Here is a 115,343-nt window from a genome sequence, read left to right as displayed (position 1 = left end):
ATCGGCTTCAGGAATACCTGATCAAAAGTTTTGTGATGGACGATGAGCAACTGAAGAATCCGCCTGTCGGTTCTTCTGTCCTCGAACGCATCCGCGATATTCGCGCCAGCATGCGCCGTGTTTATTTGCAGGTGATTTGCCCCCCCAGCTGACTCTCAGCCAACTGTATCGCCATTAAGGTGAAGATGTTGTTTTACACGCTCCAGAACACCCTTTTTTATACGACGATTCTATTCCTTTAACCGCTGGCGAAAAAAACTGACCTATAAACTTCACCAATAATCAGACTGCCATCAAGATTAATTTGTTCATTTAATATATCAAATCAACTTGTTTTATTTTTACTATCAAAAATAGCTCATTGCCTTAGTATAATTAATATATATTCGGTGATTAACTCTTAACATGCTTTTGCTAATAATCTCAATTGCTGGCCCTATAATATTGCGCTAGCATTGCTTTCTGGTTGTATCAGCGATACTCAAAAATTCTTAATACAATACTCATTCGACTGGTACTTATTTGTAACTCAGTTATATTTTGTCGCCCGGTGATTCAGAAGAATGCAAAAAACGGCTACCACTCCATCAAAAATACTTGATCTCACTGCCGCGGCATTTTTACTTGTCGCCTTTCTGACGGGTATTGCGGGCGCTCTCCAGACTCCTACCCTAAGTATATTCCTCGCAGATGAACTGAAAGCCCGTCCTATAATGGTAGGTTTTTTCTTCACCGGTAGCGCTATTATGGGAATTCTTGTCAGTCAATTTCTGGCAAGACACTCCGATAAACAAGGCGACCGTAAATTACTGATCCTGCTATGTTGCTTATTTGGAGTGCTGGCCTGCACGCTTTTTGCGTGGAATCGCAACTACTTCATTCTCCTCTCTACGGGCGTACTTCTGAGTAGTTTTGCTTCCACCGCAAACCCGCAAATGTTCGCCCTCGCCCGTGAACACGCCGACAGAACAGGTCGCGAGACGGTCATGTTCAGTACATTTTTACGTGCTCAGATCTCGCTTGCCTGGGTTATCGGGCCACCGCTCGCTTATGAACTGGCAATGGGATTTAGTTTTAAAGTGATGTATCTCACCGCTGCCATCGCATTTATTGTTTGCGGGCTGATAGTCTGGTTGTTTTTGCCATCAATACAAAGAAATATTCCTGTCGTTACCCAACCCGTAGAAATTTTACCCTCCATCCATAGAAAGCGAGATACGCGGCTACTTTTTGTGGTGTGTTCAATGATGTGGGCGGCGAATAATCTCTACATGATAAATATGCCGCTATTTATTATTGATGAACTGCATCTAACCGATAAACTGGCTGGAGAAATGATTGGTATTGCTGCCGGTCTGGAAATTCCGATGATGTTAATCGCAGGCTATTACATGAAACGTATTGGCAAGCGGCTATTAATGCTCATTGCTATCGTGAGTGGAATGTGTTTTTACGCCAGCGTACTCATGGCGACGACTCCGGCAGTTGAGCTGGAATTGCAAATTCTAAATGCCATCTTCCTTGGTATTCTCTGTGGTATCGGCATGCTTTATTTTCAGGACCTGATGCCTGAAAAAATAGGCTCTGCGACAACGTTATATGCAAATACTTCACGCGTCGGCTGGATTATCGCCGGCTCTGTTGACGGAATTATGGTTGAAATCTGGAGCTACCACGCGTTGTTCTGGCTGGCGATAGGGATGTTGGGTATTGCGATGATTTGCCTGCTGTTTATTAAAGATATTTAGCTCACCAGTCTGGGCTAAGAAAAATCGGCGTGGCGCAAACAGAGCCATCCTCGCCATTTTTGCTATCATGCCTGCATACATAAACGACAAAACAGTATGCAGAGGGAAAAATGGGTTCCACCAGAAAGGGGATGCTGAACGTTCTGATTGCCGCCGTGTTGTGGGGAAGTTCAGGGGTCTGCGCGCAATACATCATGGAGCAAAGCCAGATGTCGTCGCAGTTTTTGACTATGACGCGTTTGATATTCGCCGGTTTGATTCTGCTGACGCTGTCATTTGTTCATGGCGATAAAATCTTTTCTATTATTAACAATCACAAAGATGCCATTAGTCTGCTGATTTTTTCCGTGGTTGGCGCGCTAACCGTACAGCTCACCTTTTTACTGACCATTGAAAAATCGAATGCTGCCACGGCAACGGTGCTGCAATTCCTCTCACCGACGATTATCGTCGCCTGGTTCTCACTGGTGCGTAAATCCCGCCCGGGCATTCTGGTTTTTTGCGCTATTTTGACATCGCTGGTCGGGACTTTTTTACTGGTGACACACGGTAATCCGACGTCATTATCAATCTCTCCGGCCGCGTTATTCTGGGGCATTGCCTCGGCATTTGCTGCGGCATTCTATACCACCTATCCCTCAACGCTAATTGCCCGCTATGGCACGTTGCCTGTCGTCGGCTGGAGTATGCTGATCGGCGGTCTGATTCTGTTGCCTTTTTATGCCAGACAAGGGACAAACTTTGTCGTTAACGGCAGTTTGATTCTGGCGTTTTTTTATTTGGTGGTCATTGGTACGTCCCTGACATTTAGTCTGTACCTGAAAGGAGCACAATTAATTGGCGGGCCAAAAGCCAGCATTTTGAGCTGTGCAGAGCCATTAAGTAGCGCGCTGCTCTCTTTGCTGTTGCTGGGGATCACATTCACATTACCGGACTGGCTGGGCACACTGCTGATTCTGTCATCGGTGATTTTGATTTCAATGGATTCCCGTCGCCGCGCCAGAAAAATAAATCGTCCGGCGCGGGATGAGTGAGAATTACCAGCCAGGCACCGCGCCACCGTTAAAGATGGTTTCTGCCGCTTTAGCGACTTCGGATGATTGATAAGATTGCAGAAATTCCTTCACGTTTTCTGCATTCTTATTATCTTCCCGTGCTACCAGAATATTCACATACGGCGAATTCTTATCTTCAATAAATACGCTGTCGTGCACCGGAGAAAGCCCGGTCTGCTGAATGTAAGTGGTGCTGATAATCGCCACATCAACTTTGGGATCATCCAGTACGCGCGGGAGCTGCGCCCCCTCGAGTTCCATAATCTGCAAATGACGAGGATTCTCGGTTATATCCAGCGCGGTAGGTAGTAACCCTTTTCCCTCTTTCAGAGTAATTAGCTTCTCTTTTTGCAACAGTAAAAGCGCGCGACCAAGGTTGGTCGGGTCGTTGGGGATCGCCACTGTCGCGCCTTCTTTTATTTGCGCCACGGTTTTGATTTTTTTGGAATAACCCGCCATGGGGAAGACAAACGTATTTCCCACCGCTACCAGTTTATAACCATGCGCCTGATTATCTTGTTCAAGAAAGGGTCGATGCTGGAAGACGTTCGCATCAAGCTCGCCATGATTTGTCGCATCGTTCGGTAGCAACGAACCGCTAAATCCTACCAATTCAACATCGAGGCCATATTTCTCTTTTGCCACCTTTTTAGCGACTTCCGCGACATCTTGTTCTGCGCCATTAATAACGCCCACTTTAATGTGCTTTTCATCGCTGCTGCTCTGGTCGCAACCTGCCAGCAGAATTCCTGCCAGTAATAATGCGCCCCCCGCCCGTAGATGATGTGTTGTCAGTTTCACTTTTTTATCCTTTTTTTAATCGTTAACTGACTATAATGGCAAGATCACTACGATTTAAAAAACGAAAAGCTATCGAATAGAAGAAAAAGGTATATAAAACTGGCACTTCTTACTGACCACGCAAACACCTTTCGTACAGCATGATGAGAGCGGCAAAAGCAAACTACACTTATGCTTCATTCGATGCACATTTGCAGAAGGTTGCAGCTATGAAGCCAACGATGCTACTCATGATTACCGTATTCCTGACTTTCCCAGCCATTTCTCAGGCCGAATCGCCATTCAGTTCTCTACAGTCGGCAAAAGAAAAGACCACGGTATTGCAAGATTTACGTAAAATTTGCACGCCACAGGCGTCATTATCAGACGAAGCGTGGGAAAAATTAATGTTGTCTGATGAGAATAACAAACAACATATCCGCGAAGCTATTGTGGCGATGGAGCGTAATAATCAGAATAACTACTGGGAAGCGCTGGGTAAAGTGGAATGCCCGGATATGTGAATTTCGCACACCTCCGCGCTCAGGCCAGCAGCCGCTGACGTACGCTCGCACATCAGTAAATCACCTGCTTTTTCAAATTCCAATCAAAATTGCACCCGTTCATCAGGATTGTGGAGGAATTTCCCTCTACATTGTTTTCATTTCATCACATAGAAAATCTTATCTCATTGAAACAATACTTGTTTTTAATGCAGAAAAGGAAGCCCAACGGATGGGCATAAAAATGAGCGAATTTTGATATCACCACCCTCTAAAAAATGGTGAAGTCTGAACAAAGAATGTTCGAAAGGAGAGAGTAGAGATGGAAAGCGCAAATCTGGATTTAGAAGAAAATAAAGAAATTGCCAGTAAGTTCGAACGTGCATTAGGTATGGGAGCAACACTTGCAGAGCTGCATGGCATTACTCCGGATACCCTTGAAGGCGTTTATGCTTACGCTTATAACTTTTATGAAAAAGGAAGACTTGACGAAGCTGAGCTCTTTTTTAAATTTCTCTGTATTTATGATTTCCAAAATTATAACTATTTAAAAGGATATGCCGCCGTCTGTCAGTTGAAGAAAGATTATCAAAAGGCATTCGACATGTATCATATCTGTTTAATGCTATCTCCCGATAACGATTTCTCTTTGATTTATTATATGGGCCAGTGCCAGATGGGCTTAAAAAACACTAAAATGGCCACGGAGTTATTTAATACAGTCGTAACCTACAGCCAAAATGAAAAAGTTAAAGAGATGGCTACTGCTTATCTTGAACTCTTGACAGCCAATACCGAAGAGGAAGTTCAAACAGAGTGAGTCGGCAAAATGAACATAAACGGAAAAAACTCTTCTTTTACGCCTGAAGAGTTAATCAGGAAATATCATGAGGAAGCCCCGGTTGATTTAAAAAATAACCATGGCGATAAAATAAATGAGAAGAATAACAATAAACACATTACTTACTTTCCCGTTGATGCCATTTTAGATGGGAATAAACATCTGCCATGAGTTAAATAAAAAAGAATTAATTACACCCGATGATAGCTTAAAAAGGAGGTGAATTATGTCGGCACCGATTACGGGACAAACGATCACGTTTGAACAAATCAGCTAAACATTGCGCACACAGTATAGCGATGCGGAAAAAAGACTGCAGGACAGCAACAAAACGCAAGTTGATCCCATGCGGCTTAATAAAAACCCGAAGTCCCTTGATAACGATATTCGCACTCGTCTTGAAAACAAACCTATGCTTGCTCCGCCTGAAATGCAGGTTTCAGATTCCGACAACGCCACTACAGCAAAGACGAACGATGCCCGCCTGACAATGATTTTGGGTAATCTAACAGGCATTGCCGATCAGGATATTACAACACGTTTGCATAATAACCTTGACAGCACCCTGCTTCGACACGAAATGGCACATAATAAGTTTCGTGAATTAAGTGACGCTTACTCATCGTCATTAGATTCCGCGCAAAAAGCCGACGACATCATGCATCAGGCCAATAATAATTACAATGCGGTCGATAAAAAGGTGCAATCGCTGGAGAAAAAAGTCAACACATTGAATCAAGAGCTCTCGCAACTGCAACCTGGCGATCCGCAATATAATAAAGTAGTGACGCAAAAAAGTGCGGCTGAAAAAACACTCACGCTGTCATTACAAAAAAAATCGTTAGCTGAGAAATCGTTAAATACAGCCATTATGGATGCTGATGCTGCGATCAGCCAAAGTATGGAAATTTTTGACGAAATTCAACAGCAAGAACAGATTAATAACTTCACCACCAATATTTGCCTGACCCAGGAAAACCAGAAAAACAGAAACGCAACAGCCACATTTATCCTTTTGATTACCTCAGTAATGGAAGTTATTGGTGATACCAATTGCGAATCGATCAAAAATCAATCTGAGGTAATGAAAGAGATTAACCATGTCAGGGAAAATAAACTCAATGAAACAGCGCGTAGCTATACTACATGGACAAAAGTTTTAAACATTATTAATGAGGTCGTTACTGTAGTTACATTTGCCGTAAGTGCAGCCTTAATTGTGATTGGTATTGTCGCAGCAGTTCCAAGTGCTGGGGCAAGCTTTGCTGGAGCGCTGGCACTAATTGGAGGAATCGCAGGGGCAGTAGTATTAGGTGTTGATATTATTTGTCAAATCACTCTGGGTACCACGGCTACCGGTTGGATTTTGGGAAAACTAACTGAAGGTCTTGCGGGTATTATTTCTAAATATGACCCCACACTACTCGCAATCTGCGCTCTTCTGGACGCCTTGGGTGTCCAACAAACGACTATTGATTTAGTACAAGATATTTACTCATCTGCAGCCGCTTCTATTGTTATGGTAACATTAATGATTGGTGCAACATTAATTTGTTCAGTAGCAATAAGTGAACTTGTAAAGGCACTCTCAAAAACTGCCGCCGAAGAAATCACAAAAGAAATAACTGACAGTATAAAATCCACCGTGGAATCTATGATCAAGTCAGTATCAAAAAAAATCATGTCAGCATTAAATTTTCTCGGTGACAAAATAAAAGCATCATCACAATTTATAATGATATTTGCAAAAATAACTATTCTTCTTGAAAAAATTGCCTCGGGTGTTTGTACAATAATTACATCGAGCATGAATCAATACGCTGCCAGTAAGTCTGCAGATATCGAAATTCTACAACAAGATATAAGCAATCTATCAAAAACGCGCGAACAAATGCTTACAGTGATGCAAAGGATAGATAAAACCGTCGAACAAGAGGTAGCTCAGATGGTGCGTGTATTACAACACCGAACTGAAGCTTTGAAATTTGCTTCTCATTCTATCGTATAAGAGGATTCAAAAATGACCAATAATATTAGCAATATAAACAATACAGCTCATAATAAGAATCTCGATAAAACAACATTCGATGAACAACCTGCTTATGAAACAAGAGTATCACAAGCTAAAAAAATACTGCAAAGTTTTGCGCCAAATGATATTAAAGTTGATACAAATACTAAATTTATTAGTCTGATAGAGTCTGTCCGTGCTCTCTCTCCTGAATTACAATGTAAGGTACTAGATGGTCTTAATTATGCTAAGAATACACTACATAATATAAATCAAAATTCTGCCATAGCAACAAAATCATCCTGTCAGTCTACCGAGTCAATAGAGAAAACCATAACATTTAATATTCTCGATATGTTAGATAATTTGACGATGAGACAACAGAACATTATGGAGGCCTTTCTAAGAGTCTTTACATCAATGTACAATGCCTCTGCCAAGGCTGATGCTAGCATGAGCATCGTTTTTGAACAGCTTGTCCATCTTCAGAGTAGCGAAACAAAAAATGCTTCTTGGGCAAATTTTGCAGGTGCATTAGCAGGCTCAGCTATTAATGCTACGGGAGCTGTATTTATGGCAGGTGCAGAACTTGCGAAGCCCGCGGGAAAGATAGATGATATCGCAGAAAACCAGGAACAAAATACAGACAAACCAGATAGCCAAACTCGGATAAAATCAAAAGAAGATATGGCAAATGCGAAAGCCAGACTTGCCGAAATAGAAAATCAACAAAAAGATTTATCAAATAACAAGAATATTGAGGATAATGACAAACAAGAGCAATCAAGTAAGTTACAAAAAGAAAAAGAAAGTATCACTAATAAAATTAAAGACAAAGAAAAAATTAATAGTCACAATCTAAGATATGGTATTACCAGTTCTATTTCTCATACCAATAATCTATTTCAGTCTATTGCAAATCTATCTCAATACGGCGGAACAGTGGCAGCAGAACATACTCGTGCAGAAAAAGACTTGGCTGAGCAAGCTAAAAATGTTATGCATTCAGTTATGAGTAGCTATCTGGATCAAATTAATCGTGATGTTCAAGGAAGAGATCAAGCACTCAATTTATTACAGCAAATAATACAAACCATTATTGATACTGATAGTGCAATCGTTCAAGGCATTCGCTCATAAATTATTGCAATAATAGTTAGTTATATTTAAGGAGGAATGGCACATGATTAATAAAGATAATAATCTAAATATAGATATTTTACGTCAGCAGAATGCAAACATTCCTCTTAAAGAGGCATCCTCACAAAGTGAGGAGCCTCATCAACTGGAAAACAGCAAAAGCGAGGGTAATTTGTATAACAGCGCCAGTAAGGATAATAATATTGGCGCTATGCTCAAGAAAGATGTTGAAAAACTATCAACTTTAGTCAGTGAACGTAGCCCGCGAAATGAAGACTGGAAATGCCAGCATGACATACAACTCAACTTCGTTAAAAACATGCTCAGAAATTTCCCAACTGAGAACCTGTCAGAGAAGGGATCTGCGCTCTTACACGAAAGTTATTCGCTGATAAAAAACGTTCTGCAGCTTACAGAAAATGTTAATACTATTGACGGAAAATTAAAGGATCCCGCTAAAATATTGACCTTGCATAACTCTGTGAGAAAAACCCTGGCTAACGTTGCTGACAACACAACCGGGTCAAGTGCAATGGCATCGACCAAAGGTACCTTAAATCACGCTATCGCTTCTTTAGATAGTTCTGCACCTGAAGTGAGAAGTTCAGCAACCAGCAGTACTTTAACGGCCAGTAGTTCAAACGAATTTAAAAGTGATAAATATATATGCAGTGATATTGCTGATTTGATGAGTGTGCTCGGTAGCGACTACCTCGAAATCTATGCAAATAGCGTTGAGATAATGAGCGCATACTGGCAGGACTTCAGTGAACATATCCAAAGCAATATGGGAAAATGGACTCACTCTAATAAAAAAGGCGATGCGATAGTTTTTGACGTCAATGCATTCCAAAAAGCCTTGATGCATTTTTATTATATCGATAAATATCCTAATGGTGATTTCCACTATCATTACAATCCAGACTATGTTTTATACCCTCCGGCACCTGCTGACAAAATTGGTGTACCACTAGAAGAAGCAGAAAAATGGTGCGCCGCTTTAGGACTTCCGGTAATTCCACCCGATCCCAAACACCGCACACCTTCTCCGATTGTCGAAGTTGAACCGCAAGGTAGCGGTCTGTATGTTATTATTCCCAACCCTCAGATTATAGACAGTATGAGTCAGTCTTCAGACTCAATGGTGCATAGGGACGATAAAGGGAAGGAAAAAAATATATCTAAAGAATTCACCGGCTACGAAATAAGCACGGCTGAATACCAGGCATGGCTGGCGGGTTATAACAGCCAGGCAGAAAACATGAAAACCGACGTGCAGGTTATCACGACTAAATACAGTACAGCCAACTCCACCTACGATACAATTATCAAATTATTATCTTCAACCATTACTGCGTTGTTTGATTCAGCAAAAGATTATTTACGTTTCTGATTAAGTAACACCCACAATTATCGCCCACTATCTGGTCCCGAAAAATGGGACCAGCGTTTCATATTATTAAGCATCAGCTTTCATTCATTTCTTCATCACAATCTTACAAAATGAGCGTTTTTTGATAGAGCAATTCTGCCAATACTTTATTTTATATTGATCAAATTAATACTATGAATAGAGAAAACGGAAGGAGCGTTCTATGCAATTGCAACATGGAAAAAATAATACACAACAATATATATTTGGCGACTTTGTATTAAAAAACAATGGAATATTATTATTCAAAAACAAAGAATATCATATTCCCCCGAAAGAACTTGGCGTTATTATTCTATTGCTTAATGCTGACGGTGAAATTGTTAGCAAAGAAGAGATTATCGATAAGGTCTGGAGCGCGAGTGTTGCCAGTGATGAATCTCTAACACGATGTATTTATGCATTGCGCAAGCTTTTGCATGAGAATAAACAATGTAAGTATATCGAAACGGTCTATGGTCGTGGATACCGTTTTACTGTACCTATTGTGATTGTGACCGATAATGAACCGGTAAAGTCGACCACTACTCTTGCCGTTTTTCCCTTTCGTACTGAAGGTTCGATCAATGTTCTAAAACTCCATTACGAACTTGTCCAGGGCCTTTCAAAATATGCTTTTTGTGGTTTAGATATTTTACCAGCTTCGGTAACAAATGAGGCCAGTGATTTTTCCACTATCCATCAGTTTATCAATAAAACAGGTCCAGAATATTATATTATGGGTCAGGTCGTTCACTATGGTAAAAACTGGCATTTATTTATTGAGTTAATTCATGCCAGAACACATAAATTGATTGATCATCAAAGTATTGATTTCAACCCCGATAATCCTCTTTCCGTATTATTATCACAAGTAATTAATATTCTTATTGAAAAAATACCCAATATTAATTTTAAATCTATTAATACACAACAAATGCCATCTCTGGATTCTGCTGTTATGTATATGAATGGCAGAATGGAAATGTATCGTTATACACCAGAGAGTTTGAAACGAGCATTAGTAATATTTAGAGATTGTGTGAGTACGCAACCGCAAAATACCTTGCCCTACTGTTGCCTGGCGGAATGCCATATATCATTAGCCCTCCTTGGACTCAGTGAACAAAAACAAGCAATAACTACGGCAGTAACCTCCATTGAAAAGGCTCTTGAAATTAACCCTTCAAATTCTCAGGCATTGGGTTTACTGGGTTTAATCAGTGGGCTAAAAGATGAACATTCAGTGTCTAATGTGCTATTTAAGCAAGCACATTTACTCAAACCTAATTCGCCAGACGTTTATTATTATCAGTCTCTGCTATGTTTTTTGAACGGTGACCTAGCAAGAGCATTTAATTTAATAGAAAAAAGCATTGCTCTTGAACCCAATAAAATGGGCATAAGCATTCTTAAATTAATTATACTTTATTACACATCCCCCCTCGATAACGCGATATCTTTTGCATTAAATCTTAACAGTCAAAACACCTGTAATAATCCAATTATTACCTCTATTCTGGCTATGTTCATGGCACTGAAAGGACATAATGACAAAGCCAAAAGTTTATTGCTTAAACTTGAGCCTGAACATGGTCTTGATTACACCTGTGTTAACTCGCTTTATACGAAGTTTCTGATCTATGGCGCATCTATAAAAAATGACATTATGAAGTTACTGGCAAATATTAACACTAACAAAATCAATGGTGTGATTTTGCCGTTAATTTACACTGTTTATGGTAAGAAAGAATATGAAAAGCGCTGGCAACAATTAATTAAAGAGAATGATTTATGGTCAAATGTTTTGCTTCATGACCCCCGTTTGCTCAGTGTGAAAAATGAATTTAATACTATTGGTGTGATGCGTACTTCTGCGTAATAACGAATATAAATTGCCCTGCTGATGCAGGGCAATTTAGTGATTACTTCGTTAATAATACTCTACGCACAAGCCAGAGGACTTTCCTGTTCCAAGCTCTGATATACCAGTTTCAGGATTAAATTTCTCGTGTACTCCCATGAGCTGAGTGCTTGTCCAATAATCCGTACTGCTAAAAGCGTTCCCATAAGTTTTTAAATTACCATATTCGCCCCACAACGTACCTACTTTTCGCGGTACTACCCCACCGCTTGGCCGCTGCGCTAATTCTAAAGATGACGGCATTTGACCATAGCTACATGAAGTATTTATGATATCCCAGGTATTACTACTGGTAGCACCTAAACTAGTAAACCATTTTTTAATCTTGAATTTAAATACAACATCATTCCCTTTACCATTCTTGGGTTTCCCAGTAATAGTAACTTCACTTCTTATCAGCACAGATAATGTTACTTCTCCATTACTGTCAACATTAATTCCATAAATCCCAGCCGTCCAATTATAATCCGTATTTTTCATATTATGGGTTAGTAACAGCGTGAATTTTGCACCATCAAACCCTGTTTCTGGAAAACCATCTGTCGCCCTGAATTTTACACCATTAACACTCAGTAACTCGACTTCCACAAAAGGAAGGATGGTATAGGATGGTTGTCCGTATATACGCCAACCTTTAATCTCCATAAATGAAGTTAAATTTTCTCCTTCTTGGTAGGCCATATATGTACGTTCATATATTCCATCACCCACATATCTCCATTTTTCCCCTTCTTTTTTTTCTACATTTTGTAAGTACACTGCATCATCCAGCAAATCCAGACCGTTATCCACCGGATTTCCAAAATCATCAACTAATAAAGCACTGACAGGTAAATCCGCCCCTTCCACTACTAAAACTTCTCGTATACGAAGCTGTGAACCAAGCGGACTCACTTCACCTGGTTTAATAGTGTAATTGTTTGAATAATTGGCATCGCTCCAACCAGCCATCTTCAGTTGCGCATTCAAATTCGCTTCCGCAAAATGCGCCATATACTGTCTTTGATATTGCCCATTGCCGTTGTAAACCCAATTATTGCCCTGGATAGGATCCGCATTCCTGACTTGTACGTTTTCCTCATTAAGCTGAACAACACCATCAGTAATAAAGTTACCCTGGGCATCTTTAAGAACAACGGTCACCGTTATGCTATCCCCAGCGATATATATCGTTTTGTCCGCGACAATCGTTGATTGAGTTTTTGCCGCCGCACCTGGTTGTATTCCGTATAACGAGGACTTAATCTCCGTTGCCCATGTTTTTAATTTCAGACTGGCAACTAGATTTTCCTCGGCAACCCATGCTGTCCAGACAATGGTATATTCACCATTATTCTGCTCGACCCACCGCATAGCATCGTGAGTTGCGCCGCCTACCGCGAAACTATCAATATAAGACTCGATGACTTCTGATGTCAGCCCTAAAGCAGGGTTACCAAACTCATCCCGCAACGTTATTGTGACGGTTAATGGCTCCCCGGCGATATATGCCGATTTATCTGTCCTGATAGCAGAATTTGCCTGCACCGGAGCACCGCTGTGGATGGAATAACTCTCTGATTGTTTACTGCTGCCCCATTCAGACAACTTCAGCGTCGCGTGGTGAGAGTCTCCCGCCATTTGCGCCGACCATGTAGCAGTATAAACACCGGCGGTTTCAGACCATCCTCCTGAACGTACGGCTCCTTCTACTGTTACGTTATCACCAGACAATAAGGACTCGCCCCCTTCAACCAGGTTACCGTGCGCGTCTTTCAGCGTCACGGCGACGGTTATAGTGTCACCAGCGGTGTAGGCGTTTTTATCCGTAGCGATAGTTGATGTGGCTTGCGCCGGAGAACCGGACTGGATGTCATAGCGATCTGACGTTACGCCATCACTCCACGTCTGCAATTGCAGGTTGGCGTGCTGATTGGTACTGGCAATCGTCGCCATTCGGGTTGTGGTATACACGCCACCTGATTCAACCCAGCTTCCCATTTCTGACGGGTCAGTGCCAGCCACCGTCAGCACACCATCAGCGGCTAACTGTGAAGCTGCACCGGTTACCAGATTATCGAACGCATCCCGGAGCGTTACCGTGATGGTGATTGTCTCTCCAACCGTATAGTTCGACTTATTTGTTTCAACGATTGAAGTGAGTTGCGATGCATCACCAGGTACAAAGGTGACGTTCTGGCTCTGGCTGCTGTTGTTGATGCTGGCGGTGACTGTACTGGTGCCCGCCGTCTGGCTGGTGACACTGATCTCCACCGTGCCATCCGGCTTTGTGGTCATCGTCGGAGCAACCGTTGCGCTGTTGCCCGCCAACACGCTGACCGTCTGCCCGGCAAGCGCATTACCGAACGCATCGGTGACTCTCGCCCGCAGCATATTCGCCATTGCACCGTCTGCCACTGAGTCGTCCTTAATGACCACCAGGTCCGCGATCTTCGCTGTCCTGACATCGGCGATAAATGTCACGTTCTGACTCTGACTACTGCTGTTGATGGTTGCAGTGACTGCACTGACTCCCGCCGTCTGGCTGGTGACACTGATTTCCACCGTGCCGTCCGGCTCGGTGATCACCGTTGGGGCAGTCGTTACGCCGTTGTCCGCCAACACGCTGACCGTCTGGCCGCCAAGCGCATTACCGAACGCATCCGTCCCCCTCACCCGCAGCATGTTCGCCGTCGAACCGTCTGCCACTGAGCCGTCCTTAATGACCACCAGATCAGCGATCTGCGCCGTCCTGACATCCGCGACAAACATCACGTTCCGGCTCAGGCTGCTGTTGTTGATGGTTGCAGTGACTGTACTGATCCCCGCCGTCTGGCTGGTGGCAGAGATCTCCACCGTGCCGTCCAGCTGCGTGGTGACCGTCGGAGCAGTCGTGGCACCGTTGCCTGCCATCACGCTGACCGTCTGTCCGGCAAGCGCATTACCGAACGCATCGGTGACCCTCGCCCGCAGCATATTCGCCATTGCACCGTCTGCCACTGAGTCGTCCTTAATGACCACCAGATCCGCGATCTTCGCCGTCCTGACATCGGCGATAAACATCACGTTCTGGCTCGCGGTGCTGTTGTTGATGGTTGCAGTGACTGCACTGACTCCCGCCGTCTGGCTGGTGACACTGATTTCCACCGTGCCGTCCGGCCCTGTGATGACCGTCGGAGACACCGTTGCGCCGTTGCCTGCCGTCACGCTGACCGTCTGCCCGGCAAGTGCATTCCCGAACGCATCGGTCACCCTCGCCCGCAGCGTGTTCGCCGTCGAACCATCTGCCACGGCGTAATCCTGCGTCACTTCCAGCACCGCGATCTGCGCCGTCCTGACATCCGCGACAAACGTCACGTTCCGGCTCAGGCTGCTGCTGTTGATGCTGGCAGTGACAGTACTGGCTCCCGCCGTCTGACTGGTGACACTGATCTCCACCGTGCCGTCCGGCCCTGTGATGACCGTCGGAGACACCGTTGCGCCGTTGCCTCCCAACACGCTGACCGTCTGCCCGGCAAGCGCATTACCGAACGCATCGGTCACCCTCGCCCGCAGCGTGTTCGCCGTCGAACCATCTGCCACGGCGTAATCCTGCGTCACTTCCAGCACCGCGATCTGCGCCGTCCTGACATCCGCAATAAACGTCACGTCCCGGCTCAGGCTGCTGCTGTTGATACTGGCGGTGACTGTACTGGTTCCTGCCGTCTGGCTGGTGACACTGAACTCCACCGTACCGTCCGACTGCGTGGTGACCGTCGGAGTGACCGTTGCGCTGTTGCCTGCCATCACGCTGACCGCCTGCCCGGCAAGTGCATTGCCGAACGCATCGGTCACCCTCGCCCGCAGCGTGTTCGCCGTCGAACCGTCCGCCTCTGAACCATCCTTAATGACCACCAGATCCGCGATCTTCGCCGTCCTGACATCGGCGATAAATGTCACGTTCTGACTCTGACTACTGCTGTTGATGGTTGCAGTGACTGCACTGACTCCCGCCGTCTGGCTGGTAACAGAGATCTCCACCGTACCGTCCGGCTGCGTGGTGACCGTCGGGGCGACCGTTGCGCCGTTGTCCGCCAACACGCTGACCGTCTGCCCGGCAAGCGCATTACCGAACGCATCGGTGACCCTCACCTGCAGCGTGTTCGCCGTCAAACCGTCCGCCTCTGAACCATCCTTAATGACCACCAGATCAGCGATCTGCGCCGTCCTGACATCGGCAACAAACGTCACGTCCCGGCTCAGGCTGCTGTTGTTGATGGATGCAGTGACAATACTGATCCCCGCCGTCTGGCTGGTGACACTGATCTCCACCGTACCGTCCGGCCCTGTGATGACAGTCGAAGCGACCATTGCACTGTTGTCTGCCGTCACGCTGACCGTCTGTCCGCCAAGCGTATTACCGAATGCATCCGTGACCCTCATCCGCAGCGTGTTCGCCATTGCGCCGTCAGCCACTGAGTTATCCTGGATAACGACCAGATCCGCTATTTTTGCCGTGCTGACATCGGCGACAAACGTCACGTTCCGGCTCAGGCTGCTGCTGTTGATGCTGGCAGTGACTGTACTGGTGCCTGCCGTCTGACTGGTGACACTGATCTCCACCGTGCCATCCGGCTTTGTGGTCACCGTCGAAGCAACCGTTGCGCTGTTGCCTGCCAACACGCTGACCGCCTGTCCGGCAAGCGTATTATCGTTAGCATCGGTGACCTTCACCTGCAGCGTATTCGCCGTCGAACCGTCTGCCACCGCGTTATCCCGGATGACCTCCAGTTCAGCGATCTTCGCCGTCCTGACATCGGCGATAAATGTCACGTCCCGGCTCTGACTGCTGCTGTTGATGCTGGCTGTGACTGCACTGATTCCCGCCGTCTGACTGGTGACACTGATTTCCACCGTGCCGTCCGGCTCGGTGATCACCGTCGGGGCAACCGTTGCGCCGTTGCCTGCCATCACGCTGACCGTCTGTCCGGCAAGCGCATTACCGAACGCATCGGTCACCCTCACCCGCAACGTATTCGCCATTGCACCGTCTGCCACTGAGTCGTCCTTAATGACCACCAGGTCCGCGATCTGCGCCGTGCTGACATCGGCGATAAACGTCACGTTCCGGCTCTGGCTGCTGCTGTTAATGCTGGCAGTGACTGTACTGGTACCCGCCGTCTGGCTGGTGACACTGATCTCCACCGTACCGTCCGGCTGAGTGGTGACCGTCGGGGCAACCGTTGCGCCGTTATCCGCCAACACGCTGACCGTCTGGCCGGCAAGCGCATTACCGAACGCATCGGTGACCCTCACCCGCAACGTATTCGCCGTCGAACCGTCTGCCTCTGAACCATCCTTAATAACCACCAGCTCCGCGATCTGCGCCGTCCTGACATCGGCGATAAACGTCACGTTCCGGCTCTGGCTGCTGTTGTTGATGCTGACGGTGACTGCGCTAACTCCCGCCGTCTGACTGGTAACACTGATTTCCGCCGTGCCGTCCGGCTTTGTGGTTTCCGTCAAAGCGACCGTTGCACCGTTGTCTGCCAACACGCTGACCGTCTGCCCGGCAAGCGCATTACCGAACGCATCCGTCACCCTCGCCCGCAGCGTGTTCGCCGTCGAACCGTCCGCCTCTGAACCATCCTTAATGACCTCCAGATCAGCGATCTTCGCCGTCCTGACATCGGCGATAAATGTCACGTTCCGGCTCTGGCTGCTGTTGTTGATGCTAGCGGTGACCACACTGGTTCCGGCGGTCTGGCTGGTGACTGAGATCTCCACCGTGCCGTCCGGTTGCGTGGTGACCGTCGAAGCAGTCGTGGCACCGTTGCCTGCCAACACGCTGACCGTCTGTCCGGCAAGCGTATTACCGAACGCGTCGGTAACCTTTACCTGCAGCATGTTCGCCATTGCGCCGTCTGCCACTGCGCCGTCCTTAATGACCACCAGATCAGCGATCTGCGCCGTCCTGACATCCGCGACAAACATCACGTTCCGGCTCAGGCTGCTGTTGTTGATGGTTACAGTGACTGTACTGATCCCCGCCGTCTGGCTGGTGGCAGAGATCTCCACCGTGCCGTCCGGCCCTGTGATGACAGTCGGAGTGACCGTTGCGCCGTTACCTGCCATCACGCTGACCGTCTGTCCATTCAGCGCATTCCCGAACGCATCGGTGACCTTCACCTGCAGCGTATTCGCCGTCGCGCCGTCTGCCACTGAGCCGTCCTTAATAACCACCAGGTCCGCTATCTTCGCCGTCCTGACATCGGCGACAAACGTCACGTTCTGGCTCAGGCTGCTGTTGTTGATGCTGGCAGTGACTGTACTGGTTCCGGCGGTCTGACTGGTGACACTGATTTCCACCGTGCCGTCCGGCTGAGTGGTGACCGTCGGGGCAACCGTTGCGCCGTTATCCGCCAACACGCTGACCGTCTGCCCGCCCAGCGTATTACCGAATGCATCGGTCACCCTCGCCCGCAGCGTGTTCGCCGTCGAACCGTCCGCCTCTGAACCATCCTTAATAACCACCAGATCCGCGATCTTCGCCGTCCTGACATCGGCGACAAACGTCACGTTCCGGCTCTGGCTGCTGCTGTTGATGCTGGCAGTGACAGTACTGACTCCCGCCGTCTGGCTGGTGACACTGATCTCCACCGTGCCGTCCGGCTCTGTAGTGACCGTCGGAGACACCGTTGCGCTGTTGTCTGCCATCACGCTGACCGTCTGCCCGGCAAGCGTATTCCCGAACGCATCTGTGACCCTCACCCGCAGCGTGTTCGCCATTGCACCGTCTGCCACTGAGTTATCCCGGGTGACTACCAGATCAGCGATCTTCGCCGTCCTGACATCGGCGACAAACGTCACGTTCCGGCTCAGGCTGCTGTTGTTGATACTGGCGGTGATCGCACTGGTTCCGGCGGTCTGGCTGGTGACTGAGATCTCCACCGTGCCGTCCGGCCCTGTGATGACCGTCGGAGCAACCGTTGCGCTGTTGTCCGCCGTCACGCTAACCGTCTGGCCGGCAAGTACATTCCCGAACACATCGGTCACCCTCACCCGCAGCATGTTCGCCGTCGAACCATCAGCCACTGAGCCGTCCTGCGTCACCACCAGCTCCGCGACCTGCGCCGTGCTAACATCAGCAACAAAGTTCACCGTTTTACTATCGCTGCTTTGATTGACCTTAGCCTCAACAGTGCTGGCATCCGCTACGGTACTGCTCAGATCAACCTCTGCCATACCATGCGCATCCGTCCTGATATCTGCGCTCTGCCCTGCATTGGCAAATACAGCCGCCCCCTTCGTCACCGTAAAGGTGACGGTCTGCTCCGGCAGCACATTGCCAAACTGATCTTCCACCCGGACATTCACTGTATGTCGATCGCTGCCATTCGCCAGCACATCCGGGTTACCCGTTGTCACTTGCATCGCGACAATTTGTGCGCTGGCGGCATCGCCACTAATACTGTAATCATTTGAAGTCAAAGCGCTCGCCCAGCCGGACATCTGTAGCTGTGCTTTTAAACCGGTGCCAGGGAGTAATGCGGTATACGTTGCGGTATAAATTCCTTTTTGATCTTCATTCCAGGCGATGCTTTCCGCTTTTGTATTTGGCAGCTGAATAGCCTGGTTGATAGCGTCTCGTTGCCCCCCGACCAGGTTTTCATAGCTATCCTTGAGTGTTACCGTAACTTTTATCGCACCGCCCGCGGTGTAGGTCGTTTTGTCGGTAACGATGGAGGAATAAGCCAGCACAGCTCCGCTTTCGCGGATGGCATACGCATCGGATTGCTGCGCGCTACTCCATGTCGATAGTTTCAGCGTGGCGTAATGGCGATCGCCAGCAATCTTCGCGGTTCGGGTGGTGGTGTAAACGCCGTCAGACTCTTCGCTCCAGTTACCCATTTCATTTTTATCTGTACCGCTCACCTCGACCACACCGCTACCCGCCAGCAGCGAAGCCATCCCTTTCACCAGGTTTTTCTGCTCATCCATAAGGGTAACTGACACTTTTATCTTGCCACCCGCAGTGTATGACACATCGTCCGTCTTGATGGTGGAGGTCAGCTGCGAGATATCGCCAGTAATAAAGCTCACTTCCACAGACTGACTACTGCCATTGATCTCAGCCTTGATAAGACTGTTTACCGCCTGGTCACTGGCAAGGTTAACGCTGGCAATCCCGTCTTTATCTGTCGTCACAATACCGCCATTTGGATCGGCAAAAACCGCCGCACCATTCACGACCGTGAAGGTAACATTTTGTCCCTGCAGCAAATTTTGATGCACATCCCTGACCGTCACAGCGACGGTATTGTGATCGCGTCTGGCAACTGCGTTATTCGCGGTGATCTGCATCGCAGCGATTTTGGCGGTATCTTTATCACCCGCAATACTGAACGCATCCGAATGTTTGGTTTGCCAGCCGGGCATCGTCAGCTGGGCCGTTAATTTGTCGCCAATGAGATGGGCCGTATAGCTTGCTTTGTAAATTCCCTCACTTTCTTCCGTCCAGGCACTCACGGCATCAGCCTTCGTGTTGTCAACTTTAACGGTTTGTTTGAGAAGTTCTTTTCGTCCGGTAACCCCGTTGCCGTTATCATCTCTCAGGGTCACTTTAACGACTATCGGCTTACCCGCGACGTAATTATCCTGGTCTGTCTCAATCGTGGAGTCAGCGCGGGATGCTGTATTCGCCACGATAGCAATCAGCGCTGGCGTCTTAGCGATATCATCGCCGTTAAATTGCGGCATCAGCGATAACGCGCCAGACGTCTTCCCGGCGGTAACTATTTGGGTATAGGTTCCGTTACCGTTGTCTTTCCATTCGCTTAAGGCGAAATCCTGCAAACCTTTCGCCTGTGTTTTTAACGTCATACCAGGGATTGGCTTGCCGCTGGAATCTCGCGCGGTATAGGTCAGCATTGAGGTTGATTTTCCATCAGCAAGCAGGATTTGCAGATCGACAGAAAGCGTTGAATCGGCGAGGCTTAATGTGGGTTTTTCCACGACCACCATACTTTCTTCACGCCGGGAGAAATTTCCTTTCGAATCTTCCGCTGTAACCGCTATCGGGTAAGTGTTGTCGGTTTCAGGCATTGCCGTGAATCGGTAGGGAGGAATGGTGACCTGAATATCCTTGCCGGAAACAGCTACTTTTCCGTCCGCTGATTGCAGGGAGGCGGCTTCAATGTCATAACCTTTCAGCGCATATTTGGTTTGTAAGGAAGAAACCAGCGATTTAACCTCACCCGGCTTGCCTTTCAACGGATCGGTCAGCGTCAGCCGCACCAGCTCTTTCTTGCGATATTCAAGGACAATATTGTTATTACGATCGACCAGGTCATAGCGACTGCCCACAAGGCTGCGTCGTGCTGCAACTTCAGCCGGATCGAGCTGTTTTTGCAGTGAATGACCGGGTTGCAACGTCAACTCCATACCAATTCGGGTGTCGTTTTCTCCCTGTTTGCCCTGCCGTTGCTCGGCACTAAAGGAGATCAGAGGAACAGGGGTATAACTCAAACCTGCGGTAATCGCGTGAGGATCATTTTGTCGCTCGTCTTTACCAAACAGCGCCACTTCATCGCCATAATATTGTTCATAGACCAACTTGCCGCCCAGCTGCGGCCAGGCCGGTAACCAGCCTTCGGCGCGAAGATCCCACCCGTTCGCCGGACGTGCTTCATAGTCATTGTCGAGTTCCGGTGCACTACGCCAGTTACTGAGGCGCAGATAACCGTTGCCGCTCAGTTTCAGGTAATCGCGCCAGTATTCAACGCCCATCCCGGTTCGGGTGTGATAGCGGGTCAGGTCATGATCGATAAACATATTGACGCCAGACATCCAGCTCGATGTGAAATAACGCCAGCCGATACCGTGGTTGGTTTGAGTGCGATCATCCGTACGGTGAAGTGTGTGCTGGCTTAAGACCAGGTTATCCGGCGTTTCGTACCAGGGATGGAGAAATTCAAATGACGAGCTTTTAAGGCTGAAATCTTCATCCACACCAAGAGATACCCGGGCAGTTCCCCAACGACTGAGCCAGTCCGTTGCCTGCGCAGATGCAGAAGAAGCCACCCAGCCACGCGCCATACTCGCCGCCTGTTCGCTGTCCATATCGCGTGCTAAAAGTGTTCCGCTTTGCTGCGCCACTTCCGCGACCTGCATTTGCGGATCTTTGCCATCGCGCTCCATCTGCATTGCTTTCAGGTTGCGCGCTTCAGGGCTGTTACTGTTAATGAGGGGCACATCTATTTCATCGCCCTGACGCACATGGTCAAAGCCCCGCGCAAAGGTACGGAACTGATTCAGGCGACGTAATTCATCAACGGTGATACCAAAGCGTGCCGCGACCGTTGGTGGCGATTCCAACGCACCCAGGGTATATGGAATAGTTTTAACGTTCGGCAGGATCAGTGACGCGGCAGTATCCGAGTGCGCAGGATTAATATGCGTCGGGGCAGCAGCCATAACAGGGAAAATAGTTTGTGTTATCAGGCAAATACCTGCGGTCAGACGACGTAAACGATCCCCCAATCCACATATGGTGTTATCGCCCCGACGATCGCCATTCCCATGCGCTTTCCCTGCCATTTGTCATCCCTGTCGCTATGCGTTCAGATTAAATGACCTTTCTTTAACATGAGAGAAAATGATGATTCATGATTAGCAAATGATGAATACAGGCGGAATAATGGAAATAACAACAAGATAAGAACAATACCTGATCAAGGGTTATCAGGGGGAAGAACAGGAGAGCTTTCCCGCCAGAGCAATAACCCTCCTGTAAATACGTTACTTCATTTTCACCTTTGCGGTGACCAATAACGCCGTCAGCAACATCAATGTGCCGGACAACATCAACGGCGAAGTCAGACCAATATTATCCAGCGCATAACCGCCGATTGCCGCGCCACAGGTATTAGCAAGCTGAATAACCGCCACCTGAATAGACCCGGCTTTTTCTGCCTGATCGGCCAGTGAGCGAGTGATCCACGTTGACCAGCCGACAGGAACCAATGCAAAAGTTAGCCCCCAGATAATCGCCACGCCGGTAGCAACGATTTTATCGCTTCCCCACAACGTCAGCACCAACGCACTCACAGCCAGTATTAACGGCGCGCCTGCTAAGGCCAGTTTTACCGAACGTTTAAGAATGAACGACGAAAGCGACGTACCAATAAAGCTGGCGATACCAAAACTCAACAGCACCAGCGTTAAGCCATCCACGCCGAATCCCGCCAGGTTCATATACACCGGGCGAATATACGTGAAGAAAGCAAACTGCCCGGCGAAAGACATGAAGATGGCGATCATCCCTGCCATCACACCCGGACGTTGTAATAAGCGGAAAGTATTTTGTTTCTGATGCGAGGGTTCGCCTGGCAGCGAAGGCAATGATTTGATAATCCAGAAAATACACAGCACGCCCATCACCGCCGCCGCATTAAAGACATTGCGCCAACCGATAAGCTCGCCTAAAAAACTGCCCAACGGTGCGGCAATCACCAGCGCAATAGAAACCGCGCCGAAGATCACCGACAGCGCCTTCGGCACCGTACGCGGCGGTACCAGACGCATGGTCAGCGACGCCGACATCGCCCAGAACCCGCCCAGCGCCAGCCCCAGACAGGCACGACCGATTAAAAGCAAACTGAATGAGTTAGCAAAGGAAACCAGCAAGCAGGAGAGCGTCAGCAAAACGGCAAACAAAATAACAACGTAGCGGCGGTCAGTGGCCTGAATTGTCTGGGTAATAAACAAACTGGCAAACATTGCCACAAAGGCGGTCACGGTCACCGATTGCCCGGCAACCCCTTCCGAAATGCCTAAATCCTGGGCCATTGGCGTCAACAAACTGACGGGCAAAAACTCAACGATAATCAGACAGGCGACGCAAAACGCCACCGAGAATACGGCTGACCAGTTCGGTCGGGTGATGACATCCGCGCCGCGGTTTTCGGCAATAAATTCACTCATGGTGTTACCCGTGGCATGTTTCAGGGGAAAAGCCGACCACTTTAACATTGAAATGTGTGACGCATTTAACGTTTTTGCAACTTTTACGGTGTTGTGGGAAAAGTTCGAGGCTGCTCGAAGAAATAAAAATCATAGGGCAAGGTGATATGTATTTTCGCGATTGTGTTGGGAACAAGGGATAAAGTATTGCACTTGGTGATATACTTTAATAACAGGACCTCAACGATATACGCGTGTTTAAAACCAAATGGTTTGCAAGGGAAGCCAGGTCTCATGCAATAACAGATGAAGAGTTGTGCCGTGCCATTTTAGAAACGGAACAAGGTAAAGCTGATGCACTTGGCGGTGGCGTTTTTAAAAAGCGCCTTCACCAAAATCGTGAGCGTGCAATTATTCTGGCAAAAGGGGGAAGCAATAGGTTTTACACGTTTTTATATGCAAAACAGGATATGTCGAACATCAATAGTCAGGAACTGGCTGGGTTTCGTGAACTTGCAAAGCATTATGCCTTCCTGACGAAAGCCCAACTAACAGCAATGATTAACACTAAAGAACTGACAGAGATCTGCTATGACTGCAAAAACTAAATTTAAAAGTCCTGCATTTGAGGCTATTCACAGCGCAGCGGCTGGATTGTCCAGCGTCGATGCTATTTCTGCTGAAACGATGCGTACTTTTGACAAAGCCTGCCTGACCAGCGTGCAAGACTTACAACCTGTTGAGATAAAAGCACTGCGGGAAAAATTAAAAGTGAGTCAGCCCGTCTTCGCTCACTATCTCAATACCAGCGTTTCAACTGTACAAAAATGGGAAAGTGGCGCTAAACGCCCCAATGGCATTTCATTAAAACTGCTCAGCATTGTGCAAAAACACGGGCTGGAGGTGCTGCTGTAAATAGAACGTAGATAATGCGTTCACCTACTGTCAGTTCCGATACCGGATGCGGCGTGAACGCCTTATCCACCCTACAGGTCAGGCGCGGTCTGTAGGCTGATAAGACGAAGCGGTTTTAATGCAGCCAGTGAACGCCCTCGGCAGGCTGAAAGAACGCGTTATAGCGCATCTGAAAAGCATTAATATCCTGCATTTCAGGTTCGGTTTCGCGCAGAAAACCCAGCGCCAGCCTGACCTGAGCATCGGTAATCGGCGCGGCAAGGCGGGCTTTTTGTAAAATCCGATGCCATTGCAGCAGGTTCTGTTCGCTACCATCGACAATGACAATTTGCCAGATGAGCAATACCTGCGCGGCGTTTTGCAGGTGCGACTCATCCGGGCGATGCAAATAACGTAAAAATTCGTCACCGGCTGACTTTCCCATTTGATCGACCATCGACTCCACGGGTACGACATCGATATTCAGCCGATCGCTGAGACGGCGAATCGCTTTTCTGGCCCCGGATGTCAGCACCCGAAAACCAACCACAAACACTACCGCCAGCGTGGCGAGCATTATCCAGATCATGAGTTCTCCTGCGTAATCAGAACTCATGATATCTGGAAACCCTCGCCAGTTACTAATCCACCAGAATAATCTTCAGTGCAAACAGAGCTGCGACCACCACCACACACAGGTTCAGATCGCGCCAGCGCCCGGTGCACACTTTCATGATGCAGTACGACATAAAGCCGAGTGCAATCCCTTCGGTGATCGAGAAAGTAAAGGGCATCATCACCGTGGTAATAAATGCGGGCACCGATTCGGTAAAATCATCCCAGTTAACGCGCGCCAGGCTCGAAGTCATCAGCACGCCAACAAAGATTAACGCTCCGGCGGTTGCGTAAGGAGGAACCATCGCCACCAGCGGTGAGAAGAACATAACCAACAGGAACATAACGCCGACCACAACCGCAGTCAGCCCCGTGCGACCACCGACTGCCACACCAGAAGTACTTTCAATATAGGCGGTAACAGACGAGGTGCCGATAAACGCGCCCGCCACCGAACTGACGCTATCAACATATAGCGCCTTATTCATATTGGGGAATTGACCGTTACTATCTATTAAGCCAGCTTTATCAGTTACACCAATTAATGTTCCTGACGAATCAAATAGGTTGATCAGCATAAAGGAGAAAATGATACCGGCGAGTTCAAGTGTTAACGCGCCGCTCAAATCTACTTCACCAATGACGCCGCTAATATCAGGCGGAATGGAATAGACGCCGCTAAAATGAACATCACCGAAAAATAAGCCACAGCAAGACGTCACCACAATAGAAACCAGCACCGCGGCATGAAAATGACGTGATGACAACACGGTTATAATAAAAAACCCTAAAATACCTAACAACACGCCGTGAGAACTTAAATCGCCAATCATCACCAGGGTGTCTTTATTGGCGACAATAACGCCAGTGTTTTTTAATCCCATTAAGGCAATAAATAATCCGATTCCGCTGGTGATACCAATACGTAAACTTAATGGAATGTTGGAGATCATCCAGTAACGGATACGAAACAGCGTGAGCAAAAATAGCCCAATTGCGCCCCAGAATATCGCGCCCATCCCGGTCTGCCAGGAGATACCCATCGCCCCCACGACCACGAACGCAAAGAAGGCGTTCAGCCCCATTGCCGGAGCCAGCGCCACGGGTAAGTTAGCAAATATCCCCATCGCAATACTGCCGATACCGGCAATCAAACAGGTGGTAACAAACACCACTTTCGGGTCCATTTGTGCCGCGCCGAGGATTTGCGGGTTCACAAAAACGATGTACACCATGGTTAAAAAAGTGGTCATCCCCGCAATCAATTCTGTGCGGACGGTGGTCCCATGCTGAGGTAGTTTAAATAATCGCGAAAGCGTCCCTGATTCATTACTCACGTAATCGGTATTGTCATTATTCATTTTTTTGTCCATTGGAGGAGATTTAATCCCTTGCTTTTGTAAAACAAATGACAACAACGGTTCAGTGATAATTATCACATTTCAATTGCACATTAATGGATATTCTTTAATAATCTCGCGACGTTTCTTTATGATAAATAATAATCAAATTGATAAAATCAAAATGAGAAAAATATGAATAATTCTATTAACCATAAATTTCATCACATTAGCCGGGCGGAATACCAGGAATTGTTAGCCGTTTCCCGTGGCGACGCTGTTGCCGATTATATTATTGATAATGTCTCTATTCTCGACCTGATCAATGGCGGAGAAATTTCCGGCCCAATTGTGATTAAAGGACGTTACATTGCTGGTGTTGGCGCAGAATACACTGATGCTCCGGCTTTGCAGCGGATTGATGCCCGCGGCGCAACGGCGGTGCCAGGGTTTATTGATGCTCACCTGCATATTGAATCCAGCATGATGACGCCGGTCACCTTTGAAACCGCTACCCTGCCGCGCGGCCTGACAACTGTTATTTGCGACCCTCATGAAATCGTCAACGTGATGGGCGAAGCCGGATTCGCCTGGTTTGCCCGCTGTGCCGAACAGGCAAGGCAAAACCAGTACTTACAGGTCAGCTCTTGCGTACCCGCCCTGGAAGGCTGCGATGTTAACGGTGCCAGTTTTACCCTTGAACAGATGCTCGCCTGGCGGGACCATCCGCAGGTTACCGGCCTTGCAGAAATGATGGACTACCCTGGCGTAATTAGCGGGCAGAATGCACTGCTCGATAAACTGGATGCATTTCGCCACCTGACACTGGACGGTCACTGCCCGGGTTTGGGTGGTAAAGCACTTAACGCCTATATTGCTGCGGGTATTGAAAACTGCCACGAAAGTTATCAGCTGGAAGAAGGACGCCGGAAATTACAACTCGGCATGTCGTTGATGATCCGCGAAGGGTCCGCTGCCCGCAATCTCAACGCACTGGCACCGTTGATCAACGAATTTAACAGCCCGCAATGCATGCTCTGTACTGATGACCGTAACCCGTGGGAGATCGCCCATGAAGGACACATCGATGCCTTAATTCGCCGCCTGATCGAACAACACAATGTGCCGCTGCATGTGGCATATCGCGTCGCCAGCTGGTCGACGGCGCGCCACTTTGGTCTGAATCACCTCGGCTTACTGGCACCCGGTAAGCAGGCTGATATCGTCCTGTTGAGCGATGCGCGTAAGGTCACGGTGCAGCAGGTACTGGTGAAAGGCGAACCGATTGACGCGCAAACCTTACAGGCGGAAGAGTCGGCGAGACTGGCACAATCCGCTCCGCCATATGGCAACACCATTGCCCGCCAGCCAGTTTCCGCCAGCGACTTTGCCCTGCAATTCACGCCCGGAAAACGCTATCGGGTAATTGACGTCATCCATAACGAATTGATTACGCACTCCCGCTCCAGCGTCTACAGCGAAAATGGTTTTGATCGCGATGATGTGTGCTTTATTGCCGTCCTTGAGCGTTACGGGCAACGTCTGGCTCCGGCTTGTGGTTTGCTCGGCGGCTTTGGTCTGAATGAAGGCGCGCTGGCTGCGACGGTCAGCCATGACAGCCATAATATTGTGGTGATCGGTCGCAGTGCCGAAGAGATGGCGCTGGCGGTCAATCAGGTGATTCAGGATGGCGGCGGGCTGTGCGTGGTACGTAACGGCCAGGTCCAAAGTCATCTGCCGTTACCCATTGCCGGGCTGATGAGCACCGACACGGCGCAGTCGCTGGCGGAGCAAATTGACGCCTTGAAAGCCGCCGCCCGTGAATGTGGTCCGTTACCGGATGAGCCGTTTATTCAGATGGCGTTTCTTTCTCTGCCAGTGATCCCCGCGCTGAAACTAACCAGTCAGGGGCTGTTTGATGGCGAGAAGTTTGCCTTCACCACGCTGGAAGTCACGGAATAATAAAAAAAAGCCCGGCGTCATGCCGGGCAAAAGTCACCAGTTACGTTTATGCCACTGTCAACTGCTGAATTTTTTTCTCGCGGCGGATTTTGCGTTCTTCCATCACCGCCACTATCGCCATCAGGCAGATACAACCAATCGCGGCGATATCCAGCGCAGCGAAGGTGCCTGCCCAGCCGGTAAGGCCGAATACCGGCGTTCCATCGGCAATCATTCCCAGACCTAACTTGGCAAAGCTGTCACCAATCAGGTAAGCGAAGGTGCCTTTAATACCATCGGCAGCGCCAATCGCTTTTTTAGGTACAAAGCCAACAGCAGCCACACCAATCAACAATTGCGGGCCAAAGACCAGGAAACCCAACGCAAAGAGAGAAGCCAGGTAGATATATTCGTTGCTGGCATGTTGATACACACCGAGCGTGGCGATAATCAGCGCCAGCGCGATGCAGGCCACCAGGCCACGGCGACCGTTCGCCAGGTCAGAGAGCCAGCCCCACAGCAGCGTACCGACCAGCGCACCAGCTTCAAACAGCGTAAAGCCCTGAATCGCCACCGCTTTAGAGAGTTTCAGTTCCTGGAACGCGTACACGGTTGACCACTGGTCGATACCAATACGCACCACATAGAGGAAAATGTTGGCGAAGCACAGTAGCCAGATCACTTTGTTTTTCAGCACATACTCAACAAAGATCTGCCACTTGGTCATATCGGTAGATTCTGTCTCTTTGTCCTCTTCGCTGATCTCCTCGCCGAACAGCTCTTCAGCTTTGCCGAGGCCATAAGATTCCGGGGAGTCGCTGCCGTAACGCAGGCCGATAAAACCGACAATCAGCGCGATAATCGACGGGAAAATAAACATGCCGATGACATGACCATCGAACAGGTAATTTGCGCCGAACAGCGCCACACCCGCTGCGCCTGCACCGCCAAGGTTGTGAGAAATGTTCCAGAAACCGAGGAATGTCCCGCGTTTACGACGCGGCGTCCATTTCGTGATGGTGGAGTAACTGCACGAACCGCCGGTACTCTGGAAAAAGCCGCTTAAGGCGTAGAAGGCAATCATCAGGAACAGGCTAACCGAGCCGCTGCCCATACTGGCGCTGAAGCCCAGCATACAAATGGCAGACAGGATCAGCATGAACGGCAGGAATTGTTTGGTGTTTTTGCCGTCGGCGTAGTAGGAAACCAGCGTTTTACCCACGCCATAAGTGATGGAGAAACCCAGGCCGATCATCCCCAGCTGCGTCATGCTCAACCCGTAGGTCGAGATCATGTCGTTCTGCGCGATGTTAAAGTTCTTGCGAATCAGGTACATCGTCAGGTAGCCGATAAAGACCACCAGGTAGGATTGCATGAACGGTTTGAACCACATTTTGCGCCGCACTTCGAGCGGAAGGTCCAGGGTCGGCTTGCGAACCTGGTTTAAGAAAGCCAGCATGGGTTACTCCTGATTTCCCTTCATACTTCAACCCGCAGGTGCCTTAGCTGCACGCATTCCTCCCGGTCACATAGTTCACTATGCTCCCGGGACTCACGCGTTTGCTGCGTTCCTGCAACTTGAATTATTTTGGGAAAGAATTAATGAATGATGGCATTGTAAAAATCAGCAGCAAATCAGGCCTGAGATAGCGTCCAGGCAAAACCTGGAAAATTTCTTAGTTTTGCCGGATATGAAGTGAAAAGGTGAGATGCATCACGCTTCTCGCGGTGTCTGGGCGTTCAAAAAGGGCAGTAACAGCAGTGCGGAAATCCCGGCGGCAATGGCGATAACTACAAAAAATCCGCTCCAGTGCCAGGTATCGAGCACTTTCGCCAGCGGCCAACCAGCAAGCGACGCCCCCAGATAAGCAAACAAGCCGACAAATCCCGTCGCCGCCCCTGCCGCCTCTTTGTGGGAACATTCTGCCGCCGCCATGCCGATTAACATCTGCGGGCCAAAGACAAAAAAACCAATGGTGAAGAAGCAGGTTGCCTGCATCACGTAGCTGGCAAATGGCATCAGCCACAGCGAGCCGACTGAAAGCAAAATTCCGGCAGCGAAAATCAAATTCATCGGCCCGCGGTTGCCGTTAAACAGTTTGTCCGAGCCCCAACCCGCTACCAGCGCACCGATAAATCCGCCCAGTTCAAACATTGTCACTGCCGTATTCGCCGTGACCAAATCGACGCCCAGCGTCTCGGACATATACAAATTGCCCCAGTCGTTGATTGCCGCCCGGACCACATAGACCAGCACATAGCAAAACGAAAGCAGCCAGATATACGGATTCAGCAACACATACTTGGTGAGGATCTCTTTACGCGTCAGCCCTGCCCCTTCTTGTTGTTGAGCAATCTCCAGCGCGTCGTGTCGCCATTCACCGACCGCTGGTAAACCTAACGCCTGCGGGCGATCGCGCAGCCGCCAGCAGAGAAAAATCCCCACGACGATCGCCATACAACCAGCAATCATCATCCCGGCACGCCAGCCGTAATGCAGCGCAGCTGCTGCCATCACAATGGGAATGAGCGCACCGCCAACGTTATGCGCCGTGTTCCATAATGCCCACCAACCGCCGCGCTCGGTACGAGAATACCAGGCCGTTAACAGACGCGCACACACCGGTGAACCCCAGCCCTGGAAAAAGGCGTTCAGCACCCAGAGCACGGCAAACGCCCATAGCGACGTCGAGAAGCCAAACAGAATGTTGATGATGCCCGTGGCGATAAGCCCTATCCCCATAAAATAACGGGCATTTGAGCGATCGCTGACAATGCCGGAGACAAACTTCGACACGCCGTAGGTAATGTAAAACAGGGTCGCTAACAGGCCGATATCGCTACGGCTGAGCACGCCATTAGCAAGGATTTCTGGTACGGCGGCGTTAAAACTTTTCCGCGTGAAGTAAAACAGCGCGTAACCCAGCCAGATGGTCAGCAGAATATGCCGACGCCAGTAACGATAGCGGGCATCAATTTCATGTTTATCAGTCATTAATGGCGCATCGGCAGGCGCTTTCAGAAACGGCAACATCATCAAACCTTAGACATAGCGTTGAGGTAGAGAAACGCTGACACGCGTGCCGTGCAGACAGGAAATGGTCAAGGTGCCGCCCAGCGCCGTTACGCGCTCGCGCATTCCGGTGAGGCCAAAACCTTGTTGCCCGCAACCCGGCGGTAAACCGCTGCCATCGTCTTCAATCACCAGCATCAACCGTTCATCCTGCTGCCAGCCTTGCAGGGTGACCGCGCTGGCATCGGCATGTTTCACAATGTTGTTCAGCCCTTCCTGGCAGACGCGAAACAACGTCACTCGCTGGTTTTCACTTAACGCTGATTCATCGATTCGCCATTCGAGATGGCTGACAATGCCGCGCCCTTCCAGCTCCATTTCCCGCATCAGTGAGCGGATGGCCTGCTCCAGGGTGAGATCATCCAACTGGCGCGGACGTAACCGACCTAACAAACGGCGCACCGCATCGTAAACGCCCAGCGACAGTTGTTCGATGAGCTGCCCGCTCTGCTTCACACTGGCGTTATCTGCCGCAAGTCGCTGGACAATGCCCGCTTGAGTACGAATAGCAGTGATGGTCTGACCGATATCATCGTGCAGCTCACGCGCCACGTCGCGGCGCACGCTCTCTTCAGTTTCTAACAAACGTTCAGCGAGATGCTGATTGCGCGCCAGTTCTTTTTGCAGCGACTGGTTAAGTTCACGCAACCGCTGGATACCTGCGCCCAGTAACAACCCTGTCAGACTTTGCACCAGCAGTGAGAGCAATAAATCCACCGGATGATCGCGCCAGGTTTGACTGGCGATCAGCGCGATGGCGTTCATCAACGTCGCAATCAGCGCCCCTTGCCAGCCGTAGTGCCAGGCCAGCGCGATAATCGGCAGCGCCAGACAGAATGGCGTAAAGCGCGACAGTTCGTCCGGCAATCCCAACTGGAGCCAGAGACTGATAACAAACAGCAGCAAGTACCAGACCAGATGCCGCCCGCGCCAGTTGATCGGTTGAGAAACTAACGACGGCCCGAGCGGCAGCCAGATGTTATTGGCGAGATAGTGCCAGAACACCAGACATATCGGGGCCAGCGTCAAGCCGCCAGTTAAAGTCAGCAACAGCGCATTCCACGACTCTTTGCCGTGCCAAAGCCAGGGCAGCGACTGCAACAACGCCGCCGCCGTCAGCGCCGCACCCTGTAACAGCAAGGTGCGCCAGTCACGTTGATGGCGATAGCGCGAGATCAGCGCCACGGGCAATAACGTCAGTAAACTACCGATCATCAATAAGGAGAAATGGGTTAAACCGACCGCCTGCGTTAGCCAGTAAATCAGCAGCCATTCCGCGCCCAGCAATACGGGCCAGTATCCGCGCGGGCATTGCAGCATTAGCCCCAGACGCAGACCAAACGGAAATAACAGCACCGCCATATCAGGGCGCTCAACCAGGTGCAGGCTGATACTCCACAGGCAAAACCATGCGGCAGAGAAGATAAAAAAGCAGGCAATAACGGTAATTAAGCGGGAGAACAACGTCTTCATCACCAGCCATCAAACATGCGGCGCGCCAGTTCAACGTCGTTACTGACGCCCAGTTTTTCCATCAGATTGGCGCGATGGACGTGTACCGTTTTCGGTGACAAGCCCAGTTCGGCGGCAATCTCTTTCACCGCCATTCCTTGCGCCAGTTTTTCCGCCACCTGGCGTTCACGTTTGGTTAGCGGGTCCTGGCGACCGGATGCCAGTTTAATGGCAATATCCGGCGTCAGATAACAGCCGCCCGTGGCAACCGTATGCACCGCAGCAATCAGTTCATCCGGGCTACAGCGTTTGGAGAGAAAGCCGCGCGCCCCCGCGTTAAGCGCCTGCTCAACCAGCGCCGGACTGTCATGAACAGAGAGCATAATCGTCGCCATACCTTTCGGCAGCTGGCTTAGCAGCTCCAGACCGGAGATATCAGGCATGGAGATATCGCAAATACACACCTGCACACCGCGCCCCGGCAACCCCGCCAGCGCCTCGCGCCCCGAACCAAACTCGGCAACTACTTGCAAATCAGGTTCCAGCCCCAGCAACTGCGCAAAGCCGGAGCGGACGATGAGGTGATCGTCTATAAGGGCAACGGTGATCATAATTGGGTCCTGGCGGATAAAAAACGCGCATACCTTAACGATAAGCGCGATGTTGTTCAAGTTGGATATGGGGTATGTATTGGCTTAATGATGTTGGGCTTATCGTCAAAACGCTTACCTGAAAGGTAAGCGTTTGGTACGTATTATTGAGAAAAAGCGAATTATTTGTAGGTTGCGATTGCAATATTGCCTGAAAAATTTCTCCTCCTGTTGCGGAAATCGTTTTCAGGTAACAAAGAGTCATCCAGAAACCTATAATCTTCAGCGGAACGCTCATTAAGAGAGTCATCCACTGAGTCGTTATGAATATAATCCTCACCGTATGTTCGATAAATGAAATTAGCAATATTAAAATCGTTACCAGCTTCATTTATTTCGGCTTTTACAATATAATGAGTTTGTGTAAATGTATGCAGTGAAAAGTCAGCAAAAAGAAAATGTGTTTTTCCCATCAAAGCACAAAACCCTGGGTTACTATTAAACCCGGCAGAAATAGAATTGCTTGCCTGTATTGCATTAATATCCCCCCTATCAAGCGCGACAGGAAATGCCTGTGAACAAGCATAATACAGGTTACCTATTCCTGAAATACTGGAGAGGCAAGAAATAATATTTTCTCTGGTTTTTTTCTCAACACCATCTTTCTGTAGAGAGTTTCTCACAATATTACATTCATCTGGCGTAAATACAATTTCACTAAAAAGTTTTTCGAAATCTTTATATTTTCTAACACCTCCATGACCAGACAAAGCCATGGTTTTACTCCTCAGTAATTCATGGATAGTGCTATTTATTTTAACTCCACAACATGCAATAAATGAGCTAGCCTCTCCAACATGTCTTGATGCATCAGCAAGAAGTGCACTAAACTCTCCCTCCCGAACATCTAGTTTTTTTATGTCTGATTTATAACTACAATCATCTGGAATTAATTTATCTGGAATCAATTCATATTGGATTGATTTATCTGGAGTTGATTGAGTTTGTTCATATAACGCTTTTTTTAATTGGTGCTCAGCATCAGTAACTCCACTGCTGAGTTCATTTTTAAAATTATTATTAACAACTTCTAACTTAAGAGCATTTGCAGCAACTGTTACTTTTGAGAGTTGATACTTTTCCAATACATCGTGCTCTGATAATAACCCTATAAACTCTTTCACATTTCGACCACTAAAATCCCTATCCCTACTCTTTTTTTCCAAACTCTTGCCATTTAACTCACGATACACATCAGTGACTTTAAATTTATCACTGCCGGTCTGCTCAATTTTTATATAGCTATCCATGCCTGTGGTAGCGATCCATGTTTTATAATTCGCATTCGCTGATTCAGGCGTAACATGAAAATAAGAAACCAATTTACCACTGATATCATGCCGATAGATATGAAAAGAATCTAAAATGTATAATAATATATTTCGGAAAACTTCACGAAAAGTGGCATCTTTAGATAATGTTCTACAATTATCGAGCAGGCCGCTTTGCTCCATCGCATCAAATGCAGCAATATTACCCTCGATACTATCTCTTAGACTCTGGCTAAGACCCTGACTCTGACTCTGAAACTGGCTATTATCATTCTCTGTTTCCGTTGGATATGAATAACTCGTCACACTAACCATAGTAACCTCGCAATATGACACTTTGCATATTTTGACATTGTTAGAAGTATCAATGGCTAGCATGATAAATATCTCAATGCTAACCGCTATATTTCATTTATTTCAATAATAAGACTATAGTGCCGTTAATTTTTATCGATTTCCCCAATGCAATTGCATCACTAACACCACTTATTCACTATCAAAAATCGCTCATTTTTTTTCAAAAAGACTGTTTACACACAGACGGTTAACAATACGCGTTCACCTTAATGATAAACGCGATTTATCAGGCAAAAATCATAAATCAGCAGTTGTTGCGGCACCGAAAAATGTAAAAGTGACTTTATCGATTTTGGAGTTTTGTTCGTCGACCCTACCGGTAGTAAAATAACGAGAACACTGAAGCTTAACTTCATTTCCAACATTATTAACCGCCATCGAATACATCTTCTGACTAAACCCATTTATAGTAAAATCCATTTCATTAAGATACTTTCCAGACCCAAAAAAAGCATTTCCTGATTTTTTTAAATGCAATGTTAATGAAGTGGCACCATCCAAACTCTTTGAGAGTAACTCGCGAACATCTTGAGATGTATGTTGTAAGCGAGTCTGATAGCCTTGTGCGGAAGAATAATAAAAACATGTAATCCCCTGAGGACTGGCTAAGCAAGCGATTATTTCATCAATCTTATCATCCGTAATATTACCGTTTGATTGTTTTAATAATTCTCTTACCTCAGCACAATCATTAACATCAAAGCAAAGCTGTTTAACCATTTCTTCAAGTGTGTTTTGAATATATTTTGGATCTTGTTCAATTTTTTCAATTTTGTTTGCAAACTTTTTAAGAATATCTTTACTTAACTCAACACCACAGCAAGTTATTTTTGCAGCACCACTTGGTTTAGTTTGTTCTTTTATACATCTATGAGCATCCATAGTCATAGAGTGTAAATAATCCTCAGTAATATCAATTTTTTCCTGAACAGGTAAATGGCCCTCATCTTTTTGAATTCGCAGGTTTAATAAATCATATGTATTACTCACAATGTCTGCAGGCATTTCGTAACTACAATCCGTATTCATCATAACAATACTATTAACTAATTTTTTCCTCAAAACCGTGTCAGCAGAATGTGTTTCTAACGCAGCAGTTTTTTCAGACAGCGATTTGATAATAGTCGCCACAGCCACTCCAGAATATGATGTTTCTTTTACTATTTTTTTTGTATTTTTTTCACCTGCATCAAACTGTATAACTTTAAAGGATTTGCCACCTGTTTGTTCGATTACGGTATATTCGTTCTCTCCAGTTGCCGCCATCCAGGTACGATTACCATTATTTTCAGTGCCTGGCATAGGGTGAAAATAGTTAAGGATTTCGGTATTAACACTGCGAGAACCGGACATAATATTTGCTATTAAGCGTTTTATTTCCTGTAACATCCATTTTGCGAAATTACTGCCAGGTGAATATTTTTTCTCGTTATTTGTGATATTAAGCTCAGCAGCAATAATTCTATTTTTATCCAAAAAGGTGGAGGGGCAGGGATTTGACATCATTGTTCCGCTGTTTATAGGGCTTGCCATAATATACCTCACGATGAACCATTAATTAATAGAATGCTGGTCATGACCACTGGTATAGACAGCAATCAGAATTTAACACCATCGCTGGAAATTTTTAGCCCTAACTGTCAACCCCCTGGTTATCGGTGCAGCGACTTAAATTAACGTCCTGGGCTAATAAATTGTGCCTGAGATGGTCTCTGGCACAATTTCACCCTATATATCTGAACGGATCTATCAAAAATCGCTCATCAGTAACCCCCCCGAGCGGTTTAATATTGCTCCTTACTGAAAAAACACCGCAATCTTGTTAAACATTGTCGGATCGGACTGATTACGCTGCACTTTCACCACATCTTCCAGCTTATCGATTTGGCTTATCATCTGCTCCAGACGCTGGTCGTCATTGACCAGTAGCCAGATATGGCTTTTGTCGCTGTCCTGAATCGGCAGGCAGAGAATGCCTTCGACGTTAAAAGCGCGACGGGCAAAAAGGCCACAAACGTGGGTCATTACGCCCGGATGGTTGCGAACGGTGAGCTCCAGAATTACGTTGTCATGAGTTGTGTTTTGCATGGCTTATTCCCCCACCATTTCAGTATTCGCCGCACCTGGCGGCACCATCGGGTACACTTTTTCTTCGGCATCAATGCGCACATGGATCAGCGCCGGACCAGGGCGATTGATGATTTCCTGCAATGCAGCCTGCGGATCGGCTTCGTTATTCAAATCACAGGTTTCGAGGCCGAATCCGGCGGCAATCTGCATAAAGTTGATTTTTCCCGGATAGGTAGCGGCAAAAACGCCCTGCTTGTAGAACAGACTCTGTTGCTGATGTACCAGCCCCAGCGCTTCGTTGTTCATCAGAATGATTTTGACATCCAGCTGATTTTCACTGGCGGTCGCCATCTCCTGAATATTCATCATCAGGCTGCCGTCGCCGGAGAAGCACAACACTTTGCGATCCGGGTTCGCCAGCGCCGCGCCAATCGCCGCAGGCAGACCAAAGCCCATCGTGCCCAGCCCACCGGAGGTCAGCCACTGGCGTGGGCGATTGAGCGGATAAGCTTGCGCGGTCCACATCTGATGCTGACCCACATCGGTGGTGATAATCGCATTGTCATCGACACAGGCGGCAACGGCGTTGATCAGGCCGTAATGGCTTAATGGATCGCACGCTTTCGGGATTGGACACGGGAATTCGCGCTGCAAATCCGCTACCAACTGGTGCCACTCTGCACGCGGTTGCGCTTCCACCTGCGGGATCAGCTGCGCCAGCACGTCATCAACATCCGCCTGAATCGCTACGTGCGGCTGCTTGATTTTACCCAGCTCTGCGCGGTCGATATCGACATGAATAATTTTGGCATTCGGGCAGAACTGCTCGGTTTTGCCAATCGCCCGGTCATCAAAACGCGCGCCGAGAACAATCAGCAGATCCGCCTCCTGCAAGATATAGTTGGTGCTGCGCACGCCGTGCATTCCCAGCATACCCAGCGACAACGGATGCGCTTTTGGCAACATGCCCAGCGCCATTAAAGTCATGGTGGTAGGCAGCTGCGCTTTCTCCGCCAGTTCACGCACTCGCGCAGGCGCATTGATCACACCACCGCCCAGATAAAGCACCGGGCGTTTGGCAGCATTAATCATTGCCGCTGCGTCACGAATGCTTTCTTCGCTAAAGGCGGGCGCGACGGCTTTTTCTGCCACCGCGGGCTGTGCTTCAATCTCAAAAACTGCCGTTTGCACATCCTTAGGAATGTCTATCCACACCGGGCCAGGGCGGCCTGATTGCGCAATACGGAAGGCATCGCTCATGACCTGCGGGAGTTCTTCGATATGTCTGACCAGATAGTTGTGTTTGGTGATGGGGATAGAGATGCCGTAGGTGTCGACTTCCTGGAAGGCGTCGGAGCCAATCATCGAGGCAGGAACCTGACCGGTGATGCAAATCAACGGGATGGAGTCCAGCCGCGCATCGGCAATGGCGGTCACCAGATTAGTCGCACCCGGTCCGCTACAGGCCATACAGACCGCCGGTTTACCGTCGGTGCGCGCCATTCCCTGAGCGATAAACCCCGCGCCCTGTTCATGGCGAGCCAGAATATGACGGATTTGCGTGCTTTGGCTTAAGGCATCGTAAACAGGCAGGATAGAACCGCCCGGAATGCCCGTCACAATCTTAATGCCCTGCTGTTCCAGGAAATGAACGATAAATTCTGCGCCGGTAAAGCGCTTACGCGTTGATGTTGTGCCCGAACTTGCCATGCTCCAGTCCTTTTCTTCTGGGCCGACTTTCCGGGAGGTGCTTAAACGAAAAACCCCGCCCGGTTTGCGCCGGCGGGGTTTTGGAATCGTGTGTTGTTCCAGTCCCTACGGCGCATTGCCGACGACCACCACCACACGCACGACGACCACTGCGGCGGATGGCGCAGTTGGTAGTAGTTTTGCGTTGAGCATGGAAGTAGTCATTGGGGACCTTGTTGGTTTTGTGTTTAACAATATTTATACAAGCACAGCTTTACAGGGGAGACAATGGAAAATTTTTCAGCAAGGGAAAATTGAGGGGTTGATCACGTTTTGTACTGTACTGCAGGTAACAAAAAACCCCGCCGGAGCGAGGTTTCGTCAGCCGCCCGCGGCTGGTAACCGCAAAGCACACTGTATTATGTCAACACAGAAAGTATACGTGTTCCGCGCAAAACGCGCAATTTCGGCACGAATTTTGACGTATTTAGTGCATAGTTGAGTATCGATCACAGTTTGCGTTTTGTCCAAATATTACTGTTTATTTATACAGCAAACTTCTATAATATCACTGTACGCAATGTGTTATGCGGGGGCCGCATCGTTACCCGGCGCACTAAGTCCTGGCTGAAACGGGTGGTGCCGTCAGCGCCTTAACCCCGCGTGAGCACACTGTGTTATGTCAACGAGCACAACGTTTCTCCTTGAGATACCGCGTGCACAACAGCTGGCAACAGGCAGCGGAAAGGTACGTCAGCTGGCAGTGCTCCTGAACCACAGGAGACGCGTATGAGCCTGGTGGATATCGCCATTCTTATCCTCAAACTCATTGTTGCAGCACTGCAACTGCTTGATGCTGTTCTGAAATACCTGAAGTAATTCAGATTCAAGTCGCACCAAAGGGGGGCGGGTAACCGCTCCCCTTTCATATTTAGCGTGCGGGTTGGTGTCGGATGCGATGCTGATGCATCTTATCCGCCCTACCATCCCTCCCGGCAACATTTATTGCCGCTTTTGTTTACATATTCTGCCGCTAAACAATTCCCCATTCCTGGCGTATATCTGGCTAACATTTATCAATGTGATAGATTCCTCTCCCGCATTTATGGGAATGCGTAGTGACTTATTCTAATTATTTTTATAAAAGCATCCGTGATAATGAAAAGGCATAGAAACGTCAATTTGTTATTGATGTTGGTATTACTCGTGGCCGTCGGTCAGATGGCGCAAACCATTTATATTCCAGCTATTGCCGATATGGCGCGCGATCTCAACGTCCGTGAAGGGGCGGTGCAGAGCGTAATGGGCGCTTATCTGCTGACTTACGGTGTCTCACAGCTGTTTTATGGCCCAATTTCCGACCGTGTGGGTCGCCGACCGGTGATCCTCGTCGGAATGTCCATTTTTATGCTGGCAACGCTGGTCGCGGTCACGACCTCCAGTTTGACAGTATTGATTGCTGCCAGCGCGATGCAGGGGATGGGCACCGGCGTTGGCGGCGTAATGGCGCGTACTTTGCCGCGTGATTTATATGAACGGACACAGTTGCGCCACGCTAACAGCTTGTTAAATATGGGGATTCTTGTCAGTCCGTTGCTCGCGCCGCTAATCGGCGGTCTGCTGGATACGATGTGGAACTGGCGCGCCTGTTATCTCTTTTTGTTGGTACTTTGTGCCGGTGTGACCTTCAGTATGGCCCGCTGGATGCCGGAAACGCGTCCGGTCGACGCACCGCGCACACGCCTGCTTACCAGTTATAAAACGCTTTTCGGTAACAGCGGTTTTAACTGTTATTTGCTGATGCTGATTGGCGGTCTGGCCGGGATTGCCGCCTTTGAAGCCTGCTCCGGCGTGCTGATGGGCGCGGTGTTAGGGCTGAGCAGTATGACGGTCAGTATTTTGTTTATTCTGCCGATTCCGGCGGCATTTTTTGGGGCATGGTTTGCCGGACGTCCTAATAAACGCTTCTCAACGTTGATGTGGCAGTCGGTTATCTGCTGCCTGCTGGCTGGCTTACTGATGTGGATCCCCGACTGGTTTGGCGTGATGAATGTCTGGACGCTGCTCGTTCCCGCCGCGCTGTTCTTTTTCGGTGCCGGGATGCTGTTTCCGCTGGCGACCAGCGGCGCGATGGAGCCGTTCCCCTTCCTGGCTGGCACCGCGGGCGCGCTGGTCGGCGGTCTGCAAAACATTGGTTCCGGCGTGCTGGCGTCGCTCTCTGCGATGTTGCCGCAAACCGGTCAGGGCAGCCTGGGGTTGTTGATGACCTTAATGGGATTGTTGATCGTGCTGTGCTGGCTACCGCTGGCGACGCGGATGTCGCATCAGGGGCAGCCCGTTTAAGCTCACGTCACCGCAGCATCGTCATCAGCTCCATGGGAGAACGATGCTGCTTTATCAGATCACGCATCACCCGCATATGCGGCGCAGAGTAAGAATAAAACGCCTGATAGCCCGCACAAAGCACGCTGTCTGGCATCTCCTCCCGAGCGTGCGGACACAGCAGATGCCAGTCGCACGCCTGGCAGCCACGGCGCGGTTGCGGGTTTTCGCTGCCACACCATTTTTGTAAGGTGGCGTCAAAAAGCTCAATCGAGATACGACTGATATCTGCCCGCACCCAACACTCAAACAGGGCAATTAAAAATTTCCCCCACAGCTCTGCTGTCACCGAAGCGGCCGTCAGATCGCCCCGGTCATCAAATTCAAGATGGGGAATGAGCTGTACGGAGCGGATACCCCGTTGTTTGAAATTGTGATAAAAATCGGCAGGTTGCAGAGCATCCTTGTACTCTACAACCAGTTTATGCCTGTCCTCTTCAGCATCAATGACCTGACTTCCTGTCATGCGACTCTCTCAATAAATACGATAAGTTGATGTATATGCGTTACAGCAAACAGTATTGCGAGAGATAACACCGCGAGGGAGATCAAAAATTTGTCACGGACTACGTGAAATTGGGAAAAATCGCTATTCGTGACATCCATTAAATTACGATTACGGGTGTAGTGCCAGAGGATCAGCGCCACGATGGCGAGGATGCCAATCGAAATCCAGAATAACATGCCCGCCTGGTGCCAGTTGTGTTTGATAGCCAACGCCATCAACGCGCCGTAGCCCAGCATGGTACGAAACCACGCCAGTGATGTACGCTCCGGCTGCAGTCCTGGGTCGGCAATGCGTCTGGCTTTGCGGCTATCCGGCATACAACACCAGCCCCATAACGATCACCGCTACGACCATCAATATTAAGCTGATGATTAATAAGCTGTTGGTGTAGGGCAGGTCCTCTTTCAGACGCATCGCTTTTTCATTGCGTAACCAGCGCAGGTAGCCATACATCGCTAACCCGCCGGAAAACAGACACAACAACAACGCCAGCAGTTCGCGAATGACGGGCGTGGCGAAATCTGGCGCAAGTTGATCAAGCCCAACCCCCGCCGCCAGAAAGCCTAGTGCGGTACGGATCCACGCCAGAAAAGTACGCTCATTAGCCAGCGAGAAGCGATAATCAGGTGCTTCTCCGAGGCGGGAAATTTTCATTGTTGCTCCTTGTAAACTGTTCCTCGCCGAAAAAGTAGGCCAGGAACAGCAATAATGCATCAGAACTTCTGTTTTTTCTCTTCCACCTTCACCCCTTGTGTCGGTAGGCCAGTGTCATAGTCGCGTACTACTGGCGAATAGCCATCTTGTGGGCGTGGACGAAATGCCCCCATCCAGCGCGGCTGTGCATCTTTACGCCACGGACGCAGGCTCCATTGATAACTGCGGAACGGATCGCGAATTTTGTCCATGTAATCCAATAAGGCGTCATGCATTTTGCTGCGAACGTCTGCAAAACGGATATCATCGATCAGGTTATGCATTTCATTTGGGTCATTACGGCGATCGTAAAGTTCATCACTGGTGAAGAGGTTGAGCACCAGTTTAAAGTCATCCGTCACCCAGCAACGCACCGGAATAAAACCGCCAAAGCTGTCATGCTCAATCTCGTAGCGGTTAAATTCCACCATTACGCCGCGTGGCTCTTTCACTGCAAGGATATTTTCCCCCAGCAGAATCTCTGGTTTTTCAATATCTGCCAGCGCCATCATTGTCGGCAGTAAATCGATATGACTGACTGGCGTATCGACCTGTCGCCGCTCCCCTTGCGGCGAACGGATGATCAGCGGAATACGGGTGATGTCGTCATACATCGCCGCTCCTTTACTGATCAGCTTATGTGCACCCATCATTTCACCGTGATCGGAGGTATAAATGACCCACGTATTTTCACGTTGCTCTGGCGTTAAGGCATTGATGACCCGTCCGATTTGGTCATCAACAAAGTCATTGCAGGCAAAATAGAGCGGATGGTGATAAAGCCCGTCATCACCTACTGGCGATGGCATCGCCTGCGCCCATAAGCGGTGATGTTCCGGTTTGTTCGCCAGGTCATCCTGTGATTTCTCGCCAAGTTCGTAGTAAAAATCAGCGTATTTCTCTAAATACTCCACCGGACAGGTGAACGGGTGATGCGGCTCATCATACGAAACCACCATCAGGAAGGGTTCCTCGGCGCGCGCGGGCTGTTGCAGAAAATCTACCGCCCGATTGCTGATGCGGTGCGCCCAGGTGAAGGTTTCGTCGATATGGTTCGCCTGTAAATCCTCAACGCTGTTTAGGCCATTGCGCCACAGGCTGATCTCTTTTTCCGTCAGTTCGCTAAGGTAGTTCGCCCCATCGAACCAGTAATCAGCGTCCCACTCCGGCGGACACTCGCCAGTGCCGAAATAGTCATGACCGTCGAGATGCCATTTGCCGATGTAACAGGTGTGATAGCCGGCATCCTTAAAGTAGCGTCCCATAGTGGAGATGTTTTTGCCCGGCGCGACGTTGTTGGTCCACGGGCCGGACTGGTTAGCGTAGATACCGGTAAACAGCCCGGCGCGCGCTGGTGTACAAACCGGTGAACAGGTGTAGGCGGAATTAAAGCGAATACTTTCCGCCGCCAGACTATCAATATTTTGCGTATTCAGCGGCTTACCGCTATAGCAACCGACCATATTGGTGGCCTGGGTATCGGTCATGATGAACAGAAAATTGGGGCGTTTCATAGGCTATCCTTCGCGTCGGGAGTAAAGGTTACGGCTGGGTCGTGACGATGCCGCCAGCTGTCAAAAATCAGGTAGACAATCACTACGGCAGCGATGAAATAACTGATCATCGCTAACCAACGCGTACCGTAGCCGCCGAATTCAGCCAGCCCGGCATAGACGCCAATCATCGCGAACAGGATGCCAATTGACGCGATCTTGACGTTTTTCCACGGTTTCATGTCCACCGCAAACGCATCTTTGAAGGTGAACGGCGTGGCGCGCGGTTTGAGAAAACCGATCACCAGCATCACGACCACGTTGATGCAGAACGTACAGGCCAGCACATAGAGGAAATGGAAGTCGAACTTCACCAGATAGTTGATGGTGATGTAGCTGATTATGCCAATCCCCATCGCCACTTTTGCCGCCAGCGCCGGGATGCGCGGGAAGAAAAAGCCCATAATGATGATGGTAACCAGCGGCACGTTGTAAATGCCGTTGAGCTGTTTCATCCAGCTATACAGCCCCTGCGGCGCGTTGGCGATCCACGGCGCTACCAGCACCGAAACGATAGCGATAAAGAAACCAAATTTGCGCCCGACGGTGACCAGCTGTTGCGGCTCGGCATTCTGGTTAATGATGCGACGGTAAATACCCATACTGAATAACGTACTGGCGCTATTCAGAAAGCCGTTGAAGGTACTGATCACCGCACCAAATAACACCGCGCCGAAGAAACCCACCAGTGGCACTGGCAGAACGTTATTGACCAGCGTCGGGTAGGCCATGTCGGCTTTCGGTAGATCCTGATACAGATGAAACGCAATCAACCCTGGCAGCACCAGTACCAGCGGGTCGAGCATTTTCAGCACCGCCGTTAACAGCGCCCCCTTTTGCCCTTCCGCCAGGCTTTTTGACGCCAGCGTGCGTTGCACGATGCCCTGATTTGTACACCAGTAAAAGGTGTTCACCAGAATTAAACCGGTAAATGCCGCGCCAATCGGCAAGGGATCGGTCGGGCCGCCGACTGAGTTTAATTTCTCGGCGTGAACGGTGGTGAGTTGCTCAATGCCCTGCATAAAGCTGCCCTTGCCCATCGCGATCAGGCCAAATATCGGCACCATCAACCCGCCGATAACCAGACCAATACCGTTAATGGAGTCCGCCACTGCCATTGCGCGCAGTCCGCCGATCACCGCATACAAAATTCCCGCCAGACCAAGCAAAATTACCAATAGCCAGATAGCCGCACCGTGAGAAATCTGTAGCGATTCCCCGACGTGAAACAGGCTGTTGAGCGCCAACGCGCCGGAGTAGAGAACAATCGGCAGAAAGCAGACGCCGGTGGCAATGAGGAAGCAGAAGTCGATGATAATACGCGTCGTTTTATCATAACGTTCCTCCAGAAAATCGGGGATGGTGGCAATGCCGCGCTTCAGATAGCGCGGTAAAAAGATTAGCGCGAGGAAGATCAGCGTCACCGCTGAAGTCACTTCCCAGCCCATCACCGACATGCCGCTTTTGTAGGCCTGCCCGGAAAGACCAACCAGTTGTTCCGTGGAAAGGTTGGTTAGCATTAACGAAGCGGCAATAACCGGCGCTTTTAGTGAACGTCCGGCAAGAAAATAGCCTTGTTGCGATCCGGTATCTGTTTTGCGGACCTTCCACCAGGTGATCACCGCCACCAGCAGCGTAAAACCGACAAAACTCAAGATTTGTAACGAATTCATCTCATAGCCCTTATTTATGTTTATGTCCCGGACGCATGAATATAGGGAGAGGTAAAATGCGTCGGGTCAGGCAGTCAGATTCTTAAAATACAAACATCGTATCCCTGAACGGATTGTTTTCTGTTAAGTTCAGGTTGTGAGCATAATTCGCCGGAGGGATATTAAAATGAATGGAAACTTGCAAAGTTCGGATGTAAAAAACGAAACTCCGTACAATATTCCCTTATTGATTAACGAAAATGTGATCTCCAGCGGAATTTCTCTGATCTCGCTCTGGCATACCTACGCCGACGAGCATTATCGGGTGATCTGGCCGCGGGACAAGAAGAAACCGCTTATCGCCAACTCATGGGTTGCGGTGTATACCGTACAAGGATGTGGGAAAATTCTTTTAAAGAATGGTGAACAAATAACTCTGCATGGCAACTGTATTATATTTTTAAAGCCAATGGATATTCACTCTTATCACTGTGAAGGTTTAGTCTGGGAACAGTACTGGATGGAATTTACCCCCACCAGTATGATGGATATTCCCGTTGGTCAGCAAAGCGTTATTTATAATGGCGAAATTTATAATCAGGAACTCACCGAAGTTGCTGAGTTAATTACTTCACCAGAAGAAATAAAAAATAATCTGGCAGTCGCTTTTCTGACGAAAATTATTTATCAGTGGATTTGTCTTATGTACGCAGACGGTAAAAAAGATCCACAACGGCGGCAAATTGAAAAACTAATTGCCACTTTACATGCCAGTCTGCAACAACGCTGGAGCGTAGCTGATATGGCTGCCACGATCCCCTGTAGCGAAGCCTGGTTGCGTCGTCTGTTTTTACGCTATACCGGCAAGACGCCGAAAGAATATTACCTCGATGCACGTCTGGATCTGGCGCTATCGCTATTAAAGCAACAAGGGAACTCGGTTGGCGAAGTCGCTGATACGCTCAACTTCTTCGACTCCTTTCATTTCAGCAAAGCCTTTAAACATAAATTTGGTTATGCGCCGTCAGCCGTGCTAAAGAATACGGACCAGCACCCAACGGATGCCAGTCCACACAATTAACGTAACTCTGGCCAGTACGCTTTGTTGGCCTCCAGCAAATCATCCAGAATAGCTTTGGCGACCGAGGCGCTCGGTACCGTTTTCGACAACGTAATCGCCTGCCACAGGTGCTGATATGAACGCTGTTCCCAGGCGTCCACGACCAGTTTTTCCACCGCCACTTGCTGACTCATTAACCCTTTCTGAAACTGCGGGATATCGCCGACCACCAGTGGTTCTGGTCCGTTGTGCCCGACCAGACACGGGATCTCGACCATCGCTTCATCATCAAAGTTATGGATTGCCCCGTTGTTAGGCACAATCAGCAACATCCGCTCCTGAGTGTTGAAGGCAATTGCCGCCGCCAGATCGACGATGTATGACGCATGTTCGTCAATTTCCAGCTTGCCCGCCGCTGAATTTCCTGCCGCCGTAATGGCGCGGCAAGCATCGAAAACCTGTTTCTCGCGATGTTCCATCACCTCATTCGCGCGGGTATGTTCAGGGTTGGAATGCTGAACGACATAATCCGGGAAGAGATAATATTTCAGATAGGTATTCGGTAATGTATCCGGGTCCAGAGCCTGGACATCCCGCGCTTTTGCATAGGTGTCGTTCCAGCTCGCTTCAGTATGTGTATCTTGCTGCGGTGGAACATAACCGTGCTTAGAGACATATTGCCGCAGCTGGGGCATCAGGTCGTTGCCCTGCAAATCTTCAATTGATGTCCACCAGCCAAAGTGGTTCAGGCCGTAGTAGCGCACGCGCATATGTTTGCGATCTTGCAGCCCAACAATTTGCGCCATCCGGCTTTCAATACCGATTGGCATGTCACAGATGTTGAGGATTTTCGCATTCGGGCGCAGACGACGCGTGGCTTCTGCGACAATAGCTGCCGGGTTGGAGTAGTTGAGCATCCAGGCATTTGGTGAATATTTTTCCATATAATCCACCAGTTCCAGGACGCCGCCAATGGAACGCATGCCGTACGCTATTCCGCCGGGTCCGCAAGTTTCCTGACCAACAACGCCGTGGCGCAGCGGGATTTTTTCATCCAGTTCGCGCATCGGGTATTTGCCGACGCGGATGTGCGCCATGACAAAATCAACGTCGCTGAATGCCACTTCAGGATCGGTGGTGTAACTAAACGCAATGTCCGGCGCTTTTTCTTTTAGGATGACTTTACAGGCTTCGGCAATCACTTCCTGCCGCGCGCCATCGTTATCATAAAATTTCAGTGCACGAAGCGGGAAACGGTCCTGATTCGCCAGGAGCATCAACACGATGCCTGGCGTAAAGGTGCTTCCACCGCCTGCGACAACCACTGAGAATTTGGTCATTATACTGCCTCCGTAATGGCAACATTTTCTGCTGATTGATGAGAATTAATTAAGCTATCGAGCTGTTCACGCAGCTGGGATACATGCAGACCAATGATCACCTGAATGGCATCGCCACTACGGAAGACGCCGTGCGCTCCCAGCTTTTTAAAGACTTCGTCATCCAGCGTTTGTGACATGTCATGCAGTGCAATCCGTAGACGCGTCGCGCAATTGTTGATGCTGGAGATATTGCCGACCCCGCCCAGGGCTTGCAGGATACCGGCAGCCTGATCCAGCTCTTTTTTTGGCTCTGCAGCGGTGGTTTGGCCTCGCGAGGCTTTGTATTCGGCTTTTGAGTAGAGTTTCACTTCCGCATCTTCACGTCCCGGCGTGCACATGTTGAATTGCAGAATCAGGGTGCGGAAAACCACGAAGTACAGCAGGGTAAAGCACAACCCAATGGCGATTTGGGTCAGCATCATATCCGCGTGGTTGCTGAACATCGGGATCCAGTTTTGCGGTAAAACCTGGTCAATCAAACCACCGCCCATGTTGCCCACCACACCAAAGAGATACATTACGGTCGACATTGAGGCCGCCAGCACGGCGTGTACTGCAAACAGCAACGGTGAAATGAACAGGAAGGTAAATTCCAGCGGTTCGGTAATTCCCACCAGCATGGCGGTTAAGGTTGCGGGAATCAGCAAGCCCGCCACTTTTACCCGATTTTCCGGTGCGGCAGTGAAGTACATCGCTAAAGAAATGCCCACGGCACCAAAAATTTTTGAGTTACCGTGCAGGGCAAAACCGCCTTCCGGGAACAACGATTTCAGCGGCTCGGCGCTCAAACTGAACTCTTGCAGATGCTGCGCCCAGTACATCTGAATGCCGCCTTCAACAGCTGCCGGACCAAAGATAAACGGTCCGTAGATGAAGTGGTGTAAACCGGTTGGGATCAGAATACGTTCGAGGAAGGTGTAAACCCAGACCCCAAGCGCACCCGCCGAACGCAGGAACGCTTGCAGAGATTCAATTCCCATTTGTACTTTTGGCCAGCCGAGCAACGTCAGCCAGGCGCAGGGGATCATCACCAGGAAGGCGATAATCACCACATAAGATGTCCCCTGGAAAATGCCGAGAAACACCGGCAGTTTTTTATCGAACAGACGGTTATGCAGCGCCGTCACAATGCCGGAAATGATAATTGCGCCGATAATGCTGGTATCGAGGGTTTTAATCCCGGCCATCATTGTCAGACCGCTACCTGCCACCGCGTCCTGAGTGAAATCGACGCCGAAGTAGCTTCCCCAGGTCATTCCCATCGCGTTGATGAAATAGTTCCAGGTCAGGAAACTCACCATCACCGCCAGACAAGCTCGCCCCTGCGCTTGCTTAGCAAGGCCAATGGGTAAACCGACAGCAAAAATCAGCGGCATATTACGGAATACCGTCCAACCGCCCTCTTCAATAATATGTACGATTTGCGCGAATAAACTGTTCGGATCGGTCAGTGATTCCCCGACAAACATCGGGTTTTGCAGCAAGATGGCAAGACCCACCACAATCCCGGCGAAGGGAAACAGCAGCACTGGCGTGAACATCGCGCCGCCAAAGCGTTGAATTTGACTGAGCATTTCCACATCCTCTTTTCTCAATTCTGTAAGTAGGAAGCCTGATTGGTTATGCGGCAGGCCTGGAGCGAGGATAGGAAGATGCGATCGGCAGAACATGACGACCCAGTGGGATTCGTGATCGCTTTCATGCTTTTCGTTGGGCGGTAGAGATCTACGTTTTCGCAAAAAAGTAGACATCTGTGAGCACTGGTACACAGCAACGAACACATCTTTAAAAAAAAGATGTTTTTTCAATCGATTAAGCAGAACTTGTGGGCGCATTACCCGGGCTTGCAGGCAAAAAAGAGATCTAGAGATGATCTACAAAAGCATTGCGGAGCGGTTAAGAATTCGACTTAATTCCGCAGATTTCACGCTAAACAGCCTTCTTCCCGGTGAAAAAAAGCTGGCGGAAGAGTTTGCGGTATCGCGGATGACCATCCGTAAAGCCATTGACCTGCTGGTGGCGTGGGGGCTGGTGGTCCGCCGCCACGGCAGCGGCACTTACCTGGTGCGTAAAGATGTATTGCATCAAACCGCCAGCCTGACCGGGCTGGTGGAGGTGTTAAAACGCCAGGGAAAAACGGTCACCAGCCAGGTGCTGATTTTTGAAATCATGCCTGCGCCTCCGGCCATTGCCAGCCAGTTACGGATTCAAATCAACGAGCAGATCTACTTCTCCCGTCGCGTTCGTTTTGTGGAAGGGAAACCGCTGATGCTGGAAGACAGCTATATGCCGGTAAAACTGTTCCGTAACCTTTCGCTGCAACATCTGGAAGGGTCGAAGTTTGAATATATTGAACAAGAGTGCGGGATTCTGATTGGCGGTAATTATGAAAGCCTGACGCCGGTGCTCGCCGATAGACTGCTGGCGCGGCAAATGAAGGTAGCGGAACACACGCCACTATTGCGGATCACCTCGTTGTCATATAGCGAGAGCGGGGAGTTTTTGAATTATTCAGTGATGTTCAGAAATGCCAGCGAATACCAGGTGGAGTACCATTTACGGCGACTCCACCCGGAAAAGAGTTAACCGATACTCCAGAAGAGCACCGCCAGTAATTGGGGGGTGATAATGCGCAGGAACATCACTAACGGATAGACAGTGGCGTAAGAGAGCGCCGCTGCACCGCTCGTTGGATGAAGATTATTAGCAAATGCCAGCGCCGGTGGATCGGTCATGGAGCCAGCCAGCATCCCGCACATGGTCAGGTAATTCATTTTGGCTAACATCCGCGCCAGAATACCAACAGTAATCAGCGGAACGGCGGTGATCAGGGCACCATATCCAATCCAGCTTAGCCCTTCGCCATTGACCAGGGTATTCACAAAATCCCCACCAGATTTCAGACCAACGACCGAGAGGAACAGCACGATCCCCAGCTCCCGCAGCGCGAGGTTGGCACTTGGCGGCATAAACCAGTACAGCTTGCCGATACTGCCGATACGCCCGAGGATCAACGCCATAATCAGCGGACCGCCCGCCAGCCCCAGTTTCAACGCGGCCGGGAATCCCGGCACAAAGACGGGAATAGAACCTAACAATACGCCAAGCCCGATACCAATAAACACCGGCAGCATCTGAACCTGTTGCAGTTTTTGCTGCGCATTCCCCAGCACATTGGCAACGGCATCAATTGCGGACGGACGCCCCACCAGGTTGAGGATATCGCCGAACTGCAGGCTGATATCGCCACTGGCAACCAGTTCGACCCCGGCACGGTTCAGGCGCGAGATAACAACGTCATAGCGTTCTTTAAAGTGCAGGTCGCGAATACGCTTACCAAGCACGTTTTCATTGGTGACCACCACACGCTCGACGCGTAAATCAGTGCCTTTCGTGGACAGCGAGGTATCGACCTCCTGACCAATCACCAGTTGCGCATTATGTAAATCCGCTGGCTGCCCCACCAGATGCAGCAAATCGCCCAGTTGGATAATGGTATCTGGCGAAGGTACTTTTAGGGTTTCTTCGCGTTTCAGACGCGAGCAGATAATTTTGTCGCCGTTGAGAATCGGCACATCTTTAATGGCTAAATCATGCAGGTTAGGGTTCTCAACGCGAATATTGATAGTCCTGATCAGCGCGCCGCCATTGGTGCGAGAAGACTCGTGCTGCTGGGCTTCTGTCTCGACATTGACGCGGAAAATAACCCGCAACATCCACATGGTGAACAAAATCCCGCAAATGCCGAATGGATACGCCATCGCGTAACTCATCCCCATCTGATCGACCATTTCCATTGGTGTACCCAGGTCGCGCAAGATCTGCTGCCCTGCCCCCAGCGCTGGCGTATTGGTTACCGCACCGGAGAAAATCCCCAGCACTACCGGCAGTGGAATATCAAACAGTTTATGCAGGATGGCGGTAACCAGCCCCCCGATGATGACGATCAGAACAGCAAACAGGTTGAGGCGTAATCCGGAGACGCGCAATGAGGCAAAGAAGCCCGGCCCTACCTGAATCCCGATGGTATAAACGAACAGGATCAGGCCAAATTCCTGAATAACATGCAGCATATCGCTACTTAATGTCATCCCCGCCTGAGAAACAAAATGGCCGACGATGATCCCACCAAACAGCACGCCGCCAATACCTAATCCTATGCCGCGAAATTTGACGTTGCCGATAAACAAACCGACGACTGCCACCAAAGCCAGAATACTGACCGTTAATGCTATATCACTCATCGTCCATTTCTCTTGAGATAACATTTTAATTGCTACGGATTATGGCTGAATCGGTGAAGCAGATTTGCCTTATAGCGCACATTATCACGGGAAAGAACGTGCCGAAATATCTTAAACAGGCGAAATTTAACGCATTGTTGAAGAAGAAAGACAAAAAAAGCCCCACCAGAATGGCGGGGCAAAGAGAATAGCTAGTTAGCTATTTAACGCGGGACGTTCGCTGATAGCGATACGCTGCGCTGCGATGGGTTCAGGCTCATTACGAATTAAATCAATATGCAGTAAACCGTTTACGAAGGTTGCACCAGAGACTTCCATATTTTCAGCCAGCGTAAAGCTCAGGCTAAATGGCTGATTCATAAGCCCTTGATGCAGCCATTTTTTCTCTTCTTTTGGCTGCTCCGGCGTGCCTTTTACGCTCAGGCGCGTACCTTCCAGTTGAATCTCTAAATCTTCCTGACGAAAACCTGCCAGCGCAAGGGTAATGCGGTAGTGGTTATCGTCGCTTTTCTCAATGTTGTACGGCGGGAAGCTCTGGCTTTCACCGGCGTTTTGCAGTGCGTTGGCCAGTTTGTCAAAACCGATCCATTGACGCATCAGTGGGGATAAATCGAAGTTACGCATAGTCATTTCTCCTTCTAAGAAGCGAGTAAGTACCTGCAAATCCGAAGATTCGCATATGCTCCCTGACGGCGAGCATGGAGATGTCAGGCCGCGCCAGGCGGCCTTAGGGAATTAGTTGATTTCGATACGGCGCGGTTTTTTCGCTTCCGGAATCACACGTTCGAGATCGATATACAGCAAACCATTTACCAGGTTAGCACCACGAACATGAATGTTCTCAGCTAACTGGAATTTGCGTTCAAAGTTGCGTTCAGCGATGCCCTGGTACAGATAGGTGCGCTCTTTTTGTTCGTCGGCGTGAGCACCTTTCACCACCAGCAGATTATCCTGGGCGGTAATTTCCAGTTCGCTCTCAGCAAAACCAGCCACAGCGATAGCAATGCGGTAATGGTTTTCGTCTACCAGTTCAACGTTATACGGAGGGTAGCCGCCATTACTCTGGCTCTGGTTGTTTTCTAAGTGGTTAAACAAACGGTCAAATCCAATAGCAGAACGGTAAAGCGGGGATAAATCAAAGTTACGCATAATCAATAGCTCCTGAAATCAGCGAGAATGTAAGACCTTCCACAATGGACAGGTCAGGTAGCCAGAACACCCATCAGGCGCGTCCTCATCGGCTACGATGTAAAAATGGGTCTGGAAATGAACTTTTCAAGCCTTATCAGCGGACTTTTTTTTGCAGTTTATGGTCTATTGCATAGACTGAGGGGGCAGCACGAAACGTTAAAGTGCGATAGCCGCCACAGTGCGACGTAATGATGATGTTATTTTCAGCAAGGGATCGCTATAACTCATCAGGCCAACACCCACGATCAACAGATGAATTTATTATGATAAGAAATGTGTTGTTAGCGTTCATGATATGCAGCGGAATGACATTACTTGGAGGATGCTCCAGCGTGATGTCCCATACCGGGGGGAAAGAAGGAACGTATCCCGGCACCCGCGCCAGCGCCACCATGATTGGCGACGATGAAACCAACTGGGGCACTAAGTCGCTGGCGATTCTCGATATGCCGTTTACCGCTGTGATGGACACGCTTTTACTGCCGTGGGACGTGTTCCGCAAAGACAGCTCGGTGCGCTCACGCGTTGAAAAAAGCGAAGCCAACGCGCAAGCCACCAATGCGGTTATTCCACCGGCCAGAATGCCTGATAACTGATTTAGCGATCAGTTTCGGTGATCCACAGCTGGCCGCCTTCCATCCACGCCAGCCATTGACCATCCGGCGAGAAGACCACGGCGTCCGCAGAAGGTGGATTGGCGTGGTTTTCGGTTAAATACTCAACCTCGCCGCTTTGCGCATGGGCACAAGCAATTCGATTATCCAGCACAAAGCCCAACCATTCTCCTGATGGATGCCAGTTAAATGCAGACTGAATATCCGTTTTGTTATGGGTTAACTGGTGCGGCTCGCCGCCCTGTGGCGAGATAAGCCACAGTTGCACAATGCCGTTATCATCACGCATTAAAAACGCGATTTGCGTACCCTGCGGATTACAGCGCACCCAGTGGCGCGGGACGTTGACTAACCCCGGATAAGCCCGATGGTGGGTAAAGGTTAAACGTCGCTGCACGACGCCACGCGGTGGCGCGGGCAGGGTTGTTTCCGTTCCACTTAACGGCGCATCACCTGCTACTTTCCAGCCAGCTTCATCTTGCGGTAACTCAACGATAAACAGCTCCGGCACTTTCTCGCCCTTTGGCGAAAGTGTATCGCCAATAAACGCCAGCGCGTGATTTCCTACCCATCCTTCTTCATAAGCACGATTGATTTCATCACTGCCAGGCTGTGGCGTGGGCGTGGTTTTACTTACCAGCACGCACCAGTGGCTACCGCTGTATTCACGCGGATGCTGCTTTTGTACGTTGACCGGGCCAAACGGCGCAGCAACACCGACGTTTCGCAAATCCAGCGTCGGGGAGAGTTCATGCATTACATGGTCGTTATAGGTAAAGCTCACCCTTTCACCGTTCGGGCTAAAGACATGTACATGACTGCCGCCGCGCAGCGCCCCTGGCGTATACGGCGCGGTAATATCCATCGCATCAAGGTTACTCACCTTGCCGCCTTCAACAATCACTCCGCGCCGATGATGGAAGTCGTAATACCATGTTTCATCAGGATTTTCCGGGCCGTGGATGAAAACATATTTCTCTGACTTCGGATGAACGGTCACCACGCCGACGTACGCGCCCTGTGACGCGCGATAGATAACCTCGACCTCGCCGGTATGGATATTCACACGCTCAATGGTCTCGCCGGTAAACGACGCGCCAGAAGGACGCACGTCAAATACCAGCCACTGGCTGTCGGGCGTCCAGGTATTGGTATTGGTGAGCAGGTGATTACGGGGAGCAAAGGTTATCTGTTTCATGGCGCGGTCCTGATACAAAACGGGTCCCGCCATCATACTTCACAAGGACTTCACTTTCAGACAATAGTCTTTCGCCATCGTGATGAATGTGAGTGAAAAGATGGAACATTTCGACGTGGCGATTATTGGCCTCGGCCCGGCAGGTTCGGCGTTGGCACGAAAGTTAGCAGGCAAAATGCAGGTGATCGCGCTGGATAAAAAGCACCAGCATGGTACTGAAGGTTTCAGCAAACCTTGTGGCGGTCTGCTGGCACCGGACGCGCAGCGATCTTTTATTCGCGATGGACTGACGCTTCCTGTCGATGTAATCGCCAATCCGCAGATTTTCAGCGTCAAAACCGTCGACGTCGCCGCATCGCTCACGCGTAACTACCAGCGAAGCTATATCAATATTAATCGCCATGCTTTCGACTTGTGGATGAAATCGCTGATCCCCGCCAGCGTTGAGGTTTATCACGACAGCCTGTGTCGAAAAATCTGGCGTGAGGATGATAAATGGCATGTCATTTTTCGTGCAGACGGCTGGGAGCAGCATATTACCGCCCGCTATCTGGTCGGTGCCGATGGTGCCAACTCGATGGTGCGGCGACATCTCTACCCGGACCATCAAATTCGTAAATATGTCGCTATCCAGCAGTGGTTCGCAGAGAAGCATCCGGTGCCGTTCTACTCCTGCATCTTTGATAATGCGATAACTGACTGTTACTCATGGAGTATCAGCAAAGACGGTCAGACGCGTTTCGCGACGCTGAAAGAGAAAATGAGCGCCTTTCAGTTCCAGTTTGGCAAAGCGGTGAAAAGTGAGAAATGTACCGTGTTGTTTCCCTCACGCTGGCAGGATTTTGTCTGCGGTAAGGACAATGCCTTTCTGATTGGTGAAGCGGCGGGATTTATCAGCGCCAGCTCGCTGGAGAGGATTAGCTATGCGCTGGATAGCGCAGAGATTCTGCGTTCGGTGTTACTGAAGCAGCCGGAGAAGAGCAACGCCGCCTACTGGCGCGCCACACGCAAACTGCGTTTAAAACTCTTCGGTAAGATAGTAAAAAGCCGATGCCTGACCGCACCGGCTTTAAGAAAGTGGATTATGCGCAGTGGTGTGGCGCATATTCCACAGTTGAAAGATTAGCCAACGCGCTTCACATCGCCCACCAGCAGGATGTAAGAGAGCGCGCCAATCAACGCGACGGCGGAGATATAAACCAGTGCAGGTGCGAAACCGTAACCCTGCGCCAGGTACCCCACCACCAGCGGAACGGTGATGCCGCCCAGACCACCGGCAAAGTTAAACACGCCGCCGGTTAAACCAATCAGGCGCATCGGTGCCAGAGAAGAGACCAGCGACCAGGTAATCGAAGCAAAACCGTTGCCGAAGAATGCCAGCGCCATCAGGCACATAATCATCATCGGATCGTTGGTGTAGTTAGCGCCCATAATGCAGGTGGAGATCAGCAAGCCGCAGATAATCGGCGTTTTACGCGCAAAGCCCAGTGAAAAGCCCTTACGTACCAGCAGATCCGCGACCCAGCCAGAGAGCAGGACGCCGACAAACGCCGCGAGGAATGGCACCGTGGTCATAAAGCCTGCTTTCAGCGCCGTGATTCCTTTTTCCTGGGTTAAATAGTTCGGGAACCAGGTTAAGAAAAACCACAGTGTAGAAGCCACCGCAAATTGCCCAAGATAAACGCCGATCAGTTTACGATGGAACACCAGCTTCCAGTCTTTGGCTGTTAACGGCTGACGTGCCTCTTTTTTCACCGGCGCATCACCATCCACCAGACCGCCGCCATCACGAATGTAATCCAGTTCAGCTTTGCTGATACCTTTGGTCAGGCGCTAAACAGGAGGGAAAGAAGAGTATGCTTTCAACGGCTTAGCTACTCGTTTAAAGGATTAATCATGAAGTTGAATTTTAAGGGATTTTTTAAGGCTGCCGGTTTGTGTTCTTTGGCATTTGCGTTGACCGGATGTATCACCTGGGGATTGGTTTCCAATACTGCAAGCCGTCCACATGCCGAGCAATGGCGGTCAGACACGATTAAGGGTTTATCGCTGGCTGAAGACAGTAACGGTACGAAAGGCTATGTTTTTGTTGGTGAATCATTGGACTATCTGTTGACCACCGGCGGCGGTGAGGTGGTTAAAATGCTGAACGATCCCGCAATTCATGGTGAAAGAATCACCGTTTCTGATAACGCGAAATTTATTTTAAGCAGCAGTAATAAGAAATTCTCTGGTGCTATTACGCTCTATTACGACTGGAACAACGAAGAAGATAAGGCACTGGCAACACAATATGGTTTTATTTGTGATACCCGGCGTTGTACATGGATGCTGGACGGTTTGAAAGGCTCAATCCACCAGAAAAATAAAAAAGCGGATTACTCAAACGTGATGGTTTTCCATCAACCCTTTACGGTGGGATTTTATGAATACAAAGCAACAGATGGCGTCCCGCGCGGCCTCGTTAATGCGCTGCTGCCAGTCACTCTTACGCTGGATATAGTAACGTCACCACTCCAGTTCCTGATTTTATGCACGACCAGAAATTGTTAATCGCTGCGGGCAAACGCATTCATGCCGTTTGCCCGTTCACTGATTAATTCAGCACATACTTCTCAATAGCAAATGCCACGCCATCTTCAAGGTTGGATTTGGTGACAAAGTTCGCCACTTCTTTCACCGAAGGAATAGCGTTATCCATCGCCACACCGACGCCTGCATATTCAATCATTGCGATGTCGTTTTCCTGATCGCCAATCGCCATGATTTCTTCCGGTTTAATACCTAACACGTCGGCCAGTGATTTCACACCCGTACCCTTGTTAACGCGTTTATCGAGGATTTCGAGGAAATACGGCGCACTTTTCAGCACGGTATATTTCTCTTTCACTTCCTGCGGAATACGCGCGATAGCCTGGTCGAGGATGGCGGGTTCATCAATCATCATCACTTTCAGGAACTGGGTATTGGGGTCCATTTTCTCCGCTTCGCAGAACACCAGCGGAATGGTGGCAACGAAAGATTCATGCACCGTGTAGTAGCTGATATCACGATTGGCGGTGTACAGCGTGGTGCGGTCCAGCGCGTGGAAATGAGAACCGACTTCGCGGGAGAGTTTTTCCAGGAAACGGTAGTCGTCATAGCTCAGAGCGGTTTGCGCCACAGTGCTACCATCGGCGGCCTTCTGTACCAGCGCGCCGTTATAAGTAATGCAGTAGTCGCCCGGCTGTTCCATGTGCAGCTCTTTCAGGTAATTATGAACACCTGCATAAGGGCGACCCGTCGTCAGCACGACATTTACGCCACGGGCGCGAGCTGCGGCAATCGCATTTTTAACGGCGGGTGAAATGGTGTGATCGGGCAGCAGAAGGGTGCCATCCATATCGATAGCAATGAGTTTGATAGCCATGAGTTCCCCAGGTAGATTGGTTCCTGACCCATGCTAACGCGATTCCGCTCAAAAATCAGTACAACACCCTGGGGAAAAGGGGGATGCAACGCGCGTTGCGTGCTCCCCATTTGCTTAGCGGAAGAGTTTCCCTTTCAGCAGTTCCATGCCTGCGGAAAGCAGATCGTTATTGGCTTGTGGTGACACTTCACCTTGCGGTGAGAGTGCATCAATAATCTTCGGCAATTGTTCTGCCAGTAAACTGGAAGCCGTACTGGTATCCACGCCCAGTTTTTGCCCGAGGTCGGACACCGCATTTGTGCCGAGCGCCGATTCCAGTTGCTCGCCGCTAACCGATTGATTGCCCTGTTGATTACTCAGCCAGGTTGAGAGAATGGCCCCTAAGCCGCCACTTTGCAGTTTTTCCAGCAGCACCTGAATGCCGCCCTGCTCCTCAACCCAGCTCAAAATGGCCTGATATTTCCCCGCATCGCCTTTCAGAAAGGCACCGACAACTTCATCAAAAAGCCCCATGATAATCACCTGTAAAGCGTTACGTGTTGACTCAAAAAGTATAGATCTGCGGGATGATAATTGCGGATTGCAGAAATAAAAAGGGCGAAGATGATCTCCGCCCTTTTCTTATAGCTTCTTGCCGGATGCGGCGTTAACGTCTGATCCGGCCTACAAAATCATGCAAATTCAATATATTGCACGAGTCTCGTAGGCCTGATAAGCGTAGCGCATCAGGCACGCTCGCATTGTTAACGCCATTAAATATCAATATTCGCCGCTTTCAGGGCGTTCTCTTCAATAAACGCACGGCGCGGTTCAACGGCGTCGCCCATCAGCGTGGTGAACAACTGGTCGGCAGCAATCGCATCTTTAACGGTAACGCGCAGCATACGACGGCTTTCCGGGTCCATAGTGGTTTCCCACAGCTGTTCCGGGTTCATCTCGCCCAGACCTTTATAACGCTGGATGGAGAGGCCGCGACGGGACTCTTTCACCAGCCAGTCCAGCGCTTGCTCGAAGCTGGCTACCGGCTGACGACGCTCGCCACGTTCGATAAACGCATCTTCTTCCAGCAAGCCGCGCAGTTTCTCGCCCAGCGTGCAGATACGACGATATTCGCCACCGGTGATAAACTCGTGATCCAGCGGATAGTCAGTATCCACACCGTGGGTACGCACGCGAACAACCGGCTCGAACAGGTTTTGCTCGGCATTAGCGTGGACATCAAACTTCCACTGGCTGCCGTGCTGTTCTTTGTCGTTCAGTTCGCTGACCAGCGCGTTCACCCAGCGGGTAACGGTCTGCTCATCAGAGAGGTCAGTTTCCGTCAGCGTCGGCTGATAGATAAGCTCTTTCAGCATTGCTTTCGGATAACGACGCTCCATGCGGTTGATCATTTTCTGCGTCGCGTTGTACTCAGACACCAGTTTCTCTAACGCTTCGCCAGCCAATGCCGGTGCACTGGCGTTGGTGTGCAGCGTTGCGCCGTCCAGCGCGATAGAGATCTGGTACTGATCCATCGCTTCGTCGTCTTTAATGTACTGTTCCTGCTTGCCTTTCTTCACTTTGTACAGCGGCGGCTGAGCGATGTAGACGTGACCGCGTTCAACGATTTCCGGCATCTGACGATAGAAGAAGGTCAACAGCAGCGTACGAATGTGCGAGCCGTCGACGTCCGCATCGGTCATGATGATGATGCTGTGATAACGCAGTTTGTCCGGGTTGTACTCGTCACGACCAATACCACAGCCAAGCGCGGTGATAAGCGTCGCCACTTCCTGAGAAGAGAGCATCTTATCGAAGCGCGCTTTCTCAACGTTGAGGATTTTACCCTTCAGCGGCAGAATCGCCTGGTTCTTGCGGTTACGCCCCTGCTTCGCAGAGCCGCCCGCGGAGTCCCCTTCCACCAGGTACAGTTCGGAAAGCGCCGGATCGCGTTCCTGGCAGTCTGCCAGTTTGCCCGGCAGGCCCGCTAAGTCGAGCGCACCTTTACGGCGGGTCATTTCACGCGCGCGACGCGCAGCTTCACGGGCACGGGCAGCATCGATAATTTTGCCAACCACGATTTTCGCGTCGGTTGGGTTTTCCAGCAGGTATTCCGCCAGCAGTTCGTTCATCTGCTGTTCAACCGCCGATTTCACCTCAGAAGAAACCAGTTTGTCTTTGGTCTGGGAGGAGAATTTCGGGTCCGGCACTTTCACGGAAACGACCGCAATCAGGCCTTCACGCGCATCGTCACCGGTGGCGCTGACTTTGGCTTTTTTGCTGTAGCCTTCTTTGTCCATGTAGGCATTCAGGGTACGGGTCATCGCCGCACGGAAGCCTGCCAGGTGAGTACCGCCGTCACGCTGCGGAATGTTGTTGGTAAAGCAGTAGATGTTTTCCTGGAAGCCATCGTTCCACTGCAACGCCACTTCGACGCCGATACCATCTTTTTCGGTGGAGAAGTAGAAGATATTCGGGTGGATCGGCGTTTTGTTCTTGTTCAGATATTCAACGAACGCCTTGATGCCGCCTTCATAGTGGAAGTGGTCTTCTTTACCGTCGCGCTTGTCGCGCAGACGAATGGAAACGCCGGAGTTGAGGAACGACAACTCACGCAGACGTTTCGCCAGAATTTCATATTCGAACTCGGTCACATTGGTGAAGGTTTCGAGGCTGGGCCAGAAACGCACCATGGTGCCGGTTTTTTCAGTCTCGCCGGTAACCGCCAGCGGAGCCTGCGGTACACCGTGTTCGTAGATCTGACGGTGAATTTTACCCTCGCGCTGGATAACCAGCTCCAGTTTTTGCGACAGGGCGTTTACTACCGAAACACCAACGCCGTGCAGACCGCCGGACACTTTATAGGAGTTATCGTCAAATTTACCGCCTGCGTGCAGAACGGTCATGATCACTTCCGCCGCCGATACGCCCTCTTCCGGGTGAATACCGGTCGGAATGCCGCGCCCATCATCCTGTACGGAGACAGAGTTATCGGCGTGAATGGTGACGATAATTTCTTTACAGTGACCCGCGAGCGCTTCGTCGATAGCGTTATCTACCACCTCGAATACCATGTGGTGCAGACCGGTGCCGTCATCCGTGTCGCCGATATACATACCCGGGCGCTTACGCACCGCATCCAGCCCTTTCAGGACTTTGATACTGGAGGAGTCATAAGAATTCGACATCAACGTTTCTCGCTCATTTATACTTGGGTTAATCCGTTATTTTACCCTTTTCCACGGTAAACATCTTCGAATTTTCGTCCGACATGTCTATAACGTGTTCAGCACTGATTGCGCTGACAAAGACCTGTGATTGCGTCGCTTTTAAGCGGCTGGCAAGCAACCCGCGACGCTCATCATCAAGCTCAGAGGCAAAATCATCTATCAGGTAGAGACACCGCCGCCCGCTTTCACGGGTGAGGAACTCTCCTTGCGCCAGACGTAAGGCGCACATCAACAGCTTAAGCTGCCCACGCGATAAGGTATCTTCCACCGGCGCACCGTCGGCGCGAATGCGTAAGTCCGCTTTGTGCGGGCCATGCGCGGTGTAGGTTAGCTGGCGATCGCGTTCAAAATTACGTTCCAGCACCTCAGCGTACTCTGTCTCTTTCTCCCAGCCGCGCTGGAAAGAGAAAGTCAGAGAAAACTCAGGGAGAAATTGCTTACAGGTATCAGCCATATCGGCCGCGATACCGGCGCTATACTCCGCGCGCCAGGTACTGATTTGCTCCGCCAGCGGGATCAGTTCTTTATCCCACGGGCGTAGCTGTTCGTAACGTGTCACCTGACGCAGCGCCGCATTGCGCTGCTTGAGCAATCGCTTGAGATTGCTCCAGGCGGTGAAAAATCCGGGTTCGTTGTGAAAGCATCCCCAGTCGAGGAATGCTCTTCTGTATTTGGGGCCGCCGTTGAGTAAAGTAAACCCTTCTGGCGTTATCAACTGCATTGGCATCAGGTGCGCCAGTTCCGCGACCTTATGCCCGTCTGTACCGTCGATGCGGACTTTGCTGTCGCCCTGTTTGTCTTTGGTTAAGCCAATCGCCGTCTCGCGCTCTTCGCCCTGTAATCGCCCGTGGAGAACAAACGCCTCCTGCTCGTGGCGAATGACGCGACCAATCTGCAAACTGCGAAACGCCCGACCATGGCCGAGCGTATAGATGGCTTCCAGCACGCTGGTTTTGCCACTGCCGTTGGCACCTACCAGAAAGTTAAAGCCGGGAGATAAAGCGAGATCCGCGGTTTCGATATTGCGGAAATCGCGGATCAACAAGCGGGTGAGGGACATTACAGTCTCATTGGCATGACAACATAGGCAGCCGACTGTGATGCGGCATCTTCAATCTGCACGCTGGAAACCGAATCGGTCAGCATCATGCGCACGTTTTCACATTTCAGCGCGTTCAGAACATCCAGCACATAGCTGACGTTGAAGCCGATTTCCATCTCCGCACCGCTATAGGTAACGTCGAGGATCTCTTCCGCTTCTTCCTGTTCCGGGTTGTTGGCGGTGATTTTCAGCTGGTTTTCGCTGACATACAGACGTACGCCGCGGAATTTCTCGTTAGAGAGAATTGCCGCGCGAGCAAACGCCTGCTTGAGGAGATCGCAACCTGCTTCCAGATGTTTGTCCGGGTTCTTCGGCAGAACGCGTCGGTAATCCGGGAAGCGACCATCCACCAGTTTCGAGGTGAAGATAAAGTCGCCAACGTGGGCGCGAATGTTGTTGCTGCCAATCTGCACGCGCAGCGGATTGTCGCCGCCGTCGAGCATACGCATCAGTTCAATCACGCCTTTACGCGGCACGATCACCGAATGGCTTGGCAAAGATTGACCAATTGGCATTGAACAGACCGCCAGACGGTGGCCGTCGGTCGCCACGGTGCGCAGTTCTTCACCTTCGGTTTCAAACAGCATACCGTTTAAGTAATAGCGAACGTCCTGATGCGCCATAGAAAACTGGGTCGCTTCAATCAGACGCTTCATCGTCGCCTGCGGCAGGGTAAATTCGACTTCGCTCTGCCAGTCATCGAGATTCGGGAAATCTGCCGCTGGCAGGGTAGACAGCGAAAAACGGCTACGCCCGGAGCGCACCAGCATCCGCTCACCTTCCAGTTGCACGGCAATTTCTGCGCCTTCAGGCAGACCACGGCAGATATCAAAGAATTTGCGCGCCGGAACGGTCGTCGCCCCTGGCTCGTGTGGCTGAACCAGCGCAACGCGTGCCACCATTTCCATCTCGAGATCAGTACCGGTCAGCGACAACGTACCGTCAGCAACCTGTAACAGCAGATTACCGAGAATCGGTAGCGTAGGACGACCACCTAACGGCCCGCTCACCTGTTGTAGCGGTTTTAATAAATGCTCACGTTCTACGGTAAATTTCATAGGTTTACGATGACAATGTTCTGATTAAATTGGAAAAATCTTCTTTGATATCGTGGCTCTCTTCACGCAGCTGCTCGATCTTCCGGCAGGCATGAAGCACCGTCGTGTGGTCACGACCACCAAACGCATCGCCAATCTCCGGCAGACTGTGGTTAGTCAGCTCTTTCGCCAGCGCCATCGCCATCTGGCGCGGACGCGCCACCGAGCGGGATCGACGCTTAGAAAGGAGATCCGCGACTTTGATCTTGTAGTACTCCGCCACCGTCTTCTGAATATTGTCGATGGTGACCAGTTTTTCCTGCAATGCCAGCAAGTCGCGCAGCGCCTCACGCACGAAGTCGATGGTGATCGCCCGTCCGGTAAAGTTGGCGTTAGCAATAACGCGGTTCAGCGCGCCTTCCAGCTCACGTACGTTAGATCGTAGACGCTTGGCGATAAAGAACGCCACTTCGCCCGGCAAACGAATGTCGTTTTCGTCGGCCTTTTTCATCAGGATCGCCACGCGGGTTTCCAGCTCTGGCGGTTCGATCGCCACAGTCAGTCCCCAACCGAAGCGGGATTTCAAACGATCCTCAACGCCGTTGATCTCTTTCGGATAGCGATCCGAGGTGAGAATGATCTGTTGATTACCTTCCAGCAGGGCGTTGAAGGTGTGGAAAAACTCTTCCTGAGATCGTTCTTTATTAGCAAAAAACTGAATATCGTCGATCAGCAGTGCATCTACGGAACGGTAGTAGCGTTTAAACTCTTCGATCGCGTTGTTTTGCAGGGCTTTTACCATGTCCTGAACAAAGCGCTCGGAGTGCATATAAACCACTTTGGCATTCGGCTTGCGCGCCATAATGCCGTTACCCACCGCATGCAGCAGGTGAGTTTTACCCAGACCCGTGCCGCCATAAAGGAACAACGGGTTATAGGCACCGCCAGGGTTATCTGCCACCTGGCGAGCCGCCGCGCGCGCCAGTTGGTTAGATTTACCTTCAACGAAGTTATCAAACGTGTGTTTGACGTTTACGTTAGAACGATAGGTCGGTTCTGCCGGGGCCGGAACGTTATCCCAACCTGAGCGCGTAGAAGGCGCAGCACGTTGCGGCTGCGTTTGCGCCACCTGTGCAGGGGCCGCGACGTTGCTCGTCACTGCCGCTTGTGGCGTTTGCGTCACCGGTTTGGTGCCGACTTCAAAACGCAGCTGTGGGGCATCCGCTCCGCAGAAACTGGTTAGCAGTCCATTGATATTATTAAGGTACTTGTCCCGTACCCAATCGAGGACAAAACGGTTTGGCGCGTACAGGGCCAGCGTGTTATCGCTCAGTTCCGCCTGCAATGGGCGTATCCACATACTGAATTCTGTGGCTGGTAACTCATCCTGCAATCGGGCAAGACACTGCTGCCAAAGCGAAAGTGACACGGCGGACTCCACTCGAACAAAAGTCGATAATGACTAAGGCTGAAACATTCATGATTGTTGACGTACGTCGAAAAGACCCTGCTTGAGGGTGACGCACGAACCGCTGTCTGCGGTTATATGCCCGATCAAGATCCTGCAAAACGATCGGGACCGCGGATCATAGCCTAAACTGCGCAAGAGATCTTCTGTTTCTCACAGATTTTCCCGATTTATCCACAGGACTTTCCAGAACTCGCTAAGTGTAAACGATCCTGCCGCGAGGCGGGCACGATTTACGCCGCATATTGGAAAATTTAATGACCATAGACAAAAATTGGCTTAATCGATCTAATAAAGATCCAGGACGATCCTTGCGCTTTACCCGTCAGCCCGTATAATCCTCCACCCGGCGCGCCATGCTGGTTTTCACTGGTGTGAGGCCGTACATTTTCCCTGCGAAAAGGTGCGGAAAAGCGCGGTAAATAAGGAAAGAGAATTGACTCCGGAGTGTACAATTATTACAATCCGGCCTCTTTAATCACCCATGGCTTCGGTGTCCATCGTTTCATTTTTCGGCGGATATCCAATAAAGCCATTGAATTTATTCAAGTTTAGGTAGAAATCGCCATGAAACGCACTTTTCAACCGTCTGTACTGAAGCGCAACCGTTCTCACGGCTTCCGTGCTCGTATGGCTACTAAAAATGGTCGTCAGGTTCTGGCACGTCGTCGTGCTAAAGGCCGCGCTCGTCTGACCGTTTCTAAGTAATAAAGCTAACCCCTGAGTGGTTAAGCTCGCATTTCCCAGGGAGTTACGCTTGTTAACTCCCAGTCAATTCACATTCGTCTTCCAGCAGCCACAACGGGCTGGCACGCCGCAAATTACCATTCTCGGCCGCCTGAATTCGCTGGGGCATCCCCGTATCGGTCTTACAGTCGCCAAGAAAAACGTTCGACGCGCCCATGAACGCAATCGGATTAAACGTCTGACGCGTGAAAGCTTCCGTCTGCGCCAACATGAACTCCCGGCTATGGATTTCGTGGTGGTGGCGAAAAAAGGGGTTGCCGACCTCGATAACCGTGCTCTCTCGGAAGCGTTGGAAAAATTATGGCGCCGCCACTGTCGCCTGGCTCGCGGGTCCTGATAGCCCTCATTCGGGTCTATCAACGCCTGATTAGTCCGCTACTCGGGCCGCATTGTCGTTTCACTCCAACCTGTTCAAGCTACGGAATTGAGGCATTGCGCAGGTTTGGAGTGATAAAAGGCAGTTGGTTGACGGTGAAACGCGTATTAAAATGCCACCCTTTACACCCTGGTGGTGACGATCCCGTCCCGCCCGGACCATTTGATACCAGAGAACACTAACGATGGATTCGCAACGCAATCTTTTAGTCATCGCTTTGCTGTTCGTGTCTTTCATGATCTGGCAAGCCTGGGAGCAGGATAAAAACCCGCAACCTCAGGCCCAACAGACCACGCAGACAACGACCACCGCAGCGGGTAGCGCCGCCGACCAGGGCGTACCGGCCAGTGGCCAGGGGAAACTGATCTCGGTTAAGACCGACGTGCTTGATCTGACCATCAACACCCGTGGTGGTGATATTGAGCAAGCTCTGCTGCCTGCTTACCCGAAAGAGCTGAACTCTACCCAGCCGTTCCAGCTGCTGGAAACTTCACCGCAGTTTATTTATCAGGCACAGAGCGGTCTGACCGGTCGTGATGGCCCGGATAATCCGGCTAACGGCCCGCGTCCGCTGTATAACGTTGAAAAAGACGCTTATGTGCTGGCTGAAGGTCAAAACGAACTGCAGGTGCCGATGACGTATACCGACGCGGCAGGCAACACGTTTACCAAAACGTTTGTCCTGAAACGTGGTGATTACGCTGTCAACGTCAACTACAACGTGCAGAACGCTGGCGAGAAACCGCTGGAGATCTCCACCTTTGGTCAGTTGAAGCAATCCATCACTCTGCCACCGCATCTCGATACCGGAAGCAGCAACTTCGCACTGCACACCTTCCGCGGCGCGGCGTACTCCACGCCTGACGAGAAGTACGAGAAATACAAGTTCGATACCATTGCCGATAACGAAAACCTGAACATCTCTTCGAAAGGTGGTTGGGTGGCAATGCTGCAACAGTATTTCGCGACGGCGTGGATCCCGCATAACGACGGTACCAACAACTTCTATACCGCTAATCTGGGTAACGGCATCGCCGCTATCGGCTATAAATCTCAGCCGGTACTGGTTCAGCCTGGTCAGACTGGCGCGATGAACAGCACCCTGTGGGTTGGCCCGGAAATCCAGGACAAAATGGCAGCTGTTGCTCCGCACCTGGATCTGACCGTTGATTACGGTTGGTTGTGGTTCATCTCTCAGCCGCTGTTCAAACTGCTGAAATGGATCCATAGCTTTGTGGGTAACTGGGGCTTCTCCATTATCATCATCACCTTTATCGTTCGTGGCATCATGTACCCGCTGACCAAAGCGCAGTACACCTCCATGGCGAAGATGCGCATGCTGCAGCCGAAGATTCAGGCAATGCGTGAGCGTCTGGGCGATGACAAACAGCGTATCAGTCAGGAAATGATGGCGCTGTACAAAGCTGAGAAGGTTAACCCGCTGGGCGGCTGCTTCCCACTGCTGATCCAGATGCCAATCTTCCTGGCGTTGTACTACATGCTGATGGGTTCCGTTGAACTGCGTCAGGCACCGTTTGCACTGTGGATCCACGACCTGTCTGCACAGGACCCGTACTACATCCTGCCGATCCTGATGGGCGTAACGATGTTCTTCATTCAGAAGATGTCGCCGACCACCGTGACCGACCCGATGCAGCAGAAGATCATGACCTTTATGCCGGTCATCTTCACCGTGTTCTTCCTGTGGTTCCCGTCAGGTCTGGTGCTGTACTATATCGTCAGCAACCTGGTAACCATTATTCAGCAGCAGCTGATTTACCGTGGTCTGGAAAAACGTGGCCTGCATAGCCGCGAGAAGAAAAAATCCTGATTCGGTGAGTTTTCGCTAAAATAAGGGCGGTCAGTTGACCGCCTTTTTTCTTTTCGTAGGGCGGATAAGCACCGCGTATCCGCCACACAAAGCAACAGGAACATCATGAGCGATAATGACACTATCGTAGCCCAGGCCACGCCTCCGGGACGTGGCGGTGTTGGCATCCTGCGCATCTCCGGTCTCAAAGCCCGTGAAGTTGCCGAAACCGTGCTGGGTAAACTGCCTAAGCCGCGCTACGCCGATTATCTTCCGTTTAAAGACGCCGACGGCAGCGTGCTCGATCAGGGGATTGCGCTATGGTTCCCTGGCCCGAACTCGTTCACCGGCGAAGATGTGCTTGAACTGCAGGGTCATGGCGGTCCGGTGATCCTCGACCTGCTGTTAAAACGCATTCTGACCATTCCCGGCCTGCGGATTGCTCGCCCTGGTGAGTTTTCCGAACGCGCGTTTCTTAACGATAAACTCGACTTAGCCCAGGCCGAGGCGATTGCGGATCTTATCGACGCCAGTTCGGAACAGGCGGCCCGTTCGGCACTTAACTCGCTGCAAGGCGCATTCTCCGCACGGGTCAACCATCTGGTGGAAGCCCTCACCCACTTGCGCATTTACGTCGAAGCGGCAATTGATTTCCCTGATGAAGAGATCGATTTCCTCTCCGACGGCAAAATTGAAGCCCAGCTCAATGACGTGATTGCCGATCTTGATGCAGTGCGTGCTGAAGCACGTCAGGGTAGTTTGTTGCGCGAAGGGATGAAGGTGGTGATTGCCGGACGTCCTAACGCCGGTAAATCGAGCCTGTTAAACGCGCTGGCGGGCCGTGAAGCGGCAATCGTGACTGATATCGCCGGAACCACGCGTGACGTGCTGCGTGAGCATATCCACATTGACGGAATGCCGCTGCATATCATCGACACTGCCGGGCTACGTGAAGCCAGTGATGAAGTGGAACGTATTGGTATCGAGCGCGCGTGGCAGGAAATTGAACAGGCCGACCGCGTACTGTTTATGGTCGATGGCACCACGACAGACGCCGTTGATCCGGCAGAGATCTGGCCGGAATTTATCGCCCGTCTGCCTGCCAAACTGCCGATCACCGTGGTACGCAATAAAGCCGATATCACCGGCGAAACGCTGGGAATGAGTGAAGTGAACGGTCATGCGTTGATTCGTCTCTCGGCAAGGACTGGCGAAGGCGTGGACGTGCTGCGTAACCATCTCAAACAGAGCATGGGCTTTGACACCAATATGGAAGGCGGCTTCCTGGCGCGCCGTCGCCACTTACAGGCGCTGGAACAAGCGGCGGAACATCTACAACAGGGCAAAGCGCAACTGTTGGGTGCCTGGGCAGGCGAACTGCTGGCGGAAGAGTTGCGCCTGGCGCAGCAGAACTTAAGCGAAATCACCGGGGAATTTACCTCTGACGACCTGCTGGGGCGGATTTTCTCCAGCTTCTGTATTGGTAAGTAAGTCGTCTAAATTGATATAAAGGGCACTGTTCCGTTCTGGGGGAAACTAACTATCAGAACGGAACAGCGCTTGTTTTTTATGAGCATCCTGCACCAAAACTGCATTTGCTACTGGCTGGAGCGACTTTAAACACCTTGCAGTCCTGTCTTTACAGAGAACGATATTGCTTTAACCTATTAAGCTCCTCTTGCGGAAAGTTAAATTCGTCTACTGCTTTCCAGAATAGTTCTTTAAGTACAGGATTGCCATTTGCCAGACTTATTACAGATTTACCTTCATTATTCTTTTCTTCCAGCTGCATCATCACATCTTTAAGGTAATTTTCATTTTCACCAACCACAATTTTGAATATTTTCAGCCAGAGCCCCATATGTATATCATCCCCGTTATTTACCACATGAGAGAATGACTTGCCATCAAAGTCACGGGTAAACTGCTCCACAATTTCATCGAAAGAGAACCCGTGTTGCAACGCCAGGCGAATCGCCGCATTCAGATATACGTCAATGACCTCTTTACTCATTTTCTTAAAGCTTGCAATATGCAAAGAGCAGGCAGCATTATTTCTGCTCAACGACAGTAGTTCTCTCACTACATCTTTATCATTTTCATAATGGCTGGCTATCACTTCAGCTGTCTCCATCCAGGCAGCAACAATCTCCGTATGCCCTTTCACTATCGCAGAATATAAGCCTGATGCCTTCGTCCATTTGTCTGACTCCCCCGTCCATTCTCTTGCTGCCATCAGTTTCAATATATCTTCTTTATTTATTTCATTTTTAAACATTTTGGCTTTTATATTGGCTAGCAATATATTAACAACATTATAATTATTGGTCCTAATAGCGCTATTTAAATCATAAATTGAGTCTATTTCTTTTCCTACACTACGAAGTATTTCATTTTTATTTACTCCAAACTCTTTCTCAAAGTCATCTATCGCCAACAACCATTCTTTGACAATTTTATTTTGATTATTTCTTAAAGCCTTAGGAATCCAGCTCACACCGAGGTAATCTTTCGCAAGGAGTATATTTTCCAGATCGCTATGGCTAAAATTATACTTTCTGGTCAACTCTTTTAAATTTATTATGAATTCATTAAAAACATCAATACTATTTTGATACCATAATACATATAATCCATATGTTCCTGTAATTGATTTCGCAGCAAGAACCTTTGATGCTGTCATTTCTTGGGAGTTTTTAAATTTATCAAAAAAAAGAACAATGTTTTCATGCATCCCCATTTGTATTAATAGATGTAATGCTAATGGTGATAATGGTGGTTGCAACTCATTATTTATACCACTTAATAAATGGGCTTGTTCTCGAGGGAGATAAGGAGTTATTCCTACACAGTCGGAGCAAATTTCTGTCATTACCCATTTTTTTTGTGCCTGTTTAATATTCATAAAGGATCGCAATGATCCAAAAGAATCACAGTTGTTTGCTTTATAGCGTACTGCAGTATTGGTTGCATTAGGATCATAAAAGGATACAACATATTCTGTTTCTCCAGCAGGCGTTTTTTTGATCCTCAAGCGGACGGCCATAGCGTGAGTTTGAGATTGAACGATTGCCGCCATATGCGTTAACTTCTCTTTTTCCATTCTGTGAAAAAAGACTGATAATGCCTCCCCAAACTTATCACAGGCAACAACGCATGTACCGGGTGGTGGATTTTTTTGTAGATTGTCAAATTGCTGCTCAAGCTCGAATGGAATATGTTTTTGTATATCTTCCGGAGATGAATAGTAAGCCTTTAATGGAACTTTCCCTGTATGTTCATTCATTGAATCTATACAATATTGTAGAGAAAGATGCCTGCACACGATTTCATTTTCTGGTTTTTCATTAAAAAAAATCTTACAGTTGTAGTTTATAACGTCATATTTGCTATTAGCTTTTATCTGCTCTTTTGTAAAACTCTCATCATCAGGGTACGTATGAAGGCAAGTAAAAATATCATCCAGGAATTTTATAAGCGCTGGAGATACGGAAATATGTACTATATTGATTGCGTCTGCATCGCTTACGGTTAAAATCATACCTTCAGGTTGTTGCTTAGATCTGGAGACAAGAATTGAATATGCACCATCGCTATAGAAACCTAACTCAACTTCAGAACAATAATTAACAAAATGATTTAACGGCCCCTCTTTTTCAAGTGAATAAACTGAAGGATTTTTAAGATACGCCACTATATCGTCAACGATCAATTGAGTTTTATTTTTTCCTCCATCCAAATCAGGCATGAAAGAAGGAGATTGTGCACATACACTGCCAACAGTTACGTTATCAACCATTTTCTTTCCCCTCATCCATATGAAAGTTGTAGTAATAATAAGGTTACTATTTAAAAACCAACTATCAAATTTCGCTCATTTATAGAGTTATTTGTCTTTTTACGTCATTACCCCATCAGGTCATCAACCTGGTAATGAAGTGAGTAAACCGCGACGTCAATGAGGGAAACAGCTCCTTGTAATGGAACCCCTATAATCAATGCCATCATCTTCAACAATAATGATAAAAATTAAAAAATTTATCCATTTATGGATTTTTGCTAATATTTTGCATGGGCCAGCCATCACAAACACAGACAATATCTAATTGTGATTCGATTCACATTTAAACAATTTTAGAATAGACAAAATTCTTGAGTATTATACTGTAGCCTCGTGTCTTTCGAGGATAAGTGCATTATGAATATCTTACATATATGTGTGACCTCAAAATGGTTCAATATTGACAACAAGATTGTCGATCATCGCCCTTGATTTGCCCTTCTGTAGCCATCACCAGAGCCAAACCGATTAGATTCAATGTGATCTATTTGTTTGCTATATCTTAATTTTGCCTTTTGCAAAGGCCATCTCTCGTTTATTTACTTGTTTTAGTAAATGATGGTACTTACATATATATCTGGCGAATTAATCGGTATAGCAGATGTAATATTCACAGGGATCACTGTAATTAAAATAAATGAAGGATTATGTAATGGAAAACTTTAAACATCTCCCTGAACCGTTCCGCATTCGTGTTATTGAGCCAGTAAAACGTACCACTCGCGCTTATCGTGAAGAGGCAATTATTAAATCCGGTATGAACCCGTTCCTGCTGGATAGCGAAGATGTGTTTATCGATTTACTGACCGACAGCGGCACCGGGGCGGTGACGCAGAGCATGCAGGCTGCGATGATGCGCGGCGACGAAGCCTACAGCGGCAGCCGCAGCTACTATGCGTTAGCCGAGTCAGTGAAAAATATCTTTGGTTATCAATACACCATTCCAACTCACCAGGGCCGTGGCGCAGAGCAAATCTATATTCCGGTACTGATTAAAAAACGCGAGCAGGAAAAAGGCCTGGATCGCAGCAAAATGGTGGCATTCTCTAACTATTTCTTTGATACCACGCAGGGCCATAGCCAGATTAACGGCTGTACCGTGCGTAACGTCTATATCAAAGAAGCCTTCGATACTGGCGTGCGTTACGACTTTAAAGGCAATTTTGACCTTGAGGGATTAGAACGAGGCATTGAAGAAGTTGGCCCGAATAACGTGCCGTATATCGTTGCAACCATCACCAGTAACTCTGCAGGCGGTCAGCCGGTTTCACTGGCAAACTTAAAAGCGATGTACAGCATCGCGAAGAAATACGATATTCCGGTGGTAATGGACTCCGCACGCTTTGCTGAAAACGCCTATTTCATCAAGCAGCGTGAAGCAGAATACAAAGACTGGACCATCGAGCAGATCACCCGCGAAACCTACAAATATGCCGATATGCTGGCGATGTCCGCCAAGAAAGATGCGATGGTGCCGATGGGCGGCTTGTTGTGCATGAAAGACGACAGCTTCTTTGATGTGTACACCGAGTGCAGAACCCTTTGCGTGGTGCAGGAAGGCTTCCCGACATATGGTGGTCTGGAAGGCGGCGCGATGGAGCGTCTGGCGGTAGGTCTGTATGACGGCATGAATCTGGACTGGCTGGCTTATCGTATCGCGCAGGTGCAGTATCTGGTCGATGGTCTGGAAGAGATTGGCGTTGTCTGCCAGCAGGCGGGCGGTCACGCGGCATTCGTTGATGCCGGTAAACTGCTGCCGCATATCCCGGCAGACCAGTTCCCGGCACAGGCGCTGGCGTGCGAGCTGTATAAAGTCGCCGGTATCCGTGCGGTAGAAATTGGTTCTTTCCTGTTAGGCCGCGATCCGAAAACCGGTAAACAACTGCCATGCCCAGCTGAACTGCTGCGTTTAACCATTCCGCGTGCAACATATACTCAAACACATATGGACTTCATTATTGAAGCCTTTAAACATGTGAAAGAGAACGCGGCGAATATTAAAGGGTTAACCTTTACCTACGAACCGAAAGTATTGCGTCACTTCACTGCAAAACTGAAAGAAGTTTAATTAAAACATTCAGAGTGGCTATAAGGATGTTAGCCACTCTCTTACCCTACATCCTCAATAACAAAAATAGCCTTCCTCTAAAGGTGGCATCATGACTGATCAAGCTGAAAAAAAACACTCTGCATTTTGGGGTGTTATGGTTATAGCAGGTACAGTAATTGGTGGAGGTATGTTTGCTTTACCTGTTGATCTTGCCGGTGCCTGGTTTTTCTGGGGTGCCTTTATCCTTATCATTGCCTGGTTTTCAATGCTTCATTCCGGGTTATTGTTATTAGAAGCAAATTTAAATTATCCCGTCGGCTCCAGTTTTAACACTATCACCAAAGATTTAATCGGTAACACCTGGAACATTATCAGCGGTATTACCGTTGCCTTCGTTCTCTATATCCTCACTTATGCCTATATCTCTGCTAATGGTGCGATCATTAGTGAAACGATATCAATGAATTTGGGTTATCACGCTAATCCACGTATTGTCGGGATCTGCACAGCCATTTTCGTTGCCAGCGTATTGTGGATAAGCTCGTTAGCCGCCAGTCGTATTACCTCGTTGTTCCTCGGGTTGAAGATTATCTCCTTTGTGATCGTGTTTGGTTCTTTCTTCTTCCAGGTCGATTATTCCATTCTGCGCGATGCCACCAGCACCACTGCGGGTACATCTTATTTCCCGTATATCTTTATGGCTTTGCCGGTGTGTCTGGCGTCATTTGGTTTCCACGGCAATATTCCCAGCCTGATTATTTGCTATGGCAAACGCAAAGATAAGCTAATCAAAAGCGTGGTCTTCGGTTCGCTGCTGGCGCTGGTGATTTATCTCTTCTGGCTCTATTGCACGATGGGGAATATCCCACGAGAAAGCTTTAAGGCGATTATCTCTTCAGGCGGCAACGTTGATTCGCTGGTGAAATCGTTCCTCGGCACCAAACAGCATGGGATTATCGAGTTTTGCCTGCTGGTGTTCTCTAACTTAGCTGTTGCCAGTTCGTTTTTTGGTGTCACGCTGGGATTGTTCGATTATCTGGCGGATCTGTTTAAGATTGATAACTCCCACGCCGGGCGTTTCAAAACCGTGCTGTTAACCTTCCTGCCACCTGCGTTGTTGTATCTGATCTTCCCGAACGGCTTTATTTACGGGATCGGCGGTGCCGGACTGTGCGCCACCATCTGGGCGGTAATAATTCCTGCTGTACTGGCAATCAAAGCCCGCAAGAAGTTTCCCAATCAGATGTTCACGGTCTGGGGCGGCAATCTTATTCCGGCGATTGTCATTCTCTTTGGTATAACCGTAATTTTATGCTGGTTCGGTAACGTCTTTAACGTGTTACCTAAATTTGGCTAAATCATCCTTCAAGAAGCCAGCCATTTCGCTGGCTTCTTGCCTGTCAGGAAATCACTTATGTCCAAATGGCAACTCGCCTGATTCTCCTTCACCACGTATGCTTTGCGTCACCTTACTATCAGGACGCTTTAGCCCATGTCCCGCTTTTTGATTTGTAGTTTTGCCCTGGTTTTACTGTATCCCGCCGGGATTGATATGTACCTCGTTGGTTTGCCGCGCATCGCCGCCGATCTCAATGCCAGCGAAGCGCAGTTGCATATTGCGTTCTCCGTTTATCTGGCGGGCATGGCAGCTGCGATGTTATTTGCCGGTAAAGTGGCCGATCGTTCAGGGAGAAAGCCTGTCGCCATACCCGGCGCGGCGCTATTTATTATCGCCTCGGTGTTCTGTTCACTGGCTGAAACCAGCACGTTATTTCTTGCAGGGCGATTTCTACAGGGGCTGGGCGCGGGCTGTTGTTACGTGGTGGCGTTCGCCATTTTACGCGACACGCTGGATGATCGACGTCGGGCTAAAGTGCTGTCGTTACTCAACGGCATTACCTGCATCATTCCGGTATTAGCGCCGGTGCTCGGACACCTGATTATGCTTAAATTCCCGTGGCAGAGTCTGTTCTGGACGATGGCAACGATGGGCATCGCGGTACTGATGTTGTCTTTGTTTATTTTAAAAGAAACGCGCCCTGCGGCCCTCGCAGCTTCTGACAAACCACGAGAAAATAGCGAGTCGCTGCTTAACCGGTTTTTCCTCAGCCGTGTTGTTATCACCACCCTCAGCGTTTCGGTGATCCTCACCTTCGTCAACACGTCGCCGGTATTGCTGATGGAAATCATGGGTTTTGAGCGCGGGGAATACGCCACCATTATGGCGTTGACCGCTGGCGTCAGCATGACCGTTTCATTCTCCACACCATTTGCGCTGGGAATTTTTAAGCCACGTACGTTGATGATCACCTCACAGGTGTTATTCCTGGCGGCGGGGATCACTCTTGCCGTTTCACCTTCCCATGCGGTTTCTCTGTTTGGTATCACGCTGATTTGCGCCGGTTTCTCGGTAGGTTTTGGCGTAGCGATGAGTCAGGCGTTAGGGCCGTTTTCATTACGCGCGGGCGTAGCCAGCTCGACCTTAGGTATTGCGCAGGTTTGCGGTTCGTCACTGTGGATTTGGCTGGCAGCGGTGGTTGGTATCGGCGCATGGAATATGCTGATCGGGATTCTGATTGCCTGTAGCATAGTGAGCCTGTTGCTGATTATGTTCGTCGCGCCTGGACGCCCCGTTGCCGCTCATGAAGAAATCCATCACCACGCTTGATCTCAATTTGCTGCTCTGTCTGCAACTGCTGATGCAGGAGCGCAGCGTGACCAAAGCGGCGAAGCGGATGAACGTGACACCTTCGGCGGTGAGTAAGTCGCTGGCAAAGTTAAGAGCGTGGTTTGACGACCCACTCTTTGTGAACTCACCGCTGGGCCTGTCGCCCACACCGCTAATGGTCAGCATGGAGCAAAATCTGGCGGAATGGATGCAAATGAGCAACCTGCTGCTGGATAAACCGCATCACCAGACACCGCGCGGCCTGAAGTTTGAGCTGGCGGCGGAATCGCCGCTGATGATGATCATGCTTAATGCGCTGTCGAAACGGATCTACCAACGTTACCCGCAGGCGACCATCAAATTACGTAACTGGGATTACGATTCCTTAGATGCCATTACTCGTGGTGAAGTGGATATTGGTTTTTCTGGTCGCGAAAGTCATCCCCGTTCGCGGGAGCTGTTAAGCTCGCTACCGTTAGCCATTGATTATGAAGTGCTGTTTAGTGATGTGCCCTGCGTCTGGTTACGCAAAGATCATCCGGCACTGCATGAAGCATGGAATCTGGACACCTTTTTACGTTATCCGCATATCAGCATTTGCTGGGAACAGAGCGATACCTGGGCGCTGGACAATGTGTTACAGGAGCTGGGGCGCGAACGCACGATTGCTATGAGCCTGCCGGAATTCGAGCAGTCACTGTTTATGGCAGCACAGCCCGACAATCTGCTACTGGCGACCGCGCCGCGCTACTGTCAGTACTACAATCAACTCCACCAACTGCCGTTGGTTGCTCTTCCTCTCCCGTTTGACGAAAGCCAGCAAAAAAAGCTGGAAGTCCCTTTTACCCTGCTGTGGCATAAACGGAACAGCCATAATCCGAAGATCGTCTGGTTACGGGAAACCATTAAAAATCTTTACGCGTCGATGGCATAACCGAATCGTATGAAACGCGACCCTATTTCACAATAAAATGTAAAAAAGTTGTAATAAACTTATCTGAATCGAACTTTTAGCCGCTTTAGTCTGTCCATCATTCCAGTAAATGATTACTCTTGTATTCATAATGGACCATTAAGCATGGAGCGAAAAATGGCGACTCACTTTGCCCGAGGGATTTTAACGGAAGGACATCTGATTTCTGTTCGTCTCCCCTCCCAGTGTCATCAAGAAGCCCGAAACATTCCCCCTCATCGTCAAAGCCGTTTTCTGGCGTCCAGAGGTTTACTCGCAGAACTGATGTTCATGCTGTATGGCATTGGCGAATTGCCGGAAATCGTCACCCTGCCGAAAGGTAAACCGGTTTTCAGCGATAAAAATTTGCCTTCGTTTTCTATTTCCTATGCCGGGAATATGGTTGGCGTGGCGTTAACAACCGAAGGTGAATGTGGCCTCGATATGGAACTGCAGCGTGCGACGCGCGGGTTTCATAGCCCACACGCGCTCGATAACCACACCTTTTCCAGCAATGAATCGCTATGGATCAGTAAACAAAACGATCCAAACGAAGCGCGGGCGCAGCTCATCACGCTGCGCCGAAGCGTGCTAAAACTAACCGGTGATGTTTTGAATGACGATCCGCGCGATCTGCAGCTGCTGCCCATTGCCGGACGCCTGAAATGTGCTCATGTAAATCATGTAGAAGCGTTATGCGACGCGGAGGACGTGCTGGTGTGGTCCGTGGCGGTCACGCCCACGATTGAAAAGCTCAGTGTCTGGGAGTTAGATGGCAAACACGGCTGGAAAAGCCTGCCGGATATTCACAGCCGCGCCAACAATCCTACCAGCCGGATGATGCGTTTTGCCCAGCTCTCTACCGTGAAGTCTTTTTCGCCAAATTGATAGACAACCACAGGAGTCATCATGTCTGAAAAATTGAAGGTGGTTACGTTACTGGGAAGCCTGCGCAAAGGCTCATTTAATGGCATGGTTGCACGTACCCTGCCGAAAATTGCTCCGGCGAGCATGGAAGTCAATGCGTTACCTTCCATTGCCGACATTCCCTTGTATGACGCTGACGTACAGCAGGAAGAAGGTTTTCCAGCAACGGTTGAAGCTCTGGCGGAACAGATCCGTCAGGCTGACGGTGTGGTGATCGTCACGCCGGAATATAACTACTCGGTACCGGGTGGGCTGAAAAATGCCATCGACTGGCTTTCCCGCCTGCCGGATCAACCGCTGGCCGGTAAACCGGTGTTGATTCAGACCAGCTCAATGGGCGTGATTGGCGGCGCGCGCTGTCAGTATCACCTGCGCCAGATTCTGGTTTTCCTCGATGCAATGGTGATGAACAAGCCGGAATTTATGGGCGGCGTGATTCAGAACAAAGTTGATCCGCAAACCGGAGAAGTGATTGATCAGGGTACGCTGGACCACCTGACCGGGCAATTGACTGCATTTGGTGAGTTTATTCAGCGAGTTAAGAGCTAAATAAAAAACCCGCCAGCAAACATGCATGGCGGGTTTTTAACGCGCTATCGATTTTAGTGAGCGTCGATAAACACAATCTTCAGGATAAACAGCAGCGCAACGATGATTACGCACGGGCTTATATCACGCAGACGTCCGGTACCAATCTTCATCACGCAGTAGGAGATAAAGCCCAGCGCAATACCTTCGGTAATCGAGAAGCTGAACGGCATCATCACAGCGGTAATAAACGCCGGAACACATTCAGTAAGATCCTGCCAGTTCACGCGAGCAAGACTTGAGGTCATCAGTACGCCCACGTAGATCAGCGCGCCAGCTGCGGCATATCCCGGCACCATCCCCGCCAGCGGCGACAGGAAGATAACCAGCAGGAACAGCAGACCAACAACGACTGCCGTCAGGCCGGTACGCCCCCCAACGGAAACGCCGGAAGAAGACTCGATATACGCCGTAACAGAAGAAGTCCCGATAAACGAACCGGTCACGGAAGAGATGCTGTCGACATACAGTGCCTGCTTCATGCGCGGGAATTTACCTTTTTCATCCGCCAGTCCTGCTTTATCTGTCACGCCAATCAGCGTACCGGAGGAGTCAAACAAGTTGACCAGCATGAAAGAGAAAATCACCCCTGCCAGCCCAAGGTTAAACGACCCGGCTAAATCTACATGACCCACGACAGTCATTACGCTCGGCGGCGCAGAAACGATGCCATTGTAGTGGACATCACCCAGCATCCAGCCCAGCAGCGTCGTCACCACGATGGAAACCAGCACCGCCGCGTGAATGTTGCGTGAGGCCAGAATAGCAATGATGAAGAAGCCGAGGATCCCCAGCAGTACGCTGTGAGAAGTCAGATTACCGATGCTCACCAGCGTTTCCGGGTTAGCGACAATCACACCTGCATTCTTCAGTCCCATCATGCCAATAAACAGGCCGATACCGCTGGTAATGCCCACACGCAGACTCACCGGAATGTTGGCTATCATCCAGTAGCGAACGCGGAAAATCGTCAGTAACAGCAGACCAATCGCGCCCCAGAAGATTGCGCCCATCCCGACCTGCCACGGCAAGCCCATTGCCTGCACAACCACAAAAGCGAAGAACGCATTCAGGCCCATAGCGGGTGCCAGTGCAACTGGCAGGTTAGCAAACAGTCCCATCATAATACTGCCGAATGCAGCAATCAGACAGGTCGTGACGAAGACGGCGCTGGTATCCATGCCAGCAACGCCAAGAATTTGCGGGTTAACAAAAACGATGTAAACCATCGTCAGGAAGGTGGTAAAACCGGCGATCACTTCGGTCCGTGCCGTCGTGCCATGTTCGCGCAGTTTAAACACGCGTTCCAGCATCCCCTGGCCAGAAGCCTGGGTTGTGTGTTGTTGACTCATTATCTATTTCCGAACAAGGAGGGAAAATCCGTCGCTATCGTATACCAAAATGAGACAATATGGACGGCTGAAGATAACTTTTTTTCATTGTATTTGCTTATACGGCAACGATTGCGTCATGCAAATTGGCATGACGAAAACGTTAAACTAACGATAAAGGAAAGACATGTCCCAGATAGAAGCGGTATTTTTCGACTGCGACGGTACGCTGGTCGATAGCGAGGTCATTTGCTCTCGCGCCTATGTCACGATGTTCAGGGAATTTGGCATTCACGTTGAGCTGGAAGAGATTTTTACCCGTTTTAAAGGCGTAAAACTCTACGAAATCATCGACATCATCAGTAAAGAACAGGGCGTGACGATGGTCCAGGCCGATGCCGAACACGTTTACCGCGCAGAAGTAGCACGTCTGTTTGATACCGAACTTGAGGACATCGCAGGAGCGAACGAATTGCTGGCAAGCATTAACGTGCCGATGTGCGTCGTCTCTAACGGTCCGGTCAGCAAAATGCAGCATTCGCTTGGTAAGCTCAACATGCTGCACTACTTCCCGGAAAAACTGTTCAGCGGTTACGACATTCAGCGTTGGAAGCCCGATCCGGCATTAATGTTCCATGCTGCAAAAGCGATGAATGTGAACGTTGAAAACTGCATTCTGGTCGATGACTCCAGCGCCGGCGCGCAATCAGGGATAGATGCCGGAATGGAAGTGTTTTACTTCTGCGCTGACCCGCACAATAAACCGATCGTTCACCCGAAAGTCACCACCTTTACCGAGCTGGCGCAGCTGCCTGCACTCTGGAAGGCACGCGGCTGGAAGATAACGCGATAATCGCCTCCTTACTTCAACGCTTACACATCAGTCACGCTGGTTTGAGATAAAAAATACCAGGTGTCTGATGAGTAAGCGTCTATTCCCTATAAATAATTTATGTCGTTAATCGTCCAGTCGCTCACCCTCTGTATGGTTAAGCCTGGTTTATATTTTTCACAATATCGGGATACCGTTCGAACCAATCCAGAATATTAAGCATCGCGTTACTGATATTTTTATTCGCTTTATATTGATTCTCGCGTCTATGATTTTTAACAATATTAAGGTTAGAACGTATCTTATTGTCATCGTCAGCAATCTTCTGATTTAATGCCGCTACTTCATCCTGTACTTCTTGACTATTCCACTTGTCCCTTTTGTTATCAAATAAAGTCCTTTTATCATCTACTGATTTATCACGCTTTATGGTTAACTCTTTAATTTCTCGCAATAAGTCATCGTAATCTTTAATGGAAGCTCTTATTTCCTGATAGTTTTTTAGTAAATCCTCCCTGTTAATTGCGAATACACTGGAAAAATAGTGAAAATCGCGAGCATATTTATTGAGCCTTGAATCGTAATCTGTCTTAAAAGATTTTATATGTTCCAGTTGGTTTGATAGTGCTTTAATTTGTTTTTCTTCAACACCTTCAAAAATGGGTGCAAGTTCCTTATATTCAAATGTTACATTTCTAACAGATTCTTTATGAGACTCCTTAATTTTCTTTTGGATAAATTCGGTTGGATTTTCAGTAAGTATTGTTCCATCTGGCGGCGGAATCATTTTATTTATTATAGATTCAACAAACTTAATTCGTTCATTTTCTATCATATTGCTAATGATATTTTGTGCTTTTACCTGCATATCTTTGAAAATAAAAAACTCAATCCTACTATTATCAAAATGATATTTTCCCTCGTACGATTTATTTTCAACATAAAGTGTTGATAAAAACGACTCTAACTCTAAAAATGCGTTTTTATATTTTTCCTTAGTCTTTGACTCGGAATTATAAAAATTTATTACATCGATATTGATAGCACTTACCTTTTTTAAGAAATCAGATATTTGTTCTTTACTTATAGCTCCGTCTAGATCCATATACATGTATTTTTGCGCTGTAAGACCATCTTTTGAATAATTTGTATTTGGATCAATAGCACAGTCTTTGCACCTATCTCCACTGTAATAATAGCCTAAATTTGCCCCAATCAAATTACTATTTTTAAAGAAGACATTATTGTTTTCTGTATTTTTCTTGCTAAATGAAGAATCGGTCCCTTTCTTTATACTCTCTACGCATTTCGAAAAATTATCATCTAACTTAAGATTTCTCGATCTTCTTTCAATGTAATCAGAAAAATACTCTTTGGGGTTAAACATAGATCTATCTGAACCATCTTCACGAAGACCATCGTTTATTTTAATATGCTTCAAATTACAATTATAAAACACAGTCCCCGTATCCGGACCCCTGATTTCATCATAATTAGACTTGTTGAACGAATTTGCCAAAAAATCCATTCCATGAGCATCAAGCCCTATTATATTACAGTTATAAAAATGACTCAGAAGTATACTCGAGCCAGGACAACATCCTCCCTGGATTATACAATCCTGAACGAAAGACTGCATAAAGAGATAAGAACCTAATTTTTCTTGAATACTATCAGGTTGTGTAACGGTGTAGATTTTAGACGTCTCACATCTATAATTTTCAATTTTGCATTTAGAAATAAAACAACCTTTAAACATACCTTTTATTGGTTTTTTATTTCCTGACCCCACAGTATCATCATTAGTCTCATAAAGCTGTATGTTGTTGAATTTACAATCCTCGAAATAACAATTTTCAAAAACCGGACCTTCAAGGTTAGGGCTGTTTATCACTCCTGAAAAAACTACATTTTTAAAACTACAATATTTTAATGAATTTAAAACATCCTTAGACAACGATGATAAATTGATTGTTGTATTAATAATAGGAATTTTATTTTTAATCAGTGTCGTAAGTTTTACAGCATAATCATCAAACATAAATCTCTTCAAGGGAGAATTATCAAAATGTAAATCATCAATATAATTATCAAGCGTTAATCTCTCTGAAGAAACCTGTTTTTTTTCGTTATCATTCGAAGTAGCCCCCGTGTAGAGATTAAAGGATCTACTCACAATAACTTCATTATTTTCATTTGTGGTAAAGTCTGTCTTAGTACTAAATCGCCATTGTTGTTCTTTTTTTGCCAGAGATTTAATCTTATCGAACACCTCGGCTTTGTTATCAACTTTCGTGACAAATTCGTAAATTAAGCCTTTGACTTCTTTAATATGAGAGCCGGGAAAAAGATCGCGAACAAACTCCCACAGTGTACGTTTTTTAAATAAATCCCCTTTGCCATCAAGAATATTTTCAATATCCTTAGAGTTTACATTATATTTCTTATTATTAATACTTACAGCAATTTTATCACAATATCCTTTATGATTAAGTCTCTCCTTATTCATTGCTTCTAAAAAAGGATTAGTATTAAAAAGAACATCTGGTTTTAATTTAGCAACCATAAACCCTCCGGCGTGCAATATTGAGTTGTTTTGTTTGAAAAACAATAACTTCTATGTTGTTAATTAACTGTACTGCTAGTTAGGTTAGCAACAAGTGTTACTTATATTACCGGTGAATACTGTAAAAAATAGCTCATTATTTCCATTTTAACCCAGGGTGTTCACCCTGGATTTGCAATTTTTAGGGGGTTAACGGTACATTCCACGGGTTAACCGCAGCATCAGAAAATGAGCGTTTTTTTATAGCCGCTTTTATTGTCGAGGTTAAAATAAATAGATTTCATTAACTTTTATCAAGGTGATTTATGGATAATCTTATTGGCACACCACCAAACCACGCAGTTCCCCATAAGTATATGGATATGGAGCAAATGGAATATTTATGTCATCTCAATCGTTTTTCTAAATTGTCTGACGATTTTTTAATAAATGGTCAGAGAGAGGACCTTTTTACATACAAATATGTTTTAGATGGCTCTTTTTCAAATTTACAGCATTTACTTCCCAAAGGACAACTACAGAAGATACAACAGCGATTAAGTTCTCTTATGTATAAAAACAAGTTTCATTGTTTTCATGTTTTTTTATTAAAACTATGCTCAATTGAGAGTATTCCTCTCCCAAATGCCGATTACGCTTTCTTTGATGACGAAATGCCATTTACATTAACTGATGAACAGATCGAAAATATTTCTTTTTTAAACGCATATCACAAAGAAAAGAAAGGAAACAACGACATTGTTACATTTGATTTCATGAGCGCTGATCACCACCATAATTTTAGCACAACCATAGCTTTAACAAATGATAGCTTCCATATATCTTCAATAAACAACCATAACGCACAGGTTATATTCGATGAAAACATCCATTTACATCCCTATGAATTACCAGAATCATCACAATGGTGTTATCAGTTAATAAAAAACATGATTTCTTTACATTGCAGATATAATAACAATTTCAAAATAAAAAAAACCTGTTGTTTTGATTTTAAAAATAAATCTTTTTGTAATGCCAGGTTGCAATATATAACGTTTATTGCATGTTTATTTTCACATGCAAACATGAAATATTCGACATTTCATGATGTTAACCTTGATATGTGTGAGATAAAGAATTGCAATTTTGACAATTCAGAGATGAATTTCATTTCGTGCGTCGGGACAAATTTTAGCGGTTCTACATTTAACAATGTAAAAACAACAACAGCGCAACTAATTAAGACACCAACAAAGTGGACGAATAATACTCTAAAATATTGGTTCTCCAGTTGTAATAAACGTAATATCATCTTCACTTTTAATACAATATCTGATAGAAATATGAAATTAAAAGGTATCAAGGATATATTACTGTCGTTGGTTGACCAAAAAGTCAATATTTATAGTGTAAGGCAAGAGCTTCTGGATTTTCTTAATAATGATTTATATAAAAATAATGGAGAGATTCTCTCTTATAAAGAATCAATAATGTTGTTTTGTGCTGTGTAGCCGAAAAATAGATGATTCAGATTAACTACCGCACTCTATGTTGTGTTTATATCCATGTCAGGTAACAGGTCATTTGTGAATCCTGACACCAGACTATGACTATCGCCCAGGGATAATCCACAACCGCTGGAAGTAATCTCATTTCTGCAGGATAAAACCGTAGAGTGCGATTGCGATGAATAATAAATACAGGCTTATTATTCCAGTCTTTTTTATTGCGTTGGTTGTTTCAAATGGCTCGGTTAGTAAAATGCACCATTCGCTCGGAAAACTCAACATGTTGCACTCTTATACGCCGTCTGGAAAAGGCGTAGGAGTGGTATAACCATTTAATCGCCTCCCAACGTCAACGCTTACACATCAGCGACACTGGTTTAATTAAAGCATACCAAATTTCTGATGAGTAAGCGTCTTTTCGTATAACCTCATTGTCACAGGAACGACTTGATCCGTTTATTTATTCGCCATGTTATTCAGTATCAATTTTTTTAATAGCTTTCACCATATTTTCATTTTCTTTTAGCCAACTCCTGATATTTTGAACTACATCATTAAGTGTATTTTCTTGTTGATACTCTTTCTCCAATCTCTCTGTTTCATCCTTAAGATGTAGAATCTCTTTACTTATATTTGGTATTTTTCCATCTATCACCTTTATTATCCCCTTAATCTCATTAATTCTTTCCGCATCTTTTTTATCTTTATTGTCTTTATTATTTAAGTAAAAACCCTCTTTAATCAATTGATCCTTAGTATCGACTAAATCATTTCTTTCGACAATAAGTTTGGCATATTTGTCTTTTATATCGCCATAATTTTCCTTATTATAGTCATTATTTTTCTCAATTACCCACCGTAAATATTGCTCAATGCTAGAGAATAAATCGACTTTATCATCTACATATTTTGATACTTTCCTATAATCCCTGTAATTTATTTCCGTTCTTTCCTTAAATTCATTCAATGCTAAAAAAATCTTTTGCATTTTATCAAAATTATCATCTTCATGATTATTATTATAGTCTTTGTAAATATCCCGCAAATCATTAAAATTAAAGTGGAAGTGAAATCTTGCGCTGTTTGAAATAGCAGAACGATTTATTTTTAAATAGTTACGTTCATCGTAATGTCTTTGCCAAAAGAATCCAGTATAGAGGTTATGCATGAAATTCACTTTATCAATATCTATTTCATTGGCTATATCTTTTTCTATATTGTACAAAACATTTAATATAATATACTGGATAGCTTCACCATTAAGTTGATATTTTTTGCCTTCATCATCAAGATTGAAGCTACCCAGCTTGACCAACAAAGATTGTAAATATAATAGTTCCTTTTCGTAATGACTTATCGCATCCTTGCCATAATTATTGAATTCTTCTACCCATGAATTAACTTCCATTAAATTTTCCATGAAATCTGAAATGCCATTTTCAGCTATAGCTCCTTTCATGTCCATATAAACAGGAATTCTAATCTGGCTATTCGCAGCAAGATTACCACTTAACCAAGTGGTTGAAGGATCAATAGCACAATCATCCAATTTAATTCCATTGATTGACTCGCCCAAACAGGTTTTAAGTAAATTGCAATTACTAAGTTTTAAATATTTATCTATATCATCAGCAACGTATTTATCATTTATATAACGACCGCCACTCATATTAGGGAAAAGATTAACGTAGATAAGGTTTGAAATGTGTTTATCCAGATTAAGTTTACCTCCATCCTTTTTGAAATATTCTCTGGGATCAAAATCCAGTAAATCTTTGCGAATTCCATTTCGTTTGCATGTCATATCAGAGGAGCTAAAATCACACATATAAAAATGATTATCATATTTTAATTCACATCTATATTTGTGATAAAACGAAGTCCCTATGAAATCCATTTCAGCACCATTAAGCTTTGCTATTTTACAACATAACAAACTGCTTGCAATAATACTTGCATTTTTACACACTCCATTCAGAAGAGTACATTCATATACAAATGATTGCATAAACAGATATGCACCAACTGGCTTACCCACATTGGGATCTTGATTTACAGAGTATATTTTTGATGTATCTATGTTAAAATTTTTTATTTCACATCGATACAGAAAACACTCTTTAAACACGCCGTAAATAGGTATTTCATTATTTAGTTTTACTCGACACCTGGAGCTTATAAGTGACACATTCTCAAATTTACAGCCCTCAAAAAAACAATTTTCAAATACTGAACCATTAAGATTTTCGTAAGATATATTACCAGTGAATGTCACATTTTTAAAGTTACAATATTTTAAAGATGCCAGGGCTTCTTTTTCCAGTGCAGATAAATCAATTGTGATATTTTCAAAGGGGATTTTATTTTTTAAATATACGCTAAGCTTTTCATTATCATTTGGGAACTGTATTTTCAACATCCCTGATTGAAAAGCTTTCTCATCAAAATGAATATCATGCTTATAAATATCAAAACTGATTTTTTCTGAAAATAAAGAATGCATTGTCTTTTTTTCAGCATCAATATGATGATCTTGCGCATTAATATTTATTTTAAATACTCTACTAACAATAATATCTTTATTTTCATCTACAATAAATTCTGTCGTCGCATTAAAGCGCCATTGTTGATCTTGATCGGCGAGAGATTTAATTTTATTAAATATATCAGCTTTATCACCAGTTTCCGACACGAAATCTATAATGGCTTGTTTAGTCTCCTTAATATGATACATGGGAAAAAGATCGAGTATAAATTCCCAAAGACTTCGTTTAAGAAAAGATTGACTATAACCAGCTAAAATGTTTGTTATATCTTTATGAGTTACTGAATACTTACCCACATCATCAACAGACAAACCAATTTTTCCTGAATATTTTTGCGTTCTATTTTTTTCATTCAGATTTTCATCTGGCATTTTAGTCAGAGTAGCAAATTTATCTGTAACTGTACTATATGATGATATAGCCATAATCATTTCTCCTGAACACAATATTTATTCGCCCGAGCACAACACATTGCCGATTTGTCTTAAAAAAGCATACTTGCGTGTTGGTTTGCTACGATTATGACTAAACCACCTATGAATACTGTAAAAAATCGCTCATTTTTTATGTTTCGATATAGGGCTTTTACCCTGGTTTTTGTTTTCTTTTCCATTCTCTGTGCAGGCAGCGATATAAATGAAAGGAATACTAAAAATGTTTTTATAGCGGGGCACTACATTAAAAGTAAAATAATTCAAATGAAATAATGTATATGCAATGTACTGGGAGAGTTTCGAGGTGAGTTTGTGTGGCAATATTTCAGGGAGAAAGTTTATCAGCCCGGTAACTATGTATGACCGGGCTGATTGCCAGATTCGGCGTAAAAGCCTTATCTGACCTACAGTTAGCGTTACTCTTTCGGGTCTTTTCCGGCCAGCAGTTTATCCAGCTCATCACCGCCTACATGACGGAAATCCTGACCTTTCACGTAGTAGAAGATAAACTCACAGATATTCTGGCAGCGGTCGCCGATACGTTCGATTGAACGCGCACAAAACAGCGCGGTAAGTACGCTTGGAATGGTGCGCGAATCTTCCATCATGTAGGTCATCAGCTGACGAACAATACCTTCGTACTCCTGATCGACTTTTTTATCTTCACGATAAATACGTACCGCTTCGTCAATGTCCATCCGCGCGAACGCGTCCAGCACGTCGTGCAGCATCTGGATGGTATGACGGCCCAGCGACTCCAGACTTACCAGCAACGGCTGATGCTGCTGGGAGAATTTCTCCAGCGCAGTACGGCAGATTTTGTCCGCCACGTCGCCAATACGCTCCAGCTCGGCAATGGTTTTACTGATCACCATAACCAGACGCAGGTCGCTCGCCGTCGGCTGGCGTTTGGCAATAATGCGCACGCAGGCTTCATCGATCGCCACTTCCATCATGTTGACGTTCTTGTCGCCTTCGATGACGCGCTTCGCCAGATCGCTGTCCTGGTTGTGCATTGCAGTGATCGCATCAGAAAGCTGCTGCTCCACCATGCCGCCCATGGTCATCACCTGCGTGCGGATGCTTTCCAGTTCGGCGTTGAACTGGCCGGAAATATGTTTATTAAGATTGAGACTGTCCATAACGCACTCCTGAATCAACCGTAACGACCGGTGATGTAGTCTTCTGTTTGTTTCTTCGCTGGCTTGGTGAACAGATCGTCCGTGTTGCTGAACTCAATCAATTCGCCCAGGTACATAAACGCCGTGTGGTCGGAACAACGCGCAGCCTGCTGCATGTTGTGGGTGACGATCACCACGGTGTAATCCTGCTTCAGTTCGGTAATCAGCTCTTCAATACGCCCGGTGGAGATGGGGTCGAGCGCCGAACATGGTTCGTCGAGCAGCAGCACTTCCGGGCGAATGGCGATACCACGCGCAATACACAGACGCTGTTGCTGACCACCAGAGAGAGAGTAACCGCTCTGATGCAATTTATCTTTGGTTTCGTTCCACAATGCGGCTTTGGTCAATGCCCACTGCACGCGCTCGTCCATGTCGGCACGGGAGAGCTTCTCAAACAGACGCACACCAAAGGCGATGTTGTCGTAGATGGACATCGGGAACGGCGTCGGTTTCTGGAACACCATGCCCACTTTCGCACGCAGCAGGGCGATATCCTGAGAGTTGGTCAGGATGTTGTCGCCATCGAGCAGAATTTCACCTTCCGCACGCTGTTCCGGGTACAGTTCAAACATTTTATTGAAGGTACGCAGCAGCGTCGATTTACCGCAGCCGGACGGCCCGATAAACGCCGTTACCTGGTTTTTAGCGATATCCAGGTTGATGTTTTTCAGGGCATGGAATTTGCCGTAGTAGAAGTTCAAATTACGAACCTGAATTTTACTCGGGGCAGTTTCAACCATACTCATTGCAATCTTTTCCTCATCGTGCCTGATGCACTTCGCTAATCAGGCTTACCGTAGGCCGGATAAGGCGTTCACGCCGCATCCGGCAAAGTGTTAACCGTGTTTATTCTTCGCAAAAACAACGCGCGCCAGAATGTTCAGCAGCAGTACGCACAGGGTAATGATCAACACCCCGGCCCAGGCCAGTTGCTGCCATTCCGCAAACGGGCTCATCGCAAACTTAAAGATCGTCACCGGCAGGTTGGCGATCGGCTGCATCATGTCCGTGCTCCAGAACTGGTTGGAGAGCGCGGTAAACAGCAGCGGCGCGGTTTCACCGGCAATACGGGCAATCGCCAGCAGGATACCGGTCATAATCCCGGATACCGACGCTTTCAGCGTAATCGCGGAGATCATCTTCCACTTCGGCGTACCCAGCGCATAAGCCGCTTCACGCAGGCTGTCCGGCACCAGTTTCAGCATGTTCTCGGTGGTGCGGATAACAATCGGCACCTGCAACAGCGCCAGCGCAATCACGCCCGCCCAGCCGGAGAAGTGCTCCATCTGCGCCACCACGATGGTGTAAACAAACAGACCAACTACAATCGACGGTGCGGAGAGCAGAATGTCGTTAATGAAGCGAATCACTTCTGCCAGCCAGGATTTACGACCATATTCAGCCAGATAAATCCCCGCCATAATGCCCAGCGGCGTACCGAATACCGTGGCCCACAAAATTAACAGCCCGCTACCCGCCAGGGCGTTCGCCAGACCACCACCTTCCGTATTGGGCGGTGGCGTCATTTCAGTGAACAGCGCCAGCGACATACCATCGATACCGCGGGTGATGGTGGACATTAAAATCCAGATCAGCCAGAACAGGCCGAAGGCCATCGTCGCCATCGAGAGCGTCAGCGCAATACGGTTCTTAAGGCGGCGACGCGCCTGCATTTTGCGGCGGGATTCCGCCAGCGCCGCAGTGGTTTGCATTTCAACCATAGCCATTAGCGTGCCCCCTCATTCTTAGCCAGGCGCATAATCATAAACTTCGATGCGGCGAGGACGATGAAGGTAATCACAAACAGGATCAGGCCCAGTTCCATCAGTGCGGCAACGTGCAGACCGGATTCCGCTTCGGCAAATTCGTTCGCCAGCGCAGAGGTGATACTGTTGCCCGGCATGTACAGCGAGGCGCTGTCGAGCTGATAGGTGTTACCGATGATAAAGGTCACCGCCATGGTTTCACCGAGCGCACGCCCCAGCCCCAGCATGATGCCGCCGATAACACCATTTTTGGTGAACGGAAGAACGATACGCCAGATAACCTCCCAGGTGGTGCAGCCAATACCGTAGGCCGACTCTTTCATCATCACCGGGGTTTGTTCGAACACATCGCGCATTACCGCCGCAATGTACGGAATAATCATGATGGCGAGGATCACGCCTGCCGCGAGGATACCGATACCAAATGCCGGGCCAGAGAACAGCGCGCCGACAATCGGGATATTCGACATGATATTGCCGACCGGCTCCTGGAAGTAAACGGCGAACAGCGGCGCAAAGATAAACAGGCCCCACATGCCGTAAACGATACTTGGAATGGCTGCCAGCAGCTCAATGGCGATACCCAGCGGGCGTTTCAGCCAGCCAGGCGCAAGCTCAGTCAGGAACAGGGCGATACCGAAACTCACCGGGACGGCGATCAGCAGCGCGATAAACGAAGTCACCAACGTACCGTAGATCGGCACCAGCGCCCCGTAGATATCGTTTGGCGCATCCCACTCTTTGGTCCAGAGGAAAGCCAGACCAAATTTCTGAATGCTCGGCCAGGAGGAGATGATCAGAGAGACAATAATGCCACCCAACATCAATAGCACAATCAGCGCCGCCAGTTTTACCAGCACGCTGAAAATTATGTCGCCCTTTTTACCCGGTGGGTTAAAAGCAGGCTTGGTTGCAGCCATAAGTTACTCTTCAGTTAAACGCGTTTACAAAGTCATTTTGTAATGCCGGATGCGGCGTAAAACACCGTACCCGGCCTGAGTTTTATTAGTACAGCGGCTTGCCGCTACTGTCTTTAATATTGGTCTTCCACGCAGCGCGAACCTGTTCCACTACGCTATCCGGCAGGCTGGCGTAATCCAGGTCGTTCGCCTGTTTAGCCCCGGTTTTGTACGCCCAGTCGAAGAATTTCAGCACTTCTGTGCCCTGCTCTGGTTTCTTCTGATCTTTGTGGACCAGAATGAACGTGGTTGAGGTAATAGGCCATGCATCTTCGCCTTTCTGGTTGGTCAGATCCTGAGCGAAGGTTTTGCTCCAGTCTGCGCCTTTTGCTGCATTAGCGAAGTTTTCTTCGGTCGGACTAACCGGTTTACCATCAGCGGAGATCAATTTGGTATACGCCAGGTTGTTCTGCTTAGCGTAAGCATATTCAACGTAACCAATTGCACCCGGCAGACGCTGAACGAACGCAGCGATACCGTCGTTACCTTTACCGCCCAGACCGATCGGCCATTTTACGGTAGAGCCAGTACCAACGTTGTTTTTCCACTCTTCGTTCACTTTCGCCAGGTAGCTGGTGAAGACGAAAGAAGTCCCGGAGCCATCTGCGCGGCGTACTACAGCAATGTTCTGTGAAGGCAGTTTCAGACCCGGATTCAGTTTGGCGATGGCTTCATCATCCCACTTCTTGATTTTGCCCAGGTAGATGTCGCCGAGGGTTTTACCATCCAGCACCAGTTCGCCAGACTTCAGCCCTGGAATGTTAACCGCCAGCACCACGCCGCCAATCACGGTCGGGAACTGGAACAGGCCTTCCTGAGCCAGTTTTTCGTCAGACAGCGGCGCGTCAGAGGCACCGAAATCAACGGTATTTGCGATAATCTGTTTTACGCCACCGGAAGAACCGATACCCTGGTAGTTAACTTTATTACCGGTTTCTTTCTGGTAAGTGTCAGCCCATTTGGCATACACCGGCGCAGGGAAGGTTGCACCTGCGCCTGTCAGGCTTGCTTCTGCAAACACAGAGAAAGCACTCATCGATAAGGTCGCGGCGACAACAGTTGCGACGGTGGTACGCATAACTTTCATAATGTCTCCTGGGAGGATTCATAAAGCATTGTTTGTTGGCTACGAGAAGCAAAATAGGACAAACAGGTGACAGTTATATGTAAGGTTTATGACAGTTTTATGACAGAGAGAGAAAGTCTTTAGTCTGATTTAAATAAGCGTTGATATTCAGTTAATTACAAATATTAATAACGAAGAGATGACAGAAAAATTTTCATTCTGTGACAGAGAAAAAGTAGCCGAAGATGACGGTTTGTCACATGGAGTTGGCAGGATTTTTGATTAAAAACATAACAGGAAGAAAAATGCCCCGCTTACGCAGGGCATCCATTTATTACTCAACCGTAACCGATTTCGCCAGGTTACGCGGCTGGTCAACGTCGGTGCCTTTGATCAGCGCAACGTGGTAAGCCAGCAGCTGCAGCGGAACGGTGTAGAAGATCGGTGCAATCACCTCTTCCACATGCGGCATCTCGATGATGTGCATGTTATCGCTACTTACAAAACCCGCATCCTGATCGGCGAAGACATACAACTGACCGCCACGCGCGCGAACTTCTTCAATGTTGGATTTCAGTTTTTCCAGCAATTCGTTGTTCGGTGCAACGACGATAACCGGCATATCGGCATCAATCAGCGCCAGCGGACCGTGTTTCAGTTCGCCTGCAGCGTAGGCTTCAGCGTGAATGTAAGAGATCTCTTTCAGCTTCAATGCGCCTTCCAGCGCGATTGGGTACTGATCGCCACGGCCCAGGAACAGCGCGTGATGTTTGTCAGAGAAATCTTCTGCCAGTGCTTCAATGCGTTTATCCTGAGACAGCATCTGCTCAATACGGCTCGGTAGCGCCTGCAGACCATGCACGATGTCATGTTCAATGGAGGCATCCAGACCTTTCAGACGAGACAGCTTCGCCACCAGCATCAACAGCACGGTTAACTGGGTGGTGAATGCTTTAGTGGACGCCACGCCGATTTCTGTACCCGCGTTGGTCATTAGCGCCAGATCGGATTCGCGTACCAGCGAAGAACCCGGAACGTTACAGATTGCCAGTGAACCAAGGTAACCCAGCTCTTTCGACAGACGCAGGCCAGCCAGGGTATCCGCGGTTTCGCCAGACTGTGACAAGGTGATCATCAGGCTGTTACGACGCACGGCAGATTTGCGATAGCGGAATTCAGAGGCGATTTCGACGTCGCACGGAATACCTGCCAGCGATTCAAACCAGTAGCGGGAAACCATACCGGAGTTATAAGAAGTACCACAGGCGAGGATCTGAATATGCTCAACCTTCGACAGCAGTTCGTCGGCGTTCGGTCCCAGCTCGCTTAAATCAACCTGACCGTGGCTGATGCGCCCGGTAAGGGTGTTTTTGATCGCGTTCGGCTGTTCGTAGATCTCTTTCTGCATGTAGTGGCGGTAAATACCTTTATCGCCCGCGTCATATTGCAGATTGGATTCGATATCCTGACGTTTTACTTCCGCGCCAGTTTTATCGAAGATGTTTACCGAACGGCGAGTGATTTCCGCAATATCGCCCTCTTCAAGGAAGATAAAGCGACGAGTCACTGGCAACAGCGCCAGCTGGTCAGAAGCGATAAAGTTTTCGCCCATACCCAGGCCAATCACCAGCGGACTACCAGAACGTGCCGCCAGCAGGGTATCCGGATGACGGGAGTCCATGATCACTGTACCGTACGCACCACGCAGTTGCGGGATAGCACGCAGAACAGCCTCACGCAGAGTACCGCCTTGTTTCAACTCCCAGTTCACCAGATGGGCAATCACTTCGGTGTCGGTTTCAGAAACGAAGGTATAGCCACGCGCTTTTAACTCTTCACGCAGCGGTTCATGGTTTTCGATGATGCCGTTATGCACCACCACAATGTGTTCAGAAACATGCGGATGCGCGTTAGCTTCTGAAGGTTCACCGTGGGTCGCCCAGCGAGTATGAGCAATACCGGTGCCGCCATGCAGAGGATGTTCTTCCGCTGCCTGAGCCAGCATCTGGACTTTACCGAGGCGACGCAGGCGGGTCATATGACCTTCTGCATCAACAACGGCCAGACCGGCAGAGTCATATCCGCGGTATTCAAGACGACGTAAACCTTCAAGAAGGATTTCTGCTACATCACGTTGCGCGATCGCGCCAACAATTCCACACATAGTTTTTGATTCCGATTTATATCGTTGTCGGTCAACCTGTATGCCCGTTTTTTCGGGCACCCCGAGCCTTGTAGAGAGTGGGGTTATTTTTATAGTTACTGCTTGTGGGCGGGAGATTATGTTATCTCCTCATCCCATATGACCGTATTACCCGGCCAGAATTACTTTTTCTTTACCGGACGACGCCAGCCTTCTTTTTGAGTCTGCGGCACACGGCTGATCGCCAGGGCGTTTTCGCCGACATTACGCGTCACAGTTGTACCCGCAGCAATGGTCGCGCCTTTGCCTACTGTTACCGGGGCCACCAGCTGAGTGTCGGAACCGACAAACACATCGTCACCGATAATGGTCTTAAATTTATTCGCACCATCGTAGTTGCAGGTAATGGTTCCCGCGCCGATGTTAACGTTATCGCCAATTTCCGCATCGCCCAGGTAAGTCAGATGCCCGGCTTTCGAGCCTTTACCCAGACGCGCTTTTTTCATCTCAACGAAGTTACCGACGTGTGCACCTTCCAGCAACTCAGCACCAGGACGCAGACGGGCAAACGGGCCAATGGTACAGGCCGCTGCCAGATTCGCATCTTCCACAACGGTATACGGGCTAATTTCGCAATCATCGCCAATCACGCTGTTTTTAATCACGCAACCGGTGCCGATTTTCACGCGATGACCGAGAGTCACGTTGCCCTCGATGATAACGTTAGTATCAATTTCAACATCGCGCCCGTGAGTAAGCGTACCGCGCAGATCAAAACGCGCCGGATCGCGCAGCATAACGCCTGCTAACAGCAGTTTTTCAGCCTGTTCGGACTGGTAAACGCGCTCCAGTCGGGAGAGTTGCAGGCGGTTATTCACGCCTTCTACTTCGCTTAAACGTTGCGGATGAACGGCGACGATTTCACGCCCTTCCTGATACGCCAGCGCAATAATGTCGGTGATGTAGTATTCACCCTGAGCGTTATTGTTGGTCAGCTTCGCCAGCCAGCGTTTCATATCTGCGCCGTTGGCAATCAGAATGCCGGTGTTGATCTCCTGAATCTGACGCTGCTCGTCGGTGGCGTCTTTGTGCTCAACAATGCCGGTAACTTTGCCGTTTTCACGGGTGATACGTCCATAACCGGTCGGATCATCCAGTTTTACCGTCAGCAGACCAATGCCACCCTGCGGTTTAGCATCACGCAGGCGCTGGAGTGTTTCGACAGAGATCAGCGGCACGTCGCCGTAGAGCATTAAAATGTCTTCATCATCGGCAAAGAAAAGTGCGGCCTGCTGCATCGCATGACCTGTACCCAGCTGTTCTGCCTGAAGCACCCAGTTCAGGTTGTCATCTTTCAGCGCCTGTTTAAGCAGATCGCCGCCGTGACCGTACACCAGGTGAACGTGCGCCGCGCCTAATTCATTCGCAGCATCAATGACATGCTGAACCATCGCTTTCCCGGCAAGGGTATGCAGCACTTTCGGAAGATCGGAATACATGCGCGTGCCTTTGCCTGCGGCAAGGATCACTACGCTCATAGCATTATTCAACATACGCGTCCTGACTGTAATTTGAGAACGAATTTAAACCGCTTCACCTTGAAAAAACTACATTTTTTTCATCGTGAAATGGACAGAGGATAAATTGTTCAATAACGGATTATCCCCGCTGACGAAAGCGCCATTTTCGACCATCGTCACGCCTTTTGTCTGCAGAAAAATAAGGCAATACCTTCATTTAAGCGTCAGGTGGATGTTTTTGCTCTTATTTCGATCAATGAATAAACGGGAAAACAGGGTGTTTTATATCAGCAGGATCTATGTGAACGCTATTCAGGACGGGGCAACGCGTAAAAAAAAGCCAGCCTGTTTCCAGACTGGCTTTTGTGCTTTTCAAGCCGGTGTTACATCGCTTTTTTGGTCAACTCGATAACGCGCAGCTGCGCGATCGCTTTGGCCAGTTCCGCAGACGCCTGAGCGTAATCTACGTCGCCGTGAGAGCTGCTAATGTGCTCTTCAGCCTTACGTTTCGCTTCCATGGCTCGCGCTTCGTCGAGATCCTGGCCGCGAATTGCGGTGTCGGCCAGAACGGTCACGTTGCCAGGCTGCACTTCAAGAATGCCGCCAGACAGATAGATAAACTCTTCGTGACCGTGCTGTTTCACGATGCGAATCATACCAGGCTTAATGGCGGTGAGCAGCGGTGCGTGGCCAGGGTAGATCCCCAGTTCACCTTCGCTACCCGTTACCTGGATTTTCTCGACCAGACCAGAGAACATTTGTTGCTCTGCACTGACGACGTCCAGGTGGTAAGTCATTGCCATATCACCCTCCGATTAAGGCGTTAAAGTTTTTTGGCTTTTTCCACAGCTTCTTCGATGGAACCGACCATGTAGAACGCCTGCTCCGGCAGGTGATCGTATTCGCCTTCCATGATGCCTTTAAAGCCACGGATGGTGTCTTTCAGGGAGACGTATTTACCCGGAGAACCGGTGAATACTTCTGCCACGAAGAACGGCTGGGACAGGAAGCGCTGGATCTTACGAGCACGCGCTACCACCAGTTTGTCTTCTTCAGACAGTTCATCCATACCCAGGATGGCGATGATGTCTTTCAGTTCCTGATAACGTTGCAGGATGGACTGAACGCCACGCGCGGTGTCGTAGTGTTCCTGACCAACCACCAGCGGGTCCAGCTGACGGCTGGTGGAGTCCAGCGGGTCAACGGCCGGGTAGATACCCAGAGACGCGATCTGACGGCTCAGTACCACGGTTGCGTCAAGGTGCGCAAAGGTGGTTGCCGGAGACGGGTCAGTCAAGTCATCCGCAGGTACGTATACCGCCTGTACGGAGGTGATAGAACCAGTTTTGGTGGAGGTGATACGTTCCTGCAGAACGCCCATCTCTTCCGCCAGGGTCGGCTGATAACCTACCGCTGAAGGCATACGGCCCAGCAGTGCGGATACTTCCGTACCGGCCAGGGTGTAACGATAGATGTTGTCAACGAACAGCAGAACGTCACGACCTTCGTCACGGAATTTCTCAGCCATGGTCAGACCGGTCAGAGCAACGCGCAGACGGTTTCCCGGCGGCTCGTTCATCTGGCCATACACCAGGGATACTTTGTCGATAACGTTGGAGTCGGTCATTTCGTGGTAGAAGTCGTTACCCTCACGAGTACGTTCACCTACGCCCGCAAACACAGAGTAACCGGAGTGCTCGATCGCGATGTTACGAATAAGCTCCATCATGTTTACGGTTTTACCTACACCCGCACCACCGAACAGACCAACTTTACCGCCCTTAGCGAACGGACACATCAGGTCGATAACTTTGATACCGGTTTCCAGCAGTTCCTGAGAGTTTGACAGCTCTTCGTAGGAAGGTGCTGCGCGGTGAATCGCCCAACGCTCTTCTTCACCGATCTCGCCTTTCATGTCGACCGGTTCACCCAGTACGTTCATGATACGGCCCAGAGTCGCTTTACCTACCGGGACTTCGATCGGGTGTTCGAGGTCTTTTACATCCAGACCGCGACGCAGACCGTCGGAGGAACCCATTGCGATGGTACGTACGATACCGCCGCCGAGCTGCTGCTGAACTTCCAGCACCAGACGCTCATTACCATTTTGCACCTCAAGAGCATCGTACACGCGCGGTACGGCATCCTGAGGGAATTCGACGTCAACTACGGCGCCGATTACCTGGACAATCTTTCCAGTAGCCATCTTAAATCCTCTACGAAATAACCTGTTTAAACCGCGGCGGCCCCCGAGACGATCTCGGTGAGTTCCTGAGTAATGCTGGCCTGACGAGCTTTGTTGTATACCAACTGCAGCTCTTTAATCAGGCTGCCGCCATTGTCGGTCGCGGCTTTCATCGCCACCATACGGGCGGCCTGCTCGCTGGCCAGGTTTTCAACCACGCCCTGATAAACCTGAGATTCGACATAACGACGCAGCAGGGTATCCAGCAACGCCTTCGGATCGGGTTCGTACAGGTAATCCCAGGATTTATGTTTCAGATCATCATCATCTGATGCCGGTAACGGCAGCAGCTGGCTGATGGTCGGAACCTGAGACATGGTGTTAATAAATTTGTTGCTGACAATGTAAAGCTTGTCCAGACGGCCTTCGTCGTAGGCCTGCAACATCACTTTTACCGGACCGATCAGTTCGGACAGGGAAGGGTTATCCCCCATGCCGGTGACCTGGGCAACAACATTGCCGCCCACGGAGTTGAAGAACGACACGCCTTTCGAGCCGATCATTGCGAGGTCGCATTGAACGCCTTTGTCGGTCCAGGTCTTCATTTCCGCCAGCAGTTTTTTGAACAGGTTAATGTTCAAACCACCGCACAAACCACGGTCGGTCGACACCACCAGGTAGCCCACGCGTTTAACGTCGCGGTCTTCCAGGTAAGGGTGCTTATATTCCAGATTACCGTGTGCAAGGTGACCAATCACTTTGCGCATGGTTTCTGCATAAGGACGGCTGGCCGCCATGCGATCCTGCGATTTACGCATTTTGGAAGCGGCGACCATCTCCATCGCTTTAGTGATCTTTTGCGTGTTCTGGACGCTTGCGATCTTACTACGTATCTCTTTTGCGCCGGCCATGAGCTTCTCCTCAATGCCTTGCGGCCTGCCCTAAGGCAAGCCGCCAGACGTTACCAGGATTGGGTTGCTTTGAAGGAATCGAGGATGCCTTTCAGCTTGCCTTCGATTTCGTCGTTGTAGCCACCGGTCTGGTTGATCTCTTGCATCAACGGAGCGTGATCACGGTCGACGTAAGCCAGCAGAGCGGCTTCGAAGCTGCCGATTTTCGACAGTTCAACATCCGCCAGGTAACCACGTTCTGCTGCGAACAGAACCAGAGACTGTTGCGCTACGGACATCGGCGCATACTGTTTCTGTTTCAGCAGTTCGGTCACTTTCTGACCGTGGTCAAGCTGCTTACGTGTTGCATCGTCAAGGTCGGATGCAAACTGAGAGAACGCTGCCAGTTCACGATACTGTGCCAGAGCGGTACGGATACCACCGGACAGTTTTTTCATGATCTTGGTCTGTGCTGCACCACCAACACGGGATACGGAAATACCCGGGTTAACCGCAGGACGAATACCGGCGTTGAACAGGTTGGTTTCCAGGAAGATCTGACCATCGGTAATGGAGATTACGTTGGTTGGAACGAACGCAGAAACGTCACCCGCCTGAGTTTCGATAATCGGCAGCGCGGTCAGAGAACCGGTTTTCCCTTTCACTTCACCTTTGGTGAAGGCTTCAACGTATTCGGCGTTAACACGCGCAGCACGCTCCAGCAGACGAGAGTGGAGGTAGAATACGTCGCCCGGGAATGCTTCACGTCCTGGCGGACGACGGAGCAGCAGGGAGATCTGACGGTAAGCAACAGCCTGTTTAGACAGGTCATCGTAAATGATCAGCGCATCTTCACCGCGGTCACGGAAGTATTCGCCCATTGCGCAACCAGCGTACGGTGCCAGGTATTGCAGTGCAGCGGATTCAGACGCGGTTGCTACCACAACGATGGTGTTAGCCAGTGCGCCGTGCTCTTCCAGTTTACGTACCACGTTAGAAATGGTGGACGCTTTCTGGCCGATAGCGACATAGATACATTTGATACCGGAATCGCGCTGGTTGATGATGGCATCGATAGCCAGTGCGGTTTTACCGGTCTGACGGTCACCGATGATCAATTCACGCTGACCACGACCGATTGGGATCATGGAGTCAACGGCTTTATAACCGGTCTGTACCGGCTGATCTACGGACTGACGTTCGATAACGCCCGGAGCGATTGCTTCTACAGCAGAGAAGCCGTCGTGATCCAGCGGACCTTTACCATCGATTGGTGCACCCAGAGTGTTAACCACACGGCCCAGCAGGCCACGGCCAACCGGAACTTCCAGGATACGGCCAGTACACTTAACTTTCATGCCTTCGGCAAGGTCAGCGTACGGACCCATAACAACCGCACCTACAGAGTCGCGCTCGAGGTTCAGTGCGATAGCGTAACGGTTACCCGGCAGGGAGATCATTTCACCCTGCATACAATCGGCCAGGCCGTGGATGCGGATAACACCGTCACTTACAGAAACAATAGTACCTTCGTTGTGAGCTTCACTCACAACATTGAACTGAGCAATGCGCTGCTTGATCAGTTCGCTGATTTCGGTGGAATTCAGTTGCATGCTCCAGTCCCCTTAAGACTGCAAGACGTCTGCAAGGCGCTCAAGACGACCGCGTACGCTGCCATCAATGACCATATCACCCGCTCGGATGATAACGCCTGCCATTACAGACTTATCGATTTTGCAATTCAGCTTAACTTTGCGTGACAGACGTTTTTCCATCGCAGCAGAAATTTTCGCGAGCTGTTGTTCACTCAGTGCGGCAGCGGAAATGACGTCTACCTCAGCGGTAGCCTCACTCACGGCACGCAGGTGAATAAACTGCTCCAGAACATCCGGGAGCGCGTTAAGACGACCATTTTCGGCCATTACCCGAATCAGGTTCTGACCGTTTTCGTCCAGTTGCTCACCACAAACTGCGATAAACGACTCGGCGAGCGTTTCTGGCGCAAGCGCGCCAGAGAGAAGCTCTGCCATTTGTTCGTTTTTGGTTACCTCGGCGGCAAACGCCAGCATGTCCTGCCAGCGTTCTACACTTTGGTGTTCGACGGCAAAGTCAAAAGCTGCTTTGGCGTAGGGGCGAGCTACCGTAATAAATTCAGACATCAGCCCCTCCCTCCTTACAGTTCAGCGACAAGTTTATCCACGATGTCGCTGTTAGCAGCTTCATCCACGGAACGTTCGATGATCTTCTCGGCGCCAGCAACAGCCAGGATAGCAACTTGCTTACGCAGCTCTTCACGGGCACGTTTACGCTCGGCTTCAATTTCCGCCTGCGCCTGGGCCACGATTTTAGTACGTTCCTGTTCTGCCTCAGCTTTCGCTTCGTCCAGAATCTGCGAGCGGCGTTTGTTAGCCTGCTCGATGATTACCTGGGCTTCCGCTTTCGCTTTTTTCAGCTGGTCGGTCGCGCTGGCCTTTGCAAGGTCAAGGTCCTTATGTGCTCGTTCTGCGGAAGCAAGGCCGTCAGCAATTTCTTTTTGACGTTTTTCGATGGCTGCCATTAATGGCGGCCATACGTACTTCATGCAGAACAGAACGAACAGGACAAACGCGATGGCCTGGCCGAGGATTGTTGCGTTAAGATTCACAGCACAATGCCTCTATTTAGTTAACGTTCTGATATTGCTCTTTAAATAAAAGCAACGCTTACTACGCGACAGCGAACATCACGTACAGACCCAGACCTACAGCGATCATCGGGATAGCATCCACCAGACCCATAACGATAAAGAACTGAGTACGCAGCAGAGGAATCAGATCAGGTTGACGCGCTGCGCCTTCCAGGAATTTACCCCCGAGGATGCCGATACCGATCGCAGCACCGATTGCCGCCAGACCCATCATCACAGCGGCAGCCATGTACAGCAGATCCATATTCAGGTTTTCCATGACAGTCTCCAGTTTGTTTCAGTTAAAACGTAGTAGTGTTGGTAAATTAATGTTCTTCAGACGCCATCGACAGATAGACGATCGTCAGAACCATGAAGATGAAGGCTTGCAGCGTAATGATCAGGATGTGGAAAATGGCCCACGGCACATTCAGAATCCACTGTGACCACCACGGCAACAGACCAGCAATCAGAATGAAAATCAGCTCACCGGCATACATGTTACCGAACAGTCGCAAACCGAGTGAAACTGGTTTGGACAGCAGGCTTACCCCTTCAAGGATTAAGTTGACAGGAATGAACGCCCAGTGATTGAACGGCTGCAGCGTCAACTCTTTCGTGAAGCCGCCGATGCCTTTCATTTTGATGCTGTAGAACAGAATCAGGATAAATACACCCAGTGCCATAGACAGCGTTACGTTCACGTCCGCAGACGGAACCACACGCAGTGCAGGCAGACCCAGTACATGTTCAGCAATGTACGGCAGCAGGTCGATAGGCAGTAAATCCATCAGGTTCATCAGGAATACCCAGACGAAGATCGTCAGGGCCAGCGGAGCAATCAGCTTGCTTTTGCCATGGTACATGTCTTTCACGCTACCATTAACAAAGCCGATCACCAGCTCAATCGCGGTCTGAAACTTACCTGGCACACCGCTGGTCGCCTTTTTGGCTACGCTACGGAATAAAACCAGGAACAACAGACCCAGCACCACCGAGAAGAACATGGAGTCAATATTGATTGTCCAGAAGGTGGCTGGGGGGTTATGTGGATCCACCAGCGAGAATGTACGCAGGTCCAGCTGAAGGTTGTTCAGGTGGTGTCCTATGTAATCCTGCGGCGTCATATTTTCTGAAGCCATGATGCCTTTTACCCTTTGTTGTTAATTACAGCCGGTGCCAGTATCTGAACCACCAGCACCAAAACCCACGTAACGATCAGCGGCAAGAATACCGCCTTTAAAACCGCCAACGCCACCACCAGTAACACCAACATCGCCAGAACTTTGAAAGCTTCGCCAAATGCGAATGTCCAAGCCACCCGGCCTTTCGCTGGTGTATGCGCCTGGTGACGCCAGGCAAATATCATAAACAAAACGTTAGGCAGAAAGACTGCCAGGCCCCCGCTTATTGCAGAGACGCCCCAGAAGGGGTCTTTGAGGCTGAACAGCAATCCACTTGCTATCACCACCAGTAACTGAACGAGCAGAAGCTTCCGAGCAACGTTTCGACTCACGAGCGACACAGACATCACGTTTTTCACTCCTGCTCCCTTCGAGGTATGCCGCGTGTCGTATAAAACTTTCTTTAAGGCTTAGAGTCAAGCATCAAAAAGCGGTCAAATTATACGGTGCGCCCCCGTGATTTCAAACAATAAGTAGCCAAAAGGTGAATAAATGTTTAAATATTTTTCCAGTGCATACAATTGCGACTTTTCTGCAAACCCTGTTCGATCATGAAAAACTGTAAATAACGCGTAAACACTGGTGATAAAGCGTGCTTCAGATCACATATTGAGCATGTTCGCGCACAGCATATTTATTTACTTGGCAAATGATACCTTTGCAAGTTTATGATATTTCAGTCTAAAAACAGATACTGTTTTAATAAATGACATTTACACAACAAAAACCACCCATTGACATTTTTAATAATGTTTTAACAGCAAATGATGATTCTTAGCGCCGATTTTTAGCAGACTGATATTTTCACTTATGACTTATTTTCTGCTTACCAAAAAAAGCCACGTTACTTTGTTGATGCAAAAGAGTGAACGTGGCGTTAAATGTAACCAGTTATATCAGTAGAAAACCTGGTTGTTGTTAACAGTCTAACCGGTCAATTTTTTATGATTTTTTTGATAAAAATTAAATTTTATTTGCTTTAATCACCACCAGATGACGTTCGCCATCCAGGGCCGGAACGTGAAGTTTAACCACTGATTCGACCTGATATTCTTCGGGCAACAAAGCGATTTCATCTTCCGGCATTTGGCCTTTCAGCGCGTAGAAACGACCTTGCTCACCAGGAAGATGGTGGCACCAGCTCACCATATCGTTCAGAGAGGCAAAAGCGCGGCTAATTACGCCATCAAATGGCGGCTCTGAAGGAAACTCTTCTACCCTGCTCTGTACTGGCTCAATATTCTCCAGTTTAAGCTCATGTTGCACCTGACGAAGGAAACGCACGCGTTTACCAAGGCTATCCAACAACGTGAAGTGGGCTTCAGGACGCACGATAGAGAGTGGAATGCCAGGCAGTCCTGGTCCGGTGCCGACATCGATAAACCGTTCACCTTGCAGATACGGTGCCACCACAATGCTATCGAGAATATGGCGTACCAGCATCTCATTAGGATCGCGGACCGAAGTCAGGTTGTACGCTTTATTCCATTTATGCAGCATATTCACGTAGGCAATTAGCTGGTTTTTCTGGTGATCGGTAAGCGAAATTCCTGCGTCTTTCAGCAGAGAGGTGAGTTTGTTGAGCACGGTGATTACCTGTTCTTGATGCGTTGCCCGGTAAGCGGGTGCTTACCAGGCATTTTTAATGCGTTATGCGCTACGACGCAGCATACCCTGTTTTTTCAGCCATACCAGCAGAATGGAGATGGCCGCAGGCGTGACGCCAGAAATACGCGAAGCCTGGCCGATAGAGGCCGGTTTGTGATCGTTAAGTTTGGCGATCACTTCGTTAGAAAGACCGGATACCTGGCGGTAATCCAGCGTCGCTGGTAGCAGGGTGTTCTCGTTACGCAGCTGCTTTTCGATCTCATCTTGCTGGCGCGCGATATAACCTTCGTATTTAACCTGAATCTCAACCTGTTCCGCCGCCTGTTCGTCTGTCAACGCAGGGGCAAACGGCGTCAGCGTGGTTAATTTTTCATAAGTCATTTCCGGACGACGCAGCAGATCTTCACCACTGGCTTCACGGGAAAGCGGCGCAGTCAGGTGAGCATTCACTTCGGCTGCAGCTTCCGCCGACGGGGTTACCCAGGTCGATTTCAGACGCTGACGCTCACGCTCGATATTCTCAAGTTTCTCGTTAAAGCGCGCCCAACGTTCGTCATCCACCAGGCCCAGTTCACGACCGATTTCAGTCAAACGCAGATCCGCATTATCTTCGCGCAGCATCAGACGATATTCTGCGCGCGAAGTAAACATACGATACGGTTCTTTGGTTCCTAAAGTGCACAGGTCATCAACCAGTACGCCGAGATACGCCTGAGAACGCGCCGGAGCCCAACCTTCTTTGTCAGCAGACAGACGGGCAGCGTTAAGACCAGCCAGCAAACCTTGCGCAGCGGCTTCTTCGTAACCGGTAGTGCCGTTAATCTGACCAGCAAAGAACAGCCCCTGGATAAACTTGCTCTCCAGCGTCGGTTTCAGGTCGCGTGGATCGAAGAAGTCATACTCAATGGCATAACCCGGACGTACGATCTTCGCGTTTTCCATCCCCTGCATGGAGCGGACGATTTGCATCTGCACATCGAACGGCAGGCTGGTGGAGATACCGTTCGGATAAATTTCGTTTGAGGTCAGCCCTTCCGGTTCAAGGAAGATCTGATGCTGATTTCTGTCGGCGAAGCGCATGACTTTGTCTTCGATCGACGGGCAGTAGCGTGGGCCGACACCTTCGATCACCCCTGCATACATTGGGCTACGATCGAGGTTACTGCGGATCACATCATGGGTTTTCTCGTTGGTATGGGTGATATAACACGGCACCTGCTGTGGATGCTGGGACGCATTGCCCATAAACGAGAATACCGGCATTGGGTTATCGCCATGCTGTTGCGCCAGCACGCTGAAGTCGATAGTACGCGCATCAATACGCGGCGGTGTCCCGGTTTTCAGACGACCAACGCGCAGCGGCAGTTCACGCAAACGGCGAGAGAGCGGAATGGACGGCGGATCACCAGCACGGCCACCGCTGTAGTTATCCAGACCGATATGAATTTTACCGTCGAGGAACGTCCCAACGGTGAGCACGACGGCTTTGGCACGGAACTTCAGTCCCATTTGGGTAACAGCACCGACCACGCGATCGTTTTCGACAATAAGATCTTCAACCGCCTGCTGGAAGATCATCAGGTTCGGTTGGTTCTCCAGCGCCGTACGTACCGCCTGCCGGTAGAGCACACGATCCGCCTGAGCACGGGTAGCGCGAACCGCTGGCCCCTTGCTTGCGTTTAGTATCCTAAACTGGATACCCGCCTGATCGATCGCTTTCGCCATCAGACCGCCGAGTGCATCCACTTCTTTTACCAGATGTCCTTTCCCAATACCGCCGATCGCCGGGTTGCAGCTCATCTGCCCCAGAGTGTCGATATTGTGTGTCAAAAGCAGAGTCTGTTGACCCATACGCGCCGCGGCCATCGCGGCCTCGGTGCCTGCATGACCCCCGCCAATGATGATGACGTCAAAAGGATCCGGATAAAACATGGTGATTGCCTCGCATAACGCGGTATGAAAATGGATTGAAGCCCGGGCCGTGGATTCTACTCAACTTTGTCGGCTTGAGAAAGACCTGGGATCCAGGGTATTAAAAAGAAGATCTATTTATTTAGAGATCTGTTCTATTGTGATCTCTTATTAGGATCGCACTGCCCTGTGGATAACAAGGATCCGGCTTTTAAGATCAACAACCTGGAAAGGATCATTAACTGTGAATGAACGGTGATCCTGGACCGTATAAGCTGGGATCAGAATGAGGGGTTATACACAACTCAAAAACTGAACAACGGTTGTTCTTTGGATAACTACCGGTTGATCCAAGCTTCCTGACAGAGTTATCCACAGTAGATCGCACGATCTGTATACTTATTTGAGTAAATTAATCCACGATCCCAGCCATTCTTCTGCCGGATCTTCCGGAATGTCGTGATCAAGAATGTTGATCTTCAGTGTTTCGCCTGTCTGTTTTGCACCGGAATTTTTGAGTTCTGCCTCGAGTTTATCGATAGCCCCACAAAAGGTGTCATATTCACGACTGCCAATACCGATAGCGCCAAAGCGGACCGCAGAAAGATCGGGCTTCTGTTCCTGCAATGCTTCATAGAAAGGAGAAAGGTTATCCGGAATATCTCCGGCACCGTGGGTTGAGCTGATAACCAGCCAGATCCCCGAGGCAGATAAATCTTCCAACAGCGGACCGTGCAGCGTTTCGGTGGTAAAACCCGCCTCTTCCAGCTTTTCAGCCAGGTGTTCTGCCACATATTCGGCACCGCCGAGGGTGCTGCCGCTGATAAGAGTGATATCTGCCATAAACCGCCACCTTTATTAAGAGTGGCGTATTGTACGCTGTGAACGCGTTGGGATCTACCTGTGGAAAAGTATGGGATTAAAAAAGCCGATCAGGGCTTAATGGTACGCATGATCGGGTTCTGCAAGACGATCAGTGTCTCGGTGGACTGAATTTCATCAATTGTTTGGATCTTGTTGATAAGTACATGCTGGAGAGCATCGATCGAACGGCACATCACTTTTATAAAGATGCTGTAGTGGCCGGTTGTGTAATAGGCTTCAGTGACTTCATCGAGGCTTTCCAGCTTTGCCAGCGCGGAAGGATAGTCTTTGGCGCTCTTTAATATAATGCCGATAAAGCAGCCTACGTCATAACCAAGCTGCTTCGGGCTGACATCAATACGCGCCCCGGTAATGATTCCCGCCTGCTTCATTTTCTCTACTCGAACGTGAATCGTCCCCGGACTGACGCCAAATTGTTTCGCCAGTTCGGCGTAAGCGGTGCGCGCATTGCCCATTAATGCTTCCAGGATGCCACGGTCCAGATTGTCGATTAGATAATTTTCCATAGGATTTTCTTATGCGGATTGATGATTCATTCTATTTTAGCCTTCTTTTTTAATGAATCAAAAGTGAGTTAGGCTTTTTATTGAATGATTATTGCATGTGTGCCGGTTTTTGTTGCTTAATCATAAGCAACAGGACGCAGGAGTATAAAAAATGAAAACCGCTTACATTGCCAAACAACGCCAAATTAGCTTCGTGAAATCTCACTTTTCTCGTCAACTGGAAGAACGTCTGGGGCTGATCGAAGTCCAGGCGCCGATTCTTAGCCGTGTGGGGGATGGCACGCAGGATAACTTGTCGGGCTGTGAAAAAGCGGTGCAGGTAAAAGTAAAAGCTCTGCCTGATGCCCAGTTCGAAGTGGTTCATTCACTGGCGAAGTGGAAACGTCAGACCTTAGGGCAACACGACTTCAGCGCGGGCGAAGGGCTGTACACGCACATGAAAGCCCTTCGCCCCGATGAAGACCGTCTTTCTCCGTTGCACTCGGTCTATGTAGACCAGTGGGACTGGGAACGCGTAATGGGCGACGGCGAGCGTCAATTCTCGACTCTGAAAAGCACGGTAGAGGCGATCTGGGCGGGAATTAAAGCAACCGAAGCTGCGGTTAGCGAAGAGTTTGGCCTGGCACCGTTCCTGCCGGATCAGATCCACTTCGTACACAGCCAGGAGTTACTGTCTCGTTATCCGGATCTCGATGCCAAAGGGCGTGAGCGGGCGATTGCGAAAGATCTTGGCGCGGTATTCCTCGTCGGGATTGGCGGCAAGTTGAGTGATGGTCATCGTCACGACGTGCGCGCACCGGATTATGATGACTGGAGCACCCCGTCAGAGCTGGGCCATGCGGGTCTGAACGGCGATATTCTGGTATGGAACCCGGTACTGGAAGATGCGTTTGAGCTTTCTTCCATGGGGATCCGCGTGGATGCCGATACGTTGAAGCATCAGCTGGCGCTGACCGGTGATGAAGATCGTCTGCAGCTGGAGTGGCATCAGGCGCTGCTGCGCGGTGAAATGCCGCAGACCATCGGCGGCGGTATCGGCCAGTCTCGTTTGACCATGCTGCTGCTGCAACTGCCGCATATCGGCCAGGTTCAGTGTGGTGTATGGCCGGCAGCTGTTCGCGAGAGCGTCCCTTCTCTGCTGTAATTGTTTATCGCCGCCAGCGTCTGAGCAGGCGGCTTCGCATCCCGGTATCAAAGCGCCAGATATGATCGAAAATGCGCATGATGCCGGGTTTGCCATGTGCCGACATCGCCACGGCATGAAAGCGATGCTGATGTACCCGCTGCAACTCTTTCACTTTGCTCGTCACGTCGTCAGGCAACCGCTGGGCGATAAAATCAGAAATCACCACCGCATCGGCGTCAAACCACTCCCGACTTTGCAAGCGTTCCATAATGGCGCGAAAACAACTGGCCAGATCGGTGCCGCCACGAAACTGCTGACTTAAAAAGCGGATCGCTTGTTCGATGCCTTGTGGGCCTGAAAGCTCATAACGGACGATCTCGGTGGAAAATAGCATAATATAGCAGCGCCGGTTTTCAGCGAGAGCAATGCGCATCAAGGCCAGGCAGAACGCTTTCGCACACTGTTCATTAAAGCCGCCCATTGAGCCGGAAGTATCCACACAGACAATAAACGGTCCGCGCGGCTGTTCGTCGTAATCTTTATGTACCACCGGACGTTCGATCACTTTTTCTCGCCACGACTCACCGTGCAGGCGATAGGTGAGCAACTGTTTTTCCACCAGCCGACGGTAAAACTCATACTCCAGTTCTGTTATCCCTAGTGTCGCCAGTTCTGGCGGCAGGAGACGTAAAATATCATCGCTTTGTTGCAGACCATCAACCTGCTCAGGAACCGTCGCCGGTTCGCGCACCATGGTGCGGAAGGTTTCCATCTGCGCATCGTTGCGCGGTATTGATTTGGCTTCCCGGGAACGCCCCAGCTGTTCTGCCAGGCGTTTCAGTTCCGGCTGTTCGTTAAGAAATTCACCGTATTTCACAATCAACTGATAGTCGCCACGTTTAAGCTGACCGGCGCTCATATCCCACAGACGACCAGCTGCGGTATTGTTATCTGCGAGAATCGGTTCAAGTTGTCCGCTCAGCGTCATGCGTTCCTGAACTTCACTCAACAGTTGTTCGCGTTCTTCTTCTAATAGCTGTTGATTTAACGTCGTTGCTTGCACGATCAGACTTAAACGCCAACGCTGGAGAAAAAGCGTGTGTAACGCTGAAGTGATCGTGCTGTTAGCATCAACCAACTGTCGGGCTTGTTCTGCCCATGGGGAATTCAGACGATGCAGTAAGTCCAGGATCTGTGGTAGCTGCACAATAAACTGCGGCGTGGAGAGGAGCTGGCTTTGCTGATAGCACATCACCTCTTCGGTGAGTTCCGGCGGGACTCGGGCATCTTTCAGCCGACTGCGCAGCGCCTCACGCCAGCGGGGAACATCATCAGTGATTGCCGCCTTCAGTCGTGGGAATTTTTCAAAGAAGACTGCCAGCTGCGGTGAGGCCAGCAGCGCGATGATCATCTCTTCGATCAATCCCTCTTCGCTGACGGCCAGCATCACATTAAGCGTATCCAGCGTTAGCATTGTTGTGCCTGGCGAATCTGTGCGCCGACATCCTGTAGGCTGGCTTCAATGCGACCTAACCAGTCGCCAGGGATAAACAGACATTTTTGCTGTTCGCTGAATAAAGCGTGTTGCTTGCGCCAGTCGCTTTCAAGCTCTTCCAGTTGTTGTTTTATTTCACCTGGCAGACCTTCAGCCGATGAACCGGGAAGTGCCAACGTACTGCCTTGTAAACTTACATCGCGTACAACAAGATGTTGGGCGCTATCCACTTCCAGATTCAATTTCTGAGCAAAGCCGATACCGTTCAGTTTGCCGCGAATTTCACCACCTTTACTCAGCCACTGTTCCAGCGCGTTACGCTCAAAGGAGATATGAACCACTTCCATATCATGCAGTTTTAACGGTTTTTGCAGCAGCAGAGTCAGAGTGGAAGCAGTAACGTTAACAGGGAGTTGATACTGCTGACGACGGCTGAAAATGCCGCCCAGACGAATTACCGTTAAGGCTGTTTTATCGCTTTGTTGCTGCTGTAGTTGCAGGTGACGTTGCACAATCGCGCCCAGGCGGGTCAACATCCCTTGCTGTTGCCAGGCATGACCGGTCATCAATACATCAATTTGTTGTTGTATCAAATTCAGGCTTTGCGCGTCATACCACAGGCAATCTTTCAGCAAAATGAGATCAACCGGGGCAACAGCACTGCGACCGTTAAAAAAGGCGCTGGCCTGCAATAAGCGGATCGCTTTTTTCCAGCGACGATCCGAGACATAAGGCGCATCCGGTAATTTATCCAGTTGCTGGCGCAGCATAAAAATCAGCTCAAATACATGATCGGGCAGCGTAATTTCACCAATCTCTTTCTGCCAGCGTTCATATTCTTCATCTGTGACCTGCAAGGAGGCAGGAACCGGATTGTCGTTTTCATCCTGTTGACTGGTCAGCATGGAGCGGAAATTCGCTTTATCCTGCACTTTATCTAACCACAGACGAATCAGCATGCGGTCATATAACGCTTCCAGACTGCTGTCTGCTTCCGGCAGCTCGTTGGAGGCCGCCACCAGCAGGCGCATCGGGATTTTTTCTACGTGTGCACCGTTGCGGAACTGGCGCTCGTTAATGGCGGTGAGCAAGGTATTAAGAATTGCCGGGCCCGCTTTCCAGATCTCATCCAGAAAGACGATTTCTGCTTCCGGCAGGTAACCGCTGGTTAAACGTTCATAGCGCCCTTCATCTTTTAGCGCCTGAATAGAAAGGGGACCAAAAACCTCTTCCGGCGTGGAGAAGCGGGTCATCAGATATTCAAACGCGCGGGCATTCTGAAAGGCGAATTTTAAGCGCCGGGCGATCAAACTTTTGGCAATGCCTGGCGGGCCAAGGAGGAACACACTTTCACCACTTAATGCCGCTAATAAACACAAGCGGATGGCGTGGCTACGTTCATAAAGCCCCTTTTCCAACGAACTGCTCAGGCGGGAAATTCTTTCCGCTAATAAATGAGGGTGAGCCATAATGAAGTGGCGTCCTTTCGTCAAAAGTTCTGCGTAAATTGCGAGTATAGACGTTTCTTGCTGGTGGCTAAAATAGTCTCAAAGGGGGGGTATTTTTCTTTGAGCCAGGTTAATGTGGCCGCATTTAGGAGTACGATTTTGCCGTTAATCGTGCATACTGTGCGCTTTTTTGTGGGCCAAGGGACTAAGCACACATTTCATATTTCAACGAAAGACTAGTCTATGAGCACTGATAATAAGCAATCATTGCCCGCGATTACCCTCGCGGCGATTGGAGTTGTCTACGGCGATATTGGTACCAGCCCGTTATATACACTTCGTGAATGTTTGTCCGGCCAGTTTGGTTTTGGCGTTGAACGCGATGCCGTGTTTGGCTTTTTATCGCTGATCTTCTGGCTGCTAATCTTTGTGGTTTCCATTAAATATCTCACCTTCGTGATGCGGGCAGATAACGCCGGTGAAGGGGGGATCCTGACGTTGATGTCGCTTGCCGGGCGTAATACGTCGGCGCGAACCACATCAATGCTGGTGATTATGGGGCTAATCGGCGGCAGCTTTTTCTATGGTGAAGTCGTCATAACACCCGCTATTTCGGTGATGTCAGCCATTGAAGGTCTGGAAATCGTCGCCCCGCAGCTGGATACCTGGATAGTTCCCCTCTCAATCATCGTTCTCACTTTACTATTTATGATTCAAAAACATGGCACGGCTATGGTCGGTAAGCTGTTTGCGCCGATCATGCTGACCTGGTTTTTGATTCTGGCAGTACTGGGGTTACGTAGCATTATTGCTAACCCGGAAGTGCTGCATGCGCTGAATCCGATGTGGGCGGTGCATTTCTTCCTTGAATACAAAACGGTTTCTTTTATTGCATTAGGGGCAGTGGTGCTGTCGATTACGGGGGTCGAGGCGCTGTATGCTGATATGGGGCACTTTGGTAAGTTCCCTATTCGCCTGGCGTGGTTCACCGTCGTATTACCTTCCTTGATCCTTAATTACTTCGGTCAGGGAGCGTTGTTGTTAAAGAACCCGGAAGCGATTAAGAACCCGTTCTTCCTGTTGGCACCGGACTGGGCGCTGATCCCGCTGCTGATCATCGCCGCACTGGCGACGGTAATTGCCTCGCAGGCGGTTATCTCTGGCGTCTTCTCATTGACGCGTCAGGCGGTACGTCTGGGATATTTGTCGCCGATGCGCATTATTCACACCTCCGAAATGGAGTCAGGGCAAATCTATATTCCGTTTGTGAACTGGATGCTCTATGTCGCGGTCGTGATTGTGGTTGTCAGCTTTGAGCACTCCAGCAACCTGGCGGCGGCGTACGGGATTGCGGTGACCGGAACCATGGTGCTGACGTCTATTCTCTCGACTACCGTGGCGCGTCAGAACTGGCACTGGAATAAGTATTTTGTTGCGCTGATCCTGATTGCTTTCCTTTGTGTCGATATTCCATTGTTCACCGCTAACCTCGATAAACTGCTCTCCGGCGGCTGGTTGCCATTGAGCCTCGGTACGGTGATGTTTATCGTGATGACCACCTGGAAGAGCGAACGTTTCCGTTTGCTGCGGCGGATGCATGAACATGGTAACTCTCTGGAGGCGATGATTGCTTCGCTGGAGAAATCACCGCCCGTTCGCGTGCCCGGGACCGCGGTGTATATGTCGCGTGCAATCAACGTCATTCCCTTTGCGCTGATGCATAACCTTAAACATAACAAGGTATTGCATGAGCGGGTGATTCTGTTAACTCTGCGCACCGAAGACGCGCCTTATGTCCATAACGTCCGTCGGGTACAGATTGAACAACTGTCGCCCACGTTCTGGCGCGTGGTGGCAAGTTATGGTTGGCGAGAAACGCCAAACGTGGAAGAAGTATTCCACCGCTGCGGTCTGGAAGGATTAAGTTGCCGGATGATGGAAACCTCCTTCTTTATGTCGCATGAGTCGTTGATCCTCGGCAAACGCCCGTGGTATTTGCGTCTGCGCGGCAAGCTGTACTTGCTGCTGCAACGTAATGCGCTGCGTGCGCCGGATCAATTTGAAATCCCACCAAACAGGGTTATCGAACTGGGTACTCAGGTTGAAATCTAACGCCAGACGCCTCCTTTCTCCATAAGGGGGCGTTTTTTGTGCACAGAAAACCCCCAGCTAGGCTGGGGGTTCCGGAAAGCTTTCAGCTTTAAGCCAGTTATTAAAACCCCTTTTGATTTGTTAAAACACCTTGCGGTCTGGCA

General features: G+C 48.9%; 94 protein-coding genes, 3 pseudogenes and 1 other annotated feature. Of the genes and pseudogenes, 37 read left to right on the top strand and 60 right to left on the bottom strand.

What is annotated here, in order from left to right; genetic code table 11:
* Positions 1 to 5: 5 nt before the first annotated feature.
* From rhuM to ACJHWK_RS14155, 3 genes and pseudogenes are all read left to right on the top strand, one after another.
* Positions 6 to 134, top strand: a pseudogene (gene rhuM, locus ACJHWK_RS14165) (RhuM family protein); the annotation flags it as partial.
* A 429-nt stretch (positions 135 to 563) separates the two neighbouring features.
* Complete coding sequence (locus ACJHWK_RS14160) at positions 564 to 1,748, top strand: sugar efflux transporter (RefSeq protein WP_001521670.1); 1,185 nt, start codon at positions 564 to 566, stop codon at positions 1,746 to 1,748.
* Between the two features lie 110 nt (positions 1,749 to 1,858).
* Complete coding sequence (locus ACJHWK_RS14155) at positions 1,859 to 2,782, top strand: carboxylate/amino acid/amine transporter (protein WP_000535959.1); 924 nt, start codon at positions 1,859 to 1,861, stop codon at positions 2,780 to 2,782.
* A gap of 3 nt (positions 2,783 to 2,785) precedes the next feature.
* Here the strand turns inward: ACJHWK_RS14155 and nlpA are convergent, their stop codons facing one another.
* A complete protein-coding gene (gene nlpA, locus ACJHWK_RS14150; RefSeq protein ID WP_001521671.1) occupies positions 2,786 to 3,604 on the bottom strand; it encodes a lipoprotein NlpA in 819 nt (272 codons plus the stop codon).
* Positions 3,605 to 3,813: 209 nt separating this feature from the next.
* Between nlpA and yicS the strand changes: the two genes are divergently transcribed.
* The 7 genes from yicS to eilA all read left to right on the top strand — a co-directional run bounded on the left by yicS (position 3,814) and on the right by eilA (position 11,371).
* Positions 3,814 to 4,107, top strand: coding sequence for a protein YicS (yicS, locus tag ACJHWK_RS14145; RefSeq protein WP_001521675.1), 294 nt, complete (start codon positions 3,814 to 3,816; stop codon positions 4,105 to 4,107).
* 301 nt (positions 4,108 to 4,408) lie between these two features.
* Positions 4,409 to 4,906, top strand: coding sequence for a SycD/LcrH family type III secretion system chaperone (locus ACJHWK_RS14140; protein ID WP_001521676.1), 498 nt, complete (start codon positions 4,409 to 4,411; stop codon positions 4,904 to 4,906).
* A gap of 9 nt (positions 4,907 to 4,915) precedes the next feature.
* Positions 4,916 to 5,098: a hypothetical protein gene (locus tag ACJHWK_RS14135; protein ID WP_001024524.1), complete on the top strand. Its 183-nt coding sequence runs from the start codon at positions 4,916 to 4,918 to the stop codon at positions 5,096 to 5,098.
* 109 nt (positions 5,099 to 5,207) lie between these two features.
* Complete coding sequence (locus ACJHWK_RS14130; protein WP_410234857.1) at positions 5,208 to 6,935, top strand: type III cell invasion protein SipB; 1,728 nt, start codon at positions 5,208 to 5,210, stop codon at positions 6,933 to 6,935.
* Between the two features lie 12 nt (positions 6,936 to 6,947).
* Positions 6,948 to 8,078, top strand: a complete 1,131-nt coding sequence (locus tag ACJHWK_RS14125) for a hypothetical protein (RefSeq protein WP_000183751.1) — start codon at positions 6,948 to 6,950, stop codon at positions 8,076 to 8,078.
* Positions 8,079 to 8,121: 43 nt separating this feature from the next.
* Complete coding sequence (locus tag ACJHWK_RS14120) at positions 8,122 to 9,471, top strand: IpaD/SipD/SspD family type III secretion system needle tip protein (RefSeq protein WP_001521681.1); 1,350 nt, start codon at positions 8,122 to 8,124, stop codon at positions 9,469 to 9,471.
* Positions 9,472 to 9,673: 202 nt separating this feature from the next.
* The gene (eilA, locus tag ACJHWK_RS14115; protein WP_170886082.1) at positions 9,674 to 11,371 is read left to right on the top strand and encodes a HilA family transcriptional regulator EilA; all 1,698 of its coding nucleotides are present in this window, start codon (positions 9,674 to 9,676) and stop codon (positions 11,369 to 11,371) included.
* 51 nt (positions 11,372 to 11,422) lie between these two features.
* On the opposite strand, the gene iatC is transcribed toward eilA, so the two are convergent.
* On the bottom strand, positions 11,423 to 21,970 hold the full coding sequence (gene iatC / locus ACJHWK_RS14110) for an inverse autotransporter adhesin IatC (RefSeq protein ID WP_410234856.1): 10,548 nt from the start codon (positions 21,968 to 21,970) through the stop codon (positions 11,423 to 11,425).
* Between the two features lie 201 nt (positions 21,971 to 22,171).
* The gene (gene nepI / locus ACJHWK_RS14105) at positions 22,172 to 23,356 is read right to left on the bottom strand and encodes a purine ribonucleoside efflux pump NepI (RefSeq protein WP_001288558.1); all 1,185 of its coding nucleotides are present in this window, start codon (positions 23,354 to 23,356) and stop codon (positions 22,172 to 22,174) included.
* A gap of 233 nt (positions 23,357 to 23,589) precedes the next feature.
* Here nepI and ACJHWK_RS14100 point away from each other — a divergent pair, with 233 nt between their 5' ends.
* Positions 23,590 to 23,943, top strand: coding sequence for a type II toxin-antitoxin system RelE/ParE family toxin (locus ACJHWK_RS14100; protein ID WP_170886081.1), 354 nt, complete (start codon positions 23,590 to 23,592; stop codon positions 23,941 to 23,943).
* Complete coding sequence (locus tag ACJHWK_RS14095) at positions 23,927 to 24,250, top strand: helix-turn-helix domain-containing protein (protein WP_000125643.1); 324 nt, start codon at positions 23,927 to 23,929, stop codon at positions 24,248 to 24,250. Before ACJHWK_RS14100 ends, ACJHWK_RS14095 begins: the two co-directional genes overlap by 17 nt.
* A gap of 115 nt (positions 24,251 to 24,365) precedes the next feature.
* Here the strand turns inward: ACJHWK_RS14095 and ACJHWK_RS14090 are convergent, their stop codons facing one another.
* Entirely contained in the window at positions 24,366 to 24,818 is a 453-nt protein-coding gene (locus ACJHWK_RS14090; protein WP_001295241.1) for a DUF1198 domain-containing protein, read from the bottom strand.
* A gap of 52 nt (positions 24,819 to 24,870) precedes the next feature.
* Positions 24,871 to 26,205, bottom strand: a complete 1,335-nt coding sequence (gene adeQ / locus ACJHWK_RS14085) for an adenine permease AdeQ (protein WP_001586450.1) — start codon at positions 26,203 to 26,205, stop codon at positions 24,871 to 24,873.
* A 174-nt stretch (positions 26,206 to 26,379) separates the two neighbouring features.
* Between adeQ and adeD the strand changes: the two genes are divergently transcribed.
* Complete coding sequence (gene adeD, locus ACJHWK_RS14080; protein WP_001065714.1) at positions 26,380 to 28,146, top strand: adenine deaminase; 1,767 nt, start codon at positions 26,380 to 26,382, stop codon at positions 28,144 to 28,146.
* A 46-nt stretch (positions 28,147 to 28,192) separates the two neighbouring features.
* Here the strand turns inward: adeD and uhpT are convergent, their stop codons facing one another.
* From uhpT to ivbL, 9 genes are all read right to left on the bottom strand, one after another.
* Positions 28,193 to 29,584 carry a hexose-6-phosphate:phosphate antiporter gene (uhpT, locus tag ACJHWK_RS14075; RefSeq protein WP_000879194.1) on the bottom strand — a complete coding sequence of 464 codons (1,392 nt, stop codon included), beginning with the start codon at positions 29,582 to 29,584 and terminating at the stop codon, positions 28,193 to 28,195.
* A gap of 255 nt (positions 29,585 to 29,839) precedes the next feature.
* A complete protein-coding gene (gene uhpC, locus ACJHWK_RS14070; protein WP_001301991.1) occupies positions 29,840 to 31,159 on the bottom strand; it encodes an MFS transporter family glucose-6-phosphate receptor UhpC in 1,320 nt (439 codons plus the stop codon).
* Positions 31,160 to 31,168: 9 nt separating this feature from the next.
* Positions 31,169 to 32,671, bottom strand: coding sequence for a signal transduction histidine-protein kinase/phosphatase UhpB (gene uhpB / locus ACJHWK_RS14065; RefSeq protein WP_001521689.1), 1,503 nt, complete (start codon positions 32,669 to 32,671; stop codon positions 31,169 to 31,171).
* The gene (uhpA, locus tag ACJHWK_RS14060; protein WP_000633668.1) at positions 32,671 to 33,261 is read right to left on the bottom strand and encodes a transcriptional regulator UhpA; all 591 of its coding nucleotides are present in this window, start codon (positions 33,259 to 33,261) and stop codon (positions 32,671 to 32,673) included. The genes uhpB and uhpA overlap by 1 nt, the downstream gene beginning before the upstream one ends.
* 161 nt (positions 33,262 to 33,422) lie before the next feature.
* Positions 33,423 to 34,886 carry a hypothetical protein gene (locus ACJHWK_RS14055; RefSeq protein ID WP_410234860.1) on the bottom strand — a complete coding sequence of 488 codons (1,464 nt, stop codon included), beginning with the start codon at positions 34,884 to 34,886 and terminating at the stop codon, positions 33,423 to 33,425.
* A gap of 279 nt (positions 34,887 to 35,165) precedes the next feature.
* Positions 35,166 to 35,648 carry a hypothetical protein gene (locus ACJHWK_RS14050; RefSeq protein ID WP_038428612.1) on the bottom strand — a complete coding sequence of 161 codons (483 nt, stop codon included), beginning with the start codon at positions 35,646 to 35,648 and terminating at the stop codon, positions 35,166 to 35,168.
* A gap of 1,077 nt (positions 35,649 to 36,725) precedes the next feature.
* On the bottom strand, positions 36,726 to 37,016 hold the full coding sequence (ilvN, locus tag ACJHWK_RS14045) for an acetolactate synthase small subunit (protein ID WP_001181706.1): 291 nt from the start codon (positions 37,014 to 37,016) through the stop codon (positions 36,726 to 36,728).
* 3 nt (positions 37,017 to 37,019) lie between these two features.
* Positions 37,020 to 38,708 (bottom strand): acetolactate synthase large subunit, encoded by a 1,689-nt coding sequence (gene ilvB / locus ACJHWK_RS14040; RefSeq protein ID WP_001521691.1) that lies wholly within the window; start codon positions 38,706 to 38,708, stop codon positions 37,020 to 37,022.
* A 105-nt stretch (positions 38,709 to 38,813) separates the two neighbouring features.
* A complete protein-coding gene (ivbL, locus tag ACJHWK_RS14035) occupies positions 38,814 to 38,912 on the bottom strand; it encodes an ilvB operon leader peptide IvbL (RefSeq protein ID WP_001300753.1) in 99 nt (32 codons plus the stop codon).
* 564 nt (positions 38,913 to 39,476) lie between these two features.
* Here ivbL and tisB point away from each other — a divergent pair.
* The gene (gene tisB, locus ACJHWK_RS14030; RefSeq protein WP_000060506.1) at positions 39,477 to 39,566 is read left to right on the top strand and encodes a type I toxin-antitoxin system toxin TisB; all 90 of its coding nucleotides are present in this window, start codon (positions 39,477 to 39,479) and stop codon (positions 39,564 to 39,566) included.
* 123 nt (positions 39,567 to 39,689) lie between these two features.
* On the opposite strand, the gene ysdE is transcribed toward tisB, so the two are convergent.
* Positions 39,690 to 39,764 (bottom strand): protein YsdE, encoded by a 75-nt coding sequence (gene ysdE, locus ACJHWK_RS14025; protein ID WP_211180519.1) that lies wholly within the window; start codon positions 39,762 to 39,764, stop codon positions 39,690 to 39,692.
* A gap of 81 nt (positions 39,765 to 39,845) precedes the next feature.
* Here ysdE and emrD point away from each other — a divergent pair, with 81 nt between their 5' ends.
* Entirely contained in the window at positions 39,846 to 41,030 is a 1,185-nt protein-coding gene (gene emrD / locus ACJHWK_RS14020; protein ID WP_001306726.1) for a multidrug efflux MFS transporter EmrD, read from the top strand.
* A 7-nt stretch (positions 41,031 to 41,037) separates the two neighbouring features.
* Here emrD and ACJHWK_RS14015 read toward each other — a convergent pair whose 3' ends face one another.
* The 5 genes from ACJHWK_RS14015 to ACJHWK_RS13995 are packed head-to-tail and all read right to left on the bottom strand — an operon-like array spanning position 41,038 to position 45,496.
* Positions 41,038 to 41,535, bottom strand: a complete 498-nt coding sequence (locus ACJHWK_RS14015; protein WP_000148043.1) for a radical SAM protein — start codon at positions 41,533 to 41,535, stop codon at positions 41,038 to 41,040.
* Positions 41,532 to 41,894 (bottom strand): DUF202 domain-containing protein, encoded by a 363-nt coding sequence (locus ACJHWK_RS14010; RefSeq protein ID WP_001113432.1) that lies wholly within the window; start codon positions 41,892 to 41,894, stop codon positions 41,532 to 41,534. The genes ACJHWK_RS14015 and ACJHWK_RS14010 overlap by 4 nt, the downstream gene beginning before the upstream one ends.
* Complete coding sequence (locus tag ACJHWK_RS14005) at positions 41,884 to 42,231, bottom strand: YidH family protein (protein WP_000703959.1); 348 nt, start codon at positions 42,229 to 42,231, stop codon at positions 41,884 to 41,886. The genes ACJHWK_RS14010 and ACJHWK_RS14005 overlap by 11 nt, the downstream gene beginning before the upstream one ends.
* 59 nt (positions 42,232 to 42,290) lie before the next feature.
* A complete protein-coding gene (locus ACJHWK_RS14000) occupies positions 42,291 to 43,784 on the bottom strand; it encodes a sulfatase-like hydrolase/transferase (protein WP_001521692.1) in 1,494 nt (497 codons plus the stop codon).
* The gene (locus ACJHWK_RS13995; protein WP_001521693.1) at positions 43,781 to 45,496 is read right to left on the bottom strand and encodes a solute:sodium symporter family transporter; all 1,716 of its coding nucleotides are present in this window, start codon (positions 45,494 to 45,496) and stop codon (positions 43,781 to 43,783) included. Before ACJHWK_RS13995 ends, ACJHWK_RS14000 begins: the two co-directional genes overlap by 4 nt.
* A gap of 166 nt (positions 45,497 to 45,662) precedes the next feature.
* Between ACJHWK_RS13995 and ACJHWK_RS13990 the strand changes: the two genes are divergently transcribed.
* On the top strand, positions 45,663 to 46,556 hold the full coding sequence (locus ACJHWK_RS13990) for a helix-turn-helix transcriptional regulator (protein ID WP_001521694.1): 894 nt from the start codon (positions 45,663 to 45,665) through the stop codon (positions 46,554 to 46,556).
* On the opposite strand, the gene ACJHWK_RS13985 is transcribed toward ACJHWK_RS13990, so the two are convergent.
* Together ACJHWK_RS13985 and ACJHWK_RS13980 are read right to left on the bottom strand one after the other, a co-directional pair.
* A complete protein-coding gene (locus ACJHWK_RS13985; protein WP_001521695.1) occupies positions 46,553 to 47,875 on the bottom strand; it encodes a 6-phospho-alpha-glucosidase in 1,323 nt (440 codons plus the stop codon). The genes ACJHWK_RS13990 and ACJHWK_RS13985 overlap by 4 nt on opposite strands.
* On the bottom strand, positions 47,875 to 49,491 hold the full coding sequence (locus ACJHWK_RS13980) for a PTS sugar transporter subunit IIB (RefSeq protein ID WP_000952127.1): 1,617 nt from the start codon (positions 49,489 to 49,491) through the stop codon (positions 47,875 to 47,877). The genes ACJHWK_RS13985 and ACJHWK_RS13980 overlap by 1 nt, the downstream gene beginning before the upstream one ends.
* A gap of 295 nt (positions 49,492 to 49,786) precedes the next feature.
* On the opposite strand from ACJHWK_RS13980, the gene ACJHWK_RS13975 reads away from it, so the two are divergent.
* Entirely contained in the window at positions 49,787 to 50,503 is a 717-nt protein-coding gene (locus ACJHWK_RS13975) for a GntR family transcriptional regulator (RefSeq protein ID WP_001300779.1), read from the top strand.
* Here the strand turns inward: ACJHWK_RS13975 and ACJHWK_RS13970 are convergent.
* From ACJHWK_RS13970 to ibpA, 3 genes are all read right to left on the bottom strand, one after another.
* Complete coding sequence (locus tag ACJHWK_RS13970) at positions 50,500 to 52,161, bottom strand: putative transporter (protein WP_001279763.1); 1,662 nt, start codon at positions 52,159 to 52,161, stop codon at positions 50,500 to 50,502. The genes ACJHWK_RS13975 and ACJHWK_RS13970 overlap by 4 nt on opposite strands.
* 195 nt (positions 52,162 to 52,356) lie before the next feature.
* The gene (gene ibpB / locus ACJHWK_RS13965) at positions 52,357 to 52,785 is read right to left on the bottom strand and encodes a small heat shock chaperone IbpB (RefSeq protein ID WP_001243431.1); all 429 of its coding nucleotides are present in this window, start codon (positions 52,783 to 52,785) and stop codon (positions 52,357 to 52,359) included.
* A gap of 111 nt (positions 52,786 to 52,896) precedes the next feature.
* On the bottom strand, positions 52,897 to 53,310 hold the full coding sequence (gene ibpA, locus ACJHWK_RS13960) for a small heat shock chaperone IbpA (RefSeq protein ID WP_001243437.1): 414 nt from the start codon (positions 53,308 to 53,310) through the stop codon (positions 52,897 to 52,899).
* Positions 53,304 to 53,376 (bottom strand) — a sequence feature (ROSE (Repression Of Heat Shock gene Expression) occurs in the 5'-region of heat shock genes and acts as an RNA thermometer to modulate expression.). Its footprint overlaps the gene before it by 7 nt.
* Positions 53,377 to 53,615: 239 nt before the next feature.
* On the opposite strand from ibpA, the gene ACJHWK_RS13955 reads away from it, so the two are divergent.
* Positions 53,616 to 53,948, top strand: a complete 333-nt coding sequence (locus tag ACJHWK_RS13955; protein ID WP_000620888.1) for a YceK/YidQ family lipoprotein — start codon at positions 53,616 to 53,618, stop codon at positions 53,946 to 53,948.
* A gap of 1 nt (position 53,949) precedes the next feature.
* Here the strand turns inward: ACJHWK_RS13955 and ACJHWK_RS13950 are convergent, their stop codons facing one another.
* Positions 53,950 to 55,164, bottom strand: a complete 1,215-nt coding sequence (locus tag ACJHWK_RS13950) for a DUF3748 domain-containing protein (RefSeq protein ID WP_001521698.1) — start codon at positions 55,162 to 55,164, stop codon at positions 53,950 to 53,952.
* 100 nt (positions 55,165 to 55,264) lie between these two features.
* On the opposite strand from ACJHWK_RS13950, the gene cbrA reads away from it, so the two are divergent.
* A complete protein-coding gene (cbrA, locus tag ACJHWK_RS13945) occupies positions 55,265 to 56,290 on the top strand; it encodes a colicin M resistance lipid reductase CbrA (RefSeq protein WP_170886080.1) in 1,026 nt (341 codons plus the stop codon).
* On the opposite strand, the pseudogene ACJHWK_RS13940 reads toward cbrA, so the two are convergent.
* Positions 56,287 to 56,997: pseudogene (locus tag ACJHWK_RS13940) on the bottom strand (MFS transporter); the annotation flags it as partial. The gene cbrA and the pseudogene ACJHWK_RS13940 sit on opposite strands and share 4 nt — an antisense overlap.
* Positions 56,998 to 57,060: 63 nt before the next feature.
* Here ACJHWK_RS13940 and ACJHWK_RS13935 point away from each other — a divergent pair.
* Complete coding sequence (locus ACJHWK_RS13935) at positions 57,061 to 57,717, top strand: hypothetical protein (RefSeq protein WP_000772928.1); 657 nt, start codon at positions 57,061 to 57,063, stop codon at positions 57,715 to 57,717.
* A 43-nt stretch (positions 57,718 to 57,760) separates the two neighbouring features.
* Here the strand turns inward: ACJHWK_RS13935 and yidA are convergent, their stop codons facing one another.
* The 6 genes from yidA to dnaA all read right to left on the bottom strand — a co-directional run bounded on the left by yidA (position 57,761) and on the right by dnaA (position 65,350).
* On the bottom strand, positions 57,761 to 58,573 hold the full coding sequence (gene yidA / locus ACJHWK_RS13930) for a sugar-phosphatase (protein ID WP_000985549.1): 813 nt from the start codon (positions 58,571 to 58,573) through the stop codon (positions 57,761 to 57,763).
* Positions 58,574 to 58,687: 114 nt separating this feature from the next.
* Entirely contained in the window at positions 58,688 to 59,086 is a 399-nt protein-coding gene (locus ACJHWK_RS13925; protein WP_000522208.1) for a YidB family protein, read from the bottom strand.
* A gap of 239 nt (positions 59,087 to 59,325) precedes the next feature.
* A complete protein-coding gene (gyrB, locus tag ACJHWK_RS13920; protein WP_001521708.1) occupies positions 59,326 to 61,740 on the bottom strand; it encodes a DNA topoisomerase (ATP-hydrolyzing) subunit B in 2,415 nt (804 codons plus the stop codon).
* 28 nt (positions 61,741 to 61,768) lie between these two features.
* Entirely contained in the window at positions 61,769 to 62,842 is a 1,074-nt protein-coding gene (gene recF, locus ACJHWK_RS13915; RefSeq protein ID WP_000060112.1) for a DNA replication/repair protein RecF, read from the bottom strand.
* Positions 62,842 to 63,942, bottom strand: coding sequence for a DNA polymerase III subunit beta (gene dnaN, locus ACJHWK_RS13910; RefSeq protein WP_000673464.1), 1,101 nt, complete (start codon positions 63,940 to 63,942; stop codon positions 62,842 to 62,844). The genes recF and dnaN overlap by 1 nt, the downstream gene beginning before the upstream one ends.
* Positions 63,943 to 63,946: 4 nt before the next feature.
* Positions 63,947 to 65,350, bottom strand: coding sequence for a chromosomal replication initiator protein DnaA (dnaA, locus tag ACJHWK_RS13905; RefSeq protein ID WP_000059111.1), 1,404 nt, complete (start codon positions 65,348 to 65,350; stop codon positions 63,947 to 63,949).
* A gap of 296 nt (positions 65,351 to 65,646) precedes the next feature.
* On the opposite strand from dnaA, the gene ACJHWK_RS13900 reads away from it, so the two are divergent.
* The 6 genes from ACJHWK_RS13900 to mnmE all read left to right on the top strand — a co-directional run bounded on the left by ACJHWK_RS13900 (position 65,647) and on the right by mnmE (position 69,813).
* On the top strand, positions 65,647 to 65,727 hold the full coding sequence (locus ACJHWK_RS13900; RefSeq protein WP_122134670.1) for a hypothetical protein: 81 nt from the start codon (positions 65,647 to 65,649) through the stop codon (positions 65,725 to 65,727).
* A 229-nt stretch (positions 65,728 to 65,956) separates the two neighbouring features.
* Positions 65,957 to 66,097 (top strand): 50S ribosomal protein L34, encoded by a 141-nt coding sequence (gene rpmH / locus ACJHWK_RS13895; RefSeq protein WP_000831330.1) that lies wholly within the window; start codon positions 65,957 to 65,959, stop codon positions 66,095 to 66,097.
* A gap of 16 nt (positions 66,098 to 66,113) precedes the next feature.
* Complete coding sequence (rnpA, locus tag ACJHWK_RS13890; protein WP_000239730.1) at positions 66,114 to 66,473, top strand: ribonuclease P protein component; 360 nt, start codon at positions 66,114 to 66,116, stop codon at positions 66,471 to 66,473.
* Positions 66,437 to 66,694: a membrane protein insertion efficiency factor YidD gene (gene yidD, locus ACJHWK_RS13885; RefSeq protein ID WP_001307474.1), complete on the top strand. Its 258-nt coding sequence runs from the start codon at positions 66,437 to 66,439 to the stop codon at positions 66,692 to 66,694. The genes rnpA and yidD overlap by 37 nt, the downstream gene beginning before the upstream one ends.
* 2 nt (positions 66,695 to 66,696) lie before the next feature.
* Positions 66,697 to 68,343, top strand: a complete 1,647-nt coding sequence (gene yidC / locus ACJHWK_RS13880) for a membrane protein insertase YidC (protein WP_033802712.1) — start codon at positions 66,697 to 66,699, stop codon at positions 68,341 to 68,343.
* A gap of 105 nt (positions 68,344 to 68,448) precedes the next feature.
* On the top strand, positions 68,449 to 69,813 hold the full coding sequence (mnmE, locus tag ACJHWK_RS13875) for a tRNA uridine-5-carboxymethylaminomethyl(34) synthesis GTPase MnmE (protein WP_001282361.1): 1,365 nt from the start codon (positions 68,449 to 68,451) through the stop codon (positions 69,811 to 69,813).
* Positions 69,814 to 69,961: 148 nt separating this feature from the next.
* On the opposite strand, the gene ACJHWK_RS13870 is transcribed toward mnmE, so the two are convergent.
* Positions 69,962 to 72,121, bottom strand: a complete 2,160-nt coding sequence (locus tag ACJHWK_RS13870) for a ShET2/EspL2 family type III secretion system effector toxin (protein WP_001521714.1) — start codon at positions 72,119 to 72,121, stop codon at positions 69,962 to 69,964.
* Positions 72,122 to 72,520: 399 nt separating this feature from the next.
* Between ACJHWK_RS13870 and tnaC the strand changes: the two genes are divergently transcribed.
* From tnaC to yieF, 7 genes are all read left to right on the top strand, one after another.
* The gene (tnaC, locus tag ACJHWK_RS13865) at positions 72,521 to 72,595 is read left to right on the top strand and encodes a tryptophanase leader peptide (protein ID WP_001364348.1); all 75 of its coding nucleotides are present in this window, start codon (positions 72,521 to 72,523) and stop codon (positions 72,593 to 72,595) included.
* A 220-nt stretch (positions 72,596 to 72,815) separates the two neighbouring features.
* A complete protein-coding gene (tnaA, locus tag ACJHWK_RS13860; protein WP_001295247.1) occupies positions 72,816 to 74,231 on the top strand; it encodes a tryptophanase in 1,416 nt (471 codons plus the stop codon).
* Positions 74,232 to 74,322: 91 nt separating this feature from the next.
* Complete coding sequence (tnaB, locus tag ACJHWK_RS13855; protein WP_000131908.1) at positions 74,323 to 75,570, top strand: low affinity tryptophan permease TnaB; 1,248 nt, start codon at positions 74,323 to 74,325, stop codon at positions 75,568 to 75,570.
* 135 nt (positions 75,571 to 75,705) lie between these two features.
* Positions 75,706 to 76,881 (top strand): multidrug efflux MFS transporter MdtL, encoded by a 1,176-nt coding sequence (gene mdtL / locus ACJHWK_RS13850; protein ID WP_000086003.1) that lies wholly within the window; start codon positions 75,706 to 75,708, stop codon positions 76,879 to 76,881.
* Positions 76,856 to 77,815 (top strand): HTH-type transcriptional regulator YidZ, encoded by a 960-nt coding sequence (gene yidZ, locus ACJHWK_RS13845; RefSeq protein ID WP_001315095.1) that lies wholly within the window; start codon positions 76,856 to 76,858, stop codon positions 77,813 to 77,815. Before mdtL ends, yidZ begins: the two co-directional genes overlap by 26 nt.
* A gap of 156 nt (positions 77,816 to 77,971) precedes the next feature.
* Positions 77,972 to 78,721: a 4'-phosphopantetheinyl transferase family protein gene (locus ACJHWK_RS13840; RefSeq protein ID WP_001560168.1), complete on the top strand. Its 750-nt coding sequence runs from the start codon at positions 77,972 to 77,974 to the stop codon at positions 78,719 to 78,721.
* A gap of 21 nt (positions 78,722 to 78,742) precedes the next feature.
* A complete protein-coding gene (gene yieF, locus ACJHWK_RS13835) occupies positions 78,743 to 79,309 on the top strand; it encodes a class I chromate reductase YieF (protein WP_001521717.1) in 567 nt (188 codons plus the stop codon).
* A gap of 53 nt (positions 79,310 to 79,362) precedes the next feature.
* Here yieF and adeP read toward each other — a convergent pair whose 3' ends face one another.
* The gene (adeP, locus tag ACJHWK_RS13830; protein ID WP_410234855.1) at positions 79,363 to 80,700 is read right to left on the bottom strand and encodes an adenine permease AdeP; all 1,338 of its coding nucleotides are present in this window, start codon (positions 80,698 to 80,700) and stop codon (positions 79,363 to 79,365) included.
* A 166-nt stretch (positions 80,701 to 80,866) separates the two neighbouring features.
* Between adeP and yieH the strand changes: the two genes are divergently transcribed.
* Positions 80,867 to 81,532, top strand: a complete 666-nt coding sequence (gene yieH / locus ACJHWK_RS13825; RefSeq protein ID WP_001521718.1) for a 6-phosphogluconate phosphatase — start codon at positions 80,867 to 80,869, stop codon at positions 81,530 to 81,532.
* A gap of 136 nt (positions 81,533 to 81,668) precedes the next feature.
* On the opposite strand, the gene espY4 is transcribed toward yieH, so the two are convergent.
* Entirely contained in the window at positions 81,669 to 84,077 is a 2,409-nt protein-coding gene (gene espY4, locus ACJHWK_RS13820; RefSeq protein ID WP_021523305.1) for a T3SS effector EspY4, read from the bottom strand.
* A 305-nt stretch (positions 84,078 to 84,382) separates the two neighbouring features.
* On the opposite strand from espY4, the gene ACJHWK_RS13815 reads away from it, so the two are divergent.
* Positions 84,383 to 85,570 (top strand): pentapeptide repeat-containing protein, encoded by a 1,188-nt coding sequence (locus ACJHWK_RS13815; RefSeq protein ID WP_020233218.1) that lies wholly within the window; start codon positions 84,383 to 84,385, stop codon positions 85,568 to 85,570.
* Positions 85,571 to 86,039: 469 nt separating this feature from the next.
* Here ACJHWK_RS13815 and ACJHWK_RS13810 read toward each other — a convergent pair whose 3' ends face one another.
* The 22 genes and pseudogenes from ACJHWK_RS13810 to asnC form a co-directional block, all read right to left on the bottom strand.
* Positions 86,040 to 88,424 carry a type III effector protein gene (locus tag ACJHWK_RS13810; protein WP_170886077.1) on the bottom strand — a complete coding sequence of 795 codons (2,385 nt, stop codon included), beginning with the start codon at positions 88,422 to 88,424 and terminating at the stop codon, positions 86,040 to 86,042.
* Positions 88,391 to 88,538 (bottom strand): annotated as a pseudogene (locus tag ACJHWK_RS13805) (hypothetical protein). The gene ACJHWK_RS13810 and the pseudogene ACJHWK_RS13805 overlap by 34 nt, the downstream one beginning before the upstream one ends.
* A 425-nt stretch (positions 88,539 to 88,963) precedes the next feature.
* Positions 88,964 to 89,689, bottom strand: a complete 726-nt coding sequence (phoU, locus tag ACJHWK_RS13800) for a phosphate signaling complex protein PhoU (RefSeq protein ID WP_000377785.1) — start codon at positions 89,687 to 89,689, stop codon at positions 88,964 to 88,966.
* A gap of 14 nt (positions 89,690 to 89,703) precedes the next feature.
* On the bottom strand, positions 89,704 to 90,477 hold the full coding sequence (pstB, locus tag ACJHWK_RS13795; RefSeq protein ID WP_000063125.1) for a phosphate ABC transporter ATP-binding protein PstB: 774 nt from the start codon (positions 90,475 to 90,477) through the stop codon (positions 89,704 to 89,706).
* Positions 90,478 to 90,567: 90 nt separating this feature from the next.
* Positions 90,568 to 91,458 carry a phosphate ABC transporter permease PstA gene (gene pstA / locus ACJHWK_RS13790; protein WP_001251991.1) on the bottom strand — a complete coding sequence of 297 codons (891 nt, stop codon included), beginning with the start codon at positions 91,456 to 91,458 and terminating at the stop codon, positions 90,568 to 90,570.
* Positions 91,458 to 92,417 (bottom strand): phosphate ABC transporter permease PstC, encoded by a 960-nt coding sequence (gene pstC, locus ACJHWK_RS13785; RefSeq protein ID WP_000741620.1) that lies wholly within the window; start codon positions 92,415 to 92,417, stop codon positions 91,458 to 91,460. The genes pstA and pstC overlap by 1 nt, the downstream gene beginning before the upstream one ends.
* 85 nt (positions 92,418 to 92,502) lie before the next feature.
* Positions 92,503 to 93,543, bottom strand: a complete 1,041-nt coding sequence (gene pstS / locus ACJHWK_RS13780) for a phosphate ABC transporter substrate-binding protein PstS (protein ID WP_000867151.1) — start codon at positions 93,541 to 93,543, stop codon at positions 92,503 to 92,505.
* Between the two features lie 313 nt (positions 93,544 to 93,856).
* Complete coding sequence (gene glmS / locus ACJHWK_RS13775; RefSeq protein WP_000334086.1) at positions 93,857 to 95,686, bottom strand: glutamine--fructose-6-phosphate transaminase (isomerizing); 1,830 nt, start codon at positions 95,684 to 95,686, stop codon at positions 93,857 to 93,859.
* A gap of 161 nt (positions 95,687 to 95,847) precedes the next feature.
* Positions 95,848 to 97,218 (bottom strand): bifunctional UDP-N-acetylglucosamine diphosphorylase/glucosamine-1-phosphate N-acetyltransferase GlmU, encoded by a 1,371-nt coding sequence (gene glmU / locus ACJHWK_RS13770; protein WP_001521725.1) that lies wholly within the window; start codon positions 97,216 to 97,218, stop codon positions 95,848 to 95,850.
* 350 nt (positions 97,219 to 97,568) lie between these two features.
* Positions 97,569 to 97,988, bottom strand: a complete 420-nt coding sequence (locus ACJHWK_RS13765) for a F0F1 ATP synthase subunit epsilon (RefSeq protein ID WP_001251965.1) — start codon at positions 97,986 to 97,988, stop codon at positions 97,569 to 97,571.
* 20 nt (positions 97,989 to 98,008) lie between these two features.
* A complete protein-coding gene (gene atpD / locus ACJHWK_RS13760; RefSeq protein ID WP_000190506.1) occupies positions 98,009 to 99,391 on the bottom strand; it encodes a F0F1 ATP synthase subunit beta in 1,383 nt (460 codons plus the stop codon).
* A 26-nt stretch (positions 99,392 to 99,417) separates the two neighbouring features.
* Positions 99,418 to 100,281, bottom strand: a complete 864-nt coding sequence (atpG, locus tag ACJHWK_RS13755; protein ID WP_000896498.1) for a F0F1 ATP synthase subunit gamma — start codon at positions 100,279 to 100,281, stop codon at positions 99,418 to 99,420.
* Between the two features lie 50 nt (positions 100,282 to 100,331).
* Positions 100,332 to 101,873: a F0F1 ATP synthase subunit alpha gene (gene atpA, locus ACJHWK_RS13750; RefSeq protein WP_001176745.1), complete on the bottom strand. Its 1,542-nt coding sequence runs from the start codon at positions 101,871 to 101,873 to the stop codon at positions 100,332 to 100,334.
* A 12-nt stretch (positions 101,874 to 101,885) separates the two neighbouring features.
* Positions 101,886 to 102,419, bottom strand: coding sequence for a F0F1 ATP synthase subunit delta (atpH, locus tag ACJHWK_RS13745; protein ID WP_001288587.1), 534 nt, complete (start codon positions 102,417 to 102,419; stop codon positions 101,886 to 101,888).
* 14 nt (positions 102,420 to 102,433) lie between these two features.
* A complete protein-coding gene (gene atpF / locus ACJHWK_RS13740) occupies positions 102,434 to 102,904 on the bottom strand; it encodes a F0F1 ATP synthase subunit B (RefSeq protein ID WP_001052219.1) in 471 nt (156 codons plus the stop codon).
* A 61-nt stretch (positions 102,905 to 102,965) separates the two neighbouring features.
* Positions 102,966 to 103,205, bottom strand: coding sequence for a F0F1 ATP synthase subunit C (gene atpE, locus ACJHWK_RS13735; RefSeq protein ID WP_000429386.1), 240 nt, complete (start codon positions 103,203 to 103,205; stop codon positions 102,966 to 102,968).
* Between the two features lie 46 nt (positions 103,206 to 103,251).
* The gene (gene atpB / locus ACJHWK_RS13730) at positions 103,252 to 104,067 is read right to left on the bottom strand and encodes a F0F1 ATP synthase subunit A (protein ID WP_000135618.1); all 816 of its coding nucleotides are present in this window, start codon (positions 104,065 to 104,067) and stop codon (positions 103,252 to 103,254) included.
* 8 nt (positions 104,068 to 104,075) lie between these two features.
* A complete protein-coding gene (gene atpI, locus ACJHWK_RS13725) occupies positions 104,076 to 104,456 on the bottom strand; it encodes a F0F1 ATP synthase subunit I (RefSeq protein ID WP_000116695.1) in 381 nt (126 codons plus the stop codon).
* 616 nt (positions 104,457 to 105,072) lie between these two features.
* Complete coding sequence (gene rsmG / locus ACJHWK_RS13720) at positions 105,073 to 105,696, bottom strand: 16S rRNA (guanine(527)-N(7))-methyltransferase RsmG (RefSeq protein WP_000932863.1); 624 nt, start codon at positions 105,694 to 105,696, stop codon at positions 105,073 to 105,075.
* Positions 105,697 to 105,759: 63 nt separating this feature from the next.
* A complete protein-coding gene (gene mnmG, locus ACJHWK_RS13715; RefSeq protein ID WP_000499788.1) occupies positions 105,760 to 107,649 on the bottom strand; it encodes a tRNA uridine-5-carboxymethylaminomethyl(34) synthesis enzyme MnmG in 1,890 nt (629 codons plus the stop codon).
* Positions 107,650 to 108,027: 378 nt separating this feature from the next.
* Entirely contained in the window at positions 108,028 to 108,471 is a 444-nt protein-coding gene (gene mioC / locus ACJHWK_RS13710) for an FMN-binding protein MioC (protein ID WP_000763742.1), read from the bottom strand.
* Between the two features lie 89 nt (positions 108,472 to 108,560).
* On the bottom strand, positions 108,561 to 109,019 hold the full coding sequence (gene asnC, locus ACJHWK_RS13705; protein ID WP_000432970.1) for a transcriptional regulator AsnC: 459 nt from the start codon (positions 109,017 to 109,019) through the stop codon (positions 108,561 to 108,563).
* Positions 109,020 to 109,170: 151 nt separating this feature from the next.
* On the opposite strand from asnC, the gene asnA reads away from it, so the two are divergent.
* Positions 109,171 to 110,163 (top strand): aspartate--ammonia ligase, encoded by a 993-nt coding sequence (asnA, locus tag ACJHWK_RS13700; protein WP_000845107.1) that lies wholly within the window; start codon positions 109,171 to 109,173, stop codon positions 110,161 to 110,163.
* A gap of 4 nt (positions 110,164 to 110,167) precedes the next feature.
* Here the strand turns inward: asnA and viaA are convergent, their stop codons facing one another.
* Complete coding sequence (viaA, locus tag ACJHWK_RS13695) at positions 110,168 to 111,619, bottom strand: ATPase RavA stimulator ViaA (protein ID WP_000956642.1); 1,452 nt, start codon at positions 111,617 to 111,619, stop codon at positions 110,168 to 110,170.
* A complete protein-coding gene (ravA, locus tag ACJHWK_RS13690) occupies positions 111,613 to 113,109 on the bottom strand; it encodes an ATPase RavA (protein WP_001521730.1) in 1,497 nt (498 codons plus the stop codon). Before ravA ends, viaA begins: the two co-directional genes overlap by 7 nt.
* 222 nt (positions 113,110 to 113,331) lie before the next feature.
* Here ravA and kup point away from each other — a divergent pair, with 222 nt between their 5' ends.
* The gene (gene kup / locus ACJHWK_RS13685; RefSeq protein WP_170886075.1) at positions 113,332 to 115,200 is read left to right on the top strand and encodes a low affinity potassium transporter Kup; all 1,869 of its coding nucleotides are present in this window, start codon (positions 113,332 to 113,334) and stop codon (positions 115,198 to 115,200) included.
* Positions 115,201 to 115,343: the final 143 nt, after the last annotated feature.

The sequence above is a fragment of the Escherichia sp. WS547 genome (assembly GCF_046486065.1).
Classification (GTDB): Bacteria; Pseudomonadota; Gammaproteobacteria; order Enterobacterales; family Enterobacteriaceae; genus Escherichia; species Escherichia coli.
Note: the sequence above shows the minus strand (reverse complement) of the source record. Positions and strands in the feature narration are given on the sequence as shown.

Coding starts and splice junctions, on each gene's coding strand:
- ACJHWK_RS14160 (WP_001521670.1), top strand. CDS start 564: ATGCAAAAAACGGCTACCACTCCATCAAAAATACTTGATCTCACTGCC.
- ACJHWK_RS14155 (WP_000535959.1), top strand. CDS start 1,859: ATGGGTTCCACCAGAAAGGGGATGCTGAACGTTCTGATTGCCGCCGTG.
- yicS (WP_001521675.1), top strand. CDS start 3,814: ATGAAGCCAACGATGCTACTCATGATTACCGTATTCCTGACTTTCCCA.
- ACJHWK_RS14140 (WP_001521676.1), top strand. CDS start 4,409: ATGGAAAGCGCAAATCTGGATTTAGAAGAAAATAAAGAAATTGCCAGT.
- ACJHWK_RS14135 (WP_001024524.1), top strand. CDS start 4,916: ATGAACATAAACGGAAAAAACTCTTCTTTTACGCCTGAAGAGTTAATC.
- ACJHWK_RS14125 (WP_000183751.1), top strand. CDS start 6,948: ATGACCAATAATATTAGCAATATAAACAATACAGCTCATAATAAGAAT.
- ACJHWK_RS14120 (WP_001521681.1), top strand. CDS start 8,122: ATGATTAATAAAGATAATAATCTAAATATAGATATTTTACGTCAGCAG.
- eilA (WP_170886082.1), top strand. CDS start 9,674: ATGCAATTGCAACATGGAAAAAATAATACACAACAATATATATTTGGC.
- iatC (WP_410234856.1), bottom strand. CDS start 21,970: ATGGCAGGGAAAGCGCATGGGAATGGCGATCGTCGGGGCGATAACACC.
- nepI (WP_001288558.1), bottom strand. CDS start 23,356: ATGAGTGAATTTATTGCCGAAAACCGCGGCGCGGATGTCATCACCCGA.
- ACJHWK_RS14095 (WP_000125643.1), top strand. CDS start 23,927: ATGACTGCAAAAACTAAATTTAAAAGTCCTGCATTTGAGGCTATTCAC.
- ACJHWK_RS14090 (WP_001295241.1), bottom strand. CDS start 24,818: ATGATCTGGATAATGCTCGCCACGCTGGCGGTAGTGTTTGTGGTTGGT.
- adeQ (WP_001586450.1), bottom strand. CDS start 26,205: ATGAATAATGACAATACCGATTACGTGAGTAATGAATCAGGGACGCTT.
- adeD (WP_001065714.1), top strand. CDS start 26,380: ATGAATAATTCTATTAACCATAAATTTCATCACATTAGCCGGGCGGAA.
- uhpT (WP_000879194.1), bottom strand. CDS start 29,584: ATGCTGGCTTTCTTAAACCAGGTTCGCAAGCCGACCCTGGACCTTCCG.
- uhpC (WP_001301991.1), bottom strand. CDS start 31,159: ATGTTGCCGTTTCTGAAAGCGCCTGCCGATGCGCCATTAATGACTGAT.
- uhpB (WP_001521689.1), bottom strand. CDS start 32,671: ATGAAGACGTTGTTCTCCCGCTTAATTACCGTTATTGCCTGCTTTTTT.
- uhpA (WP_000633668.1), bottom strand. CDS start 33,261: ATGATCACCGTTGCCCTTATAGACGATCACCTCATCGTCCGCTCCGGC.
- ACJHWK_RS14055 (WP_410234860.1), bottom strand. CDS start 34,886: ATGGTTAGTGTGACGAGTTATTCATATCCAACGGAAACAGAGAATGAT.
- ACJHWK_RS14050 (WP_038428612.1), bottom strand. CDS start 35,648: ATGGTTAAACAGCTTTGCTTTGATGTTAATGATTGTGCTGAGGTAAGA.
- ilvN (WP_001181706.1), bottom strand. CDS start 37,016: ATGCAAAACACAACTCATGACAACGTAATTCTGGAGCTCACCGTTCGC.
- ilvB (WP_001521691.1), bottom strand. CDS start 38,708: ATGGCAAGTTCGGGCACAACATCAACGCGTAAGCGCTTTACCGGCGCA.
- ivbL (WP_001300753.1), bottom strand. CDS start 38,912: ATGACTACTTCCATGCTCAACGCAAAACTACTACCAACTGCGCCATCC.
- tisB (WP_000060506.1), top strand. CDS start 39,477: ATGAGCCTGGTGGATATCGCCATTCTTATCCTCAAACTCATTGTTGCA.
- emrD (WP_001306726.1), top strand. CDS start 39,846: ATGAAAAGGCATAGAAACGTCAATTTGTTATTGATGTTGGTATTACTC.
- ACJHWK_RS14015 (WP_000148043.1), bottom strand. CDS start 41,535: ATGACAGGAAGTCAGGTCATTGATGCTGAAGAGGACAGGCATAAACTG.
- ACJHWK_RS14010 (WP_001113432.1), bottom strand. CDS start 41,894: ATGCCGGATAGCCGCAAAGCCAGACGCATTGCCGACCCAGGACTGCAG.
- ACJHWK_RS14005 (WP_000703959.1), bottom strand. CDS start 42,231: ATGAAAATTTCCCGCCTCGGAGAAGCACCTGATTATCGCTTCTCGCTG.
- ACJHWK_RS14000 (WP_001521692.1), bottom strand. CDS start 43,784: ATGAAACGCCCCAATTTTCTGTTCATCATGACCGATACCCAGGCCACC.
- ACJHWK_RS13995 (WP_001521693.1), bottom strand. CDS start 45,496: ATGAATTCGTTACAAATCTTGAGTTTTGTCGGTTTTACGCTGCTGGTG.
- ACJHWK_RS13990 (WP_001521694.1), top strand. CDS start 45,663: ATGAATGGAAACTTGCAAAGTTCGGATGTAAAAAACGAAACTCCGTAC.
- ACJHWK_RS13985 (WP_001521695.1), bottom strand. CDS start 47,875: ATGACCAAATTCTCAGTGGTTGTCGCAGGCGGTGGAAGCACCTTTACG.
- ACJHWK_RS13980 (WP_000952127.1), bottom strand. CDS start 49,491: ATGCTCAGTCAAATTCAACGCTTTGGCGGCGCGATGTTCACGCCAGTG.
- ACJHWK_RS13975 (WP_001300779.1), top strand. CDS start 49,787: ATGATCTACAAAAGCATTGCGGAGCGGTTAAGAATTCGACTTAATTCC.
- ACJHWK_RS13970 (WP_001279763.1), bottom strand. CDS start 52,161: ATGAGTGATATAGCATTAACGGTCAGTATTCTGGCTTTGGTGGCAGTC.
- ibpB (WP_001243431.1), bottom strand. CDS start 52,785: ATGCGTAACTTCGATTTATCCCCACTGATGCGTCAATGGATCGGTTTT.
- ibpA (WP_001243437.1), bottom strand. CDS start 53,310: ATGCGTAACTTTGATTTATCCCCGCTTTACCGTTCTGCTATTGGATTT.
- ACJHWK_RS13955 (WP_000620888.1), top strand. CDS start 53,616: ATGATAAGAAATGTGTTGTTAGCGTTCATGATATGCAGCGGAATGACA.
- ACJHWK_RS13950 (WP_001521698.1), bottom strand. CDS start 55,164: ATGAAACAGATAACCTTTGCTCCCCGTAATCACCTGCTCACCAATACC.
- cbrA (WP_170886080.1), top strand. CDS start 55,265: ATGGAACATTTCGACGTGGCGATTATTGGCCTCGGCCCGGCAGGTTCG.
- ACJHWK_RS13935 (WP_000772928.1), top strand. CDS start 57,061: ATGAAGTTGAATTTTAAGGGATTTTTTAAGGCTGCCGGTTTGTGTTCT.
- yidA (WP_000985549.1), bottom strand. CDS start 58,573: ATGGCTATCAAACTCATTGCTATCGATATGGATGGCACCCTTCTGCTG.
- ACJHWK_RS13925 (WP_000522208.1), bottom strand. CDS start 59,086: ATGGGGCTTTTTGATGAAGTTGTCGGTGCCTTTCTGAAAGGCGATGCG.
- gyrB (WP_001521708.1), bottom strand. CDS start 61,740: ATGTCGAATTCTTATGACTCCTCCAGTATCAAAGTCCTGAAAGGGCTG.
- recF (WP_000060112.1), bottom strand. CDS start 62,842: ATGTCCCTCACCCGCTTGTTGATCCGCGATTTCCGCAATATCGAAACC.
- dnaN (WP_000673464.1), bottom strand. CDS start 63,942: ATGAAATTTACCGTAGAACGTGAGCATTTATTAAAACCGCTACAACAG.
- ACJHWK_RS13900 (WP_122134670.1), top strand. CDS start 65,647: ATGACCATAGACAAAAATTGGCTTAATCGATCTAATAAAGATCCAGGA.
- rpmH (WP_000831330.1), top strand. CDS start 65,957: ATGAAACGCACTTTTCAACCGTCTGTACTGAAGCGCAACCGTTCTCAC.
- yidD (WP_001307474.1), top strand. CDS start 66,437: ATGGCGCCGCCACTGTCGCCTGGCTCGCGGGTCCTGATAGCCCTCATT.
- yidC (WP_033802712.1), top strand. CDS start 66,697: ATGGATTCGCAACGCAATCTTTTAGTCATCGCTTTGCTGTTCGTGTCT.
- mnmE (WP_001282361.1), top strand. CDS start 68,449: ATGAGCGATAATGACACTATCGTAGCCCAGGCCACGCCTCCGGGACGT.
- ACJHWK_RS13870 (WP_001521714.1), bottom strand. CDS start 72,121: ATGGTTGATAACGTAACTGTTGGCAGTGTATGTGCACAATCTCCTTCT.
- tnaA (WP_001295247.1), top strand. CDS start 72,816: ATGGAAAACTTTAAACATCTCCCTGAACCGTTCCGCATTCGTGTTATT.
- tnaB (WP_000131908.1), top strand. CDS start 74,323: ATGACTGATCAAGCTGAAAAAAAACACTCTGCATTTTGGGGTGTTATG.
- mdtL (WP_000086003.1), top strand. CDS start 75,706: ATGTCCCGCTTTTTGATTTGTAGTTTTGCCCTGGTTTTACTGTATCCC.
- yidZ (WP_001315095.1), top strand. CDS start 76,856: ATGAAGAAATCCATCACCACGCTTGATCTCAATTTGCTGCTCTGTCTG.
- ACJHWK_RS13840 (WP_001560168.1), top strand. CDS start 77,972: ATGGCGACTCACTTTGCCCGAGGGATTTTAACGGAAGGACATCTGATT.
- yieF (WP_001521717.1), top strand. CDS start 78,743: ATGTCTGAAAAATTGAAGGTGGTTACGTTACTGGGAAGCCTGCGCAAA.
- adeP (WP_410234855.1), bottom strand. CDS start 80,700: ATGAGTCAACAACACACAACCCAGGCTTCTGGCCAGGGGATGCTGGAA.
- yieH (WP_001521718.1), top strand. CDS start 80,867: ATGTCCCAGATAGAAGCGGTATTTTTCGACTGCGACGGTACGCTGGTC.
- espY4 (WP_021523305.1), bottom strand. CDS start 84,077: ATGGTTGCTAAATTAAAACCAGATGTTCTTTTTAATACTAATCCTTTT.
- ACJHWK_RS13815 (WP_020233218.1), top strand. CDS start 84,383: ATGGATAATCTTATTGGCACACCACCAAACCACGCAGTTCCCCATAAG.
- phoU (WP_000377785.1), bottom strand. CDS start 89,689: ATGGACAGTCTCAATCTTAATAAACATATTTCCGGCCAGTTCAACGCC.
- pstB (WP_000063125.1), bottom strand. CDS start 90,477: ATGAGTATGGTTGAAACTGCCCCGAGTAAAATTCAGGTTCGTAATTTG.
- pstA (WP_001251991.1), bottom strand. CDS start 91,458: ATGGCTATGGTTGAAATGCAAACCACTGCGGCGCTGGCGGAATCCCGC.
- pstC (WP_000741620.1), bottom strand. CDS start 92,417: ATGGCTGCAACCAAGCCTGCTTTTAACCCACCGGGTAAAAAGGGCGAC.
- pstS (WP_000867151.1), bottom strand. CDS start 93,543: ATGAAAGTTATGCGTACCACCGTCGCAACTGTTGTCGCCGCGACCTTA.
- glmS (WP_000334086.1), bottom strand. CDS start 95,686: ATGTGTGGAATTGTTGGCGCGATCGCGCAACGTGATGTAGCAGAAATC.
- glmU (WP_001521725.1), bottom strand. CDS start 97,218: ATGTTGAATAATGCTATGAGCGTAGTGATCCTTGCCGCAGGCAAAGGC.
- ACJHWK_RS13765 (WP_001251965.1), bottom strand. CDS start 97,988: ATGGCAATGACTTACCACCTGGACGTCGTCAGTGCAGAGCAACAAATG.
- atpD (WP_000190506.1), bottom strand. CDS start 99,391: ATGGCTACTGGAAAGATTGTCCAGGTAATCGGCGCCGTAGTTGACGTC.
- atpG (WP_000896498.1), bottom strand. CDS start 100,281: ATGGCCGGCGCAAAAGAGATACGTAGTAAGATCGCAAGCGTCCAGAAC.
- atpA (WP_001176745.1), bottom strand. CDS start 101,873: ATGCAACTGAATTCCACCGAAATCAGCGAACTGATCAAGCAGCGCATT.
- atpH (WP_001288587.1), bottom strand. CDS start 102,419: ATGTCTGAATTTATTACGGTAGCTCGCCCCTACGCCAAAGCAGCTTTT.
- atpE (WP_000429386.1), bottom strand. CDS start 103,205: ATGGAAAACCTGAATATGGATCTGCTGTACATGGCTGCCGCTGTGATG.
- atpB (WP_000135618.1), bottom strand. CDS start 104,067: ATGGCTTCAGAAAATATGACGCCGCAGGATTACATAGGACACCACCTG.
- atpI (WP_000116695.1), bottom strand. CDS start 104,456: ATGTCTGTGTCGCTCGTGAGTCGAAACGTTGCTCGGAAGCTTCTGCTC.
- mnmG (WP_000499788.1), bottom strand. CDS start 107,649: ATGTTTTATCCGGATCCTTTTGACGTCATCATCATTGGCGGGGGTCAT.
- mioC (WP_000763742.1), bottom strand. CDS start 108,471: ATGGCAGATATCACTCTTATCAGCGGCAGCACCCTCGGCGGTGCCGAA.
- asnC (WP_000432970.1), bottom strand. CDS start 109,019: ATGGAAAATTATCTAATCGACAATCTGGACCGTGGCATCCTGGAAGCA.
- asnA (WP_000845107.1), top strand. CDS start 109,171: ATGAAAACCGCTTACATTGCCAAACAACGCCAAATTAGCTTCGTGAAA.
- viaA (WP_000956642.1), bottom strand. CDS start 111,619: ATGCTAACGCTGGATACGCTTAATGTGATGCTGGCCGTCAGCGAAGAG.
- ravA (WP_001521730.1), bottom strand. CDS start 113,109: ATGGCTCACCCTCATTTATTAGCGGAAAGAATTTCCCGCCTGAGCAGT.
- kup (WP_170886075.1), top strand. CDS start 113,332: ATGAGCACTGATAATAAGCAATCATTGCCCGCGATTACCCTCGCGGCG.